General features: G+C 32.5%; 101 protein-coding genes, 1 tRNA gene and 1 other RNA gene (1 of these 103 only partly in view). 49 read left to right on the top strand and 54 right to left on the bottom strand.

All coding sequences use genetic code 11. The features are described 5' to 3' along the window. The coding region (locus tag QGM60_RS10950) for a T9SS type B sorting domain-containing protein (protein ID WP_281138805.1) at positions 1 to 135 on the top strand (135 nt) is incomplete at its 5' end. A 379-nt stretch (positions 136 to 514) separates the two neighbouring features. On the opposite strand, the gene QGM60_RS10945 is transcribed toward QGM60_RS10950, so the two are convergent. Both QGM60_RS10945 and QGM60_RS10940 read right to left on the bottom strand, forming a co-directional pair. After that, positions 515 to 2,041 carry an outer membrane protein transport protein gene (locus tag QGM60_RS10945; protein ID WP_281140280.1) on the bottom strand — a complete coding sequence of 509 codons (1,527 nt, stop codon included), beginning with the start codon at positions 2,039 to 2,041 and terminating at the stop codon, positions 515 to 517. 30 nt (positions 2,042 to 2,071) lie between these two features. Continuing rightward, positions 2,072 to 3,106 carry a hypothetical protein gene (locus QGM60_RS10940; protein WP_281140279.1) on the bottom strand — a complete coding sequence of 345 codons (1,035 nt, stop codon included), beginning with the start codon at positions 3,104 to 3,106 and terminating at the stop codon, positions 2,072 to 2,074. Between the two features lie 100 nt (positions 3,107 to 3,206). On the opposite strand from QGM60_RS10940, the gene proS reads away from it, so the two are divergent. From proS to era, 8 genes are all read left to right on the top strand, one after another. Further along, entirely contained in the window at positions 3,207 to 4,685 is a 1,479-nt protein-coding gene (gene proS, locus QGM60_RS10935) for a proline--tRNA ligase (protein WP_281140278.1), read from the top strand. Between the two features lie 109 nt (positions 4,686 to 4,794). Then, positions 4,795 to 4,866 (top strand) — tRNA-Glu (locus QGM60_RS10930). Between the two features lie 25 nt (positions 4,867 to 4,891). After that, the gene (gene rpsT / locus QGM60_RS10925) at positions 4,892 to 5,143 is read left to right on the top strand and encodes a 30S ribosomal protein S20 (RefSeq protein WP_281140277.1); all 252 of its coding nucleotides are present in this window, start codon (positions 4,892 to 4,894) and stop codon (positions 5,141 to 5,143) included. Between the two features lie 682 nt (positions 5,144 to 5,825). Beyond that, positions 5,826 to 7,079 carry a GNAT family N-acetyltransferase gene (locus QGM60_RS10920; protein WP_281140276.1) on the top strand — a complete coding sequence of 418 codons (1,254 nt, stop codon included), beginning with the start codon at positions 5,826 to 5,828 and terminating at the stop codon, positions 7,077 to 7,079. A gap of 115 nt (positions 7,080 to 7,194) precedes the next feature. After that, positions 7,195 to 8,550, top strand: coding sequence for an MBOAT family O-acyltransferase (locus QGM60_RS10915; RefSeq protein WP_348634905.1), 1,356 nt, complete (start codon positions 7,195 to 7,197; stop codon positions 8,548 to 8,550). A gap of 5 nt (positions 8,551 to 8,555) precedes the next feature. After that, a complete protein-coding gene (locus QGM60_RS10910) occupies positions 8,556 to 9,533 on the top strand; it encodes a hypothetical protein (protein ID WP_281140274.1) in 978 nt (325 codons plus the stop codon). Beyond that, positions 9,530 to 10,684, top strand: a complete 1,155-nt coding sequence (locus tag QGM60_RS10905) for a GNAT family N-acetyltransferase (protein WP_281140273.1) — start codon at positions 9,530 to 9,532, stop codon at positions 10,682 to 10,684. The genes QGM60_RS10910 and QGM60_RS10905 overlap by 4 nt, the downstream gene beginning before the upstream one ends. A gap of 36 nt (positions 10,685 to 10,720) precedes the next feature. Then, a complete protein-coding gene (gene era, locus QGM60_RS10900) occupies positions 10,721 to 11,602 on the top strand; it encodes a GTPase Era (protein WP_281140272.1) in 882 nt (293 codons plus the stop codon). On the opposite strand, the gene QGM60_RS10895 is transcribed toward era, so the two are convergent. The 5 genes from QGM60_RS10895 to QGM60_RS10875 all read right to left on the bottom strand — a co-directional run bounded on the left by QGM60_RS10895 (position 11,593) and on the right by QGM60_RS10875 (position 23,060). Further along, on the bottom strand, positions 11,593 to 12,093 hold the full coding sequence (locus QGM60_RS10895) for a GTP-binding protein (protein WP_281140271.1): 501 nt from the start codon (positions 12,091 to 12,093) through the stop codon (positions 11,593 to 11,595). The genes era and QGM60_RS10895 overlap by 10 nt on opposite strands. A gap of 21 nt (positions 12,094 to 12,114) precedes the next feature. Continuing rightward, complete coding sequence (locus QGM60_RS10890) at positions 12,115 to 14,001, bottom strand: OmpA family protein (RefSeq protein WP_281140270.1); 1,887 nt, start codon at positions 13,999 to 14,001, stop codon at positions 12,115 to 12,117. Between the two features lie 9 nt (positions 14,002 to 14,010). Next, positions 14,011 to 14,952, bottom strand: a complete 942-nt coding sequence (locus tag QGM60_RS10885; RefSeq protein WP_281140269.1) for a type IX secretion system membrane protein PorP/SprF — start codon at positions 14,950 to 14,952, stop codon at positions 14,011 to 14,013. 14 nt (positions 14,953 to 14,966) lie between these two features. Beyond that, a complete protein-coding gene (locus QGM60_RS10880; RefSeq protein WP_281140268.1) occupies positions 14,967 to 20,642 on the bottom strand; it encodes a gliding motility-associated C-terminal domain-containing protein in 5,676 nt (1,891 codons plus the stop codon). A gap of 177 nt (positions 20,643 to 20,819) precedes the next feature. Next, positions 20,820 to 23,060, bottom strand: a complete 2,241-nt coding sequence (locus QGM60_RS10875; protein WP_281140267.1) for a LysM peptidoglycan-binding domain-containing protein — start codon at positions 23,058 to 23,060, stop codon at positions 20,820 to 20,822. A gap of 322 nt (positions 23,061 to 23,382) precedes the next feature. Between QGM60_RS10875 and der the strand changes: the two genes are divergently transcribed. The 3 genes from der (at position 23,383) to QGM60_RS10860 (ending at position 30,014) form a co-directional block, all read left to right on the top strand. Then, complete coding sequence (der, locus tag QGM60_RS10870) at positions 23,383 to 24,687, top strand: ribosome biogenesis GTPase Der (RefSeq protein ID WP_281140266.1); 1,305 nt, start codon at positions 23,383 to 23,385, stop codon at positions 24,685 to 24,687. Positions 24,688 to 24,704: 17 nt separating this feature from the next. Next, positions 24,705 to 27,143 carry a T9SS type B sorting domain-containing protein gene (locus QGM60_RS10865; RefSeq protein ID WP_281140265.1) on the top strand — a complete coding sequence of 813 codons (2,439 nt, stop codon included), beginning with the start codon at positions 24,705 to 24,707 and terminating at the stop codon, positions 27,141 to 27,143. A 90-nt stretch (positions 27,144 to 27,233) separates the two neighbouring features. Further along, the gene (locus QGM60_RS10860) at positions 27,234 to 30,014 is read left to right on the top strand and encodes an outer membrane beta-barrel protein (RefSeq protein ID WP_281140264.1); all 2,781 of its coding nucleotides are present in this window, start codon (positions 27,234 to 27,236) and stop codon (positions 30,012 to 30,014) included. Here the strand turns inward: QGM60_RS10860 and QGM60_RS10855 are convergent. From QGM60_RS10855 to QGM60_RS10830, 6 genes are read right to left on the bottom strand one after another with little or no spacing between them, the layout of a single operon-like run. Next, complete coding sequence (locus QGM60_RS10855) at positions 30,011 to 30,520, bottom strand: TPM domain-containing protein (protein WP_281140263.1); 510 nt, start codon at positions 30,518 to 30,520, stop codon at positions 30,011 to 30,013. The two genes, QGM60_RS10860 and QGM60_RS10855, sit on opposite strands and share 4 nt — an antisense overlap. 55 nt (positions 30,521 to 30,575) lie before the next feature. Continuing rightward, positions 30,576 to 31,415: a TPM domain-containing protein gene (locus QGM60_RS10850; protein ID WP_281140262.1), complete on the bottom strand. Its 840-nt coding sequence runs from the start codon at positions 31,413 to 31,415 to the stop codon at positions 30,576 to 30,578. Continuing rightward, positions 31,415 to 31,852, bottom strand: coding sequence for a TPM domain-containing protein (locus QGM60_RS10845; RefSeq protein ID WP_281140261.1), 438 nt, complete (start codon positions 31,850 to 31,852; stop codon positions 31,415 to 31,417). Before QGM60_RS10845 ends, QGM60_RS10850 begins: the two co-directional genes overlap by 1 nt. Before the next feature lie 11 nt (positions 31,853 to 31,863). Next, positions 31,864 to 32,460 (bottom strand): LemA family protein, encoded by a 597-nt coding sequence (locus QGM60_RS10840; RefSeq protein ID WP_281140260.1) that lies wholly within the window; start codon positions 32,458 to 32,460, stop codon positions 31,864 to 31,866. Positions 32,461 to 32,473: 13 nt separating this feature from the next. Beyond that, a complete protein-coding gene (locus tag QGM60_RS10835) occupies positions 32,474 to 32,803 on the bottom strand; it encodes a MerR family transcriptional regulator (protein WP_281140259.1) in 330 nt (109 codons plus the stop codon). Position 32,804: 1 nt separating this feature from the next. Continuing rightward, on the bottom strand, positions 32,805 to 33,776 hold the full coding sequence (locus tag QGM60_RS10830) for a M23 family metallopeptidase (RefSeq protein ID WP_281140258.1): 972 nt from the start codon (positions 33,774 to 33,776) through the stop codon (positions 32,805 to 32,807). Between the two features lie 132 nt (positions 33,777 to 33,908). Here QGM60_RS10830 and alaS point away from each other — a divergent pair, with 132 nt between their 5' ends. The 3 genes from alaS to QGM60_RS10815 all read left to right on the top strand — a co-directional run bounded on the left by alaS (position 33,909) and on the right by QGM60_RS10815 (position 38,346). Next, positions 33,909 to 36,521 carry an alanine--tRNA ligase gene (gene alaS / locus QGM60_RS10825; RefSeq protein ID WP_281140257.1) on the top strand — a complete coding sequence of 871 codons (2,613 nt, stop codon included), beginning with the start codon at positions 33,909 to 33,911 and terminating at the stop codon, positions 36,519 to 36,521. A gap of 68 nt (positions 36,522 to 36,589) precedes the next feature. Beyond that, positions 36,590 to 37,333, top strand: a complete 744-nt coding sequence (locus QGM60_RS10820; RefSeq protein ID WP_281140256.1) for a hypothetical protein — start codon at positions 36,590 to 36,592, stop codon at positions 37,331 to 37,333. Between the two features lie 56 nt (positions 37,334 to 37,389). Then, positions 37,390 to 38,346 carry a GSCFA domain-containing protein gene (locus QGM60_RS10815; protein ID WP_281140255.1) on the top strand — a complete coding sequence of 319 codons (957 nt, stop codon included), beginning with the start codon at positions 37,390 to 37,392 and terminating at the stop codon, positions 38,344 to 38,346. Between the two features lie 7 nt (positions 38,347 to 38,353). On the opposite strand, the gene QGM60_RS10810 is transcribed toward QGM60_RS10815, so the two are convergent. Continuing rightward, positions 38,354 to 38,800, bottom strand: a complete 447-nt coding sequence (locus QGM60_RS10810; protein ID WP_281140254.1) for a HEAT repeat domain-containing protein — start codon at positions 38,798 to 38,800, stop codon at positions 38,354 to 38,356. A 136-nt stretch (positions 38,801 to 38,936) separates the two neighbouring features. Here QGM60_RS10810 and QGM60_RS10805 point away from each other — a divergent pair, with 136 nt between their 5' ends. From QGM60_RS10805 to QGM60_RS10785, 5 genes are all read left to right on the top strand, one after another. Then, entirely contained in the window at positions 38,937 to 39,647 is a 711-nt protein-coding gene (locus tag QGM60_RS10805) for a DUF6498-containing protein (protein WP_281140253.1), read from the top strand. Between the two features lie 124 nt (positions 39,648 to 39,771). Further along, a complete protein-coding gene (locus tag QGM60_RS10800) occupies positions 39,772 to 40,308 on the top strand; it encodes a DUF6252 family protein (RefSeq protein ID WP_281140252.1) in 537 nt (178 codons plus the stop codon). A gap of 12 nt (positions 40,309 to 40,320) precedes the next feature. After that, a complete protein-coding gene (locus QGM60_RS10795; protein ID WP_281140251.1) occupies positions 40,321 to 42,228 on the top strand; it encodes a hypothetical protein in 1,908 nt (635 codons plus the stop codon). A gap of 184 nt (positions 42,229 to 42,412) precedes the next feature. After that, complete coding sequence (locus QGM60_RS10790) at positions 42,413 to 44,320, top strand: sensor histidine kinase (RefSeq protein ID WP_281140250.1); 1,908 nt, start codon at positions 42,413 to 42,415, stop codon at positions 44,318 to 44,320. 22 nt (positions 44,321 to 44,342) lie between these two features. After that, positions 44,343 to 44,993 carry a response regulator transcription factor gene (locus tag QGM60_RS10785; RefSeq protein ID WP_281140249.1) on the top strand — a complete coding sequence of 217 codons (651 nt, stop codon included), beginning with the start codon at positions 44,343 to 44,345 and terminating at the stop codon, positions 44,991 to 44,993. 67 nt (positions 44,994 to 45,060) lie between these two features. Here QGM60_RS10785 and coaD read toward each other — a convergent pair whose 3' ends face one another. Both coaD and QGM60_RS10775 read right to left on the bottom strand, forming a co-directional pair. Continuing rightward, positions 45,061 to 45,519, bottom strand: a complete 459-nt coding sequence (gene coaD / locus QGM60_RS10780) for a pantetheine-phosphate adenylyltransferase (protein ID WP_281140248.1) — start codon at positions 45,517 to 45,519, stop codon at positions 45,061 to 45,063. Between the two features lie 31 nt (positions 45,520 to 45,550). Continuing rightward, entirely contained in the window at positions 45,551 to 46,528 is a 978-nt protein-coding gene (locus QGM60_RS10775; protein ID WP_281140247.1) for a D-alanine--D-alanine ligase, read from the bottom strand. 138 nt (positions 46,529 to 46,666) lie between these two features. On the opposite strand from QGM60_RS10775, the gene QGM60_RS10770 reads away from it, so the two are divergent. The 5 genes from QGM60_RS10770 to QGM60_RS10750 all read left to right on the top strand — a co-directional run bounded on the left by QGM60_RS10770 (position 46,667) and on the right by QGM60_RS10750 (position 50,638). Then, on the top strand, positions 46,667 to 47,221 hold the full coding sequence (locus QGM60_RS10770) for a PASTA domain-containing protein (protein ID WP_281140246.1): 555 nt from the start codon (positions 46,667 to 46,669) through the stop codon (positions 47,219 to 47,221). A gap of 2 nt (positions 47,222 to 47,223) precedes the next feature. Beyond that, the gene (locus QGM60_RS10765; RefSeq protein ID WP_281140245.1) at positions 47,224 to 48,264 is read left to right on the top strand and encodes an RluA family pseudouridine synthase; all 1,041 of its coding nucleotides are present in this window, start codon (positions 47,224 to 47,226) and stop codon (positions 48,262 to 48,264) included. Between the two features lie 173 nt (positions 48,265 to 48,437). Next, the gene (yaaA, locus tag QGM60_RS10760; RefSeq protein WP_281140244.1) at positions 48,438 to 49,196 is read left to right on the top strand and encodes a peroxide stress protein YaaA; all 759 of its coding nucleotides are present in this window, start codon (positions 48,438 to 48,440) and stop codon (positions 49,194 to 49,196) included. Between the two features lie 30 nt (positions 49,197 to 49,226). Then, positions 49,227 to 49,949, top strand: a complete 723-nt coding sequence (locus QGM60_RS10755) for a hypothetical protein (RefSeq protein ID WP_281140243.1) — start codon at positions 49,227 to 49,229, stop codon at positions 49,947 to 49,949. Continuing rightward, the gene (locus QGM60_RS10750; RefSeq protein ID WP_281140242.1) at positions 49,949 to 50,638 is read left to right on the top strand and encodes a uracil-DNA glycosylase family protein; all 690 of its coding nucleotides are present in this window, start codon (positions 49,949 to 49,951) and stop codon (positions 50,636 to 50,638) included. Before QGM60_RS10755 ends, QGM60_RS10750 begins: the two co-directional genes overlap by 1 nt. 65 nt (positions 50,639 to 50,703) lie before the next feature. Here the strand turns inward: QGM60_RS10750 and QGM60_RS10745 are convergent, their stop codons facing one another. The 14 genes from QGM60_RS10745 to QGM60_RS10680 all read right to left on the bottom strand — a co-directional run bounded on the left by QGM60_RS10745 (position 50,704) and on the right by QGM60_RS10680 (position 61,051). Further along, positions 50,704 to 51,123, bottom strand: a complete 420-nt coding sequence (locus QGM60_RS10745; protein ID WP_281140241.1) for an EF-hand domain-containing protein — start codon at positions 51,121 to 51,123, stop codon at positions 50,704 to 50,706. Between the two features lie 84 nt (positions 51,124 to 51,207). After that, complete coding sequence (locus QGM60_RS10740) at positions 51,208 to 51,660, bottom strand: tRNA (cytidine(34)-2'-O)-methyltransferase (RefSeq protein WP_281140240.1); 453 nt, start codon at positions 51,658 to 51,660, stop codon at positions 51,208 to 51,210. 5 nt (positions 51,661 to 51,665) lie between these two features. Next, positions 51,666 to 51,899, bottom strand: a complete 234-nt coding sequence (locus tag QGM60_RS10735; RefSeq protein ID WP_281140239.1) for a hypothetical protein — start codon at positions 51,897 to 51,899, stop codon at positions 51,666 to 51,668. A 56-nt stretch (positions 51,900 to 51,955) separates the two neighbouring features. After that, positions 51,956 to 52,099 (bottom strand): hypothetical protein, encoded by a 144-nt coding sequence (locus QGM60_RS10730; RefSeq protein ID WP_281140238.1) that lies wholly within the window; start codon positions 52,097 to 52,099, stop codon positions 51,956 to 51,958. Positions 52,100 to 52,196: 97 nt separating this feature from the next. Then, positions 52,197 to 52,967, bottom strand: coding sequence for a tryptophan synthase subunit alpha (gene trpA / locus QGM60_RS10725; RefSeq protein WP_281140237.1), 771 nt, complete (start codon positions 52,965 to 52,967; stop codon positions 52,197 to 52,199). 84 nt (positions 52,968 to 53,051) lie between these two features. Further along, positions 53,052 to 54,239, bottom strand: coding sequence for a tryptophan synthase subunit beta (trpB, locus tag QGM60_RS10720; protein ID WP_281140236.1), 1,188 nt, complete (start codon positions 54,237 to 54,239; stop codon positions 53,052 to 53,054). 116 nt (positions 54,240 to 54,355) lie between these two features. Continuing rightward, the gene (locus QGM60_RS10715; RefSeq protein WP_281140286.1) at positions 54,356 to 55,045 is read right to left on the bottom strand and encodes a phosphoribosylanthranilate isomerase; all 690 of its coding nucleotides are present in this window, start codon (positions 55,043 to 55,045) and stop codon (positions 54,356 to 54,358) included. A gap of 123 nt (positions 55,046 to 55,168) precedes the next feature. Then, positions 55,169 to 55,951 carry an indole-3-glycerol phosphate synthase TrpC gene (gene trpC / locus QGM60_RS10710; protein WP_281140235.1) on the bottom strand — a complete coding sequence of 261 codons (783 nt, stop codon included), beginning with the start codon at positions 55,949 to 55,951 and terminating at the stop codon, positions 55,169 to 55,171. 12 nt (positions 55,952 to 55,963) lie between these two features. Beyond that, the gene (gene trpD / locus QGM60_RS10705) at positions 55,964 to 56,956 is read right to left on the bottom strand and encodes an anthranilate phosphoribosyltransferase (RefSeq protein ID WP_281140234.1); all 993 of its coding nucleotides are present in this window, start codon (positions 56,954 to 56,956) and stop codon (positions 55,964 to 55,966) included. Between the two features lie 125 nt (positions 56,957 to 57,081). Then, positions 57,082 to 57,648, bottom strand: a complete 567-nt coding sequence (locus QGM60_RS10700) for an aminodeoxychorismate/anthranilate synthase component II (RefSeq protein ID WP_281140233.1) — start codon at positions 57,646 to 57,648, stop codon at positions 57,082 to 57,084. Position 57,649: 1 nt separating this feature from the next. After that, positions 57,650 to 59,050, bottom strand: coding sequence for an anthranilate synthase component I family protein (locus QGM60_RS10695; RefSeq protein ID WP_281140232.1), 1,401 nt, complete (start codon positions 59,048 to 59,050; stop codon positions 57,650 to 57,652). A gap of 260 nt (positions 59,051 to 59,310) precedes the next feature. Beyond that, positions 59,311 to 59,880 (bottom strand): YceI family protein, encoded by a 570-nt coding sequence (locus tag QGM60_RS10690; RefSeq protein WP_281140231.1) that lies wholly within the window; start codon positions 59,878 to 59,880, stop codon positions 59,311 to 59,313. A 22-nt stretch (positions 59,881 to 59,902) separates the two neighbouring features. Beyond that, positions 59,903 to 60,535 (bottom strand): NAD(P)H-dependent oxidoreductase, encoded by a 633-nt coding sequence (locus tag QGM60_RS10685; protein ID WP_281140230.1) that lies wholly within the window; start codon positions 60,533 to 60,535, stop codon positions 59,903 to 59,905. 60 nt (positions 60,536 to 60,595) lie between these two features. Then, positions 60,596 to 61,051, bottom strand: a complete 456-nt coding sequence (locus QGM60_RS10680) for a MarR family transcriptional regulator (protein ID WP_281140229.1) — start codon at positions 61,049 to 61,051, stop codon at positions 60,596 to 60,598. A gap of 102 nt (positions 61,052 to 61,153) precedes the next feature. Between QGM60_RS10680 and QGM60_RS10675 the strand changes: the two genes are divergently transcribed. The 5 genes from QGM60_RS10675 to QGM60_RS10655 all read left to right on the top strand — a co-directional run bounded on the left by QGM60_RS10675 (position 61,154) and on the right by QGM60_RS10655 (position 65,290). Continuing rightward, positions 61,154 to 61,702: a redoxin domain-containing protein gene (locus QGM60_RS10675; protein ID WP_281140228.1), complete on the top strand. Its 549-nt coding sequence runs from the start codon at positions 61,154 to 61,156 to the stop codon at positions 61,700 to 61,702. Between the two features lie 7 nt (positions 61,703 to 61,709). Further along, the gene (locus tag QGM60_RS10670; protein ID WP_281140227.1) at positions 61,710 to 62,321 is read left to right on the top strand and encodes a thioredoxin family protein; all 612 of its coding nucleotides are present in this window, start codon (positions 61,710 to 61,712) and stop codon (positions 62,319 to 62,321) included. A gap of 115 nt (positions 62,322 to 62,436) precedes the next feature. Further along, positions 62,437 to 62,751, top strand: coding sequence for a rhodanese-like domain-containing protein (locus QGM60_RS10665; RefSeq protein WP_281140226.1), 315 nt, complete (start codon positions 62,437 to 62,439; stop codon positions 62,749 to 62,751). Between the two features lie 18 nt (positions 62,752 to 62,769). After that, positions 62,770 to 63,180, top strand: coding sequence for a rhodanese-like domain-containing protein (locus tag QGM60_RS10660; RefSeq protein WP_281140225.1), 411 nt, complete (start codon positions 62,770 to 62,772; stop codon positions 63,178 to 63,180). Between the two features lie 139 nt (positions 63,181 to 63,319). Continuing rightward, positions 63,320 to 65,290 (top strand): cytochrome c biogenesis protein CcdA, encoded by a 1,971-nt coding sequence (locus QGM60_RS10655; RefSeq protein ID WP_281140224.1) that lies wholly within the window; start codon positions 63,320 to 63,322, stop codon positions 65,288 to 65,290. Positions 65,291 to 65,295: 5 nt separating this feature from the next. Here the strand turns inward: QGM60_RS10655 and msrA are convergent, their stop codons facing one another. The 8 genes from msrA to QGM60_RS10615 all read right to left on the bottom strand — a co-directional run bounded on the left by msrA (position 65,296) and on the right by QGM60_RS10615 (position 71,192). Continuing rightward, a complete protein-coding gene (gene msrA / locus QGM60_RS10650; protein WP_281140223.1) occupies positions 65,296 to 65,835 on the bottom strand; it encodes a peptide-methionine (S)-S-oxide reductase MsrA in 540 nt (179 codons plus the stop codon). Continuing rightward, positions 65,835 to 66,287 (bottom strand): peptide-methionine (R)-S-oxide reductase MsrB, encoded by a 453-nt coding sequence (gene msrB / locus QGM60_RS10645; RefSeq protein ID WP_281140222.1) that lies wholly within the window; start codon positions 66,285 to 66,287, stop codon positions 65,835 to 65,837. Before msrB ends, msrA begins: the two co-directional genes overlap by 1 nt. Positions 66,288 to 66,423: 136 nt before the next feature. Beyond that, the gene (locus QGM60_RS10640) at positions 66,424 to 67,137 is read right to left on the bottom strand and encodes a hypothetical protein (protein WP_281140221.1); all 714 of its coding nucleotides are present in this window, start codon (positions 67,135 to 67,137) and stop codon (positions 66,424 to 66,426) included. A gap of 190 nt (positions 67,138 to 67,327) precedes the next feature. After that, positions 67,328 to 67,903 (bottom strand): hypothetical protein, encoded by a 576-nt coding sequence (locus QGM60_RS10635; protein WP_281140220.1) that lies wholly within the window; start codon positions 67,901 to 67,903, stop codon positions 67,328 to 67,330. Positions 67,904 to 67,982: 79 nt separating this feature from the next. Continuing rightward, positions 67,983 to 68,528, bottom strand: coding sequence for a hypothetical protein (locus QGM60_RS10630; protein WP_281140219.1), 546 nt, complete (start codon positions 68,526 to 68,528; stop codon positions 67,983 to 67,985). A gap of 171 nt (positions 68,529 to 68,699) precedes the next feature. Then, positions 68,700 to 69,065: a hypothetical protein gene (locus QGM60_RS10625; protein ID WP_281140218.1), complete on the bottom strand. Its 366-nt coding sequence runs from the start codon at positions 69,063 to 69,065 to the stop codon at positions 68,700 to 68,702. Positions 69,066 to 69,253: 188 nt separating this feature from the next. After that, positions 69,254 to 70,192, bottom strand: a complete 939-nt coding sequence (locus QGM60_RS10620) for a hypothetical protein (protein ID WP_281140217.1) — start codon at positions 70,190 to 70,192, stop codon at positions 69,254 to 69,256. A 217-nt stretch (positions 70,193 to 70,409) separates the two neighbouring features. Next, a complete protein-coding gene (locus QGM60_RS10615) occupies positions 70,410 to 71,192 on the bottom strand; it encodes a hypothetical protein (RefSeq protein ID WP_281140216.1) in 783 nt (260 codons plus the stop codon). 329 nt (positions 71,193 to 71,521) lie between these two features. Between QGM60_RS10615 and QGM60_RS10610 the strand changes: the two genes are divergently transcribed. The 7 genes from QGM60_RS10610 (at position 71,522) to QGM60_RS10580 (ending at position 77,212) form a co-directional block, all read left to right on the top strand. After that, positions 71,522 to 72,790, top strand: a complete 1,269-nt coding sequence (locus QGM60_RS10610) for a tyrosine-type recombinase/integrase (protein WP_281140215.1) — start codon at positions 71,522 to 71,524, stop codon at positions 72,788 to 72,790. Positions 72,791 to 72,792: 2 nt separating this feature from the next. Next, on the top strand, positions 72,793 to 73,764 hold the full coding sequence (locus QGM60_RS10605; RefSeq protein WP_281140214.1) for a hypothetical protein: 972 nt from the start codon (positions 72,793 to 72,795) through the stop codon (positions 73,762 to 73,764). A 98-nt stretch (positions 73,765 to 73,862) separates the two neighbouring features. Then, positions 73,863 to 74,147 (top strand): helix-turn-helix domain-containing protein, encoded by a 285-nt coding sequence (locus tag QGM60_RS10600; RefSeq protein WP_281140213.1) that lies wholly within the window; start codon positions 73,863 to 73,865, stop codon positions 74,145 to 74,147. Positions 74,148 to 74,219: 72 nt separating this feature from the next. Further along, a complete protein-coding gene (locus QGM60_RS10595) occupies positions 74,220 to 75,440 on the top strand; it encodes a VapE domain-containing protein (protein ID WP_281140212.1) in 1,221 nt (406 codons plus the stop codon). Positions 75,441 to 75,588: 148 nt separating this feature from the next. Further along, positions 75,589 to 75,951: a hypothetical protein gene (locus QGM60_RS10590; protein WP_281140211.1), complete on the top strand. Its 363-nt coding sequence runs from the start codon at positions 75,589 to 75,591 to the stop codon at positions 75,949 to 75,951. A 47-nt stretch (positions 75,952 to 75,998) separates the two neighbouring features. Then, the gene (locus QGM60_RS10585) at positions 75,999 to 76,289 is read left to right on the top strand and encodes a hypothetical protein (protein ID WP_281140210.1); all 291 of its coding nucleotides are present in this window, start codon (positions 75,999 to 76,001) and stop codon (positions 76,287 to 76,289) included. A 101-nt stretch (positions 76,290 to 76,390) separates the two neighbouring features. Further along, a complete protein-coding gene (locus tag QGM60_RS10580; RefSeq protein WP_281140209.1) occupies positions 76,391 to 77,212 on the top strand; it encodes a hypothetical protein in 822 nt (273 codons plus the stop codon). Between the two features lie 496 nt (positions 77,213 to 77,708). Here QGM60_RS10580 and QGM60_RS10575 read toward each other — a convergent pair whose 3' ends face one another. Both QGM60_RS10575 and ssrA read right to left on the bottom strand, forming a co-directional pair. After that, the gene (locus QGM60_RS10575) at positions 77,709 to 77,906 is read right to left on the bottom strand and encodes a hypothetical protein (protein WP_281140208.1); all 198 of its coding nucleotides are present in this window, start codon (positions 77,904 to 77,906) and stop codon (positions 77,709 to 77,711) included. A 122-nt stretch (positions 77,907 to 78,028) separates the two neighbouring features. After that, positions 78,029 to 78,423: a transfer-messenger RNA gene (ssrA, locus tag QGM60_RS10570) on the bottom strand. Between the two features lie 326 nt (positions 78,424 to 78,749). Between ssrA and QGM60_RS10565 the strand changes: the two genes are divergently transcribed. Both QGM60_RS10565 and QGM60_RS10560 read left to right on the top strand, forming a co-directional pair. Continuing rightward, positions 78,750 to 78,962, top strand: coding sequence for a DUF2945 domain-containing protein (locus QGM60_RS10565; RefSeq protein WP_281140207.1), 213 nt, complete (start codon positions 78,750 to 78,752; stop codon positions 78,960 to 78,962). Positions 78,963 to 79,071: 109 nt separating this feature from the next. Beyond that, a complete protein-coding gene (locus tag QGM60_RS10560) occupies positions 79,072 to 80,280 on the top strand; it encodes an NAD(P)-dependent oxidoreductase (protein WP_281140285.1) in 1,209 nt (402 codons plus the stop codon). A 1-nt stretch (position 80,281) separates the two neighbouring features. Here QGM60_RS10560 and QGM60_RS10555 read toward each other — a convergent pair whose 3' ends face one another. The 12 genes from QGM60_RS10555 to QGM60_RS10500 all read right to left on the bottom strand — a co-directional run bounded on the left by QGM60_RS10555 (position 80,282) and on the right by QGM60_RS10500 (position 88,506). Continuing rightward, on the bottom strand, positions 80,282 to 81,934 hold the full coding sequence (locus QGM60_RS10555; RefSeq protein ID WP_281140206.1) for a M48 family metallopeptidase: 1,653 nt from the start codon (positions 81,932 to 81,934) through the stop codon (positions 80,282 to 80,284). A 6-nt stretch (positions 81,935 to 81,940) separates the two neighbouring features. Further along, positions 81,941 to 82,381, bottom strand: a complete 441-nt coding sequence (locus QGM60_RS10550) for a hypothetical protein (protein ID WP_281140205.1) — start codon at positions 82,379 to 82,381, stop codon at positions 81,941 to 81,943. Between the two features lie 113 nt (positions 82,382 to 82,494). Further along, positions 82,495 to 83,157, bottom strand: a complete 663-nt coding sequence (locus QGM60_RS10545; RefSeq protein ID WP_281140204.1) for a DUF1361 domain-containing protein — start codon at positions 83,155 to 83,157, stop codon at positions 82,495 to 82,497. After that, positions 83,120 to 83,518 (bottom strand): DUF2809 domain-containing protein, encoded by a 399-nt coding sequence (locus tag QGM60_RS10540; protein WP_281140203.1) that lies wholly within the window; start codon positions 83,516 to 83,518, stop codon positions 83,120 to 83,122. Before QGM60_RS10540 ends, QGM60_RS10545 begins: the two co-directional genes overlap by 38 nt. Next, positions 83,515 to 84,129, bottom strand: a complete 615-nt coding sequence (locus tag QGM60_RS10535) for an ElyC/SanA/YdcF family protein (RefSeq protein WP_281140202.1) — start codon at positions 84,127 to 84,129, stop codon at positions 83,515 to 83,517. Before QGM60_RS10535 ends, QGM60_RS10540 begins: the two co-directional genes overlap by 4 nt. Then, a complete protein-coding gene (locus tag QGM60_RS10530) occupies positions 84,126 to 84,638 on the bottom strand; it encodes a Coq4 family protein (RefSeq protein ID WP_281140201.1) in 513 nt (170 codons plus the stop codon). The genes QGM60_RS10535 and QGM60_RS10530 overlap by 4 nt, the downstream gene beginning before the upstream one ends. Then, positions 84,635 to 84,952, bottom strand: a complete 318-nt coding sequence (locus QGM60_RS10525) for a hypothetical protein (protein ID WP_281140200.1) — start codon at positions 84,950 to 84,952, stop codon at positions 84,635 to 84,637. The genes QGM60_RS10530 and QGM60_RS10525 overlap by 4 nt, the downstream gene beginning before the upstream one ends. 1 nt (position 84,953) lies before the next feature. After that, the gene (locus QGM60_RS10520) at positions 84,954 to 86,339 is read right to left on the bottom strand and encodes a DUF4173 domain-containing protein (protein WP_281140199.1); all 1,386 of its coding nucleotides are present in this window, start codon (positions 86,337 to 86,339) and stop codon (positions 84,954 to 84,956) included. Between the two features lie 50 nt (positions 86,340 to 86,389). After that, positions 86,390 to 87,148: an oxygenase MpaB family protein gene (locus QGM60_RS10515; RefSeq protein ID WP_281140198.1), complete on the bottom strand. Its 759-nt coding sequence runs from the start codon at positions 87,146 to 87,148 to the stop codon at positions 86,390 to 86,392. Between the two features lie 56 nt (positions 87,149 to 87,204). Further along, positions 87,205 to 87,498, bottom strand: a complete 294-nt coding sequence (locus tag QGM60_RS10510) for a transcriptional regulator (protein WP_281140197.1) — start codon at positions 87,496 to 87,498, stop codon at positions 87,205 to 87,207. 32 nt (positions 87,499 to 87,530) lie between these two features. Beyond that, positions 87,531 to 87,893: a hypothetical protein gene (locus tag QGM60_RS10505; RefSeq protein WP_281140196.1), complete on the bottom strand. Its 363-nt coding sequence runs from the start codon at positions 87,891 to 87,893 to the stop codon at positions 87,531 to 87,533. A gap of 1 nt (position 87,894) precedes the next feature. Beyond that, positions 87,895 to 88,506, bottom strand: coding sequence for a hypothetical protein (locus tag QGM60_RS10500; protein WP_281140195.1), 612 nt, complete (start codon positions 88,504 to 88,506; stop codon positions 87,895 to 87,897). 108 nt (positions 88,507 to 88,614) lie between these two features. Between QGM60_RS10500 and QGM60_RS10495 the strand changes: the two genes are divergently transcribed. From QGM60_RS10495 to QGM60_RS10485, 3 genes are all read left to right on the top strand, one after another. Next, positions 88,615 to 88,968, top strand: coding sequence for a hypothetical protein (locus QGM60_RS10495; protein ID WP_281140194.1), 354 nt, complete (start codon positions 88,615 to 88,617; stop codon positions 88,966 to 88,968). After that, positions 88,965 to 89,354: a DUF1801 domain-containing protein gene (locus tag QGM60_RS10490; protein ID WP_281140193.1), complete on the top strand. Its 390-nt coding sequence runs from the start codon at positions 88,965 to 88,967 to the stop codon at positions 89,352 to 89,354. Before QGM60_RS10495 ends, QGM60_RS10490 begins: the two co-directional genes overlap by 4 nt. A gap of 87 nt (positions 89,355 to 89,441) precedes the next feature. Beyond that, positions 89,442 to 89,699, top strand: coding sequence for a hypothetical protein (locus tag QGM60_RS10485; protein ID WP_281140192.1), 258 nt, complete (start codon positions 89,442 to 89,444; stop codon positions 89,697 to 89,699). Positions 89,700 to 89,716: 17 nt separating this feature from the next. Here QGM60_RS10485 and kdsA read toward each other — a convergent pair whose 3' ends face one another. Together kdsA and QGM60_RS10475 are read right to left on the bottom strand one after the other, a co-directional pair. Then, positions 89,717 to 90,520, bottom strand: a complete 804-nt coding sequence (gene kdsA / locus QGM60_RS10480; RefSeq protein ID WP_281140284.1) for a 3-deoxy-8-phosphooctulonate synthase — start codon at positions 90,518 to 90,520, stop codon at positions 89,717 to 89,719. Between the two features lie 47 nt (positions 90,521 to 90,567). Continuing rightward, positions 90,568 to 90,927, bottom strand: coding sequence for a hypothetical protein (locus QGM60_RS10475; RefSeq protein ID WP_281140191.1), 360 nt, complete (start codon positions 90,925 to 90,927; stop codon positions 90,568 to 90,570). 191 nt (positions 90,928 to 91,118) lie between these two features. Here QGM60_RS10475 and typA point away from each other — a divergent pair, with 191 nt between their 5' ends. From typA to QGM60_RS10440, 7 genes are all read left to right on the top strand, one after another. Beyond that, complete coding sequence (gene typA / locus QGM60_RS10470) at positions 91,119 to 92,918, top strand: translational GTPase TypA (RefSeq protein WP_281140190.1); 1,800 nt, start codon at positions 91,119 to 91,121, stop codon at positions 92,916 to 92,918. Positions 92,919 to 93,026: 108 nt separating this feature from the next. Beyond that, positions 93,027 to 93,224 carry a hypothetical protein gene (locus tag QGM60_RS10465; protein WP_281140189.1) on the top strand — a complete coding sequence of 66 codons (198 nt, stop codon included), beginning with the start codon at positions 93,027 to 93,029 and terminating at the stop codon, positions 93,222 to 93,224. A 3-nt stretch (positions 93,225 to 93,227) separates the two neighbouring features. Beyond that, positions 93,228 to 94,610, top strand: a complete 1,383-nt coding sequence (locus QGM60_RS10460; protein WP_281140188.1) for a class I SAM-dependent methyltransferase — start codon at positions 93,228 to 93,230, stop codon at positions 94,608 to 94,610. Continuing rightward, positions 94,607 to 96,100, top strand: coding sequence for a sulfatase-like hydrolase/transferase (locus tag QGM60_RS10455; RefSeq protein ID WP_281140187.1), 1,494 nt, complete (start codon positions 94,607 to 94,609; stop codon positions 96,098 to 96,100). The genes QGM60_RS10460 and QGM60_RS10455 overlap by 4 nt, the downstream gene beginning before the upstream one ends. Positions 96,101 to 96,132: 32 nt before the next feature. After that, a complete protein-coding gene (locus QGM60_RS10450) occupies positions 96,133 to 97,041 on the top strand; it encodes a DUF1574 family protein (RefSeq protein ID WP_281140186.1) in 909 nt (302 codons plus the stop codon). Positions 97,042 to 97,056: 15 nt separating this feature from the next. Next, a complete protein-coding gene (locus QGM60_RS10445) occupies positions 97,057 to 98,001 on the top strand; it encodes a FemAB family protein (protein WP_281140185.1) in 945 nt (314 codons plus the stop codon). Continuing rightward, positions 98,001 to 98,183: the 5' portion of a DegT/DnrJ/EryC1/StrS family aminotransferase gene (locus QGM60_RS10440; RefSeq protein WP_281140184.1), read on the top strand. Its footprint extends 912 nt past the window's final position; only the first 183 of its 1,095 coding nucleotides appear in the window; its start codon is at positions 98,001 to 98,003; its stop codon lies off the right edge, out of view. The genes QGM60_RS10445 and QGM60_RS10440 overlap by 1 nt, the downstream gene beginning before the upstream one ends.

The raw sequence follows: 98,183 nt of genomic DNA, 5'->3' as shown, positions 1-98,183 counted from the left end.
TCGGGATCTGGTTGGGACGGTACCTTTAATGGGAACCTAATGCCGAGTAGCGATTATTGGTTCACCGTGGAATATGTTGAACCAACAACAAACGAACCTAAAGAATTTAAAGCCCATTTTACTTTAAAGAGATAGAGGTAAGAGTATATGCAAAAAAAGCCAGAGTTTTAACTCTGGCTTTTTTATTTATAATGTCCCGTCCTAAAATAAGTTGACTTATTATGAGAGATAAAGCGTAATCAAGGGCTAAACTTATACAAAGTGATTACAACTTAGGTTTTGAACAAGCTGTTGTATTCCAAGTTGAAAAAGACGAACAGAACCTATAAACAAGTTCATCAAGTAATCTATAGAAGCTTATAACAGTAAAAGACCAAAGACCGCATTTGAGCCTTAATGTGAAAACACCTAGTTTGTATATACAATAAAAAAACCTGTGAAACTAGCTTCACAGGTTTTTTTCTATTTTATTAAAAATTGTCAACCTATTTTAGTACTACTCAATAATATTTTTTTAGATATTAAAAGCGAATGTTAAAATGAAATCATTAAACTTTGAAGCTATTTCAGCAGAGTCTGTTAAGCCAACAGTATACAACTGATAGTTAATATCTCTTTGAGAATGACTAAAGGCTAAGTCTAAATTAAAATTACCAAAACTATAACCAAGGCCTAAAGAATACCTATCAAGGTCTCCATAAAATGAATCATCCTTGTAAGGACTTTCTTCAAAACGGTATCCACCTCTAAAACTTAAAGCTTTATAGCGGTATTCACCACCTAATCCGTATGAAATAGAAGAACCTAAAGTATTATTGATTTGATAATTTAAATCTGAAAAATAAAGATCAGAGCTAGGTTTAAATTTTGTATTACTATAATCTTTCAGTGAGTAATCAAAGCTTAATAGACCTTGTTTCCCAAAAACATAAGCTATACTCCCAGTGAGTTTTCCAGGTGTTTTTAGTTTGTATTCCTCATACACATTAATAACATTAGGATTAACAATTTGGGTCATATTTGTACCTCCTTCAATTCTAGTTGTAGCTAGATATTGAGATGTCTCATCCGAAATTCTGTACCAAGTAGGTGAGTTGTATGATATACCAAGTCTTAATTCGTCTGTAAGTTTAGCTATACTTCCAAGTTGAAAAGAAAAACCACTACCTGTTGTAAGTAAATTATTTTCAAAATTTACATTAGTAACAGTAGAGTTAACATTAGAGTTTGACTCCGTGAAATAAGTGCTACGTTCATAATTTATGAAATGAGAATTTAAATTTAATCCAAAGAAAACCTTGTCACCATAACTTGTAGCAAAGTTAAATGCTAATTTACCATTGTAACCTCTAGAGGCATAAGCGTAACTTTGATTAAAATTATTGCCATTGAGGTCAATACTTGAGGAATATGCAGTGTTTTCATCTATATCTTCAGCAGGATTTAGAATGTAGCCTTCGTAACCTAAAAAAGCTTGTTGATTACCATATCCGTAAAAAGCTCCAATTTCATTATAAGCCTCAGATATTGTTTCTCCTGGAAAAGCAGATATTTCATCCAAACGAAGTCCTTGTACATAATCCATAAAATAATTCCCGATAGTGTTTCCTGGGTTTACTCCACTAGCAAACCACTCATCATCAAAGTCAGATGTAGTATCATATGCAACTCCTAAAGTGAATTTTTTCCAAGGTGAATTTATGTCAGTATTGTTAAATACAAATGTAGCACCAAGCTGATTTAAATCTATATTGGTATCTGAGGTAGAATTTGTCCCTCCAAAATAATAGGTATCATTATTGGCATTAAACACACCTAATGATAACGAGGCATGACTATTGTTAAAAATAGCAGAGCCAGCAGGATTGATATTAACGGCAGACATATCACCACCTAGAGCGCCAAAGGCACCTCCCATAGCTTTAAATCTTGCTGTACCTTGAATTTCATCATTTGAATATCTAACAGCATCAGTAATGTCTTGTGCTAAAATTAAGGATGTGCTTAGCAACCCTACGCAGAGCATAAGTGATTTTTTCATAAGTAATTTTTTTAATGTGAAAATTAATTTTTATCCTCTTCCACCCCTTCTGCTACCGCCAGAAGAGCCTCCTCTTGATGATGACCCAGAAGATCTAGAACCGCCTGAAGATCTTACACTGCCTGAAGACCTTGATGAACTTCTTGAAGAAGAAGATCTTACAGAGCCTGAAGATCTAGTACTACCTCCAGATCTCATAGTTGATGATCTAGAAGATCTGCTTGTTGCTGGTCTTGTAATCCTACTCGATCTTGACGTGGAAGAAGAACTTCTTCTCATAGTAGAAGAACTAGATCTTAAACTTCTTGAATTTGAACTTCTAGATAGTCTTGATGAATTTGATAATCTACGAGTAGAATAATCTCTTCTAGATACAGCAGCATTGCTTCTTGTGCTTCTGCTCAAGTTATTGTTGTAAAGTAGTGAGCCTCTTCTTCCTGTACTGTAAGCATATCTATTATAACCTCTGTAATAAGGATTGTTCCAGCCGTAATTGTAAAAGCCACCATAATAGCCCCAATTATTCCAACCATAGCCGTAATAACCTCCATATAACCAAGGGTCATTCCATCCCCAACCATAATTCCAACGCCAGTTATTCCATCCCCAAGGTCTTCCCCAACCCCAAGCATAACTACCGTTCCATAACCAAGGATCATTCCAGCCGTACCATCCGCCATACCAGCCATTGTCAATATAATTGATGGTCACTGAACTATTGTTTTGTCCCCATCCTCCATAAGCAACTCTCTGTTGCGTACTATCTTGTTCAGTGTAGTTACCTTCATAGCCATCAATGTCAGTGAAAATTTCACCATCTTGATTTATAGCGTCAATCTCGGCAGAGTTTTCGGCAAAATAATTTTTATAATAATTAGAATCATTAGTGGAAGTCGTGGCTACTGGTTCTTCTACTTCAGTGTTGTAATTGTATTCTTCACTAGAGTATATACCATCATTGTCGTACCCTGCATATTGAAAGGAACCACATGAAGTTAACACAGCCGTTAGACCAAGTGCAACAAAAAATGGCAATTTTTGATTTAAAAAAGTATTAAATTGCATATCTCATTTATTTTATTGTTGAACATTACAAAAATAGTTAGTTTTGCTGAACTATTTTTTTATTTAACATAAGCACAACATCTGTGCCAAAACACGGTAAATGAGTAAAAATCTTACAAGTAGAGCAGAAGATTATTCCAAATGGTATAATGAATTGGTTGTAAAGGCCGATTTAGCTGAAAATTCGGCTGTTAGAGGATGTATGGTTATTAAACCTTATGGCTATGCTATTTGGGAGAAAATGCAGGCTGAATTAGACCGAATGTTTAAAGAAACAGGTCATCAAAATGCCTATTTTCCATTATTTGTACCAAAAAGTCTTTTTGAAGCTGAAGAAAAGAACGCTGAAGGTTTTGCTAAAGAATGTGCTGTTGTGACACATTACAGGTTACAAAACGATCCTGATAATGAAGGTAAGTTAAGGGTAGATCCAGAGGCTAAACTCGAAGAAGAATTAGTTGTAAGACCAACAAGTGAAGCTATAATTTGGAATACCTATAAAGGTTGGATTCAAAGTTATAGAGACTTACCTATATTAATAAATCAGTGGGCTAATGTTGTTAGATGGGAAATGCGTACGCGTTTATTTTTAAGAACAGCAGAGTTTTTATGGCAAGAAGGACATACTGCTCATGCAACAGAATCTGAAGCGCTACAAGAAGCAGAACAAATGAATAATGTTTACGCGGATTTTGCAGAGAACTTTATGGCAATTCCTGTGATTAAAGGAGTGAAAACAGAAAGCGAACGTTTTGCTGGTGCCGTAGAAACTTACTGTATAGAAGCGCTTATGCAAGATGGAAAAGCTTTACAGGCTGGTACATCACACTTTTTAGGTCAGAATTTTGCTAAAGCGTTTGATGTTAAGTTTACTAATAACGAAGGCAAGTTAGATTATGTTTGGGCAACTTCTTGGGGTGTTTCAACACGATTAATGGGAGCTTTAATCATGACACATAGTGATGATAAAGGTTTAGTACTACCACCAAATCTAGCTCCATTTCAAGTGGTTATTGTTCCTATATATAAGAATGACGAACAATTTGATTTAATTTCAGAAAAAGCAAATTCAATAATAAACGAATTGAAAGCTCTAAACATCAGTTGTAAGTTTGATAATAGAACAACACATAGACCAGGAGCTAAGTTTGCTCAGCATGAATTACAAGGTGTGCCTCTAAGGATTGCTATTGGACCTAAAGATTTAGAAAATGAAACTGTAGAATTAGCAAGACGAGATACACTTACAAAATCTATAGTTGAAATTTCAAATCTTTCAGAGACCATAAAGGATCTTTTATCTCAAATTCAAGATGAATTATTTAATAAAGCTCTAGATTTTAGAAATACACATATTACTGAAGTAGATAGTTTTGAAGATTTCAAGACCGTATTAGAAACTAAGACAGGTTTTATTTCTGCTCATTGGGATGGTACTGCAGAGACGGAACAAAAGATAAAAGAGCTTACTAAAGCAACCATACGTTGTATACCAATGGACAGCAAAATAGAGGAAGGTAACTGTGTTTATAGTGGTAAACCATCTACTAAACGAGTGCTCTTTGCAAAGGCGTATTAAAATTTTTTAAAAAAAAATTAATTTGTTGTTGCAACATTTAAAAATAGTTGTATTTTTGCATCCGCAATGGAAACGTTGTAGGTTCATTTAAATAAATAAGTAACCAAATGGCCCGTTCGTCTATCGGCTAGGACGCCAGGTTTTCATCCTGGTAAGAGGGGTTCGATTCCCCTACGGGCTACAATTTTTAATAAGAAAGAATAAAAATGGCAAATCATAAGTCAGCTTTAAAAAGAATTAGAAGTAACGATAAAAAGCGTGTGTTAAACAGATACCAACACAAGACTACTCGTAACGCTATAAAAAAATTACGTGAGATTACTGATGCTAAAGAAGCTCAGAAAATGTTGCCTTCAGTTATCAGTATGGTTGATAAGTTAGCTAAGAAGAATATTATTCATTCTAACAAAGCAGGTAACTTAAAGTCTCAGTTAACTAAACATGTAGCTGCTTTATAATAGCAATTCTTACTAAGATATTTAGAAAGTCTTTCCTTTTTGGAAAGACTTTTTTTGTTAAGCTATTTTGCTCTTTTAAAAAGCAATATCAATAATAGAAATAAGACTATTCCTGTTATCCAATATACACTATAAGATTTTGTATTAATTTCAATTGGAAATGTATTTCCAATTAAAACTAATCCAGCCCAATACTGATGAGATATTGCTTAAGGGGTGAAAAAAATTAAAGCATTAATTCTAGTATTTAGGCGAGGCGTTTAAGATACAGTTGACCACTATAGTCTAGCATATATAATAGAATACCTAGAAAAATTACTTAATCTGCGTAGTATATACTAATAAAGTAAAACTAAAACAATTTCTAAGTTTCTCAGAATTTAAGTTCAACTGAAAAAATGATTATTTAATCTATTAATGTGTTTTTTTTGAGTTTTTGACTCTAAAATATTTTAATTTTGATATTACGTATTTTTGACGTTAAAGCCCTAAATATTAGAGTGTAGGAAATAGAATTAAAGATGTTTTTGTTAAGTTTTAAAGACAATAATATTTTTAAAATGGTTTCTTTGTGTTCTGGACTTCTTTTTATTTGAATCAAAGGGTTTTGTCGATTTTAGTTAGGTTAAGTAAAAGAAATTAATCTGTTTAAGCATTATTTAATAACATCAAAAGCTATAAAGTGATTTTTGAAAACCCCTTTTTATCACAAAGTTTCAAATCAATTTGGTTAAAGCATTTTAACAGTAATAATGATTCAATTAAGTCTTTTGATTGTATATCTAATGTCGAGTTTCTAAAACATAATAACTGGCCTATTCATGTAAATGTTGGTGAAACGCTTACTAAGGGTATGGACTATGCATTAGCTTTAAATAACAAGTCTTGTCTCAATGGTGAAACTTTATTGATATATGACGTACCAACATATTTTAATGTTAATAGTTCAAATTTAGGTCCTAATATAGGATTGCTAAAATCTAAACAATATCCAGGTTTTTTAATTGAAACAGGAAATTATAGTAGTCTCGATGACTATATGCAACATAATTTTAGTAAAAGTAGTAGGAATAAAAACAGAAAATATAAAAGACGTTTAGAAACTGCTTTTAACATAAAATACAAAATGTGGTGTGGTGAAATCACTAAGTCAGAACATGATTCAATCTTCAAACATTTTAAAAGGCTTTTAATTAAACGTTTTGACGATAAACAAATAACAAATGATGTTCTAGGCTCAGAAAAATGGGCTTTTTATCATGATGTATCATATTCATTGATTTTAGAGAAAAAAGCATCACTTTTCGTTATTTATGATAACGACCAACCAATAGGTGTTACGCTTTGCTTTTTTTCTGAAGATATTTTATTTGATGCTGTTACGGTTTTTGATATAGACTACTTTAAGTTTCACCTAGGAGCAGTTACTATTATGAAATTAATAGAATGGTGTATAGATAATGGTATAAAAACTTTTGATTTTTCAAAAGGTTATTACGAATACAAAACAAGATGGTGTACAAAAACCTATGATTTTGAATACCATATTTTTTATGACACTTCTTCTTTAAAATCTAAATTTATAGCAAAGTGGGTTAAACATTTTTATGATGTTAAGCAAAAGCTAAGAGACAAAAAACTCAATGACCGACTACACAAAGTTACATACAGAATAAAGCATAAAGAACAAAAGGAGGAAAGTGAGAAAGCTAAGTATAGTTTTATTGATTGTGAAGATGTAAAAGCGTTAGGTAAATTTATAGCTATTGATTATGAGAAAAGTGAAAATCAAGCTCTAAGATTAATGCTTTTTGAGTATTTGTATTTGTATGAAGAAAATTATAATGACCTCAAGATCTTTAAATATCAAGATCAAAATAAAAAGTACTTAATTACAGGAAGTAAAACATCTGTGATAGCGTCAATAAACGACTAATTAAATTTTTTAAAAAGTGTTATTTAATTCCCTTCAGTTTTTAATATTCCTTCCTATAGTCTACATGCTATATTGGTTTGTATTTAAGAAGAATCTTAAGTTTCAAAACTTGTTAGTGATAGTGGCAAGCTATGTGTTTTATGGTTGGTGGGACTGGCGTTTTTTGTTTCTTATAGCATTTAGTACTTTTTTAGATTTTTATGTAGGACAAAAAATATATAAATATCTTAATGACAAAAAGAAAGCTAAATATTGGTTATGGTTAAGTGTTGCCTGCAATGTAGGTTTACTAGGTTTTTTTAAATATTATAACTTTTTTGTAGATTCATTTATAGATATGTTTAGTGCTTTTGGTTATGAGATAAAGAGTACTTGGACATTACGAATAATACTTCCAGTAGGTATTTCTTTTTATACGTTTCAGACCATGTCTTATTCGTTTGATATTTATTATAAAAAATTAAAGCCTACCGACAACTTTATATCTTTTGCAGCCTTTGTAGCTTTCTTTCCTCAATTGGTTGCAGGTCCTATAGAGCGAGCTTCTAATTTATTAAATCAAATTAATAATAAGCGTGTATTTAAGTATGAACAAGCAGTTTCTGGTTTAAAGCTTATTTTGTGGGGTTTTTTCAAAAAGCTAGTAATTGCAGATTCTCTAGCACCAATTGTTGATGATATTTTTGCTAATTATTCCAACTATCCTGCTTCAACATTAATTTTAGGTGTGTGTTTGTTTAGCTTTCAAGTTTATGGAGATTTTAGTGGTTATACAGATATTGCTATAGGTACAGCGAAGCTATTTGGGATAGAGTTAATGTCTAACTTTAAATTTCCAAACTTTTCTAGAAATATTGCAGAATATTGGCAACGATGGCACATATCGTTATCCACTTGGTTTAGGCACTATCTCTACATTCCCATGGGAGGTTCTAGAGTGAGTAAGCTAAAATCTGTTCGAAATATAGTAGTAATATTTCTCGTTAGTGGTCTATGGCATGGAGCTAATTGGACGTTTGTCATTTGGGGAGCTATTCACGCTTTATTATATATACCTGTTTTTTTAATGGGAAGAAATAGACTCTATGCAGATAATGTTATTGCACAAAATACTTGGCTACCCAATCCTAAAGAAATTATACAGGTTATTATAACATTTCTATTGGTAACCTTTTCTAGAATATTTTTTAGATCACCATCCATAAGTGATGCGTTTGATTACATTAATCAGATAATTAATAATTTTACTTATGAAAGCTATGTGCATCCTATGGGTTATAGAATGTTAGATTTCTATATTCTGATAGCAATGTTTACAGTTTACGAGTATCTCATTAGAAAAGATGAACGTAATCCTTTCAAGTTTAAGTATCCATTGGTAAGATTGCTTATTTACGCATTAGTAATTTTAAGTATGCTCTTGTTTTATGATGATGGAGTTAATAGATCATTCATTTATTTTCAATTTTAAATCGGATGAAAAAGTTTATAATAAAATCAGGAATTTATATTGTACTAATACTTCTAATTATAGAGATAATAGTACGAGTGTTTCATTTGTATACTGAAGATCCACCTCGTTTTATCGATGAGTATGGAGTAGAAAAACGTGTTCCTGGTAATACAGGCTATACCGTTTTTGGAAATAGAAACCAAAGTTATTCAAGGTTTAGTATCAATGAATCTGGCTTTAACTCTCACCGAGAATTTAATCCAACTAATGACAAATGTGAAATAGCTATAATAGGAGATTCTTTTATTGAAGGTTTTCATCAAGATTTTGATGATTCTACAGGTAAAAAACTTGAAGATAAATTAGGTAATTGTGAAGTCTATGAGTATGGTTACTCAGGTTATGATTTAGCAAATCAGATGCACTTGATACATGCTTATAAAGAGCAATTTGATTTAATTGATGAAGTGGTCATCTATCTTAACTATGATAGTGATTTGGATAGAGGCGTTTATGAACCAAATTATGATAGAATTAAAATGTTGAAATCCACTCCTTTTAAAATAAGGGATAACATTAAGATTTTAGCTTATGGTTCTAAAATAGGAATTTTGGAACCTCTAAAGCGTTTAGTTAGTGGTAAAGCTTTTGAAGAACCAGAAAATGGTTACCAGACTAATGAAATAGAGACTACGGATGATGAAAAAGAAAAAGCTTTAGATCTTCAAAAATTATCTAATTTTAAAAGCCTAGTTAAGCTTTATGGATTTAATAAGTCTAAAACATCGTTTTTGTTAGATTCTAGAAAAACCAGTAAACGGTTTTTAGAGTATTGCAGAAACAATGGTATCAATTATATTGATTTTGCAGATAATTTCAAAAAATCAAAAAAGGCTACAACTTTGATATATGATTGGCATTGGAATAATCACGGCAGAGATATTATAGCATCTACAATTGCGGACTACATGAAAGCTAAAAAGGAAAAGGTTTCAAAATGAAGACAAAAACTATAAATTTTGTTACTCAGCTTTTTGCTAAAAGAGATATTCCATATATCTATTCTAATATTTACAACAAAGTAAGTGGTGAATATATCTATGAAAATAATATTGAAATTGAACCACTTGAAGATGTATTTATTGTAGAAGATTTACCTCATTATCTGAAGATAGAGGAGGTTGAAAAACCTAAAAATTTTCATTCATATAAATTTAAACAATATCCTGGGTTTAGAATTGATTTCAAAGATGTAAAGAGTTTGTCAGGTTATTTAAGTGAGCGTTTTGGCAAATCCAGTAGATATAAATTACGAAGAGAACAACGTAAGTTAGAGCATTGTTTTGACATAAGTTATAAAATGTATTATGGTGAAATGCCGAAGGATGAATATGACTTTGTTTTTGATGAATTCTATAAATTACTTGAAGTAAGGTCAATAGAAAAAGGTATTACAGGCAATGCAAACCTTAAATATAAGGATGATTATTATAAGTGTGTTCATGACATGATTCTTAATAAGGATGCTTCCTTTTTTGTGATTTATAATGGTAAAAATCCAATAGATATTTGCCTTAATTTTCATGTGAAAAACACTATTTTTCAGTATATCAGAACTTATGATATTGCCTATTCTAAGTTCAATACAGGTTATACAGATTTAATGAAGCAAATCGAATGGTGTATTGCCAACAATGTAGATAGTATTAGTTTTTCCAAAGGGCCTTACTATTGGAAACAGCGATGGTGTAATACTGTTTATGATTATGACTATGAAGTGTTTTACAATACAAAATCTTTCAAGGCTATATTTTGCGCTACAAAGTTTAAGTTGATAAAAAATCTTAAGCAAATTACTCGTGAGTTAGGTGTTATTGAAAAATATCATGCTTGGAAAGAAGAAAAACGAAAAGCAAGCTTACCAGAACCAACTTATAAAACAGAAATTTTAGAGTCTCAAGAACTTGATTTTTCAACAATAGAACTTATAGATTTCACAAAAGAAGAGTTTAGTGATTTAAGAAGGCTCACCTATGAGTTTTTGTATGCTTCAGATGAAAAAGAAAAGGATATCAAAGTATATAAAGACAAAGTAAATAAGGACACTTTTTTTGTTTTAGGAAGTAGTAACCAAGCAAAGATTACTTTATAAATTATTGCACTACCTTTGTAAATAAATTTAAACTAAATGCACAAAGCAGGTTTTGTAAATATTATAGGTAATCCTAATGTTGGTAAATCTACCTTGATGAATGCCTTTATAGGTGAAAAACTATCAATCATCACTTCAAAAGCACAAACTACAAGGCATAGGATTTTAGGTATTGTTAATGGAGATGATTTTCAGGTTATTTTAAGTGATACACCAGGAATAATAAAACCAGCTTATGAATTGCAAGAATCCATGATGGATTTTGTAAAGTCTGCTTTTGAAGATGCAGATGTACTAATTTATATGGTAGAAATTGGTGAAAAAGAACTAAAAGACGAAGCCTTTTTTAAGAAAATAACCAATTCTAAAATTCCAGTTCTTTTACTATTAAATAAGATAGATAATTCTAATCAAGAGCAATTAGAAGAACAAGCAGAATTATGGCAACAAAAAGTACCTAATGCTGAGTTTTATCCTATTTCTGCATTAAATGGCTTTAATGTTCAAAATGTGTTTGATAGAATTATAGAGCTTTTACCAGAGTCACCACCGTTTTATCCTAAAGATCAACTCACTGATAAACCTGAACGTTTTTTTGTTAATGAAGCCATCAGAGAAAAAATTCTAATGCATTATAAGAAAGAAATTCCCTATGCTGTAGAAGTAGATACGGAAGAGTTTTTTGAAGAAGAGAATATCATTAGAATGCGTTCAGTAATTATGGTCGAAAGAGATACTCAAAAAGGTATTATTATAGGTCACAAAGGTTCTGCATTAAAACGAGTAGGAGTAGAAGCTCGTAAAGACTTAGAGAAATTCTTTGGGAAACAAGTACATTTAGAGCTTTACGTAAAAGTGAATAAAAATTGGAGAAGTAACCAAAACCAACTGAAGCGTTTTGGCTATAATCAACGATAGGCTCTAAGCGTTTCTTTCATAAAACCATGTAATTCGTACATTTCTGGCTTTCCTTTAGATCGTCCGATTCTTCCGGCAAAATAAAGCACAAACCAAAAGGCTACCATTAGTAGCATTAAAAAAAGCTGAATGGCAAAACTTTCTTTAAGTGAAATGTTAGTATATAGCCATATTCCGAATGCTATAAAAAGTCCGGCAACAACAAAATGTAAAAACATAAACATAGTCCACACTGTCGGGTTAGGTCCAAAAAGCCCATGAACCGTTGAGGAGTGTTCGCCGTTTTCATTAATTTCTAAATGTAGTTGAGGCGACCAAAAATGCTGCTTGTGTTTTGGAAATTTTAGAAATACATGGTCGTCAACACGAGTAACAATGAATTCAGTTTGATTGTTTTTCTCAACTTCAAAACCAGCTAGGAGTTGTTCGTTAGGAGCATTGACTTCAAACTTAAAACGCGGTCTTAAAACTACTTCATTAGATAAAGCCATAGTGTAGCATGTTAGAAGTTTTTATTTTAAGATAAGAAACTCACAACGTCTGTTTATAGAGAATTCAATCTCAGTACAGTTATCACCACAAGGTACAAGTGGTTGGCTTTCACCATAACCTTTAGAGGTTAGTCGAGCTCTATTAATACCATTTTCTACAAGATACTCTAAAGTTGCTCTAGCTCTCTTTTCAGATAAGTCCATGTTGAACTCATATCCTGCTCTAGAATCAGTATGGGCACCAAGTTGAATTTCCATACGTGGGTATTTTTTCAACAAAGCAACAAGTACATCTAGTGTTTTGGCAGCTTGTGGTTTTATATCCCATTTAGCAAAATCGAAATATATATTTTCAAGTTGAATGAAGGTATTTCCTTTGTCATCATCCGTGACAATTTCTTCTGCATCTTTATAAGATTCAATTTCAAGCTCTATATTAAACTCTATATTACCACTGTCGTTAGTATTGAAAAATTGAATTTCAGGAATATATTTAGGTTGAAAGCCTTCAATAGAATAACTTCTGTTAGGTCTTGTTTCTAGCTTGTATTTAGCATCGTCTCCAACGACCATTTCAGCAACCACATTGCCATCTTCATCAAATAGTGTCACTGTAGTATTTGGTAGTAAGTTGCCGGTAACTTTGTCTGTTACAAGACCCTCAATATAATATGTTCTATTTGTTGGTATGCGGTTAAAAGAGTAGATGTTGTCATTACCATCTCTATTAGAGGACATAAATCCTTTGTTTATGGAGTCTGTAACAACAAAAGCAAAATCGTCATACGAGCTATTAATGGTTTCACCTAAATTGAGTGCATCTAAAAATTCACCGTCTTTTTTTGAACTAGCATATAAGTCTAAACCTCCAAAACCAAACCTCCCATTTGAAGCAAAATATAGTGTACTGTCTTTAACTATAAAAGGAAATTGTTCTCTACGGTCAGTATTAACAGACGCTCCAAGATTAACAGGCTCTCCAAAAGAACCGTCTTCGGTAATATCTACATAGTATATATCAAACGAACCAATAGAACTAGGCATATCACTAGAAAAGTAAAGTTTACTCTCGTCACTGTTTAATGCTGGATGCATGGTGGAGTAAAATTCACTGGCAAAAGATACTGGTTTTGCCTCAGCCCATTCATTGTTGATTAATTCTGATTTGAATATGCTTACTACAGCTACTTTATTAGAATCAATTTCTACACGTTTATCTAGATTTCTAGAGAAGTAAACCGTTTTACCATCCTTGGTGAAAACCGCATTACTTTCGTGCTGTTTTTTTGTGTTTATTGATGATGGTAAGGCTTTAATACTATCGAGTTTGGTTGAATCTTTTTCAGAGAATTGAGATTCGTAAATATCTAGATATGGCTTTTTATTCCATTTGTAATCTGGGTTATCCGCATTGTGTGTAGACGCAAAAATAATTTTATCACCATATATGGTTGCACCAAAATTAGAACCACTTATATCGCTGGTGATATTGTAAAGTTGGTAGTCAAAAGGAACAACCTTTCTTAATTTTTCTAATTGTGCTTTAGTATCCAATGAATCTTTTAAATACTTTGTAGAGATTTCATCTGCTAGGTCATACTTTTTTGTACCTCTTAAAACATCAAAGAATTTAAAATAGAATGTTTTTGAAATTTTTTTATCAAGACTGTAGTCATTGTAGACTTTTTGATAGGCTTTGTAAGCTTTATCAAATTGAGAGTTGTAATAATAACAATCTCCTAATTTTTCATAAACTTCGGCTGATTTTGGGAGTTGTGAGTAAATTTCAGCAGCCTTAACATAAGCTCTATTATTATATAGATTGTCTGCTTTACGGAGTGATTGGGAGAAGCTAAAAAAACCGCTTGCTAAAACTATTAATAAGATATGTAGTCTAAAATTTCTCATATAATTTTACTAGAAAAATCTTGGGGATTTATCATATCCTTTTCCTAATCTATTGATGTTAAATAGTAACATTATTTCGTGTGAACCATTATTGAATCTTCCTAAATTAGAAATAGTATGATCATATGCATAACCAATTTTAATTGAAGGAGAAACTGTAAGATTCACTAGCCCACTGAAAGAATCGGTAAAACGATAAGCGGCACCAAATTCAACTTTATTTTTTATAAGAACATTTGTTGTTAAATCGAAAGATATGGGAGCTCCACTAACTTGCTTAGCCATAAAGGCAGGTTTTAGTTTATAATTTTCACCCAAATTAAAAACATAGCCACCTGTAAAAAAGAGATGGATTTTTTCAGCACCTTGAGTAACGACTCCGCTATTCTGATCCATATGCTTAGACTCTAATAAATTTGGAGCTGAAAAACCCACATAGTAGTTGTCTGTAAAATAAAATAAACCGGCACCTACATTAGGAAACGTTCTGCTGATATTTTCTGCAAACGCAGGATCAAATGAAGGGTCTGAATATACAAAACCATCAAAATTTGTATTAAAGAAAGTTGCGCCAGCTTTAATTCCAAACGAAAGTTTTGAAGTTTCACTTACAGGTAATACATAGGCAATGTCAACAAAAGCATTTGTTTGTTTTACCACACCATCACCAACTTCATCATGAATTATGGATATACCACCTTCTAAGCGGTCGGTAATAGTTGAGTGTGCAAATAAGCTTGCTGTATTTGGTCCTCCTACAGCACCAACCCATTGAGAACGGTAGAGGAGTCCCAAATTAATATTATCTTCATCATCAATAGCGTATGCAGGATTTATGACACTCATATTATACATATATTGTGTATAATGTGGGTCTTGCTGAGCATAGGAAATTGTTCCTATTGCTAGAAGTAATCCAAAAACATAGTATTTCGCTACTCTTTTAATCATTTAAATTTGTGTCATTATCTATTAAGATAAACTCTTCCTTGTACAGCTTCCTTTTCACCATCATTAAATTCTAAAATATAAAAATAAACTCCTGCAGGTAATGGTTTGCTGTTATTTTTTGAGGTTCCGTCCCATTTAGGTGTATTTATATTGCCTTCATAAATTAAATTACCATATCTATTAAAAATGGTCAGTTTAAAGTTAGGGTAAAGATCCTCTATGTATAAGATGTCAAACACATCATTAACATTGTCATTATTAGGCGAAAAACCATCAGGAATAAGTAGGTCTCCAATACAAGAAATCAAACTCACAGTAACCGCTAATCTTGTTTGGCTTTCACAACCTTCAATTGTTAGTATAGACGCATAATATGTTTCACCATCAACTAACAATGTTGAAGAGTCATAAATGTTTCCATTTACAGGTGCATTATACCATACTATAATTTCATCATCTATAATATTAGTAGATAAGTTTGCTATAGTAGGATTTTCATCTAGACAAAATTCATATCCTCCACTTATGATTTGAGGTGTTGGTGGATCAATAATTAGAAATTTAAGACTTTCTATATTCTGAGTGTCTGCGCTACAATTTTGCCCAGCAATGAACAATTGAAGTATCGCAAGATCATTAGGACCTGCATTAGGTATTAAATTTGAAGGGACAATAAATGAACCTTCTCCATTTGTAATAGTTATGGTTACCGAGTTTATAGCTGAGTTACTATCTGTGATTTCATAAACTATAGTATAATCTCCATCAGCTAATTGGGTAGCTCCAACAATATTAACTTCTAGAGATTCACCTAAACAGATTCTATCCAGTGAACTCATCCTAAGTCCTGAAGCGTCTGGTATATCATTAATGTTTACTGTTACCGTAGCACTTGCTGTTAAATTACATTGAGAAGATGTTACATTATACGTATAATTACCAGGTGTATCAATGGTAGGATCGAAAACACCTGTGCCACTTGCTAGAGCAGGAGACCAAGTTCCTCCAGTTTCGGCCAAAGGACCTAAGCTATCAAATAAATCAACAGGATTTGTGTCATCTATACATATATCAACAATGGCATCTACACCAGCATTTGGAGCAGGTAATACCGTTACGGCTATTTGTGCTGAAGCAGGAGGGCAGGTTGAGCTTGGATTAAAAACTGTATAAGTATAAACACCTGAAGTATCAAGACTAGGATCAAAAATACCTGTACCACTTGTAAGGGTTGGTGACCAAGTGCCTCCTGTTTGTGGTGTGCCACCTAAACTGTTAAATAAATCTACAGGCATGTCGTTGCTACATAATTCTAAAGTACTGTTATTACCAGCATCATTAGGATCAGAAAATCCAACAGTAACAGTTGCAGAACTGTCTCCACAAGATGAAGTTACAGTATACGTATAAATGCCAGCTAAATCTATTGTAGGATCAAAAACTCCCGTACCACTCGCCAAAGTAGGTGACCATGTACCTCCTGTGTGAGGCGTTCCTAAAAGTATGTCAAATAAGTCTATGGTAGAAACATCTCCTGTACAGAAAAATATAGCACTATCATTACCTGCATCAGCTGTTTGCCCAATAGTAACTGTTACGGTTGCAGAATCATCAGGACAAAGCGATGATGAACCACTAGAAACTGTGTAAGTATAAGTTCCAGCAGTATCTATAGAAGGGTCAAAAATACCTGTGCCACTACTCAAAGTTGGCGACCAAGTTCCTCCAACTTGTGGTGTGCCTCCAAGAACGGTGAATAAATCTACAGAAGTATCATCTTCACATAAGTTTATAGAAGCATCATCTCCAGCATCATTCAAATTAGAAAGCGAAACAGTTACCGTAGCTGAGCTAGTACCACAACTATTGCTTACAGCATAAGTGTATGTACCTTCAGGATCAGTATTTGGATCGAAAACACCAGTACCACTTGCTAAAGCAGGTGACCAAGTTCCTCCAGATTGAGGTGAGCCAGTTAAACTATTAAATAAGTCAACGGTGTTTGTAGCGTTACATAAGTTGAGTGTAGCATCGCCTCCTGCATCAGGTAAAGATATAATGTTTACAGTTACAGTAGCAGAATCATCTGGACATAATGAAGTGCTGCTTGAAATGGTATAAGTATATGTACCTGCAGTATCAAGGTTTGGGTCAAAAACTCCAGTTCCACTAGCTAAAGCGGGAGACCAGGTTCCTCCGACTTGAGGTGTTCCTCCTAAACTATCGAATAAGTTTACAGGTAAATCATTAGCACATAATTCAACAGTACCATTCTCACCAGCATCATTTACGTTTGTATTAGACACTGTTACACTTGCTGAACTTGATCCACAAGAATTTGTAACTGTGTAGGTATATATTCCTTCTGAATCATTATTAGGATCAAAAACTCCTGTTCCGCTAATTAAAGCTGGTGACCAAGTACCATCAGTTTCAGGAGTTCCTGTGAGACTATTAAAAAGATCTACCGGATCTGTAGCTCCACAAAGGTTCAGTGTTCCGTCACCTCCTGCATTAGGCTCAGTTAAGATAGTTACAGTTATAGTTGCTGAATCATCAGGACAAAGCGTTGCAATATTTGATACTGTATAGGTGTAAACACCATCACTATCTATACTAGGATCAAAAAGGCCTGTGCCACTGTTTAGCGTCGGCGACCAAGAACCACCAACCTGAGGAGTACCTCCTAAAACGCTAAATAGGTCTATTGTAGGATCATTTTCGCAAATATCTAATGTTGCATTTTCACCTGCATCATTTTCATCAGTTAAAGAAACCGTAACATTTGCCGAACTTGTACCACAAGAATTGGTGACTGTATAAGTATAGATGCCTTCAGGATCAACATTAGGATCAAAAATACCAGTTCCACTTGCTAATACAGGAGACCAAGTTCCTCCAGAATCAGGAGTGCCAGCTAAGCTATTGAATAAATCTACAATATTAGAGCTGTTACAAAGATTTAAAGTACCATCATTTCCGGCATTTGGTTCTAATAATACAGAAACAATCACTGTTGCAGAATCATCAGGACAAAGAGAAGCACTATTAGAAACTGTGTAAGTGTATGTACCAGCACTATCTATACTAGGATCAAAAATTCCAGTTCCACTAGCTAAAGCTGGAGACCAAGTTCCTTCAGTATCAGGAGTATCGTTCAAGCTGTTAAATAAATCTATTGGAGGATCGTTTTCACATAGTTCGGCTACTCCATTACTTCCTGCATTATTAGCATCATTTACAGTTACTGTAACTGAGGCAGAAACATCACCGCATACAGCAGAGGTTAAGGTGTAGGTATAAGTACCTTCTGGATCAATATTAGGATCAAAAACACCAGTTCCACTTGCTAGAGCAGGAGACCATGTTCCGCCTACATCAGGCGTACCACCAAGGTTGTTGAATAAGTCTATTGTATTATCAAGGCTACACAAATTCACGGTGCTATTATTTCCAGCATTTGGAGGAGTTTCAATTGTGACGATAACAATTGCAGAATCATCATCACAGGTTCCACCAGGTGAAGTTGTGTATGTGTAAGTTCCAGCAGAATCAACATTAGGATTAAAAACACCAGTTCCACTTGTTAGAGCAGGCGACCAAGTTCCTCCAGAGTCAGGAGTACCACCAAGACTATTGAATAAATCTACAGGCGCATCTGTTGTACATAAAGTTATAGCTCCATTTTCACCAGCCTCCATAAAAGGTGTTACGTTTATGGTAACTGTTGCTGTTGCATCAGGACAAGGTGAAGTTCCTGTGATGGTATAAGTGTAAACACCATCAGGATCGATATTAGGATCAAAAATACCAGTTCCACTTGCTAGAGCAGGCGACCAAGTTCCGCCAGAGTCTGGAGTGCCACCAAGACTATTGAACAAATCTACAAGACCATTATCATCACAGATGTTCAATGTACCATCTAGACCAGCATTTGGTTCTTGAATAATTAAAACTTCAACTGTTGATGAAGCATCAGGACAAGGACTTGTTCCAGCTATTGAATAGGTGTAAATTCCAGGAGAATCAATTGTTGGATCAAAAACACCAGTTCCACTTGCTAATGCAGGCGACCAAGTTCCACCTGTATCTGGTGCCCCTCCTAAAGAAGAAAACAAATCGACAGAAGAATTGTCATTGCTACACAATTCTAAGATGTTATCAATACCAGTATCAGGTAAATTATTTACTGTAACTGTAACTGTTGCTGATGAATCTGGACAAGAACCACTTCCTGTAAAAGAATAGGTGTAAGTTCCAGCTGAGTCAACTAGTGGGTCAAAAATTCCTGTGCCACTTGCTAAAGTAGGAGACCAAGTTCCGCCAATATCAGGTGTGCCGTTGAGACTGTTAAATAAGTCAATTGTTCCATCGCTGTCACAGATTATGATACTTCCATCTTCACCTGCATCATTAAAAGGAGTTACTGTAACATTTACTGTAGCTGTAGCATCTGTACATGGTGGAGTAGCGCTTACAGTGTATGTGTATAATCCAGGCGCGTCAACACTAGGATCAAAAATACCAGTTCCACTTGCTAGAGCAGGAGACCAAGTTCCACCTACTTCAGGGTTACCACCTAAATTTTCAAATAAATCAATTGAGGTATCAGTACTACACAATTCTACAGAACTGTCAGTTCCAGCGGTAGGTTGTTCGTAAGTAGTTATGGTAATTGTTGAAGATTCGTTAGGACAAGTATTATTAGATAATACGGTATATGTATAAACTCCATCTGGATCTACGTTGGGATCAAAAACACCAGTTCCACTTGCAAGGGCAGGAGACCAAGTTCCGCCAGAATCAGGTGAACCACCAAGTAAAGTGAATAAATCTACAGGAGTGTTAGTGTCAGCATCGCATAAGTCTAGTATCCCGTCAATTCCAGGATCTGGTCCAGTTTCTAAAAGTACTAAAACTCCTAATCTACCGATACTTTCACAAGGAGGATCTAAAGTAGTGGCGTAATAAGTCTGGCCATTTACTAAAGGAGTAGTAGTTGGTAACGGTAAAGCAGAAAACAGTGAAATATACCAATTGTTAGTTCCGCTAGCGACTAAGTCTCCAACGGTTGGTATATTGCCTGAAGATGAACAGAAATATTGAATAGGGTCACCAGTTGGTATAGGTGTAAAACCTACGTTTACTAAAACCGTAAGTCTAGATGTTCTACAACCAGTATCAGGATTTAGTTGATCTGCATAATATAAAGTATTGTCAGTAAGTACAGTTGTGTCTGGTAGAGGTAATCCGCCAGAAGGAGTTAAGTACCATTGTACATCATTACCTACAGCAACTAAGTCGGCAACAGTTGCTAAAGTCGGATCGTCAAGACATACTCCTTGGAAGTTTTGCCCTGTTGGAGGACCATATATAACTACATCAACCCGTTGTCTAGCACCACAACTACCAGTGTTATCATCGGCATAATAATCTTCACCACTAACTAAGCTTTGAGAGTTTAATAAAGGAGTTGTAGATGTTGCAGTCTCGTACCAAACAATCCCACCACCATTATCAATAGCTTCTAAGTCTCCAACCAAAATAGATTCTACATCACAGAATGATTGCAAACTATTAACCACTGTTGGGCATTGTGCCGTTGAGGTTGATAGTCCGTAGGTTAGATATAAGGTTAGTATAAATACTAGCTTAAAATAACTTTTAAAACTTTGCGGTTTGGCTTTCATTAAAAATTTAAAATCAAATACTTTCTCTTGAAATCGATGCCATGGATTAAGAACAGCAAGTTCAATGTTATTCTATCTTGCTAAAAGCTTGATTAGAGGGCAAACAAATATATACATTTAGCGTTTACATAGCAAAATATTTATTGTTCTGTTTTGTAAGGTTTTTCTCTTGAACTTTTACTTGTCTTTTTCAAGTTCAATCATACCATTATTAGAGTCGTATTGCATTAAAAATAGACTGCTGTTAGAGTATAAGGTGTCACTAGTTTTCTTGTAGTCAAATTTCACATGTGAATGCTCTGATTTGATCTCGTTTATTGTGTTTTCGAAATCTTGATTCTGAGAAAGTCTGAGTAGAACATCTAAGGTAATATTGTAACCTAAAATAGCGTATCTAGAAGGTTTAATCTCGAAAAGGACTTCATATTTAGTTTCAAAGTCAGACGTTAATTTTGTGTTTTTTTGATCTATTGCTGTAGGAAAAACTAGTTTTAAAACTCTATATCTCATGTCAGAAACTTCGTTTTCTTCAGGAATTAAAGAAGAGTCTATAAGGGCAAGTTGGATGTTGTACTCTGATAGTTTGCTCATTAAAGAAGTTGTAGAGTTTAAGAATAGAATGGTTTTTTTACTATCTAGAATTACAAAGTTCAATTTATTCTTGTCTAGCGCTTCTTGTAAATCTTGCTCTTTGAAAAAGCCAGCATTATCTACTTTTAGAAATTTTGCTTCTGGAATTTTATTTAATATCAGTGTTTTATTTGTAGGTTCATCTAATTCGCTAACCACTATAACATTCGCATTTTTATTAGCAATGTAGTTTAGTGTTTCTGTTTTTTGAAAATTCTCTGAAGGTATGGATTTATATATCTTATTGTCGGTAGATGGAAGGTTAGATTCAATATCAATTATAGCTATACTTTCATTTGAAGTAATTTTAGGGAGCGTGGCTCCTTGTTTTAAAAAAGGAACGAGTAATGCGTTTTTTGGATATGAGCTTTCAATTTCAAGTTGAGAATTTATATTACTTTCTTTTATTACCGTAATATCAAAATTTATGCTAAGTGACAATGCGGAATCAATTGCTATTTGAGCACCTTGGAAAAAATCTAAATATTTATAGTTATCAGCATTTTTATTGAGCATTTTTTCTCTAAGCTCAGGAGAACTTAATTCTTTGCCAGAAAATGGAGTGTAAAAATATAATCCGCTTGTGCCTGAAGTATCTAAATTGGTATAAAGCGCTTCATTTCTTTTTTTAAGCTCAGTTTCAGTAGTTGTGTTTGTCTCTGTCTCTGTGTCAGTATTATTGTCTGTCGTTTCAACAATTTCAGGATTGCTATCTACGGTTTCTTCAGTTGGGTTTATTGGCATTTTTATAATGTCTCCAGCAATAACTCCATCTAATAATTTAGGATTTAGCTCTGTGAATTCCTCAATAGACATTCCAGCTTTTTTAGATAGACCATAAAGCGTTTCCTGTGGTTCTATAACATAATTTTTATAGGCTTTAGTTTCGGTTGTAGAGGTGGTGTCTGTTTCTGTTACTGTCTCTTCAACTGGAGTTGTTTCTTCATTTTCTATAGGTGTAGTTTCTTCAAGAGTATTGTTTTCCTCTGCAACCTCTACCTCCTGTTCCTCTTCCTGTTCTGTGTCAACCGTAACTAAAGAATCATCAGACTTACTAATATCTAAGACATGACCAGCCATTAACATTTTTACAATGTGTGGGTTTTTTTCTTCTAGCTCAGCTATGCTCATATTAAAGCGTTTAGCTAATGAGAACTTAGTATCTCCTCGCTTTACAAGATATTCTCCTTCTGGAGTTGCTATCTCATTTTTATCAGGAATTCTTAAAATTTGACCTATTTGTAAATATTCAGACAAGTTATCTGCATTAGCATTAATTAACTGATCTAAACTCACTCCATACCTTTTGGAAATTCCCCAAAGCGTTTCGCCTTTAATCACCAAATGTTCACCTTCATTAACCGTTTGCTTAACTTGAAGTGTTTTGTCAATATTAATAATGTGTCCGGCTTGAAGCATGCTAATGATGTGAGGATTTTGCTGTTCGAGCTGCGCAATGCTTACACCAAATCTTCTAGATAAACCAGATTTTGTTTCGCCTCGCTTTACTTTATAATTCTGAATTTTGGTGTCAGTTATAACTGCTGAAGAAGATGAAGAAGTGTTGGAATTGCTCGAATTAGGAACACGTAAAGTGCTTCCGGCATAAATGACATCTTCGGATCCAGGATTTAATTCAAATATGGCTTCCATGGTAACACCATATTTCTTGGAGATAGAATAAACACTTTCTCCTTTTTCAATGGGATGCTCAATAACATTATCTTGAGCAGTTATAAGATTTGAGCTTAAAATTAATAATATAATAAGCGTAAAAAAATTCCCCATTCTTTTTTGTTTATAGCTCCTGATATCAGTTTTTTTAATTTCAATTATATGTACTAACAATGCAACCAAACAAGAGGAGGGGCAACATTCTTGTGGAAGCATAATTAGGGAATAAGTGTTGCAAAGTCAGTGACTTTTTACAAGGAATAAAATTACTAAAAATATGGTGTAAGGTGTTATAATCTTTAGTTATTATCAACAGGATATTAACAATTTGTTTTTGGTGTAATTTCAAAAAAATAAGGGGAAAGTTTCTAAAAACGAATTATGAATAAAGCTAGATAAGGTCAATGTACTATCTTTGTAGCCTTAAATTATCAGAATGAGTAATATAGTCGCTATTGTAGGACGTCCTAATGTTGGAAAATCTACTTTTTTTAATCGTTTAATAAAACGACGTGAGGCCATTGTAGATGCGGTAAGTGGTGTTACTAGAGATCGTCATTACGGCAAAACAGATTGGAATGGAAAAGAGTTTTCATTAATAGATACTGGTGGATATGTTATAGGGAGTGATGACGTTTTTGAAGCTGAAATAGATAAGCAAGTAGAGTTGGCAATTCATGAGGCAGATGCTATAATTTTTATGGTAGATGTAGAATCTGGTATTACGGGAATGGATGAAGATGTAGCTAATTTACTGCGTAAGGTAGAAAAGCCTGTTTTTTTAGTGGTAAATAAAGTTGATAATAATAAAAGAGCTGAAGATGCCGTAGAATTCTATGCACTTGGTTTAGGTGAATATTTTACTATAGCAAGTATTAATGGTAGTGGTACAGGTGATTTATTAGATGCTGTTGTTGAAGCTTTGCCAGAAAAAGAAGAGGTTGCTGAAGAAGATTTACCACGTTTTGCTGTAGTAGGAAGACCTAATGCAGGTAAGTCGTCGTTTATAAACGCTTTAATAGGTGAAGATCGTTACATCGTAACCGATATAGCGGGTACAACAAGAGATTCAATAGATACAAAATATAATCGTTTTGGCTTTGAATTTAATTTAGTTGATACGGCTGGAATCCGAAGAAAATCTAAAGTTAAAGAAGATTTAGAGTTTTACTCTGTGATGCGAAGTGTAAGAGCTATTGAGCATTGTGATGTGTGTTTACTTGTGCTAGATGCTACACGAGGCTTTGATGGTCAGGTTCAAAATATATTTTGGTTAGCAGAGCGTAATAGAAAAGGTATTGTAATACTTGTAAACAAGTGGGATTTGGTTGATAAGGATACCAATACTACAAAGAATTTTGAAAAGCATATCAGAGAACAAACAGCACCTTTTAAAGATGTTCCTATTATTTTCATTTCTGTTTTAAATAAACAAAGAATTTATAAGGCTATTGAAACAGCTGTTGAGGTTTATCAAAATCGTTCAAAACGAATTAAAACAAGTGTGTTAAACGAGACTCTATTACCAATAATAGAAAATCAACCACCACCAGCATACAAAGGGAAGTATGTAAAGATAAAGTACATAATGCAATTGCCTACGCCACAACCTCAATTTGCTTTTTTCTGTAATTTACCTCAGTATATCAAGGATCCTTACAAGCGCTTTTTAGAAAACCAACTTAGGGAGCATTTCGACTTCAATGGAGTACCTGTAAGTGTGTACATGCGTAAAAAGTAGTATATTTAAAACTTGCTATGAAAATATTGAAGAGCACTTTTTTAGTATTCGCTTTCCTGCTGAGTTTTTGCGATCTTTTTTCACAAGATTCACCACCAGAAATACAGGTTGATGGAAATCAAATATATTGTCCAGGTATTCAAGTACCTATAGTTACATCGGTTTCAATTTCTGATCCAGATCCAACGGATACAACTTTAGATGAAATATTTATTCAAATATCTGAAGGGTACGCTTCAGGACAAGATCTTCTTTCTTTAACAGGAAGTAATCCAAATGTGTCATCAACTTGGAACGTTTCTGCAGGACTACTCACATTAATTGGTCCTGCAACTTTTGCTGAATTTGAAGCTGCTATTGAAAATGTAGTATTTGAAACTACTGATACAGATTATGCTCAAGACCGACAGTTTTCAATTAATCTAGGTAATGCAAATTATCTTCCAAGTACAGGACATTATTATTTTTATGTAGCAGATGTAGGTATTACATGGACCGAAGCTAGAGATGCTGCGGCAGCCCAAGACTATTTTGGTTTACAAGGTTATTTGGCTACGATTACAACAGAAGAAGAATCCCAATTAGCAGGAGAACAAACTTCTGGTACGGGATGGATTGGTGCTAGTGATGCAGAAACAGAAGGAACTTGGAAATGGGTAACTGGCCCAGAAGCCGGAACTACATTTTGGCAAGGCACTTCAACAGGAGCTCCTGTAGATGGTGAATATTCTTCTTGGAATACAGGTGAGCCTAATAATGCAGGAGATGAGGATTATGCTCATATTACAGCACCAAATGTGGGAATTTTAGGTTCTTGGAATGATTTGGCTGTAACTGGAGATCTTAATCCTAGTAGTGATTACCACCCTCAAGGTTATATTGTTGAGTTTGGTGGTCTGCCTAATGAACCAGTTATAAATCTTTCAGCATACAGTACAATGGTGATGCCTAGGATATCTTCTCAAGAAATTACTGCTTGTGGTTCTGTAGAAGAGACATTGGTAGTAAGTTCTTCAACTGGTGATGCGCAATGGTTTGAAACGTCAACTTCAATAGATGTTATTAATACAGGATTGACTTACGATGTTACTTTAACAGAAACAACAACATTTTGGGTTTTGCCTGTAGTACCAGGTTGTGCAAATAACTCAACTAGATATCCAATTATGGTTACTGTTAATCCATTACCAGAAGTTTCTAACATTACTATAAATCAATGCGAAGATGAAGTGATGGATGGTATTTCATTCTTTAATCTTAATGAATATAATGATGTTATTGTTTCAGGTAGTTTAAACAATATTGTTGTTGACTATTTTAAAGATGAAGAAATGTTTATACCAATTGATGATGAAAATTATGTTAATGAGAATAATTATCAAACAATATATGCTTTAGTAACCAACACTGAAACTAATTGTTCTGCTACAGCAGAAGTAACTTTAGTCGTTAATACAAACTCTGGAAATAGTGTTAACTTATCTTTTTGTGATAGTTTAGAAGAGACAGGAATCATAAATTTTGATTTGTCTTCTGTAGATGAGCAAATTTTAGAAAATGAAACTGGTGGCATAGAAGTTCTGGGGTATTATGAAACTTATAATCAAGCATTGCTTCAGCAAAATCCCTTAGGAAGTACTTACACAAATACAACACCTTATCATCAAACTATATTTGCAAGATTAGAACAGGATGGTAGTTGCTATAGTATTTTAGAAGTCAATCTAACTGTTGAGGAATTGCCAAGTCTTATGGACGATGAAACAGTTTACTATTGTACTAATACTTTTCCAGAAACTATTTCACTTTACGGAGGTATTGTAGATGATGTACCAAACAATTTCTATTATGAATGGTCAACGGGAGAAACAACTATTAACATAGAAGTTAATGAGCCGGGAACGTATTCTGTAGTGGTAACAAAACCTTTTGGCTGCTCTAATGAAAGAACTATTACCGTTTTGCCTTCTAGTACAGCTACATTTGAAATGATAGAGGTTACTGATATTTCGGAAAATAATACTATTACTGTATTGGTATCTGGCGAAGGTGATTATACCTATAGTTTAGATGACGAATTTGGTGTTTATCAAACATCAAACGTTTTTGAAAATGTAAATTCTGGTATACATACTGTATTTGTAAAAGATATTAAAAGTGATTGCGGCATAGTCTCAGAATTGGTTTCCGTTTTGGGTTTTCCAAAATTCTTTACACCTAATGGTGATGATGAAAATGACACTTGGGAAATTTCAGGATTTTCTGCTGAGTTTCCAGTAACTGCTTCTGTCCAGATATTTGATCGTTATGGAACATTGCTCACTGTGCTCAATGGAAATAACACAGCTTGGGATGGATATTTTAATGGAGAATTAATGCCTTCATCTGATTATTGGTTTATAGCCAAATTGCTAGATGGGAGGACTTTTAAGGGGCACTTTTCTCTAAAAAGATAAAGTTTTATAATTCTTTTAAGAAATTTCATACGATTTCTTAGTTAATTGCGTTAATCAATTAACTATCAATCTAATCATCAATCAATCTTCATGAAAAAACTCTTATCAGTTTTTGCACTATTATTTGCTTTACATTCATTTTCACAGGAAAAAACATTCAAAATTACAGGAACACTTATCGCTGAAGATTCAAACCAACCTATAGAATCTGCAACAGTTTATTTAGAACGTGTTAAAGATAGTAGTGTTATATCGTATTCGATTTCAGATAAATACGGAAAATTTGAATTAGAATCTTCAACTTACGATCAAAGTCTCAATTTCTACGTGTCTTATGTAGGCTATAAAACTTATTTCAAAAAAATAAATATTGACAAGGAGAACATTCAGCTCAATACTATTTCAATGCAATTAGATAGTCAACTCGATGAAGTTGTTATCAGATCTACTGCACCAATTACCATAAAAAAGGATACCTTAGAGTTTAATGTAAAATCTTTCAAAACAAAGAAAGATGCTAATGTTGAGGATTTACTCAAACAATTGCCAGGAGTAGAAGTAGATCCAGAAGGAAATATCACCGTAAATGGTAAGCCTGTAAATCAAATTTTGGTAAACGGAAAGCCATTTTTTGGAGATGATCCAACGATTACTACTAAAAATTTAACCAAGGATATTATTGAGAAAATTCAGGTGGTTGATACCAAGACTAAATCTGAAGCTTTTTCAGGTGAAGCAGGAGATCAAGAAAATAAAACCATCAACCTTACTATTAAAGAAGAAAATAACAAGGGAATTTTTGGTCGTGTTTCTGCAGGTGCTGGTACCGATGATCGGTATGAATATGCTGGAATGATTAACTTTTTTGATAATGATAGGCGTATTAGTGCTCTTGCAGGTGGTAACAATATAAATTCACCAGGTTTTAGTTTTGGTGAGATTTCTAAAATGTTCGGAAACATTAATAGTGTTAGATTTGAAAGTAACGGTTCTTTTACATTCAACGGTCGTTCTTTTGGTGGTGGTCAAGGTATAACGACTTCAAGAAGTAATGGTTTAAATTATGCTGATGTTATTGGTGAAACTGTAGATATTTCGGCTGATTATTTTAATTCTTCTAGTAATTCTGAAAATGAAACTTCAACACAGCGAGAAACTATATTATCTGATTCAAGATATTTTACCAATTCTAATTCTAGATCAGATAGTGATACAGATAGTCATTCTGCTAATTTAGAGTTTGAAATAGAAACCGATTCTACATTCCAATTAAATATAGAACCGTCTTTTAGTTATTCTAAATCAAGGACATTGTATAGTAGTTTTGACGAAACTTTTGACGAGGATCGTGAGCTTACTAACCAATCAAATGTAAACTCTAACGTAGAGAGTTTTGCAAGACAATTTTCTACAGATATATCTGCAACAAAGCGTTTTGGGAATAAAGGTGGGTTTATAAGAGCAGAATTTGAAACCAGCATTAATAAAAGAGAAAGTGATGATTTTTTAAACTCTATTGCTGAAATATTTGGAACCGAAGCTGAAACTATTGTCAGAGATCAGTTTACCGATGGTGAAAATGATAGTTATGGAGTTTCTGCTGAATTCACTTATAGATTGCCAATTATAGCCAAGAAATTTTTCTTGAATTTTGAGTACGAATTTTCAAGAGATAAAGATAAAAACAGGCAAAGTACGTTTGATTTTAATGATACTACACAAGACTTTACGGATTTCAATACGGAATTAAGTACAGATTTTGAATATACCGATTCTAGAAGTATTCCAACTTTTGGACTAACTTATAGAGGTGAAAAGTTTTTCACAAGGTTCAATTTAGGTTATAACATAAGAACTTTGGAGAATCAAGATTTACTCCGACCTCAATTTAACGTCGAACGAGATTTTAAAAATTTAGAACTGAACTATAGAGCTAACTACAGGTTTAGTCCTAAGTCATCAATCTATGGTAGCTACAGATTAGGTAATAATCCACCTGCATTAAGACAATTACAGGCTTTTACAGATGTGTCTAATCCATTGAGTATCGTCATTGGTAATCCTAATTTGGCACCATCTAATCGACATAGTTTTTATGCTGGTTATAACGGGTTTGATTGGCAAAAGCGTACAGGTTTTTATGGTAATATCAATGCAAGCTTTACTAACAATCAAGTGGTTTCAAGGACTGTTGTAGATCCAGAAACTTTAGTTAGAACTACTACTTACGAAAATGTAGACGGCAATTACAATTATGGAGTTTCGGGAACCTATAATAAAGATGTGAAATTAGACACTTTAAGAACTTTAAAGTTTAATATTAGAGCACGATACAATTACTCAAAAAACATTAATTATAATAATGATGTACAATATGCCAGTGAAGTTGGAACTTTTTCTCCAAGATTTGGGGTAGATTTTTTATGGGATAAGGTTATGGAGTTAAGACCATATTATGAACTAAATCTCTCAAACAACGCATATGATATTGAAGCTTTTGATGATCGTAATTTTACCAGTCATAATGCTGGTTTGAGAACAGCTACTTTTTTACCTGAAAAGTTTGAGTGGAGAAATGATATTGCCTTCAACTACAACCCGAATGTAGCGGATGGATTTCAGAAAAGTGCTTGGTTTTGGAACTCTACACTGTCTTATAGCTTCTTAAAAGACAAAGCGCTTATAACTTTAAAAGCTTATGATTTACTAAATCAGAATACTAACGCCAGACGTGTAGCAACTCAAGATTATATTCAAGATAGCCAAAGTACAGTGCTTAGACAGTATTTTATGTTGGGCTTTAGTTATAAGTTCAATAGCCTAGGTTCTAAAGGCAAGACAGGTGATGATGATTTTTTCTTTATTGATTAATCCCAAAGAATGGAAATTGAATCGATAGCTCTAGATACTCCTTTGTAATACTTTTTTTGAACAAAATTTGGAATCATGATACTATCAATTATTACCTTGCATTCATAATCAGAAATAGTTTTTTCTGTACCTAAGCCTGTTGAAATAGCTACTTGTCTATCAAATTTTGATATTGTAATCAATAATCCGTTGTCTTTTTCTTTTTTGCCTATTCCCCAATTCTTAGCAACATTAGTTCCAAAGAATTTGATATCCATATTTTTTGGAATTGAATCTACTGTTAAAATAGCAATTTCATTAGTTGTTTCTTTCTCATAAGTTATGATTTTTTGAATGAGAGAATCACTTTCTAAAGGTGAAAATAAATTTGAAGAGTCGAATACAACAGCCTCATTATAGTTTTTAGGAATATAGTCTGATGTATTTTTAGATTTTTTTGTTTCATATTTACATCCAGTCAGTAAAGCAATCGTAAATAGAATTGAAAAGTATATACGAATATTCATAATTAATTTATAAGCTTTTTCTAAATAGAGTAAAGTAGTAGTAATTTTTTAAATATTACCAACCACCAGAGGCGCCTCCACCACCGAAACTTCCTCCGCCGAAGCCGCCACCAAAGCCACCTCCTCCAAAGCTTCCACCTCCAGAACTTCCTCCCCAGCCACCAAAGCCACCAGAAGATGAGCCTCTAGAATAACTTCCGCGTCCCATGTTGCTAAGTATAATGGCTTCAAGAAGGCTTCTGCTGTCATCTGAACGATTTCCACCATTACCACCTTTTCCACCACCTCGTTTTTTGGTAAGTGCGATTATAAATATGATAAAAAAGAATAAGAGTACTATAACAACACCAACAGGGAAACCATTTGAGGAACCACCTTGTCTGGTACCTTGATATTCGCCTTGCATAACTTCAAATATGGCATCGGTTGCTCTGTTCAGTCCGCCGTAATAATCGTTACGTTTAAAATATGGGATAATATCATTATTAATGATGCGCTTGCTCATAGCATCAGTAAGCAAATGCTCAACACCTTTACCAGTGTTGATTCCTATTTTACGATCGTCTCTAGCTAATAAAATAAAAATGCCATTGTCTTTATCTGCTTGTCCAATTCCCCATGCTTCGGCCCATTGCGCGCCTAAATAATTGATGTATTCTCCTTTGGTAGAACTTATGGTTGCAATTACAATTTGTGTTGAGGTTGTATCAGAGTAACGAATTAACTTTTGTTCAAGATTATTTTTTTGAGTTGGTGTTAGCAATCCTATTTCATCATAAACACTAGTTTGCTCTTTTGGTACAGGAGGAATGTTATACTGAGCAAACCCAACCAAGGAACATAAAAGACAAACGGCTATTATAGATTTAAATAAAATGTATTTTAAATACTTCATTAGCCTTTTGAAATTGTATTGTCTAACTCGTTAGTGTCATTATGATGCCAAGGGAAATGCGTAGAAAGCACACGCCCTGCTTCAGTAATACCATCTACTAAGCCTTGTTTGAATTTACCTAATTTGAATTGAGAAGCAATTTTATCTCGTGTAGAATTCCAGAACTCAGAGCCAACAATGTTGTTAATGCCTTCATCACCAAAAATCACAAAGGCTTTGTCATCAACAGCGACGTAGATCAGTACACCATTACGTTCTTTGGTGTTATCCATTTTTAATAAATGAAACACATCTAACGTGCGTTCGTATACATCTTTATCGGTTGTTCTTTCGATATGCACACGAATTTCACCCGAAGTTTTATTTTCAGCAATTCTTATAGCTTCTACGATTTCCTCTTCTTCTTTTTTAGTGAGAAAATCTTCAATATTAGACATGGTGAGTTTTTTTAAAAATCGAAATTTACGTCTGGAACTTTTTCACTACCTGGATCGGCTTTATAACGTGGCATTTTTTCAAAACCAAACCAGCCAGCAAGTATCTTTCCAGGGAATTTGGTGATATAGATATCGTATTTATTTACAGTATTATTATATTTTTCACGTGCAATATTTATACGGTTTTCAGTACCTTCTTGTTGTGCTTGGAATTCTCTAAATTGATCTGAAGCTTTTAAGTTTGGGTAGCGCTCAAAGGAAGCAATTAATCTACTGAATGAACCACTTAATTGGCTTTGAGCTTGTTGGAATTTTTCTAAATTTTCAGGAGTTAAATCATCTGCGTTAATGTTGATTGAGGTTGCTTTTGATCGGGCTTCTATTACTTCATTCAATGTTTTTCTTTCAAAATCAGCAGCGCCTTGGACAGTTTTAATTACTGTACTATACAGATCACTTCTTCTTTGATATGCACTTTCAACATTAGACCATTCTGTTTTAGCATTAGCTTCAAGTTCAACAGCTGTGTTGTTAAAACCTACAGCCCATCTATATATTCCAAAAACAATTACTACAATTACAATTAAAGGAATTAACCATTTTTTCATGATGATAAGTTTTTTAAAGTTGAGTTTTTATTTTGATAAGTTGTGCTTTTATATCTTCCAGTTTTTCGATGATATCATATTTTTCTAAGGCTTGTTTACGCTCTTCTTTAAGATGTGTCTTTGCACCTTCCAATGTAAAGCCTCTTTCTTTTACAAGATGGTAAATAAATTTTAGATTTTTGATATCTTCAGGGGTGAATTTTCGATTGCCTTTAGCATTTTTTTTAGGCTTAAGGACATCAAATTCTTTCTCCCAAAAGCGTATTAAGGAAGCATTTACCTTAAAAGCTTTGGCAACTTCACCAATTCCGTAGTAGCGTTTTTCTGGTAAATCTATATGCATCTTAATCTAGAGATTGGTTTTCTAAAGAAGCTTTTTTCAACAGTTCATCATACTCTTCAGCAGATAGGTTGCCGTAGTAGAAGTTTATTGGGTTGATACGATCACCATCTTTGAACACTTCATAATGAAGATGAGGTGCTTCCGATCGTCCTGTACTTCCAACAAAACCTATTAAATCGCCTCGTTTTACACGTTGATTAACTCTTACATTATATTTATACAAGTGTGCATAAAGCGAAACATATCCGTAACCATGATCAATTCTAATGTGATTACCGTAACCTGTAGAACCATTGTCTGCACGTTTTACAACGCCATCACCAGAAGCATAAATAGGAGTACCACGTGGCGCGGTAAAATCCATACCATAATGAAATTTTCTAACTTTAGTAAATGGGTCTGTTCTATAACCATAACCCGATGCCATACGAGTTAAATCTTCATTGCTTACCGGTTGAATTGCTGGTATTGCAGCTAAGAATTTTTCTTTGTCTTCGGCAAGTTTTGCAATTTCATCCAAAGACTTGGATTGTACTACAATTGCTTTTTCTAAAATATCTAAGCGTTTATTGCTTTCGGCTATGAGTTGCGAGTTGTCAAAGCCTTCAAATTTTTTATAACGATTGATACCACCAAAGCCAGCACGACGTTGTTCGTCTGGAATTGGATTGGCTTCAAAATAAAGTCTGTAAATAGCATTGTCGCGTTCTTCAACATTTTCCAAAGCAGCAATGGCATCATCCATGCGTTTGTTCAATAATTCATATTGAATCTGCATGTTTTGAAGTTCTCTGGTAAGCTGACGCTCTTTTGGCGATTCAACATACTGTCCAGCAATAAAAACAAGTAGAAAGGCAAAAAGTGCAGTAGCCGTTAAAAAAGCAGCTACATATTTAAAAGTTGTAGATTTCTTACGCTTTATCTTACGGTACGAAAGCGTTTCGGAATCATAATAATATTTTACCTTAGCCATGTATTAATTTATACTATTTTTGCAGCTAATAAGCCTTTTGCGAGAGCAATTTTTTATTAGTGTAACGTCCAAAGATAAAAAATTGTTTTGCATTTGCAGTAATTAAATAAAAACAAGCTATAATTTCAATATATGAAGTCTCAGGAAATTCGTTCTAAGTTTCTAAATTTCTTTAAGGAAAAGCAACATCTTATTGTGCCTTCAGCACCAATGGTAGTGAAAAATGATCCTACCCTAATGTTTGTAAATTCTGGTATGGCACCTTTTAAGGAATACTTTTTGGGTAATGCCGAACCAAAGAAAAATAGAATAGCGGATTCTCAAAAATGTTTAAGAGTTTCGGGTAAGCATAACGATTTAGAAGAAGTGGGATATGACACTTATCATCACACACTTTTTGAAATGCTAGGAAACTGGAGTTTTGGCGATTACTTTAAAAAAGAAGCTATTGCTTGGGCTTGGGAATTGTTAACCGAAGTCTACGGAATTGATAAAGATATTCTGTATGTTACAGTTTTTGAAGGTAGTGATGAAGATAAACTAGATATGGATACTGAAGCTTACGATATCTGGAAACAGTATATCTCAGAAGACCGTATCTTAAAAGGAAATAAAAAGGATAATTTCTGGGAAATGGGAGACCAAGGACCATGTGGGCCTTGTAGTGAAATACATGTTGATATTCGTTCTGCTGAAGAAAAAGCTAAGGTAGATGGTAAAACACTTGTAAATATGGATCATCCGCAAGTGGTAGAAATCTGGAACTTAGTATTCATGCAATACAATCGTAAGGCAGACAAATCCTTAGAAATTTTACCAAATAAACATATTGATACAGGTATGGGCTTTGAGCGTCTTTGTATGGTGTTACAAGGAGTTCAGTCTAACTATGATACTGATGTTTTTACACCAATAATCAGAGAAATTGAAACCATAAGTGATAAAGATTATGGTAAAGACGAAAAAGTAGATGTTGCTATTAGAGTTATTGCGGATCACGTTAGAGCCGTAGCGTTTTCTATTGCAGATGGTCAGTTGCCAAGCAATACAGGTGCTGGTTATGTTATTAGAAGAATTTTGCGTAGAGCTATCCGTTATGGCTTTACATTTTTAGATAAAAAAGAACCTTTTATTTACAGGTTAGTTGACATTTTGAGTAAGAAAATGGGAGAAGCCTTCCCAGAAATGAAAGCTCAAAAACAGCTTATAGAAAATGTGATAAAAGAAGAAGAAGCGTCATTCTTAAGAACTTTAGAACAAGGCTTAGTACTTCTAAATCGTATTGTAGAAGAAACCAAAGGTGATACCGTTTCAGGTGAAAAGGCTTTTGAATTGTACGACACTTATGGTTTTCCAATAGATTTAACGGCTTTAATTCTTTCTGAAAATAAGATGAAGCTCGATGAAGAAGGCTTTAAAACTCATCTTGAAAAGCAAAAAGACCGTTCGCGCAAGGCAAGTGAAATGTCTACGGATGATTGGACGATTTTAGTCGATGATGCTGAACAGGAATTTATAGGTTATGATGCATTAGAAGCTAATGTAAAAATTACAAGATACAGAAAAGTAACCTCTAAGAAAGATGGTGAAATGTATCAGTTGGTTTTTAATTTAACTCCGTTTTATGCTGAAGGTGGAGGACAAGTAGGTGATAAGGGTTATTTGCAAGATAGTCATGGTGACACGGTTTACATCATAGATACTAAGAAGGAAAACAATGTTATTATTCACTTTGCAAAAAATTTACCTGAAGATTTAACGGCTACCTTCAAAGCTGTGGTAGATGCTAAGCAACGTTACAGAACCGAATGTAATCACACGGCAACGCACTTATTACATCAGGCGCTTCGTGAGGTTTTAGGAACTCATGTAGAGCAAAAAGGCTCTGCAGTGCATTCAAAATATTTACGTTTCGATTTTTCGCATTTTTCAAAATTAACAGTTGAAGAATTACGCGATGTTGAGAATTTTGTTAATGCACGTATTGATGGGAAATTACCATTAGAAGAAAAACGAAATGTGCCAAAAGATGTGGCTATAGCAGATGGTGCTATGTCTCTATTTGGTGAAAAATATGGAGATACCGTTCGTACTATTCGTTTCGGGCAATCTATAGAACTTTGTGGTGGGACACACGTGAAGAATACTGGAGATATTTGGCACTTCAAAATTGTATCAGAAGGTGCTGTTGCTGCTGGTATTCGTCGTATTGAAGCCATAACCAATGATGCGGTGAAGGACTTTTATTTTGAAAACAATAGAGCTTATTTTGAAATGAAAGACTTGCTTAACAATACCCAAGAGCCAGTTAAAGCATTGCAAAACCTTCAAGAAGAAAATGCCGATTTAAAGAAACAAATTGAGCAATTACTTAAGGACAAGGCTAAGAACATCAAAGGCGAGCTTAAGAATGAAATCACTGAAGTTAATGGCGTGCAGTTTTTAACTAAAAAGTTGGATTTGGATGCAGGAGGAATTAAAGATGTGTGTTTTGAATTAGGTAGTCAGTTTGATAATTTATTCTTGCTTTTTGGAGCTGAAAATAATGGTAAAGCTATTCTGTCTTGTTACATTTCAAAAGAATTAGTGGACACTAAAGGATTGAATGCAGGGCAAATTGTTAGAGAACTAGGAAAATACATCCAAGGCGGTGGAGGTGGTCAGCCATTCTTTGCAACAGCTGGAGGTAAAAATCCTGATGGGATTGATGAGGCTTTGGTTAAGGTAAGATCGTTTTTAGACTAAAATCTAACTATTATATTATTCATTATAAATAATATATATTAGCGCATTCAAATCTCAAAAACAATTTCATGAAAAAAATTAGCTACTTATTTTTTATTACAACCTCAATTTTCTTGTCATCTTGTAGTAGTGATGATTCCTCAGAAAACAATAACCAACCAAGTGAAAATCTTCTTCTAAGCCAATTAATCGTAAGCTATGAAGATGGTACAAGTTATATTACAAATTTTTCTTACGAAGGTGACAGATTAGTGGGAGCTTCAGACAATGATGGATATGAAGAAGTTTACACCTACACAAATAATTTATTGAGTCGTATAGATGAATATCAAGATGGAACTTTAGAAAGGTATGGTGAATTTGAATATGATTCACAAAATAGACTAATTGAGGAAACTTATAGTTTTGAAAATACAATTATTCAATCTAATAACTACTCTTACGATGAGCAAGGAGTAATTACAATGACTGATGATTGGGGTGAATATGATTATGTCCTAAATGATGATGGAGATATAATAGAGGAAATAGATGTAAATGGTAACCAGGATTATACCTATACTTATGACAATCATTTTAATCCATTCATTAATTTACATCAAAGAGAAACTCTAAATTTAATATCTGGAGGTTTTAGTATGACCATGCATAATGTTACTTCCTCTACAAATACTAGTGGAGCAAGTGTTACAGATGATTTTACTACAACTTATACTTATAATTCACAAGGGTTTCCTGTTTCAGCAACATCAATTTATGAGCCAGGAACTGTAAATGAAGAAACAGAAACGCTTCAATTTATTTATAACTAATAGAAAATAGAAATATTAAAAATCCTTAAGTTTATCCTTAAGGATTTTTTTGTTAAATGAAACTTCAAACTAACATACCACTACAACCACAACAGCATAATCAAATAGATTATAACGCTAAAGTGATGCTTTTAGGGTCTTGTTTTTCAGAGAATATTGGTGGCAAGTTTGACTATTTTAAGTTTCAATCCAATGTAAATCCCTTTGGTGTTTTATTTCATACTGTAGCAATTGAAAATCTAGTAGCTCGCAGTATCAATGAAGATTTTTATTCCGAAGAAGAGTTAATTTACAATAATGAAGTTTACAGTTGTTTTGATGCGCATTCAAAATTAAATTCTTCTACACAAAAAGATGTATTGAGGACTTTAAACGATAGTATTAAATCGACACATCAACAACTAAAAGACGCTACTCATATTATTGTTACCTTGGGTACAGCTTGGGTGTATAGGTATATAGCTTCAGACAAAATTGTGGCTAATTGTCATAAAGTGCCACAAAAGCAATTTCTAAAAGAACTATTGCCAATTGATGATATTTTAGCTTCAATAGAAAATACTATTGCATTAATTAGGAGTGTTAATCCTAAAGCAAATTTCATTTTTACAGTATCACCAGTACGACACTTAAAGGATGGCTTTGTTGAAAACACGCAGAGTAAATCGCATTTGCTTTCGGCAATACATCAAGTTGTTGATCCAAGACACCAACAATATTACTTTCCGTCTTATGAGATTATGATGGATGAGCTTCGTGATTACAGATTTTACAATTCTGACATGATTCATCCGAGCGATTTGGCTGTAGATTACATTTGGGAAAAGTTTAAAACAGTTTGGTTATCTGAAGATGCGCAACAAGTACTAGACAATGTCAAACAGATACAGTCTGGTTTAGCTCACAAGCCTTTTAACCCAGATTCAGAAGCGCATCAAAAGTTCCAAATGAAATTAAATGAGCGTATAGAAGTTCTTCAGACTGAATATCCTCATATGAACTTTAATAAATAAACTCTATTTACCTAATAGGTTTCTTTAGTTGTTCTTTTACTCTATCAAAAGACTTTTTGCTAGAGCGTTCCCATCTATGAATGTTATATTTTCTAGGAGCTTTATTTTTTTGAGACTCTTCTTTGTCTCTTATATTTTTTAACCAACTGAAGCGTTTTCGGGTGATAGAAATAACAAGTTCATTATTTGGTGAAATTCTTTCTAAAGCATTTAGAGCAGCAATGGAAACGTTGTGAATATTGTCATCAATAGCATTCAATAGCACAGGAACAGAAGAAGAGTTGCCAACAATTTCTAGGCCTTGAGCAGCAAGTTGACGTGTTTTATAATTCCCATATTTCAAACAATATTCTAACTTCAAAATATCTGAGTTTTTTACCCAGAACCTTATGGCTTTTTCAGAAGGTTCTGTAAGCTTCAGTTTGAAAAACAAGTATGAAATATTGTAAAACATTTTGATTACTAGGCTTATAATATCAGTATGAAAAATCGATATTTTGTTACAATCGGTCTTTTTCTAGATTTTGTTTTTAGGGCTTATACGCAATTCATCGTATAGTATTTTATAGAAATAATACTTTTATTTGTGTATGCTAAAAAGTGTATTTTATCCTAATAAAACAAATTCATTTGCATGGGTAAATGTATTGTTTCTCATCTTTCTGGTGACAATTGGAAAGGTTGAGGCTTATGCTGTACTTTTCGGTTATTTTTTAGAGAGTATAATTATTGGATTATTCAATGTGGTTAAGATGTACCTGTCTTACAAGCATAATGACAAAAAAGTTTCAATTCTATTTTCAATTCCTTTTTTTATTGTGCACTATGGTGGGTTTATAGCCATTCAATCTATTTTCTTGTTTGGGATTGTTTCCATAGCTGGTGATGTGTCTTTTAAAGAACCTTTTAACGTTTTAGCAAATTTTCAGAAAGTTTTAGAAATAGAAGGTGTGCCAATAGTTTTAGCGTTATTAGTGGGTACGCAGTTAATGAAATTTATATTTGATTTTCTTGTTCCTAAGAAATACAACCAATTCAAGGTGAACGAAATCATGTTTAAACCTTATTTCAGAATTTTTATTCAACAATTTACAGTGATTTTAGGATCGTTTTTTATGGTGTTTTCTAATGGTTCTATCGTTGCTGCTGTTTTACTGATTATCTTTCGATTTATTGTGGATTTTATCTTTATAGCTATTAAAGAAGATAGCGAGATTCTTGAAAGAATCGTAGATAAACTGCACGATGGTAAAACCAGTAAATCTGAAATAAGAAAGCAATTACTTCTCTTTACAGAATAGTTAATTCTGTTTATTGTATTCGTTTTTAATCATCTAAAAATCAAAATATACGTAATTCATCGTATGGTTTGGCTTTTGCTTATTGTTGAGATTTGTCTCATTAATAATCATAAAAATTTCAACAATGAAAAAATTAAACCAAATCTTGTTACTTATCATGACAGTTTCAGCAGTAACATTTACATCATGTTCTAGTAGTGACGATGGTGGTGGAGGTGGAAATGCTCCTTCGGGAACTTTAGTTGCAAAAGTTGATGGCACAAATTACGAATCTTGGGAGATATCATCTTCTGCTACAGTTGCCAACAATGGACAAAACTTAATAATTATTGCTTCTAATAGTGATGGAAATGCATTTTCATTCACAATTTTCGGTTATGAGGGAGTTGGTACTTACGATTTTGATGGCTCTTCAATCAATAATTTCAATACAGGTTCTTATTCAGAAACTGCTGTTGATTTAAACAATCCTCAAAACTCAACTACTGAAATGTGGCAAGCACCTTATGATAATTCTATGGTAGGTTCTTTAAGTGTTTCTGAAGAAACAGACGATAAGTTAATCGGAACTTTTGAGTTTACGGGTAAGAATCTTAATGGTGATCAATCTGTAAAGACCATTACTGAAGGTTCTTTCAATTTGAATAAACAAGTACAATAGAAAATTTGTATCATGAAAAAGCTATTAATTCAAATCAATAAAACAATGATGTTAGTACTCGTAATGGGTACTACATTGTTGTATGGACAAAAGGCAGAATCGCCAGATCAAAGCTATGATTTGGGTGCTAAAATAAATGAAATGACATTAACGGTTGGTGGTGTTTTAGTGGTTGCTACTAATGATGGCTTGGCAGGTATAAAGCCAGATCAAAGTCAACCTGTTTTTACCTTTAATAACTTCGGGAAGTTAAAACCTGAAGAGACCGATTTCATTCCAGGATCACCTTACATTGTGGTGTCTCAAGGAGCAGGTTCAAAATTTGCTGGTATAGCCAAAACCAAGCGTGCCGTTATAGATTATATGCAAGGAAAGGTAATATTTAATTCTGATGACGATAGTTGGAATCAGATTTACACTTGCGATGTGGTATTACCACAAAATAAACTTATAGTAAGTGGTATTCAAAAAGTAGGGAGTAAAGCAGAAAAAAGCACACCTAAAGTTGCGGTCTATGATCTAAACACATCAAAACTAGATTATAGTTTCTTTTTAGATACACCAGGACGAGTAGGAGTAGCAAAAGATTTTAGTGTAACAGGAACACCATTATTATTAAAAGATTTTTTAATAATACCAACAGCTCAAGGCTTGATTGCAAAATCGCATTCTGGTGAAGAGCTTTGGAAAAATAAAATTAAAAATGTGAGCTGGTTGGTTGCAGATAAAACAGAAAAGGAAATTTATGGTTTTGAAACTACAACTAACGGAAAGAACACACGTATCCATAAAATAGGAACAAGCGGACAAGAGCTTTGGGAAGATGATAGAAAAGTAAAAGGTATTGTTTCTAAATTCGAAATTCTGCCTCAAGGTTTGGCAGTTGTAAGTAATGTAACTGGTGGTGATGGTGCGTTTGCTGCAAAATCAGAATCTAAAATTACGATGTTTAGTGCTGCTACAGGTGAAGACTTTTGGGAAAAAGCACCAAAAACAAAAGGTTATGTACAGCATTTTTATATCATGGAAGATGGTATTTTGTTCGGAATCTATTCTGGTGGCATTAATAAGATTTCATTTGAAGGTGAAACACTATTCAAAAACCCATTAAAAACTGGTGAAAACATTATGATGATGGCACATACACCTCAAGGGTTAATCTATATTACAGGCGAAGATGCTAACATTGTTAACTTAGAAACAAGTGACCAAGTTTGGGATAAACCTTTAAAATATAAAAACATATCTTCAGTAGTATCAACTTTCGATAGTGATAATAACCGTTATTTAATTGCGGCTGGTGATGAATTGTTTGCTATAGATGCTAATTCAGGTGATGTTTCAGAGTTGGCAAAAATTAAGTTTGAAGAAAAGGAATATCCAAACTCAATTGAGATGAGAAATGATAACATATTCCTAAGTTCTTCTCAAAACTTAATGTCTTTAAGCGGTAATGGAGATGAAAATTTTCACGGTTATTACAAGTCACCAGGAAAAAGTGCTTTTATGAAAGTTGTAGGTGGTGCTGTAGCAGCAGCTTCTCTTGTAGCAACGGCTTCAACGGCTTACACTGCAGGAATGAACAATAATGGTATAAGTACCAACAATCTTAGAAATTATAATGATTATGGAAAGGAAGCAAAACGTGCTTCAGATATGTTTGCTTCAATAGCTGGCGCCTCTTTCGATATGATGTCTCAACGTTTTAAAGCTTCCTCAGCAACTGAAAATTCTCAGTTTATTTTAACAAAACTAGATAGTGGAGTTGGTCTTGTTAAGGTCAATAAAGATTCTGGTGAAGTAGAAAAAGAAATTGTGCTTAAAGACAAAAAACCAGAATATGAAGTAGACGAGTTTGGTGGTTATTTGTATTACAAAGCAGGTGATAACAAAGTTTATATGTACAATTTAAAAAATTAAACTTATTGATTAATTTTATAGAGATTAAGTGTAATCGTTGATTACGCTTAATCTTTTAAAATCGGCGCTTAATCGATAAAAATGTAACCAATTCTCAAATAGTTATATATTAGTTATGCTATTAATCAATTTTTGTAAGAAAGCATCAGGTAAATTTTCTGTTATAAACAGTAAGTTGTATCTGATGCTTTTTTTCTTCACCAACACGTTGCGATTTTCAATACTTACTTTAGTTTTTCTTTTTATGGGAATGGAGTTTGCCGCAGCTCAAGATGTAAAATCTCTTTTGCAGGAGCTTGAAAATCTCCAAAATGATTCACTTATAAGATTAAAGGCCCAAGAGATCTTGGAAAAACAGGATCTGAATGGTAATGAAAACATCATTGGCAAAGCCTATTATTATTTAGCAAGCTCTTTTGATGAAAAAAATAATTACAAGGCTATTGAATTCTATAAAAAAGCTAATGAGTTACTTGAAAATGATAGTGTTCTTGAAGACAGCTTCTTTAGACAATCTAGAATCCATACGATATTTTCCGAGTTTCCAGAAGCAATGAAAATGGCATTAAAATCATTGGAGTACAACAAGCTAAACAATAACTTGTCTAAGGTGCAGCGAGACATGTCTTATATTGGCTATATCAACGACCGAATGTATGAATTTAAGGCTTCTATTGATTGGAACAGAAAATCATTGGTCATTGCAAAACAACTTAAGGATACCATGGCAATGGCATATTGTTTTGGTAGAATTGGAATTGCTTATGACGAGTTGGCCGAAAAAGATGACTTTAACCCAAAACTTTTTGACAGTGCTTTATACTATAATAATAAGGCTGCAAAGTATGCGGAGTTGACAGGCAATTTGGGTTATGCCAGAACCACATATTCCAATATAGGGAATAGTTTTAGTAAGTTAAAAAACTATAAAAAAGCAGAAGAGTATACGCTTAAATCACTTGCCATACCTGGTTTTGAAGAATCAAAAGGTGTGACTTTAGTCAATCTTGGAAAGATTTATTTAGAGACTGGCAGATATAATGAAGCGAAAAAAATATTGGATAGTGCAATGCAGAATACCGTAAAGTACGGTACAAGAAAATATCAGCTTGAAGCTTTTTATCGATTGCACGAACTTGATGTTAAAAAAAATGATTACAAAAATGCTCTAAAGAATTATATAGACTATAAATCCATTGAAGATTCCTTGCTCAATGAAACCAAGACCAAACAGATTGTTGAAGCACAAGAACAATACAAGACAGCAGAAAAAGAACGTGAAATTTTAATGCAAAGGACCACTTTGGCAGAGCAAGATTTAATCATACAAGAACGGAATTATCAAATTTTTGGTTTAATTGCTTTAGCTGTTATAATGTCTGTAATAGGTTATCTTATTTATAAACAACAGCAGTTAAAGAACAATCAATTAAAGAAAGAAAGTGAATTAAAGGATGCACTTTTGAAAATTGAAACTCAGAATAAGCTTCAAGAACAACGCTTAAGAATTTCAAGAGATTTACATGATAATATTGGTGCACAACTCACCTTTATAATTTCGTCTATAGATAATTTAAAATATGCCTTTGAGATTAATGACCATAAGTTAAAACATAAGCTTAATACCATTAGCGACTTTACATCTAGTACTATTTATGAGCTTAGAGATACTATTTGGGCGATGAATAAAAACAAAATTACTTTTGAGGATTTACAAACCAGAATTTCAAATTATATAGATAAAGCGCACCTGTCTGATGCGCAAGTAAAGTTTGAATTTAATGTTGAAAGTAATGTTGATACTTCAGAGAAATTTTCTTCTGTTGAAGGCATGAATATTCTAAGAATTATCCAAGAAGCTATTCACAATAGTTTAAAATATGCTAATGCAAAAAGAATCAACGTTGATGTGTCTAAAAAGAATTCAAATGTAGAATTTCAAATTTCTGATGATGGAGCAGGCTTTGATTTAGAAAAAGTAAAACGTGGTAACGGTCTCAATAACATGGAAAAAAGAGCTATGGAGATCAATGGAAGTCTTGACATAAAATCAGGACAAGGAAAAGGAACAACAATAATACTTAGCGTTTAGTATTAACCACAAAAAAACTAAAATGAAAATAAGAATAGCCATAGTAGATGACAATACTTTTTTAATAAAAGCTGTAGAGGAAAAACTCTCCTTTTTTGATGACTTAGAGGTGAAGTTCTCGTCAATGAATGGGGTAAATTTACTACAGGATTTAGAAGAGAATAGTAATGTAGATCTTATATTGATGGATATTGAAATGCCTGTAATGAATGGCATAGAAGCTACTGAAAAAGTTAAGCAAAATTATCCGCATATTAAAATAATAATGCTTACTGTTTTTGATAATGATGAGAATATCTTTAACGCTATAAAAGCTGGTGCTGACGGCTATTTGTTAAAGGAGATTAATGCTGGTGACTTGCATTCTGGCATTTTGGAAACTTTAAATGGTGGTGCAGCAATGAATCCATCCATAGCGTTAAAAACCTTGAAGTTACTTAGAAACCCTTTTGTGATAGAAGATAAAGAAGAACAAGAAAACATTAAGCTTACCGAGCGCGAAGTTGACGTTTTAGAGCAACTTAGTAAAGGATTAAGTTATAATGCAATTGCTGAAAATCTTATTTTGTCCTCAGGTACTATTAGAAAGCATATAGAAAATATATACAGAAAATTACAAGTACATAACAAACTTGAGGCCGTTCAAAAAGCTAGGCGAAATAAAATTATTTAAGAAAAATAAATAATTGTTGTCATCCTGAACTAGTTTCAGGATTTCATAACATTATTAGCTTGAAATTTTAAGGGTGTACTCTTACACTATCAGGTACCAAAACTGTATAATCGCCATGGTTTCTAATGACATCACGTACAATAGAAGATGAAATAAAAGATGTTTTAGAAGCGGTTAATAAGAAGACGGTTTCAATTTTAGACAGTTTTCTGTTAGTATGAGCAATAGCTTTTTCAAATTCGAAGTCAGCAGGATTTCTCAAGCCTCTAAGGATAAATTCAGCATTAACCTCTTTACAAAAATCTATGGTTAAACCTTCATAGGTTACAACTTTTACTTTTGGCTCATCTTTAAAAGCTTCTTCAATAAAATGTTTGCGCTCTTCAAGAGAGAACATATATTTTTTTTCCGAGTTAATACCAATGGCAACAATAACTTCGTCAAAAAGTTTAATACCTCTCGTTATAATATCGTAATGTCCATTGGTAATCGGATCAAAAGATCCTGGGAAAAGAGCTCTTCTCATTTTGTAAACTTTATCTTTTCAAAGATAATTATTATTTCTTCAACGCTTCTTCAATAGCATTTGTAAACAAGTCTTTTAAGCTAATTCCTGCTTTTTCGGCTTGTTGCGGTAAAATGCTTTCTTTGGTCAGACCTGGTACAGTATTTACTTCAAGAAGATGCGGTTCATCATTTTTAAAAATAAATTCACTTCTAGAAAAACCGGTCATACCCAAAACCTCATATATCTTTTTGGCTACTGTTTCGACTTTAGTTTTATAATCATCAGATATTCTCGCTGGAGTAATTTCTTGAGATTTACCTTCGTATTTCGCTTGGTAATCAAAGAAATCATTTTCCGAAACTATTTCAGTAATTGGTAAAACAGTGGTTTCACCTTTATAAGATATTACACCAACAGAAACTTCTGTACCATCTAAAAATTGTTCAATAATAATTTCGTTGTCTTCCTTAAATGAGGTTTCAATAGCGGTCTTTAAATCTTCCTTTTTATACACTTTTGAAATACCAAAACTACTACCAGCTTTATTCGCTTTTACAAAACAAGGCAGACCAACTTTTTTAACGATTGCATCTTCGTTAATAGTATCTCCAAGGTTTACATAATAACTCTCTGCAGTTTTAATACCGAAAGGTTTTAAGGTCGCTAGCAAGTCTCGTTTGTTAAACGTTAATGCAGCCTGATACATGCTACAGCTAGTCTGAGGAATATTCAAAAGTTTAAAATAGGCTTGCATAAATCCATCTTCACCTGGTGATCCGTGAATCGCATTAAACACACAATCAAACGTGATTTTTTTAGAACCTACAGTTATAGAAAAATCATTTTTGTCAACAGGAAATTCTTCATTATCTTCATTGACATACACCCATTTGTCTTTAAAGATATGGATAGCGTATGGAGTATATTTTGTACGGTCTAACGTTTCAAAAACAACGGAGCCACTTTTAAGCGAAATCTTATATTCGCTAGAGTAACCTCCCATAATTATAGCAATAGCCTTTGTCATTCTATTTAATTAAAGTTGTAATGTAAAAGTATTCTTTTTTTGAAAAACTTAATCTATAATTTGATACGTATATTAGTTTTATGACGTTGTTAAAGCATCATAATATTTTATTAGTTTTGTCTTTTTACATTCACACCTATGAGTTTTGTTAAGTTTCTTACCAGTAAAGTCTTTTTTAAACAATTAGCTTTAGCTATTGTCGCCCTTGTTGTTCTATGTTTTTTCGCATTAAAGTGGTTAAATATTACAACAAATCATGGCGAGTTTGTAACCGTACCAGACTTAAAAGGTAAATCTTTGGAAACTGTTGAAATAGAATTGAATGATAATGACCTAACATGGAAATTACAGGATTCTGCCAACTACAATCCAGATTATCCCAAATATTCAGTAATAGAACAAAATCCAGTTGCGGGTTCTCAAGTCAAAGAGAATAGAAAAATATATTTGATTTTAAATCCTTCTGGTTACAGAAAGGTTGAAGTGCCAGATGTTTTAAAACGAACATTAAGACAAGCAAAACCGCAGTTAGAAGCTTTAGGTTTTAAAGTGGGCAATTCAACTTATGTAGATTACATCGGAAAAGATGTTGTCTTAGGATTAAAATTTGAAGGCGAAACTTTAAAGCCAGGAACTAAATTGCCTTTAACTTCAGAAATAGATTTGGTTTTAGGTAATGGTAATCGCGAATAATTATGGCTGATATTATTGAAAATTCTGACGATGAGTTAGATGATGAACTTTATGAGCATTATGCTTTTAAAGTAGAGAATGGGCAAAAGCCTCTCAGAATAGATAAATATTTAATGAATTTTGTTGAAAATGCAACACGAAACAAAATTCAACAGGCTGCAAAAGACGGTTCTATTTTCGTTAATGGTACTCCTGTAAAATCGAATTATAAGGTAAAACCACATGATCAAATTACGGTAAAGTTTGAACATCCACCTCATGAACATTTATTGGTTGCCGAGAACATTCCAATTGATATTGTTTACGAAGATGATGATTTACTTGTGGTAAATAAACCAGCAGGTATGGTGGTGCATCCTGGTCATGGTAACTATTCAGGGACTTTAATCAATGGATTAATTTATCATTTTGAAAACTTACCGAATAACTCGAGTAATCGTCCAGGCTTGGTACATCGTATTGATAAAGATACTAGCGGACTTTTGGTGGTAGCAAAAACCGAGCAAGCTATGGCACACCTGTCTAATCAATTTGCCGAAAAAACCAGTGAACGCGAATATGTCGCCATAGTTTGGGGAAATATAGAAGAGGAAGAAGGAACAGTTGAAGGTAATATTGGTCGTCATCCTAAAAATAGATTACAAAACACCGTTTTTGAAGGTGATGAGGCTTACAAAGGAAAAACTGCATTAACCCATTATAAAGTTTTAGAACGATTGGGTTATGTAACTTTAGTGAGTTGTAAGCTCGAAACAGGACGTACACACCAAATCCGTGTGCACATGAAGCATATTGGTCACACGCTTTTTAATGATGAACGTTATGGTGGCGAAAAAATCTTGAAAGGCACAACTTTTACCAAGTACAAACAATTTGTAGAAAATGCATTTAAGGTGTTGCCACGCCAAGCACTTCACGCTAAAACTTTAGGCTTTGAGCACCCAACAACAGGTAAGTGGTTAAGTTTTTCAACCGAAATTCCAGAAGATATGCAACAATGTATAGAAAAGTGGAGAGGCTACGCTAAGCATCAAGAGCTATAATAAGTCGATTTCTGTATTATTAAACTGTCACGCTGAGCCTGTCGAAGTGTTCTTTCAATAGCTTTAATTAGGAGATAGCAATTACTTATAACACTATCAAAATAAGTTTTTAGTTCCATTTTCAACTCTCTTTTTAAGGTTGTACTTTTGAATATCAAATTAAATGGGCTTTTATGAAACTTGTATTATCACCAGCAAAATCTTTAGATTACGACAGTAAATTACCAACAACTAAAACGACCGAAAGTTGTTTTTTAGCAGAAGCAGAACGCTTAAATAAATTACTGAAAAAGAAATCAGCAAAGAGTCTGTCTAAGCTAATGCACATTTCTGATAATTTAGGACAGCTGAATTACGACCGTAATCAAGAATGGGAGTTACCATTTACTAAAGATAACGCCAGACAAGCTATTTATGCATTTAATGGTGATGTTTATAGAGGGCTTGATGCCTATACTATTGATACCAAGAAATTGGATGAAGTTCAAGATACGGTTCGTATAATTTCTGGTCTTTATGGAATTCTAAAACCGTTGGATTTAATTCAACCTTACCGATTAGAAATGGGAACCAAAATGCCAGTTGGTAAGAATAAAAACCTTTACGAATTCTGGCAAAAGAAAATCACCAAGGCGCTTAACGACGAAATGACAGATGACGAACTGTTTTTAAATTTGGCTAGTAACGAGTATTCTAAAGCTATTGATAAAAAGGCTTTAAAAGTGCCAGTTGTTGATGTTAACTTTAGAGAGTTTAAAGATGGTAAGTATAAAACCATAGCGATTTTTGCAAAATTAGCTAGAGGTTTAATGACAAGGTACATTATCGACACCGATGCTAAAACGCTAGACGATATCAAAGGTTTTAATTATGAAAACTATGGTTTTAGCGAAGAATTGTCATCTGAAAAAGAGTTGGTTTTTACAAGATAGTTTCTATCTTTAAAAGCCTAAAAGTCATTTATGCTTTATTACCTTACTGTTGCTTTACAAGCTTTTTGTATCTATCATGTTTACAAAAATCACAAACCTTATTATTGGTACTTTGTTATTTTCTTTATTCCTGGTTTAGGGTCTTTAATCTACATCTTAACTCAGGTTTTTAGTAAGAGCGATGCGGATAAAATCCAAGAAGATATTACAACTATTATCAATCCAACTAAGAAGATCAAAGACCTAGAAAATAAAATAGAGTTTTCAGATACTTACACTAATAGAATTGATCTTGCTGCTGCTTATGCTAAAAGTGGGAATTTCTTAAAAGCCATTGAAAATTATAATAAAACTCTAGAGGATAAGGTGCAAGACGATTTTTATGCAAGGCAACAATTAGTATTATGCTATTATGAAATCCAAGACTACAATAATGTAATAGCACAAGCAGAAATTATAAAGCACAAATCTGAATTCAAAGGTTCAAAACAACAATTTTGCTATGGATTAGCACTAAAAGAAATAGGTAGAGTTGAAGAAGCTGAAGTTGAATTAAAAGCAATAAATAAGCCTTATTCAAACTATGAAGAACGATTAGAGTTGGCAAAATTCTATATTGAAAATAATAAATCTGAAGCCGGTAAATCATTGTTGGAAGAAATATCTAATGAAGCCCAATACATGACTAAACCTAACAGAAGACTTTACAGAAGTGCTATTGCTGAGGTTGAACGTATTTTGAAGTCTCTGTAATGTTTGTTCACAAACATCCATATCCACCATTTATAAAAGATAATACCGAAAAACTAATTGTTGGCACTTTACCACCTCCAAGATTTTCTACAGGTGAATTATTAGAGCAAGATGTTGATTTTTGCTATGGTAGTTATTACAATTCATTGTGGCTATTTATAGATAAGATCCATAATCTCAATTTTAGGTACGATAACTCTGAAGAAGCCATAGCGCAGCGAAAGCAGTTTCTGATTAAAAACAAAATAGGAGTTTGCGATATTGTAGCCTCATGCGAGCGCGAAAAAATTGATGCTTCAGATCTTGGAATGAGTAATGTGAAATTGAGAGACATTGTTGGTTATTTGAAACAATACTCAAATATTAAAACCATTTTATTTACAGGTGGAAATAGCAAAAATGGACCAGAATATTTCTTTCGAAAACATCTTAAAGATTACAATCTTAAATTGGAATTGGTAACTAACGAAGTGCCGAGAATTCATAAATTTACTCTAAGTCATCCTGAACCCGTTTCAAGATTTCATAAAGAGAATGAAAGAACTATAAAAACCGTCTCTCTAACTTCAGCTTCTGGAGCTGCGAACATATCCATTAGTAGATTGCCACTTTATAGACAACTAAAAACGAAAAATCCAGAGTTTAATACCTTTGATTTTAGGGTGATGCAGTATTCTGAGTTTTTTTAAGTAGCCATAAAATAATCCCCTTGCCTAAGCAAGAGGATTTTCTATCAAATCAATCAATCAATCAATCAATTTTTGCCACAATTATGCTGTGGTCTTTCTTTTTTGTGATTTTCGACAAAAGCTTTGTACTCGTCTATAGTTACAGTTCCGTTACCATTTTTATCCATTTCTGAAAAACGATCTTCAATACGTTTTTGCTTCATTAACTCTTTTCTGGCAATAAACTCTTCTAAGGATAATGAACCATTAGAATTTGTGTCTAATTCTTTAAAGTGTTCGCCAATTGTTTCTTCTTTAACCTCCTTTCGTTGACGCTGATCTTTAAATTCTTCCAATGATAATGCTCCATCATCATTAGTGTCTAGTTTTTTAAATAATTCTTCAGAGCTAGGTCTCTGTTTACGTTTTCTTTCCTGAGCATCTACAAAGGATACAGCACAAATAGCAATAACCAATACGCTTAATTTTAATGTTTTTGAAATCATAATTTATGTGTTTTAATTAATGAACACCTCTATGACTTCATAGTTTGAAAAGCGTTTAATTAGAATGTCTATTTTGTGATATTTTTAACGAAGTTGCCTTAAACCTTCATAAACAATAATACTCACAGCATTAGCAAGATTAAGACTTCTAATATTCTTACTATACATTGGTATTTTGAAAAGGTCTTCTTTTCGTTCTTCAATTAGAGGTTTTGGCAGACCTACAGATTCTTTACCAAAAACAAGAAACATATCATCCGTAAACTGTATATCCCAATGCGATTTAGTACCATTACTGCTTAAAAAAGCCATTTTTTTATCTGCATTTTTAGTAAAGAATTCCTCTTTGTTTTCGTAATAAATGACTTCAAGATGTTGCCAATAATCAAGTCCAGCACGTTTTAGGCGTTTGTCATCAATTTCAAAACCAAAAGGTTTAACCAAGTGTAATCGAGAGCCTGTAGCCAAAGCTAATCGACCAATATTACCTGTGTTATTCGGTATCTCAGGTTCTATAAGAACAATGTTTAAAGGCATACTTTTTAATTTGATTCTTTCTTAGCAGGAATAAGTTTTAAGATTATTAGTCGAACTAATAATAAAAATGGAAATCCATGTAAAAGTACATCAAAGTAATCCATTGGAGACATGCCAACAGCACCTCCTGCAAGCCATCTTACTTTTCCAACAATATGTGGTTCGGGAAAAAATGGTGCTAAACCAAGCGTTAAACATAGTAGAATAACAAGTTTCCAGTCGTTTATTAATTTTTTCATATTAAAAAAGCCTGTTCAAATATATGAACAGGCTTTCTTATTTTGTTGTTTAATACTTATTTTTTCTTTTGTTGATCCTTAATGGTATTTTCATCAATGTCAAACTCATTTGTAGACTGATTCACATTACCAGTAGGATTTGTTGGATTACTTTGTTTTTTAGTTGGTTTAAACTTTCTCTTATCTGCTATAATGCCCATAATTCATTTGTTTTTGTGTTCTATTTAATATAAGGAATTAAGGGGTTTTAATGTCTCAAAAGTATCTTAAAATCTAAGTTTTAATTGTTAAAAACTATTAATTCTTAAAAAGTATTGGGTTAACAAAGTTGTTCAATTCGTTTATCCCGTTTTCAGAAATATATTTAATAAAAGCACTACCAATAATAGCTCCTTTCGTATGAGTTGAAACTTGGGTAAATGTGTCGTTGTTTGAAATACCAAACCCAACAATTTGAGGATTGTTTAAATTCATTTTAGAAATACGTTCAAAATAAGTAGTCTGTGCTTCTCCGAAGCCAGATTGTGTACCAGTTGTACTCGCAGAACTTACCATATAAATAAATCCGTTTGAAATAGAATCGATATATCTAATACGTTCTTCTGAAGTTTGAGGCGTGATTAAAAACACGTTGATAAGTCCATATTTTTCAAAGATAGCTTTGTATTCCTCGTCATAAACATCAGCAGGTAAATCAGGAAGAATTAATCCATCGATACCGATCTCTTGGCATTTTTCACAAAAGGGCTCAACACCATATTGCAACACAGGATTAAAATAACCCATGATAATTAATGGAATTGAAACTGACTTTCGAATATCTTTAAGCTGTTCGAATAGTTTTTCTGTGGTCATACCATTTTTTAGTGCAGTTGTTGAACTGGCTTGAATGGTTGGTCCATCAGCAAGTGGATCGCTAAACGGTAGACCGATTTCTATCATGTCCACACCACTTTGTTCTAAATTCTGAATAATAGAAACCGTGTCATCTATATTTGGGTAGCCTGCTGTAAAGTATATGGACAATAGCTTTTTATCTTCGTTTAGTTTTTGGTTTATTCTGTTCATAATTTTATAGAAATGAGATATGAGAATATAGATATTAGACATTTATTTAAAGTCTTATGTTTCTTTTCTCGCATCTAGCGTCTTTTAAAGCTTGAAATAATCAATATAATTCTGTAAATCCTTATCACCACGACCAGATAAGCTGATAACAACAATATCATCTGGTTGAAATGTTTTATGTTTAAAAACAGCCAAAGCATGAGAACTTTCTATTGCAGGAATAATACCTTCCAATTTGGTTAATTCTAATCCGGCTTGCATAGCTTCATCATCTGTTGCAGAGTAAAATTCACCACGACCAGATTTGTATAAATGCGAATGTAATGGACCAACACCAGGATAATCTAAACCTGCAGAAATAGAGTAGGGTTCTGTAATTTGGCCATCATCAGTTTGCATTAACAAGGTTTTGCAACCATGAATAATACCTTCTTTACCTAATGCAGATGTTGCTGCACTTTCACCAGAATGGATGCCTTTACCTGCAGCTTCTACAGCAATAATACCAACGTTTTCATCATCTAAAAAATGATAATATGTTCCAGCTGCATTACTACCACCACCAATACAAGCTACAACATAATCTGGATTTTCTTGACCTTCCTTTTCTTTGAGTTGCCATTTTATTTCTTCTGAAATTACAGACTGAAATCGCGTCACCATATCGGGATATGGATGTGGGCCAATAGCTGAGCCAATAATGTAATGTGTGTCTACAGGATTGTTAATCCAATCTCTAATGGCTTCGTTTGTGGCATCTTTAAGCGTTCTACTTCCTGATAATGCAGGTCTTACTTCTGCACCTAGCATTTTCATACGAGCAACGTTTGGTGCTTGTCTGGCAATATCAATTTCTCCCATGTACACGATACAGTCTAGTCCCATTAGTGCACAAACCGTAGCTGTAGCAACTCCGTGTTGTCCAGCACCAGTTTCGGCAATGATTCTGGTCTTGCCCAAACGTTTTGCCATAAGGATTTGTCCAATGGTATTATTTACTTTATGTGCACCAGTATGATTTAAATCTTCACGTTTTAAATATACTTTGGTATTGTACTTTTCTGAAAGGCGCTTGGCAAAATAGAGTGGGGAAGGACGACCAACATAATCCTTAAGCAATTGATTAAACTCTTCTTGAAAAGACGATTCTGCCATTACTTTAAGATAGTTTTGGCGTAGTTCTTCTACGTTTGGGTAGAGCATTTCTGGTATAAAGGCACCACCAAATTCGCCGTAGTAACCTTTGTCGTTGATGTTGTATGTGTTTTTCATAGTCTAATGTCATCCTGAACTTGTTTCAGGATCTTATTTTGTTTTGTCAGGTCGAATTAAATTCGATAGAATTTTCTGTCAGAACCAGATACTTCTCGATACAATTTTTTCATTCTTCAAAAATCACTCGAAGTGACGTACTTTTTAAATTCTTCTAGTTTTTCAATAGCCTTTAATCCAGGTTTTATTTCAAATTTGCTGTTGATATCTACAGCATAGCAATATTTAGATTCCTCTCTCTGAAGGAATGATATAACATTGTCTATTTCTTCTAACCCAATACCACCACTTAAAAAGTAAGGTTTTGTTGATCGATACTCTTTTAACACGTTCCAATTGAAGGTGTAACCGTTTCCGCCTGGTAATTTTCCTTTGGTGTCAAATAGAAAATAATCTACTACATCTTCATAAGGTTGAAGTTGACTGAAGTCGAATTCATCTTTGATGCTGAATACTTTGATGATTTCAATTGATCTGTCATTGCGAGTTCTGACACTTTTTGTCAGTACGTGGCAATCTGTTTCTTTTGATAAGATTGCTTCGTCGCTGCGCTTCTCGTAATGACGTTTCAGGACATTACAATAATCTAGAGATTCATTACCATGAAGTTGAACTGCATCAAGTTCATATTTTTTAATTTTCTGAATAATAACATCAATTGCTTCATCAACAAAAACACCAACTTTTTTGATTGACTTTGGTAATTCTGGAATGGCACCTTCAAAATTACGAGGTGATTTGTCGTAAAAAATAAAGCCAAGATAGTCTGGTTGCAGTGCTGCAACTTCAGCTGTATTATATTTCATTCCACAGATTTTGAAAAAAAGCCCTTTTTGACTGTCGGCATTTTCTCCAGAAGGGAAAATAGGATTGCGATTATTTTCTTGTTCTTTTTTCATTAGCGTTTTAGTTCTCTTCCTTTGGAAGAGTTAGAGAAGGTCTTTTATAAATTTTGTTGCACTCTCTCCTGGATTATCAGTTTTCATAAAATTTTCACCAATTAAAAAACCTTTGTAACCATAAGGTTGCAATTCCTTTATGGCTTCAATGGAACTGATACCACTTTCTGAAACTTTTACAAAATCATCAGGAATGTGGTTGCTCAATATTTTTGATGTTTCTAGGCTTACTTCAAAAGTTTTTAAATTTCTGTTATTAACACCAAGCATGTCAATGGTTGGCATAATGGATTTTTGAAGCTCTTCTAAATTATGAACCTCAAGTAAAACATCTAGATCTAAGCTTTTTGCGTATTCTGAAAAATGCTTTATTTCTTCCTTGGTCAGGATTGCAGCAATCAATAAAATGACATCTGCACCATAAGCTTTAGCTTCTAATATTTGATAAGTGTCTATTATAAATTCTTTACGTAATAGTGGCAGATTACAACTAGCTCTCGCTAATAATAAATCGTCTAAAGAACCACCAAAATATTTTCCATCTGTAAGCACAGACATGCCACAAACACCAGCGTCTTCATAACCGTTAGCGACATCTTGCACATTCAGGTTTTGGTTGATTGTAGATTTTGATGGTGAACGTCTTTTATGTTCTGCAATAATACCAGAAGTACTGTTTTTTAGATTTTTAGAAAGTGAAATTGATGATCTTTCAAAAAGCACTGAAGTTTCCAATTGTTTTAAAGGAATCAGGCTTTTTCGAAGTGCAACTTCTTTGCGTTTGTCTGCTACAATTTGATCTAAAATATTCATGGTTCAAATAGTCTATTTGCTTATGGCTATTAAAGTTTTTAAACTGTCTTTTGCGTTACCACTGAGTAATGATTCTTTGGCTAATTCAATACCTTCTTTAAGGTCAATGTCTTTTGCTGTGGCGATAGCTAAACCTGCGTTTGCAAAGACAACGTTGTTTTGTGCTTCTGTTCCTTCTCCATTAATTATGCTTTTAAAAATCTCGGCAGCCATTTTTACACTTTTTCCTCCAAAAATTTCATTCTGACCTATACTTGAAAATCCTATGTCTTCTGGTAAGAATAAAGATTCAGAGTTGTTAGAAACTACTTTTGTTTTTCCAGTTAATGAGATTTCGTCATAACCATCTAAAGCATGAACAATAGCGTAATTTTTATTGGTTTCTTGATAAAGGTAACCGTAAAGCCTTAATAATTCGAGACTAAATACACCAACCATTTGATTTTTTGGAAACGCTGGATTTACCATAGGACCTAACATATTAAAAAAGGTTTTTACACCTAGTTCTTTACGTATTGGTGCCACATTTTTCATTGCAGGATGAAATAATGGTGCGTGTAGCACACAGATATTTGCTAAATCTAAACTTCGCTTTAAAAAATCAACATCATTGGTGAATTTGATGCCTAAATATTCCATTACATTAGAAGAGCCGCTTGCTGAAGAGACTCCATAATTACCATGCTTGGTGACTTTTACTCCAGCACCAGCAGTGATAAATGAGGATAATGTAGAGATGTTAAAAGTATCCTTAGCATCACCACCAGTTCCACATAAGTCGATAGTATCAAAATCGTCTAAATTAATAGGTATGCAAAGCTCTAAAAGTGCATCTCTAAAACCTCGTAACTCTTCTATAGTGATACTTCTCATCATGTAAACAGTGAGGAAAGATGCAATTTGACTCTGATTATATTTTCCTTCTGAGATATTTACCAATACATTTTTTGCCTCTTCCGATGAGATGCTTTCTTGGTTTATTAATCTGTTTAGTATTTCTTTCATGGGTCTATCCCTAACCCTTTCCAAAGGAAAGGGAATTTCTTTTATTTAATTAAGTGTTCTGTAAATCAATTTTTTTATGTTTTCTATTAAAGTCCTTCCCGATGGGAAGGATTTAGGAAGGGCTCTTAACTATTCAACCAATTATCTAAAATCTTTTTTCCATCAGGTGTTAACACTGATTCTGGATGGTACTGAACGCCTTTTACATCGTAGGTTTTATGTCTTATGGACATTATCTGTCCGTTTTCATCATAAGAGGTAGCTTCAAGGCTACTGGGAAGATTATCTTTCACCACCCAAGAATGGTAACGGCCTACTTCAAAAGTTTTGTCTAAGTCTTTAAAGAGAACTTCATCATCTACAGACAACGTAACCTTTGTAGCCACGCCATGATAAACATCGGACAAATTTTCTAGCTCTCCACTAAAAACTTCACCAATAGCTTGTAGGCCCAAACAGACTCCAAAAATACTTTTAGTAGGAGCGTAAGTTTTAATTATGTCTTTCAGAAGGCCAGCTTCATCAGGAATCCCAGGTCCTGGTGACAATACAATTTTATGAAATGCCTCAACCTCTTCAAGTGTTAATTTATCATTTCGTTTTACAGTGACTTCACAATTTAAGTCCTCTAAATAATGAACTAAATTGTAAGTGAAACTATCGTAATTGTCGATTACTAAAACCTTTTTCATATTAAATTTCTTTAGCAAGTTCAATAGCTTTTGTTAAAGCACCTAACTTATTATAGACTTCCTGTAGTTCGTTTTCTGGGCTAGATTTTGCGACCAATCCTGCACCTGCTTGCCAGAATAGTTTGTGATTTTTACTTAAAAATGTTCTAATCATAATAGCATGGTTGAAATTGCCTTCAAAATCCATAAAGCCTATGGCACCTCCATAATAACTTCTGTTGGTTTTTTCATATTTCTCTATAAGCTGCATGGCCATATGTTTTGGTGCGCCACTTAAAGTTCCAGCAGGAAAGGTGTCTGCTACAATTTGCATGGTATCCGTACCTTTGTGTTTGGTTCCTGTCACCTTACTTACCAAATGAATGACGTGCGAAAAGAATTGCACCTCTCTATAGTTTTCTACTGTAACATTAGATCCATGCCTGCTAAGATCGTTTCTGGCTAGGTCAACCAGCATCACATGTTCACTATTTTCTTTGTCGTCGTTAATTAGCTTTTCAGCTAGTTCAGCATCCTTAAGGTCATTTCCTGTTCGTTTAAACGTACCTGCAATAGGATGAATTTCTGCTTTACCTTCTTTAACGATAAGTTGTGCTTCTGGTGAACTTCCGAAGATTTTAAAACTTCCGTAGTCAAAATAAAATAGGTAAGGGGAAGGGTTAATACTTCTTAATGCTCTGTAAACATTAAATTCATCTCCTCTAAATTCTTGTGAGAATTGTTTAGACAATACTAGCTGAAACACATCACCTCTGGCACAATGTTTTTTAGCGAGCTCTACATGTTGTTTATATTCTTCATCTGTGAGGTTAGATTGAATGTCACCTTTTTCATCAAAGTTGTAAGAGGCATATTGCCTTGTTTGTATAATTTGATGTATCTCATCAATGTTGTTATCAGTATCAAAACAATGTGCAAAAATGTAAGCTTCGTTTTTAAAATGGTTAATGGCAATGATGTTTTGATATACCGCATAATAAATGTCTGGAATATCAATAGAATTTTCTTTTTTAGAAATTTCAATGTCTTCAAAATACTTTACTGCGTCGTAAGCGGTATAGCCAAAGATGCCATTATTTATAAATTTGAAATCTTCATTAGAATCTACTTTAAATCGTCTTGTGAATTTGTTGATTTCTTCTACCACATATATAGATTCTGCAAAGTTGTTTTTAGAGCTTCCGTCTGGATAAGTTTGGGAAATTAAACCGTCCTTAACCTTAATTGAAGCAATAGGATTACAACAGATATAAGAAAAACTGTTATCATTGGCATGATAGTCACTACTCTCTAATAAAATGCTATTGGGAAATTTATCTCTTATTTTAAGATAAATGCTCACAGGAGTAATAGTATCTGCAAGTATTTTTTTGTAATGTGTGTATAAACTGAATGTTTTCATTTATGATTTAAAATTAAAAAAGGCTTGTCGTGAATGACAAGCCTTTTTCTATAATATAGCATACAAGGTTTCTTTCACGAACATGAGTTTGCAAAATTCCACCACCAAGTATGATTTGTTATTGTTTTCATCTGTGTGTCAAATATAGAAATGAAAATTTTTATTTCAAACTATATCATAAAAAAGATTCTTGTCTTCATATAAATTATATACTTGAACAAGAATCTTTATAAAGTGGATTACTATTAATCCTTAGGGAATTAAAATTTTAATTCTACATTAATATCAAATTCGTCATAGATTGCTTTATCTTTTAAAGTTTCTAATAACGAAGGTGATTTATATGTGATTTTGTGCTTTGTTCTGTCTATTTTTAAACTAGCAGTTGCAGAATTTTCAGTAACTGTCATAGGAAAAGAAATTGATTCTGTTATACCTTTTATGGTAATATCTCCTTTAACAGTGTATTTACCATTTTTACCGCTTACTGAAGTGATTTTTAAAGTCGCTGTTGGATATTCTTCTACACCAAAGAAATCATCAGATTTTAAATGACCATCTAATTTGTCTTTGTAATCTCCTGTTAAATCTGTAGTATTTATAGAAGTCATATCAATAGTAAAAGAACCACCTTCTAAAGTATCATCATTAAAAGATAAAGAACCTTCTTTAAGTTTAATTGTTCCTTCGTGCTCACCACCAACTTTGTAACCTTTCCATGTTACTTTACTTGATGATACATCTACTTTTTTGTCTTTTAAGACTGTAAATGACATAAAAGAGAATGCTAAGATAAATAGCATAGCGATTTGTGAATTTCTGTTTTTCATTGTAATTGTTTGTTTTTAAGTTTTAAATGTTTGTAAATAATTGATTTTCTGATTTTCTTACTTTTTTGTAGTGTTGAGTACCATCTTCTTCAGATCTATAGCCAAGAGTAACAACTACTGCAGCATTAAGGTTTTTAGAATTTAGATCTAGAATTTTGTTGTATTCTTCGCTTTGAAAGCCTTCCATAGGACAGGCATCTATTCTTAATTGTGCGGCGGCAGATAATAAGTTGCCCACTACTATATAAGCTTGTTTTGCTGTCCATAAAGCTTTTTGTTCTTGGCTAAGTTGGCCAATTGTTGATTTTATGGTATTTGCATAATCTGCAACATCTTCTTTATTCAGATTTCTGGTATCAATAACGTTTTCAAAATAGTTGTCAACTAATTCATCTCCGAAATCGGTCATATTAGCAAGTACTATCATGTGTGATGCATCTTCTATTTGTGATTGATTCCATGATGCAGCACGTAACTTTGTACGCGTTTCTTTGTCTACTATATTTAAGATTTTGTAAGGTTGTAATCCGTAAGAAGATGCTGTTAATTGCATAGCTTTTTTAAGCGTTTCAAAATCTTCTGTTGATATTGTTTTAGAACTATCGAATTTCTTTGTGGCATAGCGCCATTTTAAGTTTTCTATAATCATATTCATGTAAAAATTATTATGTTGTTAGTACTTAATTTGTATATACAAGTGTTGTTTGAAAATTTTTTAACTTCTCATTTTTGTGAGCAAAAGGTTCAATGTTTCTAACTCTTCCTTACTCAAATTATTTGTTAATTCGTTTTCTTTTTCTTCAATAATTGGATCAACTAGTTCAAGTAATCTAAGACCTCCGTCGGTTATGTAGATGTCAACTTTTCTTCGGTTTTTCTCACATGTGAAACGCTCAACCAAATTCTTGAGGATAAGTTTGTCAACTAGGCGAGTGGTATTACTCATTTTACTAATCATTCTGTCTTGAATATCTTTTAAGTTTGAAGGTTCACCGTTCTTTCCTCTCAAAATTCTTAAAACGTTGAATTGTTCTATAGATATATCATAAGGTTTTAAAACAGACAGGATGCCATCCTTAAAGTGATTACTTGCAAAAGACACATTTAAAACGGTCTTTTTGGCTAACGGTAAGTTGGTCTTTGTTTTTAATATTTCAGTTATATCTTTCATATACAACAATTGTATATACAAATGTATAATATTATTTTTATATCATAATTAATTTTTTGTTAATTATTCAATTGTGTGTGTTTCTATTAATAAATTTATGTCATGAAGCGAATACTATTTTTATGTCTATTGGTTATCTGTTCTTGTAAGGACAATACTGAAGAAACTAAAGAAATAAATGCATCTGAGTTAACTCTAAATAAAGAGAAAGAAGCTGAGAGTGTATTAGATTACGATTTAAAGATATATGACTACGATGGCTTAGAGCCATTAATCAATAAGCAAGATGATAAAGTTCACGTGGTTAACTTTTGGGCAACATGGTGTGCTCCTTGTGTAAAAGAGTTACCGTATTTTGAGGAAATTAATGAAAAGTATAAAAACAATAACGTTGAGGTTTTGTTGGTGAGTTTAGATTTCCCAAAAAATTATGATACTAAGTTAAAGCCATTTATTAAAAAGCATAATTTACAATCTGAAGTAGTTGCTTTTGATGATGTAGACCAAAACCGATGGATACCTGCCATTAATAAAGATTGGTCTGGTGCATTACCAGCTACAATAATCTACAATAAAGAAAAACGACAATTCTATGAAAAGTCGTTTACCAAAGAAGAATTAGAAGCCGAATTAAAACAATTTTTAAATTAACAAGCTTATGAATACTTTAAAATTATTCGCAGTAATGGTGTTGACAGTAGCATTATCTGCTTTTACAGCAACCACTGAAGAAGGTGGTTATAAAATTGGTGATGTTGCTACAGATTTTAGTCTAGAAAACATTGATGGTAAAATGGTGTCTTTATCAGATTATAAAGAAGCAAAAGGGTTTATTGTTGTGTTTACTTGTAATACTTGTCCATATGCTGTGGCTTATGAAGATAGAATTGAAGAATTGAACAAAAAATTTGCTTCAAAAGGTTACCCAGTAATAGCAATAATGCCGAATAATACAAAAGTTAAGCCAGGTGATAGTATGGAAGCTATGCAAGAAAGAGCTAGAGAAAAAGGATTTACTTTTCCTTATTTAATGGATGAGGATCAAGAAATCTACCCACAATATGGTGCTACTAAAACACCACATGTTTATGTACTTCAAAAATCTGATAAAGGAAATGTTGTTAAGTACATTGGTGCCATTGACGATAATTACAAAGATGCTAGTGCAGTAACCACAACTTATGTGCAAGATGCTGTAAATGCATTATTAAATAAGCAAGAAATTGAAATAAAAGAAACAAAAGCAATAGGCTGTACTATAAAAGTTTAGTTTATGAAATGCTAAACTTAAAATGTTAAAATTAATCCGAAGTTGTAACACTTCGGATTTTTTTACGTCTATATCCTAAAGAAATGTTAATTTTGCTTAAATTTAATTCATATTTATGGCAGATTTATCTCAAAAAGACTGGGTCAATCAACTTGAAAATGATAATAATTCTGTAATTCTAGACGTTAGAACACAAGAAGAGGTTAACGATGGTTTTATACCTAATGCCATTAATATAGATATTTATAAAGGGCAAGGTTTTGTTTACGAACTTGAAGAATTGGATAAAACTAAGAACTATTATGTGTATTGCAGATCAGGAGCTAGAAGTGCTCAAGCATGTGCAATAATGAACCAATTAGGTTTTGAAAACGCCTATAATTTATTAGGCGGATTTAATGAGTGGCAAGGTGATGTTGCCAACCAATAATGATATAGCTCGCTTATTATGAAAAAGTTAAGTTTAATCTGTTGTCTTCTTGTAGCAATAAGCTTCACAACAAGTTGTATAAACAAGTCTTATGAAGATGCTGAAGTAAAATTAGTAACTGCAGAAGAGATGCAAACTATTTTGGATACTGAAGATGTTCAATTAGTCGATGTTAGAACTCCTGAAGAGTTTGAAGAAGTTCGAATAGTGGATTCTCAAAATATAGATTTTAACTCACCTACTTTCGATGAGGATATTACTAAGCTAGATAAAGAAAAGCCTGTTATCTTGTATTGTAAGGGTGGTAACAGAAGTGCAAAATGTGCTAAAAAACTTAAAGATGCAGGTTTTAAAAAGGTCTACGATCTTGAAGGAGGCATCTCAAAGTGGCAGCACTCTGATAAAATAAAAATAGAAAGTACACCATAAATTTATTAACCGAACATTGAGTTCGGTTTTTTTTGTGCTTTAAAACAATCACAATTTCTTAAGGTTTTTATAAATTAGTCGACTATTAATTTTTAATAAAAACACAACAATTATTTTTGTGCTTTTAATGCCTTAATATATGACTATTAAAAGATCGCTCCTGTTCTTCCTTTTATTTCTAGGATTATCTTCAAGTGTATTTTCACAAATTTTAGAACCAGTTAAATGGAAGTCTGAAATTGAAAAAATTTCTGATACAGAATACAATTTAAAATACATTGCTGAGATTGATGAGCATTGGCATTTCTACTCTCAAACATCTTTAGATACAACAGGTCTGGGTCCAATTGCAACAGAGTTTACGTTTCTAGATCAAGATGGGAATTATGAATTGATAGGTGATACCAAAGAGTCTGAGTCTATTCAAATTTTTGAAGAAGCCTTTGATATGGAGGTGCTATATTTTGAAGAGACAGCCACATTCGAACAAAAAATAAAAGTTCTAAATCCTGAAATAAAAGAAATTAAAGCAGAGGTTTTTTTCCAGGTTTGCGATAATGAAAAATGTCTGCAACCAGAAGTAAAAGAGTTTACCACCTTGTTGAGTGGTGAAAAAGCACAAGAAGAGGTTGTAGCCATTGATGAGCGTAGTAAGGAACTTTCCAAAGCTTTAGATATAAATGTTACAGGTTGGAATAAATTTGAAAAGCAAACGGTTGAAGAACAAAGTAATTTATCAATATTCTTTCTTGGCTTTTTAGGAGGTTTAATTGCTTTACTAACCCCTTGTGTGTTTCCAATGATTCCGCTTACGGTTTCATTCTTTACCAAAAGTGCAAGCGACCCTAAAAAAGGCTTATTTAATTCAATTTTATATGGCTTCTTTATCTTCTTAATCTATGTATTGTTAAGTATTCCTTTTCATTTATTAGATTCTTTAGATCCAGGAATACTCAATAATATCTCAACTAATGTTACTTTAAATATTATTTTCTTCATCATATTTATAGCATTTGCATTTTCGTTTTTTGGATATTATGAATTGACCTTACCACAATCTTGGAGTGCTGCAATGGATAGCAAAGCGAATAAGATTGGAGGTTTTATCGGGATATTTTTCATGGCTTTAACCTTAGCTATTGTATCCTTTTCTTGTACAGGACCAATATTAGGAACTTTATTAGGAAGTTCACTGACAGCTGATGGTGGCGCGATGCAATTAACCATGGGAATGAGTGGTTTTGGTCTAGCTTTAGCTTTACCATTCACTTTATTCGCAATGTTCCCAAAATGGTTGAATTCTTTACCAAAATCTGGAGGATGGTTAAATACCGTAAAAGTGGTACTCGGATTTATTGAATTAGCCTTGGCATTAAAATTCTTATCAAACGCCGATTTAGTTGAGCATTGGGGAATTTTGAAACGTGAAATTTTCATAGGCATTTGGATTATTATCGGAATAGGTTTGGCATTATACTTATTCGGTAAGATTAAGTTTCCGCACGATAGTCCACTTCAAAAATTAAGTAAAGGAAGAATCACCACAGGAATTCTGGTAGTTTCTTTTATTATTTACTTAATTCCTGGACTCTCAAATACAAAGTATGCTAACTTAAAATTGTTGAGTGGTTTTCCACCACCTCTAACTTATAGTCTTTATGAAAAGACAGAAGAGTTTACCATTACAAAATCGCTTGAAGAAGGTATAGCGTTAGCTAAATCTTTAGATAAACCCATTATGCTCGATTTTACAGGTTGGGCCTGTGTAAACTGTCGTAAGATGGAAGAACAGGTATGGACAGACGATAAGGTAAAAGAAACATTGGTGAATGATTATGTAATTATTTCGCTATATGTAGATGATAAGGAACTATTACCAGAATCTGAGCAGTTTCAATACTTAAGACCGAATGGTTCTGTGAAAAAAATAAAGACTATTGGCGATAAATGGGGAACGTTACAGACCATTAATTTTCAGAATAATTCTCAGCCTTATTATGTCTTAGTTGACCATGATATGGAACTATTAAACACAACCAACGCTTTTGAACCAGATGACAAAGCTTACTATCAATGGTTACAAAAAGGTTTGGATAACTTCAAAAAATAAGTCAGCTATTTCAACTTATCAGCATGTAGCTTTCTAAGCTTTGTAAGTTTAGGTTCTACAACAAATGTGCAGTAGCCATAATCTGGATTGTTTTTATAAAAATCCTGATGTTCTTTTTCGGCTTCAAAAAATGGTTGTGCTTCAGTGATTTCTGTCACAATAGGATCATCATAATATTCCGCTAATTCATTTAGTACAATTTCTGCGGTATTTTTTTGTTCAGTATTATGATAAAAAATTACCGAACGGTATTGTGTACCTCTGTCTGCTCCTTGTCTGTTAAGCGTTGTTGGATCATGCGTAGTCATAAAAATCACAAGAATATCCTGATACGAAATAACATTGGCATCAAAAGTAACCTGAACCACTTCGGCATGACCAGTAAGGCCAGAACAAATTTCTCTGTAAGTAGGTCTTCCGGGAACGTTGCCACCAGAATAACCAGAAACCACATTTTCTACACCTTTGACTTCTTGAAAAACAGCTTCGGTGCACCAAAAGCAACCTCCGCCAACGGTAGCAATTTGTATATTCTTGTCTTCCATTAGGCCGTCTCTTTGTCTAAGGTCATAGACTCTGAATTAATACAATAACGTAAACCGCTAGGCTCTGGACCATCAGGAAATACGTGGCCCAAATGCGCATCGCAAGTATTGCACATCACTTCAACCCTAACCATACCAAAAGAGGAATCCTTTTCGTATTTAATAGCATTTTCTTTAATAGGTTGTGTAAAACTTGGCCAGCCAGTTCCAGAACTAAATTTTATGGTAGAATCAAAAAGCGGAGTATTGCAACAAATACAATTGTATTTGCCTTCATCATAAGTACTACATAATGCACCACTATGAGGGCGTTCTGTACCTTTTTGTCTGGTGATGCGGTACTGCTCTGGTGTGAGTTGCGCTTGCCATTCCGTTTCCAATTTTTCTACACGTTGGTCTGGTGTTGGGTTACCGTTAACGGCAAAATTTATAATGTCTTTCCAAGTAAGCATAGTCTTTTTTTGTAAAGATAATTCTAAGTAGGGAGAAAGCGTATTAAGTAAATCCTAAAATCTGGTTTAAGTTTTGAGTGGGTTTCAGAAGTAAGCGAGAACAAGCAATTAATTATAGCGTTACAGACAGACGTTGCTATTTTGCGTTTTCAATATTATAAATTTGTTCAATGGTTCCTTTAGTTTCTTCTCCATTTCCATTGAAAAATTTCCATTTTCTATTTTTTACTTTTGACATTTTTACCATAAAATCGCAACCTCCTCTTCCTTTTGCTAAAGCACTATCGATTTCAAATTCACCTTCCGCAATCAAATTTCTTTCTAAATTCCAAAATTTCCATTTTCCAACTTTGTAGTGATATTCAATTTCTTGAGGTACAATTCCACACTCAGTATATTTATCCTTTTTAATATATCCAATACCATACAAGTTTCCTAAATCAAGGATTCGGTTATCAGAATGAGATAAATAATTAAAGTCAAGAAATTCGTCGATAGAGATTTTTTTAGACAGTTTTATATGCTCTTGTTTTTGATTTAGATATTCAATATAAATACTGTCAACATTGATTTGAATCCTTAAATCTTCACCATTTATTGTATAAAAAGGATAGGTGTTTATATATTCTACCTCATTCAAATCTTCAAGATTATTGATATACGCTTTTAATCTCTCATATTCCTTTGAACCGTTCTCAATTATCATAAGTTGTCCTTTTTCCGGACGAATATTTATACGAAATTCTAAATTAGAATTATCGTTGATAATGTATACATCTTTTTCATTATGACAAGCTGTAAATATTGTAAATAGTAAAAATGAATATATGTAAGATTTATTGTATTTCATTTAATTTGAGTGTTTCTTGAAGAATGAACAGTTTTGTGTAAGGCTCATTGCGTGAAAATTCGTGAGGATTTTTCTGTCGTAAACCGAAGATAGCAAATTTGCATGGACTTTCTGAGAGGAAAGTCGGAAGCAATGAATTATAGATGTTGCTGGCAATAGTATTTATTCGATAATCTGTTAGCTACTATTTCTAAAATTGAATATCTCTAAATAGCCACTTCACAATTTCATTATCAAATTCAGTGCCTTGAGTATCTATGTCCCAATCACCATTTTTAAATTTTAATTTGTGTAGTTTAATCTTTTCCGATAAATTTTTTATTGAAACAACTTTGCCTTTTTCTATATTTAATTCAAAAACTTCTTCATATTCAGTTCCGTATAGTCTGTATCGTATATTTAAGTTGCTAATAACTCCCTTACCTATTAGAATATCTCCAGAATAGTTTACAAATAAGTTGAGATTTCTATATTCTCTATAAGTAGTTCTGGATTCAAGGTCTGTTTTCGAAGAAATGTGAGGCGAAACTCCATTAATTATTTTCATATCATCATTCATATTTACATTAACCCTAAAGTTATTTAGAATAAAGTTTGAGTTAGAGTCAATTTTGTATGATGTCAAATATCCTCTCATTAAAATTGAGGCACGGTATTTAGATTTAATTCCAAAATCTTTTGGTTCTATTAATCCTTCTTGTGTTGCTTTTAGTATGTCAAATTCTTTTTGATTTAAAATCAGTTTGTTTTTTATTTGATTCGACATTGCTTGTTTATATTGCGGTTATATATATTGTTGTGCAGTTTTTTAATTCCGTTTTTTTTCAGTTCTAATAAGTATTAGATTAGTCAAAAATATTTTCGATTTCATCATCAGTCATATATTTTCCAGTTGTTAATTCAATTCCTCCCGAAGAATCATGTATTGCAAGGCAAGCTAAAATTCCTGCGTTAGTATTCGTACTTGCGACTTGCCAACAATCCATAAACCAACTTTTAAAAATGTCACTTTTCATGCTTTGATATTCTTCACTATAATCCCAATATTCTGTTAGCTTATCTTTGTCCTCAAGCTCTTGATATTGTTTGTATATTTTATCTTCTTTTTCTTCTAGTTCGTAAGGAACAAATCTTCCATAATTTTCCATTGAGTAAAGATTTTCATAATCTTTTATCGGTAAACCAACAACATCAGTAATAGTTTCTCCTTTATTGTCTAGAGAATAAACTATAGTTTTAAAATCTTCAAAGGAATAAATGAAACTTAGCATCCGTAATTTTGGATTAGAGGATTCTCTTTTAATAAAAAATACCAAATCATAAATCATTGATTCCCTAACAGATTTTAAAAAATCTTCTAATTCAGGAATTAGCTTAAATAATGGATTCATATGCTCGCTGTTCAAATTGCATACAACGGTCTCGGCTATAAATAGTTACGTGGGTTAGCACTTAACTTTGCAAGTATATACCAAACATAAAATCCTCGAGGGTTTTCAGAAGTAGGTAATAACAAGCAATTACTTATAACTATTGTTGCGCATAGTTTTTTGTTTTTAATATCAAGGGTAAAATAACACTTTCTCTTCTTTATATTCACTAGGATTGTCATAAGGAATTGCTTTTTCCCACGAATAATAAATTTTCAGTTGTTTATTCTCTAAAGTAATATCGCCATCACCAGTAATTACATAGTCTTTACTTTCATTTGGGATTGGTATTATTTTGATTAATTTATCTTTTAAACTTTCACAAAACTTTGTTTCAGTCAAGATACATTCATTTAAATAAAAATCTATTGTTCTATAACTTCCTATCCAATCAGGACCAATATCAGAGCTGACTTTCCACTCAACAGAGAATTCCATTGTTTTCATTTTAGCAGTGAGTTCTTCAAAATTTTCAATTGTAATGGTTTTATTACTCATTCCAAATTAGTTCGATTTAGTATGAAATTTTTATCAAATGCACTGTTTTTCGTAATTATGCCCAACGGTTTGTGTGTGATTAGTGGCGAGATTGAGCAACTAATTTAGCAAATACAAACCGAATAGAAAATTCTAGCGAAATTTTCGTAGGTAGGCGATTACTAGCAATGAATTATAAACATTGTTAGCTACTGTACATTTTTAATATTTAATAGATTAAGTTCCAATCTACAAAAGGGTGTGATTGAGTTTATAAATAAGAAAAAAAGTATATCTATTCCTTTAACAAATTCGAATGACATCTTTTTTTGCTTTATTCTTTTTTCTATCTCATTTTCACGATACCATAAAAAACCTTCAAAACCAGTTTGCTCATCATAACCATAATATGAAAAGCCAGCTATTGTTGAATATTGGGAAAACAGTTCATCTTTATAGATTTCTTTAATATCTACACTATAACATTTGTCTAATCTGATTTTTGGATGAACAGAATTAACTTTTTCCAACATATACTCTTGAAAAAGAATATCTTCTGAGTCATGTCCATTAATGGAAGAAAACTGTCTCAACTCATTTATATCGTCATGTCCAATAATTATTCTTTTTTCATAAAATATTTCGCAAAATGGATTAATTATATTGAAATAGAGTAAGTTTAATAATCCAAAGTAATTAATCGAGGACAGCTCATAGTTTCTCTGGCTTTTCATTTCTTTGAATGTTAGACCGCCTGAATAAATCAAAATTCCATCGATGTATTTAGAAGCCTTTTCTTCATCAATTATGTTTTGAATTGAAACGTTATAGCGGTAATCAGCACGATCTATATTATATTTTGTCCTTATTAAAGATAGTTTATGTTCAGTTTTCAGAAAGTCCTCTGTAGTTCTATAATGTCCAGAACCATATTGTACAATTTCTTTGAACTTTTTACTTATATAAGCACTACCAAGTCCGACAAAATTTTTCCCAAACTCTCCAGTCTCAACATATTCTTTAGAGTTTATATAGAATTTAAAAAAATCATAATATTCTCTGAAAAATAAAGGTTTGGTATGCCACCTATCATCAAAATTTTCTAGAACAAAATTTTCTATGATTTCCTTTGCTTCTTTTTCGTTCATTGGTGAGTGTTGTAGCTAACGGCTCTGTATATGAAAAGTAGCGCTGAAAATAAGCTGTTATTTTTCAGATTAACACAAGCCAAATTTTTAAATTTTACTATTTATCTTTTTATGTTGGAAATCGTCAAATTTAAAAATTTGGCGACTTTCCATAAATACCCAAACCTTTGAGTTAGCAATGACTTGCGCTATTTTTTATATACAATGTTACCTGCCGTTATTTTTTCGTGTCAAAGTAATTTGGTTTTAATGTAGTCAAAAATTTATAAACAGCCTCTGAACTTTTATGATGTTTATAATCTATTAATTTCTTAAATAATTCTTGATACGAGGTGTTGTTACTTTTTTCAGTTCGCTTTAAATGAATTAAATCATTTCGTAATAAATTTGAGTTTATTATGCTTTGATATTCCTCGTTATGAAGTTCACTAAACTTCAAACCTAATAGTTCAGGTAAAATGATATTTAGCTTATCGTCTAAATTTGACCATTCTAAATCTTTTTTTGTTTTGGCTTTTCCATCTATTGTATATTCCTTTTCTTCAAAAAATTGATTTATGAAACCTTCTACAGTAGTTATTAAAAAGATGATTCCTTGACTTGTCAGGCTATAATATTGCGAGAATTTGTCAAAGTCGTCGAAAGCATCAAAATTCTGCTCTTTGGAAAGTATGGTGTTCTTTAATTTAGCGGATTTCTCTAAATTTTCATTGGCGATATTATAATAAATACAAACTGGATTTGGCTCGGGAAAAGTGTAAATCTTTTTTTTATTCGCAGACGATTTAACTTGACTTGATAAAAATACGTCTTTGCCCTTCCTAACACCAACCATTGAAATATCAGGATTTCTATTTACATAATTGAAAAGTGAAGTTAAATGCTTATCCACTTCTTCATTTCGGTTAACAGTTCCAACATTTACTTGCTTAACAACGTTTAAGTTCAAATCGGAAAAACTTTTTAAAGGCTTAATTTCAATCTTCCTGAATTCTTTCATATTCGCAATTTTTCTTATAATGGCAGGTAACAACAGGATATACGTATTAACTATATCCACATTATATATTTATGTTTACAATGTAACGAAAATTTATAATTAAAATAGGTGTATTAAAAAAGAAAAGCCTTGTATTTGTAAGTAATACAAGGCTTTATGTGGAGTCGGAGAGAATTGAATTTTATATATCTTAACATGGTTGTTTTTATTTTAGATGTCTAAATATAAGTATTTTGTGTAAAATATTAGTGTTTATTTTAATAATGAACTATATTTAAATCTAATAATTTTGTCAACGATTTTGTCAACGGATATTTGATTTATAAATAATGAAGCATTCATTCTATTTACGCGAACCTCAAAATAGGATAGGTAAAAAATCAACATTGATTTTATTTACTTGTCATTTCAATAAAGAAAAAAAGAAGTTCGTTTATTCAACTGGCGAAAGAATAGCTCCAATGAACTGGAGCTTTGAAAACAAGGGTCCTAAACTTAAAGGTGATAATCGTGCAACCAATGCAAATAGTATTAGGCAACAATTACAGAGATATTCGATAAAATTTGAAGAATTAGTTGCGTTGCAATCTAAAATTAATGAAGATTTAACTTCAAAAGTTTTAAAAGAGTGCTTTGATGAAGAGTTTAAGAAAGGAACGAAGACTAAGGATATTTTTTATTTAGCTTATGATTCCTTTACTGAAGAAAAAATAAAAAGACGAGAATGGAAGCCCTCGACAATAAAAAGATATAAAAATATTAAGAATCACTTATTAGAATTTGAAAAACAAGTAAGTTATAAACTAACCTTTAGCAACATTAATGAGAGATTCTATACTGATTTTACAGATTATTGCTACTCAACACTTGACCATGGAACAAACACATTTGCTCGTAATGTAGGTCTGTTTAAGACCTTTATGTTTTGGGCACTGAAAGAGAAATATACTTACAATGAGGCTTTTAAGAATTTTAAAAAGCCTGAGCGTGTGGTTACTCAAGAGGTCGCACTAACATTAGACCAGGTCAAAACCATTTTTGAGTTTGAAGCAAAATCCAAGTCATTAGATAAAGTTAAAGATATTTTTGTGTTTCAATGCTTAACAGGGTTAAGATATGGTGAGCTAAAACTTATAAGCGAAAGAACAGTTAGAAACGGTATGATTATCCTTAAAGAGGATAAAGATGTAATTAAAGAAATAAGGGAAATCCCATTGTTTGAAATAACAAAATACATATTAAAAAAATATAATAATCAGTTGCCATTAATATCAAATCAAAAACAGAATGAATTGATAAAAATAGTTTTTAAAAATGCTGAATTTGATTTTGATGTGGAGTATACCAGAAATAAGAATAAGCACAAAGAAACGTTGGTAAAACCTTTTTATGATCGAATTTCGAGTCATACAGGGCGGAGAAGTTTCATAACTATATTAAAAAAGAAAGGGGTAGCGGATAAAACAATAATGAAAATGACAGGACATCGTGATTTAAAAACTTTTAATACTTACTACAAAGTAGATTTAGAGGCTAAAAGAGATGCGATAGAACTAGCATTTGGTAGTATGGAATTACCAAAACTAAAAAGGGCTTGATAATGGATGACAAAAAGTTTTTAGGGATTGCCTCGGCTTGTGATTTTGAAAATGTTAACCTTAGTACTCTTGATTTTCTTGTTAAGAAAGGTGTCGTTAAACTAAATAAGAGTAACGATAATTTCTTATGTAATTTAAGCACAACAGAAAGTAAAAATTATGAGTTCCCTTTATTCTTTAGGGGAAATGTATATGAACTAACTGATGACTTTATTGATGAGTTATATAAAATGTTAGAGGAGTTTGTAAGTTCTGCTTTATCTGATCCATCTATAGAATTAAATAAAATTTTATTTGAGACACAGAGTTTTTTAGATTCCGAAGAAAGAATTTCATTTCTGAAAATGAAGTTTAGAGAATTTCACCCTAAATCAGGGGAGTTTGCACTTTTTGAAGGAAACCTAATTTCTTCGACAGGTTTAAATGGAATAATGACATGGTATGAATATATTGGGCTCAATATTTCATTATCTCCAAACCTTTTATCACTTTATCTAAAGAACAAGCCTAATGTCTTCATGAATTTGGCTTATGAGCATAGAAATGAATTAGCCTATGATGGATTATGTGGGTTTTATGAATTATTAAAAGAATGGAGTCTTTTTTATGAAGCCAATTATATTCTTAATGAAATTAAAAACCAGTTAAAAAAGTTAGAAAACTCAATTTATTATGATTGTGTCTCTAACTCGAGTAAAATATCAGCTTTAGAAATTGCTTATTATGCTTATTATCAGTCGCAATCTAAACCAAAGTTTTTAAATAATACTTTTCCTTCTGAAGCAGCTTACAAAGAGTTAAGTGCAATTTATGGTCCGCACTGGGCCAATATCAAAAAATCTTATCTTGAAATATTCAGGGATAAGGATAAGAGGTTGAAATATTCAAGGAAAGCAAAAATTAAAAAGATTATACCTTTTTTATCAAATGATGCGCAAGATATAGCGATTAAAGAATTTGATTCTATTTTATAACTCATTTTATTCATAGTAACTACTACATAGTTACTTTTTGAAAATTCTCTTTTAGTCTTAATATAGTTTTACGGTATGTTTAATTAATACTATGCCGTATGACGCAGATAATACAACTCCAAGATGTTTCTAAAAAGGAACTGTTTCAGCATTTAGAAAACATAATTGACCGTAAGCTAGAACCGTTTACTTCACTAAGCAAAAATGAAAAATTATCAATCCAAGAGGTTGCTGATGAGTGCGATGTCACTGATTTAACTGTACACAACTGGATAAAGAAAGGTTACATAAAAGCTTTTAAAATTGGGAGGAGAGTTTACATAAAACGTGTTCACCTAGATGAAGCATTAAAAGAAGTTAAATCTCTTAAATATCGAAGATAATAAAAGGAAAAACCCTAGAGTATTACCAGTACTATAGGGTTTTGATATTGTTTATCATAACAGCAACAAACGATGCAAGATAATAAAAATTTACCTCCCACAAAAGGTAGTAAAACAACCAATTTAAGAGTGGTTGAAGAGAATGGTTTTAATAAACCTATAACTACTGTATTTCATAAAGCAGAAGAATACTTAGATAATCACTACGAATTCCGATATAACGAAATAGCCTTAGATATTGAAAATAGGCGATTAGAAGGTGAATGGGATTCATGTAATGATAATTCATTGTGGGTTGAGATACAGAAAAAAGGAATAAAAATTGGGCATAGTGCTTTGAAGGCTATTCTGAAGAGTGATTTTGTTCCTAGATATAATCCATTAAAAGACTATTTTTCACAGTTGCCAGCATGGGATTGTAAAGTAGATCACATATCTCAGTATGCAAATTACATTAAACTTGATCCGAGTGAAAATCCAAATCAATTTTTATATCATTTTAAAAAATGGTGTGTTAGGGCTGTAAAGTGCGCAATAAAAGACGGATATTTTAATAAACAAGCTTTTGTGATAACAGATGATGGTAAAGGTCAGAATATTGGCAAATCGACATGGTGTCGCAATTTATGTCCTAATAAACTATCACGGTACATTGCTGAGGATATTAGTAATAATGATAAGGATACCAGAATTCTAATTTGTAAAAACTTTTTGATTAATATGGACGAGCTTGCTGCGTTGTCTAAAAAAGAAATCAATCAGTTAAAATCATTGTTCTCAAAGGATCAGATAAATGACAGACTTCCTTATGATTCAAAAAATTCAATTATTCCAAGAGTAGCCTCATTTATAGGTTCTACAAATATGTCGACATTTTTACACGATGAAACAGGAAGTGTTAGATGGTTGTGTTTTGTAATAGAGAATATAGATTGGTCATACAAAAAGGATTTTAATGTTGATTTACTCTGGTCGCAAGCTTATGCGTTAGCAAATGACAAAAACTTTATTGCAGAATTAACTAGGGATGATATTGTAGAAAATGAAAAACGCAATGACAAATTTCAGTTTCTTACATCAGAAAGGGAGTCTCTTACAAAATTTATTGAAAGCTCTACACCTGAAAAAGGTGATTTTAAGACAGCAACTGAAATAACCACTTATCTAAACTCACATACGGGTTTGAAACTTAATAAAATTATGATGGGTAAGGCTTTGAAATCTTGTGGGTTTGAAAGGAGAAAATTGAGTGGTGATTATGGTTACTATGTCGTTTATAAAAATATTACTTAAAAACTTACCCAAGTTTCCCTTAATTCATTTTAGTCTTTGTTTATATGGTATATATAAGGGAAGGATTAATGAAAATGTTATTACCTAAACTACAGATGATTTAATAAAAAGGAAGGGAGGGAAACTTGTTTTTACAATTAATTTTAAAATGAGTGGTAAAAGCAAATATAGAAAGCAAACTATTGATAGGATATTAAATGGAATAAAATTCTGTTTGTCTAATGATCCTTATATACAAGTATTCAATGTTTGGATTAAGATAAATGATAAAGACAATAAGCATAATAGTCCATGGGAAATAGTCAGCTGTAAAAACTTTGACAACTTAAGTTTGTTATCTGGAGAGATTGATAAGAAATTGAATGCTGCTGCAGTAAAGTGTAAAAAGGATGAGAATGCAAGTCACGCAAGAATTACAATTAGGACTAGTCTTGCTATTAATAAAAAGAGTGAGCTTATAAGTGATCGTATAGGTGAGATTATAAATATTGATTTAACACAGAAATTATAAATCGTCTAACAGTATAGGAAGAATTATAAATATTGACATGATAGACTATGAAAAATAAAAGTGACGAAGCTCTGGAGAAGCTTAGGTTTAGAATTCAAATTAGAAAAAATCTACCAAAAGATTGGGATGTTTCTAATGTAAAAAAAGAAGTAGTGGTTCTTGAAGATTACTTATATGAAATAGATGAAAAAATAGTAGAATATCATTATTTGCCTACAAAGGCCTTAACTAGAGGCAGCCTTATAGAATTTTTGAGAATTGCAATAAAGGACAAATACACAGAGCGGTTTTTACCAAATCAATTTTCAGAATGTAATGTAGAATATATTAAAGATTAAAAAAGCTACTGTGATACAAATAAGATCTCCATAGAAATTGAATTGTTTTAGAAGTTTTGACAGCGTTTGGTATCAATTAAAAATTTTTAAAACAATTTATTATGAAAAAAAATATTGAAATATCACCAGTGGCATTAGCTGGTTTTTTTGGATGGTTAAGAAGAACTGTCAACAATGTACTTAATGCTGTAGCTGAAGTATCGCATAATCCACTTTTTGTTTTTAATATATTGCAAGATGCATTTGATGGAGGTGGTTTTAATTTAGGCAATGATAATCAAGGTGAATATCTTTTTAGGACAAATAATAACTCAGAGGTTGAACTTACAGCTCAAGATGAGGCAGTACTAGATAATTGGGTCGAGAGTAATTTTAAGCCTTTCTTTTTACCCTATTTCTCAAAGCTAAAAGAGTTTAGTTTGGAATCTCCTACGATTGAAGAATTCTCCTCATTTTACAATGAGGCACATGAATTCATTGCATATTTAAAGTGGTACATAGAAAAACCAGTTAGTGTAGGGTTTAATCAAACATTTAGCACAAATGCTTTGATTGTAAGAAATCAATTTTTACAGATACAAATTGAACTATTAGATGGTGATATCAAAAGTTTCTTAAAGGCCACAAAACTAAATGTGGATAATTATATGGAAACTATAAGTTTATCTACAGCTAAATATGTTGGACTAAATTTCAGCTCACCTAATTTTATTACTTTAAGTGTCAGCAAAATTGATAGTGAGGCAATCAGAAATATTGAAACCAATGAAGTCCAGAACAACAATTCTGTTATCACTTATAGTCAAGAAGTAAATTCTGAAAAGAAATCTTCAGGAGGGACATTATTACTCCTGGCTATTTTAGGATTGAGTGTATTCTTTGCTGTAAATAAGGACAAAGAGAAGAACATGAAAAGGAATTGATTTATTCTATAAGCCTATGAGTTAAAAATCAATTTTTTATAGATACTGTCTTTGCTTGTTGCAACAATTCTACTTTTTTTGTTGCAACAAGTTTTGTTTGTTGTTGCTGTATTTTTTTATTTTTAAGTTATTGAAAATTAGTGATTTGATAACTTTAGCAACAAAGTAGCAACAAAGTAGCAACAAAGTAGCAACAAAGTAGCAACAAAGCAGCAACAAAGCAGCAACAAAGCAGCAACAAGAATATAGTTATTGTAGCAACAAGTTTTTGTTTGTTGTTGCTTTAGTGGTGTGTTTTAAATTAGTTGTTTATAAAATTAAACAACAAAGCAGCAACAAGAATATAGTTATTGTTGCAACAAGTTTTTTCTTTTTGGTATAGTTTTTTGTAATTTTTCTGTACTAGCTTTAGATTTTACATACGGGGAATTCCCATCTGTAAAATTTTCTTCTTCAATTATTGTATCTGGTTTACTTGTAAAATGATCAGGCTTAACTAATTTTGGTTTATAATTGAATAGGTTGTATCAATTAATTCTTCCATTTTGGTTATATTCTTTTTACACAGAGAACTTTCTAAAAAAACGTTTTCTTCTTTTTGATTTTGCAACTGTCGTTTTGCGATTTCAAGATCTTTTTTCTTTTTTAAGAGATTAAGTTCTAGTTTTTTTAAATATTCAATTTTATTATTCATTTTCACTTGATTTAAAGTTGTTTTTTGCGTTAATGAATATATAAAATTCTAAAGAAAATCTGTTAACATTTTTGTCAACGAAAATTGAAAACCCTTGTAATAACAGTATATACAAGGGTTTTTTGTGGAGTCGGAGAGAATCGAACTCTCGTCCAAACAAGTAACCAAAGGGCTTTCTACACGTTTAGTCTTTTCTTATTTTTTCGATGCAAAGCTGGCTAAAGACAGCCTACTTTACACTTAGCTTTTTAATCTCGAAAGGGCATCAAAGCGCTACCCAATCTTGGTTAATTTTTACGATGCCTCTAATAGAAACGCCACTAACCAGGGCTTTTCGGAGACATTTAGCCTTCCTACCTTGTAGGAATGAGCAGAATCTTACTATAATTCAGATTACGCAGCTAAAGCGTAGTTATTCTCGCCGTTTAAAGTTTGGTCTAGCCTTTTACGTGTTTCAAAACCATTACACGACGTGCTTACCATTTAATTAATCTCGCTGTCAAAACCAGTCGACCCCAAAACTTCCTGTGTAGACAGGAATCTGTTAAATGATAAAATAATTTGGGCGTTACTCTACTAGTTTAACTTCGTAGAGTCGGGCTGTCCGCTGTATCTTTTTTACTTGTTCTCGATACGTTTCGCTCAGAAGCGAAACACTCGAACTGACGTAAAAAAGGATGCCGCTTCCATCCCTAACGCACCCACCAATGAACAGTAATCAGTATCCAAAGGTGTGCGAAATTACTAAAATAATTAACTCAAAAGCCGTACCAAGCTTATTTTATTAAATCGTTAAGAAAAATTGTCAGTAATAATCTCTAATTTCAAACAAAACAGATTACAATGATACAGAAAGGAACAAACGTAAAATGGAATTGGGGCAACGGAACGGCCAAAGGTAAAGTAGAAGAAACCTATACCGAAAAGGTAACGAAAACTATAAAAGGTAGCGAAGTAACACGCCATGGCGTGTCTGGCGATAAAGCACTTTACATAAAACAAGATGATGGAGACTACGTCCTTAAAAGCGAAAGCGAAGTAGAACGTATAGATTGATTTGTAAACCCATCTAAATAAACTTATTTTCGTGGCAAATTATTCCGTTTTCGAATTGTAGTCTACTACAACTATAAACAATTAAATGAATAAACAAATCAACATCAGTATGAAATTCGCCATCATAAAAGAACGTAAAAATCCCCCAGACAGACGAGTAGTCTTTTCACCAGAAACTTTAGCAGAAGCCAGAGAAAAATTTCCAGAAGCAGAGTTTGTTGTCGAGTCTTCGGATATACGTGTGTTTCCAGATGAGGCTTATGCTAAATTAGGTTTTACAGTTACAGATGATGTGTCTGATGCTGATGTTATGATTGGTGTAAAGGAAGTTCCGGTTGAAAATTTAATCCCAAATAAAAAGTACTTCTATTTTTCGCATACTATAAAGAAGCAACCTTACAATAGAGACTTGCTAAAGGCTATGCTAGACAAGCATATAGAAATGTACGATCATGAAACGATAGTTCGTGAAAATAACATGCGCTTAATAGGTTTTGGTCGTTATGCAGGTTTGGTAGGTGCTTATAATGGTTTTAGGGCTTTGGGATTACGTGATGGTTTGTTTTCGCTTCCAAAAGTAGAAACACTTGCTGACTTAGAAGAAGTAAAAGCAGAATTGGATAAAATTACCATTCCAAATATAAAAATCTTACTTACTGGAACAGGAAAAGTAGCCTACGGAGCCAAAGAAATTTTAGACCATTTGGGTATAAAACAAGTCAGCGATGCTTTGTATTTAACGTCTGAATTTACAGAACCAGTTTACGTCATGGCAGATGTAATGGAGTATGCAAAACGTAAGGATGGTAAAGTAGGGGACAAGTACAAATTCTATAAAGACCCAACAGGTTACGAAAGTAATTTTATGCCTTACGCAAAGCAAACGGATTACTTTATAGCAGGTCATTTTTATGGTAATAATGCGCCATATTTATTTACAAGAGAAGATGCTAAGCATCCAGAGTTTAGAATCAATTTGGTAGCTGATGTATCTTGCGATATTGATGGACCTGTAGCAAGTACTATTCGTCCTTCAACTATAGCAGATCCTTTTTATGGTTATAATCCGCAAACCGAACAAGAAGTTGCTTTTGATACCAAAGATGCCATAACCGTTATGGCGGTAGATAATTTACCTTGCGAATTGCCAAAAGATGCCAGCGAAGGTTTTGGTGAAACTTTTGTAGAACACGTTATACCAGCATTCTTCAATAATGATGAACGAGGTGTTTTGAAACGCGCAAAAATCACAACAGCTGATGGTAAGTTGACTGAACGTTTTAAATACCTTCAGGGTTATGTGGACGGGAAAGAATAATCTAATCCAGCCCTTTTTGTAATTTTTTATGATAATCTAAAATAACACCAAGATTTTTTTGATCTATGCGATTGCAATGCATAATCGTATTCTCAATATCTGACATTAGTAAGTTAAATCCACCATTTTCAAATATATTTCCTGTACGCTTTTCTATTGTACCACCGTCAATTAATGCTTCTTTTAAAGCGTTAACATTTTCAATATTTGGTAATTCAATGAACTCCATATTGTCAAAATTTTCTAAACTACTATTAAGACTTGTAGCCAAATCGTTAACTCTGTAGCCAAAACGTCTTACATCGTTTTCTGTTAGTTCTTGGGATTGGAGTTGATTTAATTCAGTATAAATAGTGTTTTTAATACCCAGTGCTTTTTTATAAAATGTGATTAGTTCTTGATGCTGTAGATATAGTTTTTTTAAGTGGTCATACTTATCTTGATTTTTTGCAAGAGCAAGGTGAAAAGCACAAAAGTCTTTATCCCATTCACTGAATGTTTCGGTAAATAATTTCTCTCGTTCTGCAACAAGTTCTTCATAACCTTGTTGTACAGTTTTCTTTTTATAAGTTTTACCCTTAAAAGCAAATGAGTTATCTTTAGTAGTGCCTTGTGCAATCTCGTTCGCTTTTAAAATTAGTAATTCAATTTCTTTCACAGGTTGCATTAACTCATCTAACTTACTTTTTAAATGCTCATAACTTGATAATTTAAGCTCTATATTATCTATCTCTTTTTCGATGATATCTAATTCTGGAATATTGATAAATCTATTTTCGAAAGCATTACCAAATTCATCCAACAATTCTTTACCGTGATTTTCTGAAGTAATAAAATTTTCAAACTCTTCAATGCTTGAAAAACTTTCAGCTTTCTTATTGATATACTGTTCGTATATTAATTGAGTCATTTTTTGTTGAAGATTCTCCTTATTATTAAAAAGTAACCAAGGAGAATCTTCATTGATTTCACATGCAACAAATGGTATTTTAGCATTGTCTTGACGCATGTTGTTTGGTGGGTGACTAGCATACATATTTACTTTAGAATGTTCAGAGCCTACAAAATAGGTTTTGCCTCCTCTGTCATCATTTGGTAATGCTTTGAGTAAAGCTGACTGCTGTTCCTTAATACGATCTAAACTAAGGTTGTTATGAGTATATAGATTTTTAGTAAACATTTTTTTTTGAGATGCTAAATAAGCATAGTTTACTGTGTTGTTCCATTTTTCGAAACCGCTGTCTAACTTCCATAATCCAGAAATTATAGCATCACTTCCGGAAGTACTTATAGCCACTTTGTCGGCATTAAACTCCATTTCTCTTGAAAGAGAAGAATACATAATATTAAGAAACTGATAGAATAAATTTAGGATTTGTCTTATCAGCCAAATAATAGGTGTAATAATCCAAGCAGCAAATGATAGTCTTAGGTCGGAGGCTCTCCATTGATCTAAAAGATTATCCCACTTATCTCTTGAGAAAATCATATCATGAATAATTGTATTTGCAGAAATAATATAACTCCCTATTTTCATACTTCGTTGGGAGAAGTGACCAAATTCATGACTCATTACAGCTTTAAACTCCGTTAGGTTTAAACAACTTACTAATCCTAAACCAATGGTGAGTTCTTTTTTAACTGGTAAAAACAAGCTTAGCTACATGTTTGTATAAGATACATAGGCATTAACGTCTGGATCAGCGTAAATAGCTTTAGGTTTTGGTGCACCAGTTTCATCACATATTTTTAAGATGAAACTCCAAAGTTCTGGATAATCTTTTTTGTCCAGTTTTATCCGGTTCTCTCGTTTATGATTTTTAAGCTTAAAAATAAATTTTAAGGTAAAAAAGAAAAGCATTACCGAGCCAGCTATTGCACCTATTTTACCTAAAATAGTTATTTTATTTATGTAACCAATATCATAGGTAAAAGACCAATAGACCAAATAGCCCAAAACAACAACTAATGCTCCGTATAAGATAAAGAATAGAATAATGGATAGTATTGCCAATAAAGCTCTTGTTTGGTAAGAAGTAGGCAACGCAGTTAATTTTTTTGGTAAAACTGTTGGGCTTGGTGGATATAGATTTCCTGTCATGTTATTTAGTTAAGAGACAGAAATATAAGAATTTTTGTACAAGTTTAACCTCTTAATTATTTTTTTAGATTAAAAGCAGTTTATGTAATTAACAAGTGTTGTTATGGATTAGTTTATTCGTTAGTAATGTCAATATATTTTAAAATGTAATATCCAACCAACAAAAAGCTTCCAAAACCCAATGTGAATAGCCATGCACCTGTGTGTTGCATAGGGAAAATTATCATATCTATAATATCGAGGAAAAGATTTTGAGGTTGACTCAAAATTTCCCAGGAATTATAACGTAAAAATCGACCTAGGTAAACACCAAACCCACAAAGAAACATTAAGCTAATGGTGACAAACGAAATCGAAATGCGCTTGAATTTTTGAGAAATTAATCGCTGCATATCCAAAACTGAAAGATAGAATAGAAATAACCCAGTCATAGCAAACGATAATACTACCAAAATATCAAGCCACATCAAATGGTAGGTGCTCTCTTTAAGATGAATAAGATCTGTGACAATATATGGCGCATTGGGCAAAAAGGCTAACCAAATAACAAACCAAACCGTTAACTTTAGTCGACTAAGATTTGGCTTCGTATTTAGGTACATTGTTATGGCAAAAGGAATGATAGCTAAAAAGATATTCCAGATTAAAAATAGAAAGAAGAAGGATTTGTTGAGCTTCATTCGTATCATAAGTGCTATAGCGCTAAAGGCTAATGCTAAAGTTACTAGTGATAAACTTTTAAATTTTGACTGTATGAGTGTTTTTACGTGTTCCATAGTAGTGTTCGATAATTAAAATTGTTGCAATTCCTAAAGTGTAAGCTATTAGATCTTCAACTTGAAATGTATTGCCAAAGATGAGGCTAGCCGTAAAACTATCTTGTAAATTAAAGTAGGTTAAGAAAGGTGTGAGTTGAAGTAGTTCGATTGTGTAAGCAATTACGAGGACGACCAATGCCGAGACCCAAACTTTCAGATTGGTACATCCTCTAATAATTGCATATAATAATATAACGACCAAATAATCGCCAAAGGTGTAGCGGATAAATCCGGTTTTTATAATGAATGCTATAGCTAGCTCAATCAAAAACAATGAATGTGCCAGCACTAGGTAATATTTGTTGAATTGTAGTTTCATTCTATAATTATTTTTTTACCTAAGAATTTTGGTTCTACATTAAAAACTAAGTCCAAGCTTGCTTTTGAACGTGCAAAGTATTCTCTGAAATGGAAATCGTAAACGTCTTTAGCATTGTAGCCAACAGCGTCTATGTCATAATTATTAGCGATATAAATAGCACGTTGGTTATGGAATTTTTGAGAAATAAAAGTGATAGAGGTTTGCCCGAATATCTCTTTGGCTCTAACGACAGAATCTAGCGTTCTAAAACCTGCATAATCCAAGTATATTTTATTTTCAGGAATGCCTTTAGCAATTAAATCTTGTTTGAATGTTGATGGTTCATCATAATATGTAGTGCTATTGTCTCCACTCACCAAAACGTATTCAATTTTACCGGCTTTATATAGTTCTACTGTAGCATCAATTCTATATTTATAATATAGATTTATGGTGCCATCAGTCATGTGTTTTGCAGTTCCAAGTACTAAACCGACTTTGTTTTTAGGAATAGATTCAAGGTTGTCGAATACCTGATTTCTAGTTTTAAAACTCATCCAATGATAAGTTATAAAAACACCTAAAAATAGTAAGACACCTATAAGAATTAACATTTTGAACTTTTTCATAATTGAGTAATGTTTAGTTTCAACGCTTCAGATTTTGAAAAAATAGCTTCTCTGAATTCTACTATAGATACGTTCAAAAGTTTTTTATAGTCGAAATGATGAAATGGATTAGCATTTTTCCCCTTCTTATAAGATGAATAATAATAACCGAAATAATCTGGAAGAATAGCCACGCCGAGAATTACAGCTCCATATAGGTATGGACTTCGTTTACCGTTACCAAAACATAAACATTGTAGCGCAATTTCTTCTTCAACTTCTGTGTTATAACCGCAAAGTACATGATAGCAATCGTGTCGCTCTACTTTTGGAATGAGTTCAAAATTATTACGATCTAAAAACTCCCCAAGATGTCTACCAAAAGATGGTTTAGGAAATTTCAATAAATCATGTTTGGTGATATTCCACGACTCATGGTTTTTGAACAAATTAGTGTATAGACGTTGTGAGTATTCAAAAAGCCAAATTATGATTTGCTTTCTTAAGTTTTTTAGTGGTAGCTTGCTCATGGTAGATTTGGTGTTTTCGGAGTTGAGTTTATTTGTTTTTGGTAACTTTTCAATTCGTATCTCCAGATTAAAAGTGCTATGATGTAAACAGACGAGAAATATTCCCACGCGAGAATGTCGAAATCCATACTCCAGATTAATCCGCTACAAACCATAGTTAAGAGAATGATATAGTAAGGAAAGTATAATCTAAAAACAGCTTGTTTATCTTTAGGATTATTTACTGACCAAAAAATGCAGGATATGCTAATTCTAACTATGGTATAGGTAAATAGTGTTACTATCAAAACGATGATGAAAATTAAACCCTCCATTTTATTCTGAATCAATCTTTAAATTATCGTATTGTAATTCTTGCCATGAGTTGGTTCTAAGCTCGTAGACATAGTTTCTGTATTTTTCTTCGATTTGATTTAAGAAGAAATCACCTAATTCCTTTTGTTCGGATTGATCTTTTAGAATAAGCGCATTGTTATTTGATAATTCAATGAGGTAGCCAACATCCATAGATTTGGCATAGTTGAAATTATAATTAGTAATATGATAGTCCCAGTTTATTGTTGCAGCAATAATTAATACTACAAAAGCAGCTTTTGTATTTAGTCTCAGTAAGTACCAAATATTTTTGATTTTACTGATTTTTAGAAGTGTTGTTATAAGTCCTGTAACCACAAGTATGAGATAAATTAAGACTCCAATTCTCTTATAGGTTAACCCGAAATAATAAATGTATTGCCCATTTTTCATCATGATACTTAATACAAGAATCATATTTAAAGTAATCCATGTAAAGGCGAGTTTCTTTAGAGTTTTGTTTTCGGCAAAGAAGTTGAGGTCACCTCTAAATACATAAAGTAGAATGACTATGGCTATTAATATTGATGCAATTAATGCATTAATGCCACTATGAACTTGAGCCGAAAATACAGAAGCTCTTATATCCATTGAAGAAAAGAGAAATGAAATATCAGTGATTAAGAATAGAACGATAAGCGCATTTAATACCGAAATAAGAACAACACCAAGCTGATTTTCTTGCTTTAGTTTTGGTAACGAAAATTTTGCTGTTTTTTCTAAAGAATTTCCTGTTGTTAAATCGAGTTCTGTGGCAGGTTCAACTTCCACTGGTTTATGAATATTCGCAAATAAATAATACCCTAATCCAGCAAATAAAATCCATTGAATATTAATAAAACTGAAATCAATTTTTGAAATGATATCGCTAAAAAACGGATTGCCGTCTTTGTATAATGCGATAAAGATGATTACAAAGACTAAAGGAATAAAAATGATTTTTAAAAGATGGATGTAATCAATCTTATGTTTTGGTTCTACGGTTTGTGTCTTTTCATTAACTGAAAAGTTTCTGTGAAAAAGACCTGCTATTGTGGTGTAAAGCCCATTTAACCAGTTCACATAAATTGAAGATTTATTTTCAGATAATAAACCAATCAGAGTAAAAAAACATATACAATTGGCAAGAATCGCTACGGACGAATCGTGAAAGAAAACAGCAACACCAGTAATGATGTAGATTGTACCGTAAATTAAAGTTCTAGTGTTCTCAAAGTCTTTTTTATTATTTAAAAACAAAATAGTAACTGTTGTAATGCTGAATAAAAAGAGGTTCAACCCGATGCTTTTATCATAAAACAGTGTGCTGAATAATAATGCTCCGATAAATAAGAATAGTTTTTTCATAGTGATTAATTTAAAGTACTTTGTTTTTCAAAGTAAAAATTTAAAATTTTTTAAATGCTGTTCAATTGTTTGATGTCTTGTTTGTAAGCTGATGGTAATAGTATGTCTTTTACAAGCCCATCAAGCTTTAGTTGCCTGGCGATTTTATATAGAATTATAAGTGGTTTTAAAAATGATATTTTTCTAAACTTAAGCATAGTTCTTACCGTTTGTGGAAGTAAAAGTATCTGAGCTTCAATCAGTAATTTATAGCGAACAGCACCTAAATGTTTGCGGTATTGCTTGTAAAGATCTTTAGTATAAGCTCCATTTTTGAAATTTTGTTCAAGGTGTTTTTGACGTGTCACTGTAAATTCGGAGTAGGTGAGTGGCAAGTTGGTTAAACCCATACGTTGCCCAACTTTGGTGAATACATCCAACACCTCTTGCTTTTGTTTTATTGACAATGGCTGTTCTAAAACTTCATAAGATGTTATAGAATAGTCAATAAGCATAAAAAGTACATCTTTATAGGCCCATTCAGGAATAGCTTTTCCGCGTTTTGCTTCTACTGAATTATGAATGGCAGTCATTTGATCTATAGCTTTTAAAGCAGATGCTTCGTTAGCAAAAACAATAGCTTTGGCATAATTTACGGTAGAAAACAAACGACCTAAAGAATCTTTAGGCAATTTACCTGTAAAATAGAGCCAGTCTACAGCTTTGTTTAGTGCAAATTCAGCCGATGCACCAGCAAACACGAGTAGAATAGTATCACTATTGCCCCAAATGTCTCTAACTATAGAATGTTTGTCTACAAAGTTTCTCATGAAATCAGTTTTATTTAAAATCCACTTTGAATTTCAAAGTAAAAAATCAAAATTTTTTAAGTTTTATTAATTAGTTTTTCAAGTGCTTCAATATGCTTTTTAAATTCAGCTTTACCCAGCTTAGTTGCACTATATCTGGTGTTTGGTTTTCGTCCGATAAACTGTTTTTCAACAGCAATATATTCTGCTTTTTCAAGTGCTTTGGTATGACTCGCTAAATTACCATCTGTGGTACCTAGCAATTCTTTCAACATATTAAAATCGGCATATTCATTTACCATAAGAATAGACATGATACCGAGTCGTATTCTATGATCAAATAATTTATTTATGTTGTTAATTATGCTCATAATATTTCCTGTATAAACAGGAATCTTATTTTCTAGTATGGTTTATTAAATTCACCATCAACTAAAATAGTGTCGTTTAAAATTCTAATATGAATAGCATTTTCAATTTGGTAACCATTGGTATAATAACCAAAGGGTTTTAAAACGGCTTTTTTACTTTCCGAATTTATATATGACATGTAATAACTTCCATCAGTTTTTACCTCATCCATAAAAATAAAGTGTTCTTTTGTTTCACCTTTTTTAAGATTGATGAACTGTTTTTTGGAATCTGGCATTATGTTCAAAGACTCAATGTTGAAATCACTTTCATTGATAATGATAAATTCACCTTTGTTATTATCACAGGAAAATAACAATACACCTAAAAAGAAAAAAAAGAAAATCTTATTCATATTATTTTCTATCATACTTAAAATGCATCCAAGTGCCATATACAATATGCATTACACCAAATCCAAGCGCCCAAAGCCAAAAACCATAACCAGGATAAAGCGTTGCAATGAGCCCCAAAGTTATGTCAATAAAACCTAAATATTTAATATCACCAATACTATACTTGGAGGCGCTCACTAATGCCAAGCCATAAAATATAAGCATTAAACCACCAGTTTGCCCGTATCTTCCTTGATTTAAGATGATAAGGCAATACAAACCACCTACAACGAGCGGAATTAAAAAGTTAATTAATAAGCGACGCGAAGAGCTATCCCATATTTTTTCATCATTTTTTTTAGCTTTTCTTACGGTAAGAATAATTCCGGTAAGAGCACTAAGAAAAGCGACCATTAATAGTATGAACATAGTTGTCCAAAATACCCAACCATGAAAAATATAGAGTTTACCATCACTATAATTCATTACAAGCCAATAGGCAATGGCTGCACCAATTAATGCATAGATGCCTGCCAAAACTCCCGAAAGACCGCTTAGGGAAATAAAACGAGAAGACTTATTCATGAGATTTTTTATCTCAGAGATGTCTTTTAAATAATCTTCGTTGCTCATAATTTAAAGTACTTTGAAATACAAAGTAAATAAATTTATTTAGATAAAACAAAATATTTTTTGATTGAGATTGATTAAATTTATATCAAACAAATAAAATCAAATGTCATGATAGGTTTGCTTTTAACAATTGCCAACATTACCGGAGGAATACTTCTAGGTTTGGCAACATTAGATAAGTGGGATGGGGAAAGTAATTTTTTTAATAAAATAGCAAGCGCGTTGTTGCCTTTTCAAAGCGTTATTGGTGGAGCATTAATTGTTTTACCGATTTTGGTGTTTTGGAGTGGTTGGATTTTTAATATCTTAAGTATTTTAGGAGGTATATTATTGTTGACGCATATGTTTAGCAAAGTCCCTTCACTAGAAGCAGGTTTAAGGAATTTATCGGCTAAATTAATGCCTTTTAAAGCCGTGATAGGCATTATACTTTTAATTGTTGGAATTATTAGATTGTTTTGAATCCAGCTGAGGTATATATACTAAAACAGGAAGAACCTTTTAAAACTATTCTTCTTCAACTTCAAGCTATTATTGAGTCTGTTGCTCCCAATCCAGAATTGTTATTCAAATGGAAAATTCCATTCTACTATAATAATGGTATTCCTTTATGCTTTTTAAATCAATCTAAAGACTATGTGGATTTAGCATTTTGGCATTTTGATCAATTGGATAAATTCAACGAGCATTTTGTTGATGCTAACAGAAAGTCAATTCGGTCGCTTCGTTATAAATCAGTTGAGGGTATCAATGATGAGGTTATTGTTTATGTGCTTCAAAAGCAATTAGAAATAAATGTAAATCCCTTTAAACTTATTCTGAACAAGAATAAAAAAGCTCAAAATTAGGATAAGATCTAGATTTTCTTAATGTTAACTTTTTGTTAATTTAATGTAAACAGCTATCTTGCGCTAGTATCCCTAATTCCCCTTGTAGTGAAAATCCATTGGCATTCAAACACCGATTTGATTGATAGTGCTTTAGAAAATAAAATTCAGTTAGAATTTAATTTTAGACAAAAAATCATTCGTTTTTTTATAGAGAACAATATCAAAGAGTGTTGTACTGACTACAGTTGTTATGTTTTCGATTATTATGTGGATAGTGAAAAAATAGAAATTTCTAAAGAAACACCAGAGCCTTATTATTCAAAACTTGTAAAAATTTGGAAACAATTCCCATTGATGGGATAGTGAAAATGCTTAGATATTTAGAAACTTTGAACAACTTTTCTAATCGCAACCAAATTGGTTAAAAGTCCTTCAAGATTATCTAGATGTAGCATGTTAGCGCCATCGCTTTTGGCATTTGCAGGATCAAAGTGTGTCTCTATAAACAAACCATCTACATTATTAACCACACCAGCTCTGGCAATAGTTTCAATCATGTCTGGTCGTCCTCCAGTAACACCAATAGTTTGATTTGGTTGCTGTAAAGAGTGTGTAACATCTAAAACTGTTGGTGCAAATTTTCGCATGGTTGGAATACCTCTAAAATCTACAATCATGTCTTGGTAGCCAAACATGGTGCCTCTATCGGTTATCCATGCTTTTTCATTGCCAGCATCTTTTACTTTTTGCACAGCATGTTTCATGGATTCAGGACTCATAAATTGTCCTTTTTTAAGGTTAACAACCTTTCCTGTTTCGGCTGCAGCCACTACAAGATCCGTTTGACGGACTAAAAATGCAGGAATTTGTAAAACATCAACATATTCTGCAGCCATAGCGGCATCAGAAATTTCGTGAATGTCGGTAATAGTTGGAACATCAAAAGTATCTGAAACTTTTTTCAAAATTTTCAATGCGTTTTCGTCTCCAATTCCTGTAAAACTATCAATTCTACTACGGTTTGCTTTTTTAAAACTTCCCTTAAAAACATAAGGTATTTGAAGCTTGTCAGTTATAGAAATTACTTTTTCAGCAATGCGAAGCGCCATATCTTCACCTTCGATAGCACAGGGGCCACATAGTAAAAAGAAATTATTAGAATCTGTGTGCTTTAATTTTGGAATTGTTGTCAACTTAAAAGAGTTAAATATTACAGTACAAAGATAACATTTTAAAATACCTTTTTTATACTATTTCTTATCATCCAAAGCGACATCACTAAATTACCAACAACGAATAGACCACCAAAAAAGAAAAATTGTTTCGCGGATTCAGACCAATTGATAATATTCAGTAAATCGAATAAGTAAGCTAAGACCAGATAAGAAGATAGACAAACGAAAATAATGCCAAGAGAGAAATTAAGTTCTCTGTTCGGTTTTATAAGTTGCCATAAAAATGGAATTCCAAACAATAAAATAGGATATGCAGATAGACCTTCGCTCTTATTTATGTCAGTAAACCAATATATGATGATCGATAAAAAATAGAGATAGGGTATAAATTTGGTGTATTTGCTAATTGTATTCATCTGTTTTTTAATTAAGGGTTCAGACGTAAAAGCCCAATTAGCGGTATGTTTAAGGGGATAGGCTTTTAGTTTTTAGTCAATTATTACACTAAGTTACAAACTCAAATTAAGGCTTAATTAAATTATAACATATAATTAACGAAATGAGGAGAATATGATGTACCTTTGCGCGCTTAAAATCAGCATCAGTTATGACTAAGATTAAAAATATTGCAATTATTGCACACGTTGACCACGGTAAGACGACTTTGGTTGATAAGATTATGTACCATTGTCAGTTGTTTAGAGAGAATGAAAACACAGGTGATTTAATTCTTGATAACAATGATTTGGAACGTGAAAGAGGTATTACCATTACTTCAAAAAACGTATCGGTTATTTATCAAGATACTAAGATAAATATCATTGATACACCAGGTCACGCCGATTTTGGTGGTGAAGTAGAGCGTGTTTTAAACATGGCAGACGGTGTACTATTGTTAGTAGACGCTTTTGAAGGGCCAATGCCACAAACAAGATTCGTGTTACAGAAAGCGATTGACCTTGGTCTAAAACCATGTGTTGTTGTAAACAAGGTGGATAAAGAAAACTGTACTCCTGATGAAGTTCATGAAAAAGTATTTGATCTTATGTTTGAACTTGGTGCTGAAGAGTGGCAGTTAGATTTCCCAACAGTTTATGGTTCGGCAAAAAATAACTGGATGAGTGACGATTGGCAAAAGCCAACAGAGAATATTGAGCCATTATTAGATATGGTTATAGAACATATTCCTGAGCCAAAAATTGAAGAAGGAACAACTCAAATGCTGATTACGTCTTTAGATTTCTCTTCTTTCACAGGTAGAATTGCTATTGGTCGTTTAACAAGAGGAACTTTAAAAACAGGACAACCAATTTCTTTGGTAAAAAGAGATGGTGCTGTTGTAAAGAATAAAATTAAAGAACTACATGTTTTTGAAGGTCTAGGACGTTTAAAAGTAGATGAAGTTCAGACTGGTGATATTTGTGCCATTGTAGGTTTAGAAGGTTTTGAAATTGGTGATACCGTTGCAGATTTTGAAAATCCTGAAGGTTTAAAAACCATTGCTATTGATGAGCCAACGATGAGTATGTTATTTACTATTAACGATTCACCTTTCTTTGGTAAGGATGGTAAATTTGTAACGTCTCGTCACATTAAAGAACGTTTAACTAAGGAATTAGAAAAGAACTTAGCATTAAGAGTACAAGATACTGATAGTGCCGATAAGTTCATGGTATTCGGTCGTGGTGTATTGCACTTATCAGTTTTAATAGAAACTATGCGTCGTGAAGGTTACGAGCTTCAAATTGGTCAGCCACAGGTAATCATCAAAGAAATCGATGGTGTAAAGTGCGAGCCTTTTGAAGAAATGACTATTGATTTACCAGAAAACGTATCAGGTAAAGCCATAGAGATGGTAACCATGCGTAAAGGTGAAATGTTAAGTATGGAAGCTAAAGGCGACCGTATGGTTTGCGAATTTATAGTGCCATCTCGTGGTATTATAGGTCTACGTAACCAATTGTTAACTGCAACTGCAGGTGAAGCAATCATGGCACACCGTTTTAAAGAATATCAACCGTTAAAAGGTGGTATTCCAGAGCGTCAGAATGGTTCTTTAGTATCTATGGAAAACGGAACTGCAATTCCTTATTCTATTGATAAATTACAAGAAAGAGGAAAGTTCTTTATCGATCCAGGAGAAGATATTTACGAAGGTCAAGTTATTGGTGAAAACTCTCGTGGTGATGATATGACGGTTAACGTAACAAAAACTAAAAAGTTAAGTAACGTACGTTCTGCAGGTGCCGATGATAAAGCTAAGATTGTACCAGCAATAAAGTTTTCGCTAGAAGAAGCTTTAGAATATATTCAAAAAGATGAATATGTAGAAGTTACACCTAACCATCTTAGAATTCGTAAGATATTCCTTAAAGAGGTAGATCGTAAGCGAAATAAGAGTATATAAGGATTAAAATTATATAGATATTAAAAAGAGAAATGCTTTAAAGTGTTTCTCTTTTTTTATTTAATACCATAACTAAGCAAGTTTTATATCTTTACAAAAAACAAATACATGAATTTTCTTTATTTCGACCCAGGTATAGGGGCTATGATTATCCAGACAATTATAGCGGCAGTAGCAGGAGTGGTTTTATTTTCTAAAAATCTAATGCATAAGATTAAAGTGTTTTTAGGCTTGACAAAGAATTCTGATGATGATGTTTTTGAAGATATTGATGTAAAAGAAAAAGATTCAGAAAATTCTAAATAAAAAATGAATCAGACGGCTCATCCTTCTTCATTCAGAGATCCTTCAGGTTACATTTTATTGGGTGAAAACGAAATCAAAAGAGTTATTAATCCCGTATATTTTAAGCAATATTATGCTTTAAAGGAAACGGGTTTTTATGATAAATTAATAAAAAATGAGTTGATGGTTTCTCATGAGGAGGTTTTTTCATCTAAAGAAAAAATTATTTTAAAAGCTACAAAAGTACCATTTGTAACTTATCCTTATGAGTGGAGTTTTAATATGTACAAAGAAGCTGCTTTACTAACATTAAAACTTCAGAAGTTTAGTTTAGAGCATGGTTTTTCTTTAAAAGATGCATCAGCTTTTAACGTTACATTTCATAATGGGAAAGCAGTTTTTATAGACACGCTTTCATTTGATTTTTATCAAGAGAATTCTCCATGGAGAGCCTATAAACAATTTATCACACATTTTTTTGGACCGTTATTGTTGGCTCATTATCACGGAGCACAACAATTAAAACAAATGCAGACGTTTTTAGAAGGTATACCAGTAAAGACGTTAAGCTCATTGCTGCCCACAAGAACAAAACTAAATCCATTATTATATTCTAATATTCATTTGCTGGCTAAATCTGAAGATAAACATAATGAGAATTATGAAGGTGAGGTGAAAAATGCGGAATTATCTAAAAAAGGACAGCTTAACATTATTAAAAGCCTTTATGGTTTTATAAAAAAGTTAGAATTAAAAGAAAAGTCTGAATGGGGAAATTATTATAGTAAAACAAATTATAGTGATGATGCATTTAATACAAAATCAGAAATAATTAATGACTGGGTTGAAGGAATAACCCCAAATACATTAATTGATATAGGTGGAAATGACGGCACTTTTGTTAGGAAAATTAAAACTTCTTTAGATGTTGCATTAGTCAGTGATATTGATAATAATGCTGTTGATGCAAACTATAAGATAATGAAGTTGAATAAAGAGCAAAACATGCTTCCTCTAATTTTAGATGTCTTAAGTCCATCACCTGCAATAGGACTCAATAATGAAGAACGCGATTCTTTTATAAAGCGTATCGGTGAGTTTTCTCCTGATGTAACTTTAGCTTTAGCTGTAATCCACCATATTTCATTATCAGGTAATGTGCCTTTTGAGAGATCTGCAGATTTTTTCGCTAGATTTTCTAAAAATTTAATCATAGAATTTCCCAAACGTGAAGATTCCTGGGTACAACGCTTATTAAATAATAAGGCAGATTTCAAAGATTACTTTAATTTTTACAATATTGAAAATTTTGAAAAGGCTTATTCTCAAAAGTTTGATATTGTAGAGAAAAAAGCGATTAAGAATTCTGAAAGAGTTATCTACTTATTAAAAAGGAAGGATTTATGAAAATCTCAGAAAGAAAATTTTTTAAAAGACCTGCAAAAGATAATATTTCCCCAAGCTTAATTGTTTTATGTGCTGGTTTATATCCTTTCTTTCACTATTATAGTAGTAATATTTCTGAAGCTACTTCATGGCAGCAATTTGTCTTTTTATTTGGTTTGTGTTTTTTGTTACCACAGATTCTACTGTTTTTAATTCCTCTATTATTAAAAATTAATTTTTTTAAATCACTAAAACCTTTTAGTGTTTCTATTTTAAATAGTACTGTTTTTATTGGATTATTAGGTTTTTTAGCGTTCTATTATAATAAAAAAACGTTACTGCTAGTTCTTGTTTTAGCCTTTGGTGTTGGTTTTTTAATAGCTAAACATATTAAGAAGGTAGTTGTAATTCAATTATTATTTGCAGTGATGGGATTTGTGAGTTTAATTCCGAAACTAGTATTTCATTTTAATCAAAACAACAATACTTGGGCAAAATTATCAATTGAAGAACTACAAACTAAATTAAAAAATAAGCCTAATATTTTTGTAATACAGCCAGATGGTTATGTTAATTTTTCAGAAATTGATAAGCCTCCATACGACTATGATAATTCTGAATTTAAAAGCTGGCTATTATCAGAGGGATTTACCAACTACAAGGGTTTTAGAAGCAACTACTATTCCACATATACCTCAAACTCCTCGATGTTTGCCATGAAGCATCATTACTATTCTAACACTAATAAATCAACTTTAAAAACGCATAAACCTAATGAAGCTATTGTTGGAAAATATAATAATGTGCTTAGTATCTTAAAGCATAATGGTTACAAGTCATATTTAATTACCGACAACTCTTTTTTCTTAATAGACAGACAACCGCTGTCTTATGATTATTGTAATATCGATACAAAATGGATGTCATATCATAATTCAGGTTCTGTAACAGGTGCGGATATAAAGGTAGACTTAAGCAGAGCTCTAGATACCCTCACATCAAAACAAAATTTTATTTTCATAGAGAAGACACTTCCAAGTCATATCATATACAAAGAGAGTTTGTCTAAGGGGAAAAATTCTGAACGTACTAATTATCTTCAAAGATTAGAAGATGCCAATGAGTGGATAAAGTCTTTGATAAATGAGATTAATGTTTTTGATAAAAATGCTTTAGTCATTGTCGTTGCAGATCACGGTGGTTTTGTGGGACTAGATTATACATTGCAGGCTTCAAACAATAAACTAAATAAAACTGAAGCCTTATCTGTATTTAGTAGTTTGTTGAGTATAAAATGGCCAAAGAGTATAAATTTAGATAACGCAACTAATTATACAAGTAATGTAAATTTATTTAGAAATTTGTTCTATGCCTTGAGTAAAAACAAAAGCTTATTAGATAATTTAGAAGGTAATGAAAGTTTTTTGCCTTTAAAAAATGGAGAATACAATGGCTATTATAAATATTTTGATAATGATGGTAATTATGTATTCGAATTGATTTCTGAATGAATTTAGCTAGTATTATAACTTTTTAGTGTAAAATGAAGTTGTTTTTAAGAAAAATATCTCTTTTTGTTTTACCTGTCTTAGTGTCTTTGTTTTGTGTTGAGTATGCAATTAGGTCTTTACCCAACTCTTTTAAACTTAAGAATGAATTTATAGAAAATAGCGGAGGTGAAATAGAGACATTGATATTAGGAAGCTCACATACGTTTTATGGACTTAATCCTAAATGTTTTCAGTCTAAAACCTTCAATTTTGCAAACATATCTCAATCACCAGATGTTGATTTAGCTATTCTAAAGAGTTATGAGGATGAGCTAATAAATTTAAAAACTGTAGTTATAAGATTATCTTATGATACTTTGTTTGAACAATTAAAAAACTCATCAGAAGATTGGAGATTAAAAGATTATAAACTTTATACAGATGTTAATTTTGAATATTTGTTAAAGCATAATTCTGAAATTCTATCAATAGGAACAAGACAGGCTCTTAAGGTGTTGAAGAATAATTATGTAGATGAAGAAAGTCTTCTAAATTGTGATAGTTTGGGCTGGGGAAATGATTTAATTAATAAGCCTAAACTAGACTTAAAAAATGTTGGGCCAATTGCAGCGAAACGTCATACTGCTTCATCATGGGAATTATTAGAAAAGAATGTAGTTGAGTTCGAGAATTTAATTATAAGGTGTAAAAAAAAGAATATTAAAGTTATATTGATTACACCACCATCGTATAACAGTTACTATAACAATTTAGATAAAGCTCAATTAAAAAAAATGTACAAAGTCGGAAGAGAATTGTCTGATAATTATAGTAATTGCTATTATTATGATTTCTTAAAAAGTGAAGACTTTAAAGAGGGTGATTTCTACGACGCAGACCACCTTAACGCATCTGGTGCTAAGAAGTTTTCAAGCATCGTAAACAGCTTAATCGAAAATTAAGATTACATTTGATTAATGTCAGATTATATAGTAGAACGTTACCAAAATAAGCATCAAAACCTCTGGAACGATTTTGTCTTAAAAAGCAATCAAGACAGCTTTTTGTTTCATAGGGAATTCATGGACTATCATTCTGATAGATTTATGGATTTTTCACTTATGATATACAATAATGGTATATTGATAGCTTTGTTACCAGCAAATAGAGTTGATGACAAAATTTTTTCACATCAAGGATTGACATATGGAGGTTTGATTTATACAGAAGGTACTGATAGAGATCAAATAGAAGTTGTTTTTCAATCAATAATTGAGTATTTAAAAAAGAGTGAATTCACAGATGTTTATATTAAATCTTTACCTGAATTTTATGATAACAATAGTTTGGTTGTAAGTGAAATTATGGCTAACAAAGGATTCGAAATCTATAAGACCGATAGGGTTTTAGCTGTTGATTATAATAGGCCACTTACTGTTCATAAAACTAAACTTAAGAATTATCGAAAAAGCACAAAAAAAGGATTTAAAATAAAAGAAACCGATGACTTATCTCTATTTTGGAAAGAGGTTCTGGTTCCGAGATTGAAAGAAAAACACAACGCAAGACCTGTGCATAATTTAGAAGAAATAACCTTGTTAAAATCTAGGTTTCCTAGTAAGATTAGGCAATTCAATATTTATTTAGAGGATGAAATATTGGCCGGCATTACCATTTTCGATAAAGGTAATGTTGTAAAATCTCAATATGGTGCAACAACTTCAAAAGGTGAACGAACCCGAGCATTAGAATATATATTTTTATATTTAATCTATCAATACAAAGATTTAGGTAAAATTTATTTTTCTATGGGAACAGTTAGGGAAGATAACGAATTAGGATACAACCCAGGTCTGTTAAAACAAAAAGAAGAGTTGGGCTGTACATCATATTATCAAAACTTCTTTAAGTTGAAGCTATAATGATTAAGTTTTTAGATCTATATAAAATCAATCAACGGTTTAACGACGAATTTAATGCTACTTTTAATGAATCATTAGAGCAATCTCATTTCATATTGGGTAACAACGTTACTGATTTTGAAAAAGAATTTACTAACTACTGTGGTACAAAATATTGTATAGGTACTGGTAATGGTTTGGAT

The organism is Winogradskyella sp. SYSU M77433 (assembly GCF_029911945.1).
GTDB lineage: Bacteria > Bacteroidota > Bacteroidia > Flavobacteriales > Flavobacteriaceae > Winogradskyella.
Note: the sequence above shows the minus strand (reverse complement) of the source record. Positions and strands in the feature narration are given on the sequence as shown.

What these genes read in the sequence shown, in the direction of transcription:
- QGM60_RS10770 (WP_281140246.1), top strand. Translation starts at nt 46,667, where the DNA reads ATGAGTTTTGTTAAGTTTCTTACCAGTAAAGTCTTTTTTAAACAATTA.
- QGM60_RS10735 (WP_281140239.1), bottom strand. Translation starts at nt 51,899, where the DNA reads ATGAAAAAATTAATAAACGACTGGAAACTTGTTATTCTACTATGTTTA.
- trpD (WP_281140234.1), bottom strand. Translation starts at nt 56,956, where the DNA reads ATGAAAGAAATACTAAACAGATTAATAAACCAAGAAAGCATCTCATCG.
- QGM60_RS10500 (WP_281140195.1), bottom strand. Translation starts at nt 88,506, where the DNA reads ATGAGCAACGAAGATTATTTAAAAGACATCTCTGAGATAAAAAATCTC.
- QGM60_RS10805 (WP_281140253.1), top strand. Translation starts at nt 38,937, where the DNA reads ATGCTAAAAAGTGTATTTTATCCTAATAAAACAAATTCATTTGCATGG.
- QGM60_RS10690 (WP_281140231.1), bottom strand. Translation starts at nt 59,880, where the DNA reads ATGAAAAACAGAAATTCACAAATCGCTATGCTATTTATCTTAGCATTC.
- QGM60_RS10520 (WP_281140199.1), bottom strand. Translation starts at nt 86,339, where the DNA reads ATGAAAAAACTATTCTTATTTATCGGAGCATTATTATTCAGCACACTG.
- QGM60_RS10635 (WP_281140220.1), bottom strand. Translation starts at nt 67,903, where the DNA reads ATGTCGAATCAAATAAAAAACAAACTGATTTTAAATCAAAAAGAATTT.
- QGM60_RS10885 (WP_281140269.1), bottom strand. Translation starts at nt 14,952, where the DNA reads ATGATTAAAAGAGTAGCGAAATACTATGTTTTTGGATTACTTCTAGCA.
- QGM60_RS10830 (WP_281140258.1), bottom strand. Translation starts at nt 33,776, where the DNA reads ATGGCTAAGGTAAAATATTATTATGATTCCGAAACGCTTTCGTACCGT.
- trpB (WP_281140236.1), bottom strand. Translation starts at nt 54,239, where the DNA reads ATGAAAAACACATACAACATCAACGACAAAGGTTACTACGGCGAATTT.
- QGM60_RS10790 (WP_281140250.1), top strand. Translation starts at nt 42,413, where the DNA reads ATGCTTTTTTTCTTCACCAACACGTTGCGATTTTCAATACTTACTTTA.
- QGM60_RS10750 (WP_281140242.1), top strand. Translation starts at nt 49,949, where the DNA reads ATGTTTGTTCACAAACATCCATATCCACCATTTATAAAAGATAATACC.
- QGM60_RS10665 (WP_281140226.1), top strand. Translation starts at nt 62,437, where the DNA reads ATGGCAGATTTATCTCAAAAAGACTGGGTCAATCAACTTGAAAATGAT.
- QGM60_RS10575 (WP_281140208.1), bottom strand. Translation starts at nt 77,906, where the DNA reads ATGAATAATAAAATTGAATATTTAAAAAAACTAGAACTTAATCTCTTA.
- QGM60_RS10455 (WP_281140187.1), top strand. Translation starts at nt 94,607, where the DNA reads ATGAAAATCTCAGAAAGAAAATTTTTTAAAAGACCTGCAAAAGATAAT.
- QGM60_RS10775 (WP_281140247.1), bottom strand. Translation starts at nt 46,528, where the DNA reads ATGACAAAGGCTATTGCTATAATTATGGGAGGTTACTCTAGCGAATAT.
- QGM60_RS10585 (WP_281140210.1), top strand. Translation starts at nt 75,999, where the DNA reads ATGAAAAATAAAAGTGACGAAGCTCTGGAGAAGCTTAGGTTTAGAATT.
- trpC (WP_281140235.1), bottom strand. Translation starts at nt 55,951, where the DNA reads ATGAATATTTTAGATCAAATTGTAGCAGACAAACGCAAAGAAGTTGCA.
- QGM60_RS10625 (WP_281140218.1), bottom strand. Translation starts at nt 69,065, where the DNA reads ATGAGTAATAAAACCATTACAATTGAAAATTTTGAAGAACTCACTGCT.
- QGM60_RS10445 (WP_281140185.1), top strand. Translation starts at nt 97,057, where the DNA reads ATGTCAGATTATATAGTAGAACGTTACCAAAATAAGCATCAAAACCTC.
- QGM60_RS10740 (WP_281140240.1), bottom strand. Translation starts at nt 51,660, where the DNA reads ATGCCTTTAAACATTGTTCTTATAGAACCTGAGATACCGAATAACACA.
- QGM60_RS10800 (WP_281140252.1), top strand. Translation starts at nt 39,772, where the DNA reads ATGAAAAAATTAAACCAAATCTTGTTACTTATCATGACAGTTTCAGCA.
- rpsT (WP_281140277.1), top strand. Translation starts at nt 4,892, where the DNA reads ATGGCAAATCATAAGTCAGCTTTAAAAAGAATTAGAAGTAACGATAAA.
- QGM60_RS10795 (WP_281140251.1), top strand. Translation starts at nt 40,321, where the DNA reads ATGAAAAAGCTATTAATTCAAATCAATAAAACAATGATGTTAGTACTC.
- QGM60_RS10660 (WP_281140225.1), top strand. Translation starts at nt 62,770, where the DNA reads ATGAAAAAGTTAAGTTTAATCTGTTGTCTTCTTGTAGCAATAAGCTTC.
- QGM60_RS10905 (WP_281140273.1), top strand. Translation starts at nt 9,530, where the DNA reads ATGAAGACAAAAACTATAAATTTTGTTACTCAGCTTTTTGCTAAAAGA.
- QGM60_RS10835 (WP_281140259.1), bottom strand. Translation starts at nt 32,803, where the DNA reads ATGCATATAGATTTACCAGAAAAACGCTACTACGGAATTGGTGAAGTT.
- QGM60_RS10530 (WP_281140201.1), bottom strand. Translation starts at nt 84,638, where the DNA reads ATGAGCAAGCTACCACTAAAAAACTTAAGAAAGCAAATCATAATTTGG.
- QGM60_RS10540 (WP_281140203.1), bottom strand. Translation starts at nt 83,518, where the DNA reads ATGAAACTACAATTCAACAAATATTACCTAGTGCTGGCACATTCATTG.
- QGM60_RS10910 (WP_281140274.1), top strand. Translation starts at nt 8,556, where the DNA reads ATGAAAAAGTTTATAATAAAATCAGGAATTTATATTGTACTAATACTT.
- QGM60_RS10680 (WP_281140229.1), bottom strand. Translation starts at nt 61,051, where the DNA reads ATGAAAGATATAACTGAAATATTAAAAACAAAGACCAACTTACCGTTA.
- QGM60_RS10815 (WP_281140255.1), top strand. Translation starts at nt 37,390, where the DNA reads ATGAAACTTCAAACTAACATACCACTACAACCACAACAGCATAATCAA.
- QGM60_RS10615 (WP_281140216.1), bottom strand. Translation starts at nt 71,192, where the DNA reads ATGAAAGAATTCAGGAAGATTGAAATTAAGCCTTTAAAAAGTTTTTCC.
- QGM60_RS10605 (WP_281140214.1), top strand. Translation starts at nt 72,793, where the DNA reads ATGGATGACAAAAAGTTTTTAGGGATTGCCTCGGCTTGTGATTTTGAA.
- QGM60_RS10945 (WP_281140280.1), bottom strand. Translation starts at nt 2,041, where the DNA reads ATGAAAAAATCACTTATGCTCTGCGTAGGGTTGCTAAGCACATCCTTA.
- QGM60_RS10700 (WP_281140233.1), bottom strand. Translation starts at nt 57,648, where the DNA reads ATGAAAAAGGTTTTAGTAATCGACAATTACGATAGTTTCACTTACAAT.
- alaS (WP_281140257.1), top strand. Translation starts at nt 33,909, where the DNA reads ATGAAGTCTCAGGAAATTCGTTCTAAGTTTCTAAATTTCTTTAAGGAA.
- QGM60_RS10610 (WP_281140215.1), top strand. Translation starts at nt 71,522, where the DNA reads ATGAAGCATTCATTCTATTTACGCGAACCTCAAAATAGGATAGGTAAA.
- QGM60_RS10565 (WP_281140207.1), top strand. Translation starts at nt 78,750, where the DNA reads ATGATACAGAAAGGAACAAACGTAAAATGGAATTGGGGCAACGGAACG.
- QGM60_RS10840 (WP_281140260.1), bottom strand. Translation starts at nt 32,460, where the DNA reads ATGAAAAAATGGTTAATTCCTTTAATTGTAATTGTAGTAATTGTTTTT.
- QGM60_RS10850 (WP_281140262.1), bottom strand. Translation starts at nt 31,415, where the DNA reads ATGAAGTATTTAAAATACATTTTATTTAAATCTATAATAGCCGTTTGT.
- coaD (WP_281140248.1), bottom strand. Translation starts at nt 45,519, where the DNA reads ATGAGAAGAGCTCTTTTCCCAGGATCTTTTGATCCGATTACCAATGGA.
- QGM60_RS10765 (WP_281140245.1), top strand. Translation starts at nt 47,224, where the DNA reads ATGGCTGATATTATTGAAAATTCTGACGATGAGTTAGATGATGAACTT.
- proS (WP_281140278.1), top strand. Translation starts at nt 3,207, where the DNA reads ATGAGTAAAAATCTTACAAGTAGAGCAGAAGATTATTCCAAATGGTAT.
- QGM60_RS10675 (WP_281140228.1), top strand. Translation starts at nt 61,154, where the DNA reads ATGAAGCGAATACTATTTTTATGTCTATTGGTTATCTGTTCTTGTAAG.
- msrA (WP_281140223.1), bottom strand. Translation starts at nt 65,835, where the DNA reads ATGGAAGACAAGAATATACAAATTGCTACCGTTGGCGGAGGTTGCTTT.
- QGM60_RS10785 (WP_281140249.1), top strand. Translation starts at nt 44,343, where the DNA reads ATGAAAATAAGAATAGCCATAGTAGATGACAATACTTTTTTAATAAAA.
- QGM60_RS10600 (WP_281140213.1), top strand. Translation starts at nt 73,863, where the DNA reads ATGACGCAGATAATACAACTCCAAGATGTTTCTAAAAAGGAACTGTTT.
- QGM60_RS10845 (WP_281140261.1), bottom strand. Translation starts at nt 31,852, where the DNA reads ATGTCTAATATTGAAGATTTTCTCACTAAAAAAGAAGAAGAGGAAATC.
- QGM60_RS10595 (WP_281140212.1), top strand. Translation starts at nt 74,220, where the DNA reads ATGCAAGATAATAAAAATTTACCTCCCACAAAAGGTAGTAAAACAACC.
- QGM60_RS10730 (WP_281140238.1), bottom strand. Translation starts at nt 52,099, where the DNA reads ATGGGCATTATAGCAGATAAGAGAAAGTTTAAACCAACTAAAAAACAA.
- QGM60_RS10450 (WP_281140186.1), top strand. Translation starts at nt 96,133, where the DNA reads ATGAAGTTGTTTTTAAGAAAAATATCTCTTTTTGTTTTACCTGTCTTA.
- QGM60_RS10880 (WP_281140268.1), bottom strand. Translation starts at nt 20,642, where the DNA reads ATGAAAGCCAAACCGCAAAGTTTTAAAAGTTATTTTAAGCTAGTATTT.
- QGM60_RS10525 (WP_281140200.1), bottom strand. Translation starts at nt 84,952, where the DNA reads ATGGAGGGTTTAATTTTCATCATCGTTTTGATAGTAACACTATTTACC.
- QGM60_RS10510 (WP_281140197.1), bottom strand. Translation starts at nt 87,498, where the DNA reads ATGAGCATAATTAACAACATAAATAAATTATTTGATCATAGAATACGA.
- QGM60_RS10810 (WP_281140254.1), bottom strand. Translation starts at nt 38,800, where the DNA reads ATGTTTTACAATATTTCATACTTGTTTTTCAAACTGAAGCTTACAGAA.
- QGM60_RS10820 (WP_281140256.1), top strand. Translation starts at nt 36,590, where the DNA reads ATGAAAAAAATTAGCTACTTATTTTTTATTACAACCTCAATTTTCTTG.
- QGM60_RS10670 (WP_281140227.1), top strand. Translation starts at nt 61,710, where the DNA reads ATGAATACTTTAAAATTATTCGCAGTAATGGTGTTGACAGTAGCATTA.
- QGM60_RS10550 (WP_281140205.1), bottom strand. Translation starts at nt 82,381, where the DNA reads ATGACAGGAAATCTATATCCACCAAGCCCAACAGTTTTACCAAAAAAA.
- QGM60_RS10465 (WP_281140189.1), top strand. Translation starts at nt 93,027, where the DNA reads ATGAATTTTCTTTATTTCGACCCAGGTATAGGGGCTATGATTATCCAG.
- QGM60_RS10545 (WP_281140204.1), bottom strand. Translation starts at nt 83,157, where the DNA reads ATGGAACACGTAAAAACACTCATACAGTCAAAATTTAAAAGTTTATCA.
- QGM60_RS10715 (WP_281140286.1), bottom strand. Translation starts at nt 55,045, where the DNA reads ATGAAATATAATACAGCTGAAGTTGCAGCACTGCAACCAGACTATCTT.
- QGM60_RS10855 (WP_281140263.1), bottom strand. Translation starts at nt 30,520, where the DNA reads ATGAATATTCGTATATACTTTTCAATTCTATTTACGATTGCTTTACTG.
- era (WP_281140272.1), top strand. Translation starts at nt 10,721, where the DNA reads ATGCACAAAGCAGGTTTTGTAAATATTATAGGTAATCCTAATGTTGGT.
- QGM60_RS10580 (WP_281140209.1), top strand. Translation starts at nt 76,391, where the DNA reads ATGAAAAAAAATATTGAAATATCACCAGTGGCATTAGCTGGTTTTTTT.
- QGM60_RS10495 (WP_281140194.1), top strand. Translation starts at nt 88,615, where the DNA reads ATGATAGGTTTGCTTTTAACAATTGCCAACATTACCGGAGGAATACTT.
- QGM60_RS10535 (WP_281140202.1), bottom strand. Translation starts at nt 84,129, where the DNA reads ATGAAAAAGTTCAAAATGTTAATTCTTATAGGTGTCTTACTATTTTTA.
- QGM60_RS10875 (WP_281140267.1), bottom strand. Translation starts at nt 23,060, where the DNA reads ATGGGGAATTTTTTTACGCTTATTATATTATTAATTTTAAGCTCAAAT.
- QGM60_RS10640 (WP_281140221.1), bottom strand. Translation starts at nt 67,137, where the DNA reads ATGAAATACAATAAATCTTACATATATTCATTTTTACTATTTACAATA.
- QGM60_RS10630 (WP_281140219.1), bottom strand. Translation starts at nt 68,528, where the DNA reads ATGAATCCATTATTTAAGCTAATTCCTGAATTAGAAGATTTTTTAAAA.
- QGM60_RS10940 (WP_281140279.1), bottom strand. Translation starts at nt 3,106, where the DNA reads ATGCAATTTAATACTTTTTTAAATCAAAAATTGCCATTTTTTGTTGCA.
- QGM60_RS10475 (WP_281140191.1), bottom strand. Translation starts at nt 90,927, where the DNA reads ATGAATACAATTAGCAAATACACCAAATTTATACCCTATCTCTATTTT.
- QGM60_RS10685 (WP_281140230.1), bottom strand. Translation starts at nt 60,535, where the DNA reads ATGAATATGATTATAGAAAACTTAAAATGGCGCTATGCCACAAAGAAA.
- trpA (WP_281140237.1), bottom strand. Translation starts at nt 52,967, where the DNA reads ATGAACAGAATAAACCAAAAACTAAACGAAGATAAAAAGCTATTGTCC.
- QGM60_RS10505 (WP_281140196.1), bottom strand. Translation starts at nt 87,893, where the DNA reads ATGAATAAGATTTTCTTTTTTTTCTTTTTAGGTGTATTGTTATTTTCC.
- QGM60_RS10745 (WP_281140241.1), bottom strand. Translation starts at nt 51,123, where the DNA reads ATGATTTCAAAAACATTAAAATTAAGCGTATTGGTTATTGCTATTTGT.
- QGM60_RS10460 (WP_281140188.1), top strand. Translation starts at nt 93,228, where the DNA reads ATGAATCAGACGGCTCATCCTTCTTCATTCAGAGATCCTTCAGGTTAC.
- QGM60_RS10865 (WP_281140265.1), top strand. Translation starts at nt 24,705, where the DNA reads ATGAAAATATTGAAGAGCACTTTTTTAGTATTCGCTTTCCTGCTGAGT.
- QGM60_RS10860 (WP_281140264.1), top strand. Translation starts at nt 27,234, where the DNA reads ATGAAAAAACTCTTATCAGTTTTTGCACTATTATTTGCTTTACATTCA.
- QGM60_RS10695 (WP_281140232.1), bottom strand. Translation starts at nt 59,050, where the DNA reads ATGAAAACATTCAGTTTATACACACATTACAAAAAAATACTTGCAGAT.
- QGM60_RS10590 (WP_281140211.1), top strand. Translation starts at nt 75,589, where the DNA reads ATGAGTGGTAAAAGCAAATATAGAAAGCAAACTATTGATAGGATATTA.
- msrB (WP_281140222.1), bottom strand. Translation starts at nt 66,287, where the DNA reads ATGCTTACTTGGAAAGACATTATAAATTTTGCCGTTAACGGTAACCCA.
- der (WP_281140266.1), top strand. Translation starts at nt 23,383, where the DNA reads ATGAGTAATATAGTCGCTATTGTAGGACGTCCTAATGTTGGAAAATCT.
- QGM60_RS10515 (WP_281140198.1), bottom strand. Translation starts at nt 87,148, where the DNA reads ATGAGAAACTTTGTAGACAAACATTCTATAGTTAGAGACATTTGGGGC.
- yaaA (WP_281140244.1), top strand. Translation starts at nt 48,438, where the DNA reads ATGAAACTTGTATTATCACCAGCAAAATCTTTAGATTACGACAGTAAA.
- QGM60_RS10755 (WP_281140243.1), top strand. Translation starts at nt 49,227, where the DNA reads ATGCTTTATTACCTTACTGTTGCTTTACAAGCTTTTTGTATCTATCAT.
- typA (WP_281140190.1), top strand. Translation starts at nt 91,119, where the DNA reads ATGACTAAGATTAAAAATATTGCAATTATTGCACACGTTGACCACGGT.
- QGM60_RS10560 (WP_281140285.1), top strand. Translation starts at nt 79,072, where the DNA reads ATGAAATTCGCCATCATAAAAGAACGTAAAAATCCCCCAGACAGACGA.
- QGM60_RS10895 (WP_281140271.1), bottom strand. Translation starts at nt 12,093, where the DNA reads ATGGCTTTATCTAATGAAGTAGTTTTAAGACCGCGTTTTAAGTTTGAA.
- QGM60_RS10890 (WP_281140270.1), bottom strand. Translation starts at nt 14,001, where the DNA reads ATGAGAAATTTTAGACTACATATCTTATTAATAGTTTTAGCAAGCGGT.
- QGM60_RS10620 (WP_281140217.1), bottom strand. Translation starts at nt 70,192, where the DNA reads ATGAACGAAAAAGAAGCAAAGGAAATCATAGAAAATTTTGTTCTAGAA.
- QGM60_RS10655 (WP_281140224.1), top strand. Translation starts at nt 63,320, where the DNA reads ATGACTATTAAAAGATCGCTCCTGTTCTTCCTTTTATTTCTAGGATTA.